92 protein-coding genes, 5 tRNA genes, 2 pseudogenes and 1 riboswitch (2 of these 100 cut by a window edge) are annotated in these 115,343 nt (G+C 69.9%); of the genes and pseudogenes, 37 read left to right on the forward strand and 62 right to left on the reverse strand.

The window, feature by feature from the left end; genetic code table 11:
- The 10 genes from QSJ40_RS07440 to QSJ40_RS07485 all read right to left on the reverse strand — a co-directional run.
- Window positions 1–112, reverse strand: partial view of a DEAD/DEAH box helicase gene (locus tag QSJ40_RS07440; RefSeq protein ID WP_053447412.1) — the start only. It extends 2,786 nt beyond the left edge of the window; 112 of the gene's 2,898 nt are visible here — the first part of the coding sequence; the start codon lies at window positions 110–112; its stop codon lies off the left edge, out of view.
- A 117-nt stretch (window positions 113–229) separates the two neighbouring features.
- Entirely contained in the window at window positions 230–1,147 is a 918-nt protein-coding gene (gene tatC / locus QSJ40_RS07445) for a twin-arginine translocase subunit TatC (protein ID WP_082803378.1), read from the reverse strand.
- Between the two features lie 112 nt (window positions 1,148–1,259).
- A complete protein-coding gene (gene tatA / locus QSJ40_RS07450) occupies window positions 1,260–1,553 on the reverse strand; it encodes a Sec-independent protein translocase subunit TatA (protein WP_006215712.1) in 294 nt (97 codons plus the stop codon).
- Window positions 1,546–1,932 (reverse strand): hypothetical protein, encoded by a 387-nt coding sequence (locus QSJ40_RS07455; RefSeq protein ID WP_285729876.1) that lies wholly within the window; start codon window positions 1,930–1,932, stop codon window positions 1,546–1,548. The genes tatA and QSJ40_RS07455 overlap by 8 nt, the downstream gene beginning before the upstream one ends.
- Window positions 1,929–4,178, reverse strand: coding sequence for a WYL domain-containing transcriptional regulator (locus QSJ40_RS07460; RefSeq protein ID WP_206390203.1), 2,250 nt, complete (start codon window positions 4,176–4,178; stop codon window positions 1,929–1,931). The genes QSJ40_RS07455 and QSJ40_RS07460 overlap by 4 nt, the downstream gene beginning before the upstream one ends.
- A 55-nt stretch (window positions 4,179–4,233) precedes the next feature.
- The gene (locus QSJ40_RS07465; protein WP_006215715.1) at window positions 4,234–4,629 is read right to left on the reverse strand and encodes an FKBP-type peptidyl-prolyl cis-trans isomerase; all 396 of its coding nucleotides are present in this window, start codon (window positions 4,627–4,629) and stop codon (window positions 4,234–4,236) included.
- 126 nt (window positions 4,630–4,755) lie between these two features.
- Window positions 4,756–6,501 (reverse strand): FKBP-type peptidyl-prolyl cis-trans isomerase, encoded by a 1,746-nt coding sequence (locus tag QSJ40_RS07470; protein WP_278855359.1) that lies wholly within the window; start codon window positions 6,499–6,501, stop codon window positions 4,756–4,758.
- Window positions 6,502–6,654: 153 nt separating this feature from the next.
- A complete protein-coding gene (locus QSJ40_RS07475) occupies window positions 6,655–7,740 on the reverse strand; it encodes a tRNA (adenine-N1)-methyltransferase (protein WP_024290407.1) in 1,086 nt (361 codons plus the stop codon).
- A 224-nt stretch (window positions 7,741–7,964) separates the two neighbouring features.
- Window positions 7,965–9,104 carry a site-2 protease family protein gene (locus QSJ40_RS07480; protein WP_006215718.1) on the reverse strand — a complete coding sequence of 380 codons (1,140 nt, stop codon included), beginning with the start codon at window positions 9,102–9,104 and terminating at the stop codon, window positions 7,965–7,967.
- A gap of 68 nt (window positions 9,105–9,172) precedes the next feature.
- Window positions 9,173–9,973, reverse strand: a complete 801-nt coding sequence (locus QSJ40_RS07485) for an HAD family hydrolase (protein ID WP_285729883.1) — start codon at window positions 9,971–9,973, stop codon at window positions 9,173–9,175.
- Window positions 9,974–10,101: 128 nt separating this feature from the next.
- On the opposite strand from QSJ40_RS07485, the gene QSJ40_RS07490 reads away from it, so the two are divergent.
- On the forward strand, window positions 10,102–10,995 hold the full coding sequence (locus QSJ40_RS07490) for a PAC2 family protein (protein ID WP_206390207.1): 894 nt from the start codon (window positions 10,102–10,104) through the stop codon (window positions 10,993–10,995).
- Between the two features lie 74 nt (window positions 10,996–11,069).
- Here the strand turns inward: QSJ40_RS07490 and mshC are convergent, their stop codons facing one another.
- From mshC to QSJ40_RS07505, 3 genes are all read right to left on the reverse strand, one after another.
- Entirely contained in the window at window positions 11,070–12,389 is a 1,320-nt protein-coding gene (gene mshC / locus QSJ40_RS07495; protein WP_053447416.1) for a cysteine--1-D-myo-inosityl 2-amino-2-deoxy-alpha-D-glucopyranoside ligase, read from the reverse strand.
- A 215-nt stretch (window positions 12,390–12,604) separates the two neighbouring features.
- Entirely contained in the window at window positions 12,605–13,459 is an 855-nt protein-coding gene (locus QSJ40_RS07500; protein ID WP_024290403.1) for an undecaprenyl-diphosphate phosphatase, read from the reverse strand.
- 154 nt (window positions 13,460–13,613) lie between these two features.
- Entirely contained in the window at window positions 13,614–13,919 is a 306-nt protein-coding gene (locus QSJ40_RS07505; RefSeq protein ID WP_053447417.1) for a hypothetical protein, read from the reverse strand.
- A gap of 39 nt (window positions 13,920–13,958) precedes the next feature.
- Between QSJ40_RS07505 and QSJ40_RS07510 the strand changes: the two genes are divergently transcribed.
- Window positions 13,959–14,204, forward strand: coding sequence for a DUF5703 family protein (locus QSJ40_RS07510; protein WP_053448259.1), 246 nt, complete (start codon window positions 13,959–13,961; stop codon window positions 14,202–14,204).
- 125 nt (window positions 14,205–14,329) lie between these two features.
- Here QSJ40_RS07510 and QSJ40_RS07515 read toward each other — a convergent pair whose 3' ends face one another.
- From QSJ40_RS07515 to arc, 5 genes are all read right to left on the reverse strand, one after another.
- On the reverse strand, window positions 14,330–15,667 hold the full coding sequence (locus QSJ40_RS07515; RefSeq protein ID WP_285729886.1) for a M20/M25/M40 family metallo-hydrolase: 1,338 nt from the start codon (window positions 15,665–15,667) through the stop codon (window positions 14,330–14,332).
- Between the two features lie 110 nt (window positions 15,668–15,777).
- Complete coding sequence (gene pafA / locus QSJ40_RS07520) at window positions 15,778–17,256, reverse strand: Pup--protein ligase (protein WP_285729888.1); 1,479 nt, start codon at window positions 17,254–17,256, stop codon at window positions 15,778–15,780.
- Between the two features lie 4 nt (window positions 17,257–17,260).
- Window positions 17,261–17,470, reverse strand: coding sequence for a ubiquitin-like protein Pup (locus tag QSJ40_RS07525; RefSeq protein ID WP_006215727.1), 210 nt, complete (start codon window positions 17,468–17,470; stop codon window positions 17,261–17,263).
- Window positions 17,471–17,573: 103 nt separating this feature from the next.
- A complete protein-coding gene (gene dop / locus QSJ40_RS07530) occupies window positions 17,574–19,211 on the reverse strand; it encodes a depupylase/deamidase Dop (RefSeq protein ID WP_285729890.1) in 1,638 nt (545 codons plus the stop codon).
- Window positions 19,208–20,929 (reverse strand): proteasome ATPase, encoded by a 1,722-nt coding sequence (gene arc, locus QSJ40_RS07535; RefSeq protein ID WP_285729892.1) that lies wholly within the window; start codon window positions 20,927–20,929, stop codon window positions 19,208–19,210. The genes dop and arc overlap by 4 nt, the downstream gene beginning before the upstream one ends.
- Before the next feature lie 231 nt (window positions 20,930–21,160).
- On the opposite strand from arc, the gene QSJ40_RS07540 reads away from it, so the two are divergent.
- The 5 genes and pseudogenes from QSJ40_RS07540 to QSJ40_RS07560 all read left to right on the forward strand — a co-directional run bounded on the left by QSJ40_RS07540 (window position 21,161) and on the right by QSJ40_RS07560 (window position 26,626).
- On the forward strand, window positions 21,161–22,372 hold the full coding sequence (locus QSJ40_RS07540) for an MFS transporter (RefSeq protein WP_285729894.1): 1,212 nt from the start codon (window positions 21,161–21,163) through the stop codon (window positions 22,370–22,372).
- Between the two features lie 81 nt (window positions 22,373–22,453).
- The gene (gene ggt / locus QSJ40_RS07545) at window positions 22,454–24,319 is read left to right on the forward strand and encodes a gamma-glutamyltransferase (protein WP_285729896.1); all 1,866 of its coding nucleotides are present in this window, start codon (window positions 22,454–22,456) and stop codon (window positions 24,317–24,319) included.
- 56 nt (window positions 24,320–24,375) lie between these two features.
- Window positions 24,376–25,475 (forward strand): annotated as a pseudogene (locus tag QSJ40_RS07550) (maleylacetate reductase).
- Window positions 25,472–26,371, forward strand: a complete 900-nt coding sequence (locus QSJ40_RS07555) for a hydroxyquinol 1,2-dioxygenase (protein WP_285729897.1) — start codon at window positions 25,472–25,474, stop codon at window positions 26,369–26,371. Before QSJ40_RS07550 ends, QSJ40_RS07555 begins: the two are co-directional and overlap by 4 nt.
- An 87-nt stretch (window positions 26,372–26,458) precedes the next feature.
- A complete protein-coding gene (locus tag QSJ40_RS07560) occupies window positions 26,459–26,626 on the forward strand; it encodes a hypothetical protein (RefSeq protein WP_006215736.1) in 168 nt (55 codons plus the stop codon).
- 134 nt (window positions 26,627–26,760) lie between these two features.
- Here QSJ40_RS07560 and purU read toward each other — a convergent pair whose 3' ends face one another.
- The 3 genes and pseudogenes from purU to QSJ40_RS07575 all read right to left on the reverse strand — a co-directional run.
- Window positions 26,761–27,660 carry a formyltetrahydrofolate deformylase gene (purU, locus tag QSJ40_RS07565; protein ID WP_285729899.1) on the reverse strand — a complete coding sequence of 300 codons (900 nt, stop codon included), beginning with the start codon at window positions 27,658–27,660 and terminating at the stop codon, window positions 26,761–26,763.
- Window positions 27,660–28,307, reverse strand: coding sequence for a sarcosine oxidase subunit gamma (locus QSJ40_RS07570; RefSeq protein WP_285729901.1), 648 nt, complete (start codon window positions 28,305–28,307; stop codon window positions 27,660–27,662). The genes purU and QSJ40_RS07570 overlap by 1 nt, the downstream gene beginning before the upstream one ends.
- Window positions 28,300–29,151 (reverse strand): annotated as a pseudogene (locus QSJ40_RS07575) (aminomethyl transferase family protein); the annotation flags it as partial. The gene QSJ40_RS07570 and the pseudogene QSJ40_RS07575, both read right to left, overlap by 8 nt.
- 31 nt (window positions 29,152–29,182) lie before the next feature.
- Between QSJ40_RS07575 and QSJ40_RS07580 the strand changes: the two are divergent.
- Window positions 29,183–29,521: an aldehyde dehydrogenase family protein gene (locus QSJ40_RS07580; RefSeq protein WP_235044779.1), complete on the forward strand. Its 339-nt coding sequence runs from the start codon at window positions 29,183–29,185 to the stop codon at window positions 29,519–29,521.
- 102 nt (window positions 29,522–29,623) lie between these two features.
- On the opposite strand, the gene QSJ40_RS07585 is transcribed toward QSJ40_RS07580, so the two are convergent.
- From QSJ40_RS07585 to QSJ40_RS07595, 3 genes are all read right to left on the reverse strand, one after another.
- Window positions 29,624–30,475: a hypothetical protein gene (locus QSJ40_RS07585; RefSeq protein WP_285729903.1), complete on the reverse strand. Its 852-nt coding sequence runs from the start codon at window positions 30,473–30,475 to the stop codon at window positions 29,624–29,626.
- 336 nt (window positions 30,476–30,811) lie between these two features.
- Entirely contained in the window at window positions 30,812–32,173 is a 1,362-nt protein-coding gene (locus tag QSJ40_RS07590; protein ID WP_285729905.1) for a YkvI family membrane protein, read from the reverse strand.
- 228 nt (window positions 32,174–32,401) lie between these two features.
- Entirely contained in the window at window positions 32,402–33,703 is a 1,302-nt protein-coding gene (locus tag QSJ40_RS07595; RefSeq protein ID WP_285729907.1) for a glycosyltransferase family protein, read from the reverse strand.
- A gap of 194 nt (window positions 33,704–33,897) precedes the next feature.
- Here QSJ40_RS07595 and QSJ40_RS07600 point away from each other — a divergent pair, with 194 nt between their 5' ends.
- Window positions 33,898–35,631, forward strand: a complete 1,734-nt coding sequence (locus tag QSJ40_RS07600; protein ID WP_285729908.1) for a heparinase II/III domain-containing protein — start codon at window positions 33,898–33,900, stop codon at window positions 35,629–35,631.
- 1,064 nt (window positions 35,632–36,695) lie between these two features.
- On the opposite strand, the gene QSJ40_RS07605 is transcribed toward QSJ40_RS07600, so the two are convergent.
- Together QSJ40_RS07605 and glgA are read right to left on the reverse strand one after the other, a co-directional pair.
- Window positions 36,696–36,781 (reverse strand) — tRNA-Leu (locus tag QSJ40_RS07605).
- 139 nt (window positions 36,782–36,920) lie between these two features.
- Window positions 36,921–38,123 carry a glycogen synthase gene (gene glgA / locus QSJ40_RS07610; RefSeq protein ID WP_285729910.1) on the reverse strand — a complete coding sequence of 401 codons (1,203 nt, stop codon included), beginning with the start codon at window positions 38,121–38,123 and terminating at the stop codon, window positions 36,921–36,923.
- 276 nt (window positions 38,124–38,399) lie between these two features.
- Here glgA and glgC point away from each other — a divergent pair, with 276 nt between their 5' ends.
- Complete coding sequence (gene glgC, locus QSJ40_RS07615; RefSeq protein WP_285729912.1) at window positions 38,400–39,635, forward strand: glucose-1-phosphate adenylyltransferase; 1,236 nt, start codon at window positions 38,400–38,402, stop codon at window positions 39,633–39,635.
- A gap of 103 nt (window positions 39,636–39,738) precedes the next feature.
- Here glgC and QSJ40_RS07620 read toward each other — a convergent pair whose 3' ends face one another.
- From QSJ40_RS07620 to QSJ40_RS07630, 3 genes are read right to left on the reverse strand one after another with little or no spacing between them, the layout of a single operon-like run.
- Complete coding sequence (locus QSJ40_RS07620) at window positions 39,739–40,596, reverse strand: transglutaminase family protein (RefSeq protein WP_285729914.1); 858 nt, start codon at window positions 40,594–40,596, stop codon at window positions 39,739–39,741.
- Window positions 40,593–41,525 (reverse strand): alpha-E domain-containing protein, encoded by a 933-nt coding sequence (locus QSJ40_RS07625; RefSeq protein WP_259871078.1) that lies wholly within the window; start codon window positions 41,523–41,525, stop codon window positions 40,593–40,595. Before QSJ40_RS07625 ends, QSJ40_RS07620 begins: the two co-directional genes overlap by 4 nt.
- On the reverse strand, window positions 41,525–43,153 hold the full coding sequence (locus tag QSJ40_RS07630) for a circularly permuted type 2 ATP-grasp protein (protein ID WP_285729918.1): 1,629 nt from the start codon (window positions 43,151–43,153) through the stop codon (window positions 41,525–41,527). The genes QSJ40_RS07625 and QSJ40_RS07630 overlap by 1 nt, the downstream gene beginning before the upstream one ends.
- A gap of 152 nt (window positions 43,154–43,305) precedes the next feature.
- Between QSJ40_RS07630 and pepN the strand changes: the two genes are divergently transcribed.
- The 4 genes from pepN (at window position 43,306) to QSJ40_RS07650 (ending at window position 50,235) form a co-directional block, all read left to right on the forward strand.
- The gene (gene pepN / locus QSJ40_RS07635; RefSeq protein WP_285729920.1) at window positions 43,306–45,903 is read left to right on the forward strand and encodes an aminopeptidase N; all 2,598 of its coding nucleotides are present in this window, start codon (window positions 43,306–43,308) and stop codon (window positions 45,901–45,903) included.
- 149 nt (window positions 45,904–46,052) lie between these two features.
- Window positions 46,053–47,417 (forward strand): hypothetical protein, encoded by a 1,365-nt coding sequence (locus tag QSJ40_RS07640; RefSeq protein WP_285729922.1) that lies wholly within the window; start codon window positions 46,053–46,055, stop codon window positions 47,415–47,417.
- Window positions 47,418–47,428: 11 nt separating this feature from the next.
- Window positions 47,429–49,120: an ABC1 kinase family protein gene (locus QSJ40_RS07645; RefSeq protein ID WP_061712795.1), complete on the forward strand. Its 1,692-nt coding sequence runs from the start codon at window positions 47,429–47,431 to the stop codon at window positions 49,118–49,120.
- Window positions 49,121–49,422: 302 nt separating this feature from the next.
- Window positions 49,423–50,235, forward strand: a complete 813-nt coding sequence (locus QSJ40_RS07650) for a hypothetical protein (RefSeq protein ID WP_285729925.1) — start codon at window positions 49,423–49,425, stop codon at window positions 50,233–50,235.
- Window positions 50,236–50,248: 13 nt separating this feature from the next.
- Here QSJ40_RS07650 and QSJ40_RS07655 read toward each other — a convergent pair whose 3' ends face one another.
- Window positions 50,249–50,983, reverse strand: a complete 735-nt coding sequence (locus tag QSJ40_RS07655) for a hypothetical protein (RefSeq protein WP_006215546.1) — start codon at window positions 50,981–50,983, stop codon at window positions 50,249–50,251.
- A gap of 205 nt (window positions 50,984–51,188) precedes the next feature.
- Entirely contained in the window at window positions 51,189–52,520 is a 1,332-nt protein-coding gene (locus tag QSJ40_RS07660; protein ID WP_285729928.1) for a sensor histidine kinase, read from the reverse strand.
- 259 nt (window positions 52,521–52,779) lie between these two features.
- Between QSJ40_RS07660 and QSJ40_RS07665 the strand changes: the two genes are divergently transcribed.
- From QSJ40_RS07665 to QSJ40_RS07675, 3 genes are all read left to right on the forward strand, one after another.
- Window positions 52,780–53,463, forward strand: coding sequence for a response regulator (locus QSJ40_RS07665; RefSeq protein ID WP_006215544.1), 684 nt, complete (start codon window positions 52,780–52,782; stop codon window positions 53,461–53,463).
- Window positions 53,464–53,581: 118 nt separating this feature from the next.
- Window positions 53,582–54,745: a non-hydrolyzing UDP-N-acetylglucosamine 2-epimerase gene (gene wecB, locus QSJ40_RS07670; RefSeq protein WP_285729931.1), complete on the forward strand. Its 1,164-nt coding sequence runs from the start codon at window positions 53,582–53,584 to the stop codon at window positions 54,743–54,745.
- Window positions 54,746–54,803: 58 nt separating this feature from the next.
- The gene (locus QSJ40_RS07675; RefSeq protein WP_053447443.1) at window positions 54,804–55,640 is read left to right on the forward strand and encodes a hypothetical protein; all 837 of its coding nucleotides are present in this window, start codon (window positions 54,804–54,806) and stop codon (window positions 55,638–55,640) included.
- Between the two features lie 92 nt (window positions 55,641–55,732).
- Here QSJ40_RS07675 and QSJ40_RS07680 read toward each other — a convergent pair whose 3' ends face one another.
- The 13 genes from QSJ40_RS07680 to QSJ40_RS07740 form a co-directional block, all read right to left on the reverse strand.
- Window positions 55,733–58,585 carry a hypothetical protein gene (locus QSJ40_RS07680; RefSeq protein ID WP_285729933.1) on the reverse strand — a complete coding sequence of 951 codons (2,853 nt, stop codon included), beginning with the start codon at window positions 58,583–58,585 and terminating at the stop codon, window positions 55,733–55,735.
- A complete protein-coding gene (locus QSJ40_RS07685) occupies window positions 58,582–60,324 on the reverse strand; it encodes an asparagine synthetase B family protein (protein ID WP_053447445.1) in 1,743 nt (580 codons plus the stop codon). The genes QSJ40_RS07680 and QSJ40_RS07685 overlap by 4 nt, the downstream gene beginning before the upstream one ends.
- A gap of 79 nt (window positions 60,325–60,403) precedes the next feature.
- The gene (locus tag QSJ40_RS07690; RefSeq protein WP_285729936.1) at window positions 60,404–65,794 is read right to left on the reverse strand and encodes a heparinase II/III domain-containing protein; all 5,391 of its coding nucleotides are present in this window, start codon (window positions 65,792–65,794) and stop codon (window positions 60,404–60,406) included.
- A 63-nt stretch (window positions 65,795–65,857) separates the two neighbouring features.
- Window positions 65,858–68,056, reverse strand: coding sequence for a glycosyltransferase (locus tag QSJ40_RS07695; RefSeq protein ID WP_285729938.1), 2,199 nt, complete (start codon window positions 68,054–68,056; stop codon window positions 65,858–65,860).
- A 44-nt stretch (window positions 68,057–68,100) separates the two neighbouring features.
- Complete coding sequence (gene wecC, locus QSJ40_RS07700; RefSeq protein ID WP_285729940.1) at window positions 68,101–69,363, reverse strand: UDP-N-acetyl-D-mannosamine dehydrogenase; 1,263 nt, start codon at window positions 69,361–69,363, stop codon at window positions 68,101–68,103.
- Window positions 69,364–69,482: 119 nt separating this feature from the next.
- Window positions 69,483–71,396 carry a glycosyltransferase family protein gene (locus QSJ40_RS07705; RefSeq protein WP_285729942.1) on the reverse strand — a complete coding sequence of 638 codons (1,914 nt, stop codon included), beginning with the start codon at window positions 71,394–71,396 and terminating at the stop codon, window positions 69,483–69,485.
- 76 nt (window positions 71,397–71,472) lie between these two features.
- Complete coding sequence (locus QSJ40_RS07710) at window positions 71,473–72,450, reverse strand: ABC transporter ATP-binding protein (RefSeq protein ID WP_285729944.1); 978 nt, start codon at window positions 72,448–72,450, stop codon at window positions 71,473–71,475.
- On the reverse strand, window positions 72,431–73,372 hold the full coding sequence (locus QSJ40_RS07715; protein ID WP_024290364.1) for an ABC transporter permease: 942 nt from the start codon (window positions 73,370–73,372) through the stop codon (window positions 72,431–72,433). Before QSJ40_RS07715 ends, QSJ40_RS07710 begins: the two co-directional genes overlap by 20 nt.
- Window positions 73,369–75,267 carry a glycosyltransferase gene (locus QSJ40_RS07720; protein ID WP_285729947.1) on the reverse strand — a complete coding sequence of 633 codons (1,899 nt, stop codon included), beginning with the start codon at window positions 75,265–75,267 and terminating at the stop codon, window positions 73,369–73,371. The genes QSJ40_RS07715 and QSJ40_RS07720 overlap by 4 nt, the downstream gene beginning before the upstream one ends.
- Window positions 75,264–76,487: a glycosyltransferase family 4 protein gene (locus QSJ40_RS07725; protein WP_053447452.1), complete on the reverse strand. Its 1,224-nt coding sequence runs from the start codon at window positions 76,485–76,487 to the stop codon at window positions 75,264–75,266. The genes QSJ40_RS07720 and QSJ40_RS07725 overlap by 4 nt, the downstream gene beginning before the upstream one ends.
- The gene (locus QSJ40_RS07730) at window positions 76,484–77,548 is read right to left on the reverse strand and encodes an LCP family protein (RefSeq protein WP_053447453.1); all 1,065 of its coding nucleotides are present in this window, start codon (window positions 77,546–77,548) and stop codon (window positions 76,484–76,486) included. The genes QSJ40_RS07725 and QSJ40_RS07730 overlap by 4 nt, the downstream gene beginning before the upstream one ends.
- Window positions 77,549–77,665: 117 nt before the next feature.
- The gene (locus tag QSJ40_RS07735; RefSeq protein ID WP_157796676.1) at window positions 77,666–79,501 is read right to left on the reverse strand and encodes a hypothetical protein; all 1,836 of its coding nucleotides are present in this window, start codon (window positions 79,499–79,501) and stop codon (window positions 77,666–77,668) included.
- Window positions 79,502–79,648: 147 nt separating this feature from the next.
- A complete protein-coding gene (locus tag QSJ40_RS07740; RefSeq protein ID WP_006215670.1) occupies window positions 79,649–79,909 on the reverse strand; it encodes a type B 50S ribosomal protein L31 in 261 nt (86 codons plus the stop codon).
- 314 nt (window positions 79,910–80,223) lie between these two features.
- Here QSJ40_RS07740 and QSJ40_RS07745 point away from each other — a divergent pair, with 314 nt between their 5' ends.
- The 3 genes from QSJ40_RS07745 (at window position 80,224) to QSJ40_RS07755 (ending at window position 84,390) form a co-directional block, all read left to right on the forward strand.
- Complete coding sequence (locus tag QSJ40_RS07745) at window positions 80,224–82,269, forward strand: S8 family serine peptidase (protein ID WP_285729954.1); 2,046 nt, start codon at window positions 80,224–80,226, stop codon at window positions 82,267–82,269.
- Window positions 82,270–82,350: 81 nt separating this feature from the next.
- A complete protein-coding gene (gene arfB / locus QSJ40_RS07750) occupies window positions 82,351–82,794 on the forward strand; it encodes an alternative ribosome rescue aminoacyl-tRNA hydrolase ArfB (protein WP_053447456.1) in 444 nt (147 codons plus the stop codon).
- 48 nt (window positions 82,795–82,842) lie between these two features.
- The gene (locus QSJ40_RS07755) at window positions 82,843–84,390 is read left to right on the forward strand and encodes an MFS transporter (protein ID WP_285729958.1); all 1,548 of its coding nucleotides are present in this window, start codon (window positions 82,843–82,845) and stop codon (window positions 84,388–84,390) included.
- 80 nt (window positions 84,391–84,470) lie between these two features.
- Here QSJ40_RS07755 and tpx read toward each other — a convergent pair whose 3' ends face one another.
- On the reverse strand, window positions 84,471–84,965 hold the full coding sequence (tpx, locus tag QSJ40_RS07760) for a thiol peroxidase (RefSeq protein ID WP_285729960.1): 495 nt from the start codon (window positions 84,963–84,965) through the stop codon (window positions 84,471–84,473).
- 156 nt (window positions 84,966–85,121) lie between these two features.
- Here tpx and QSJ40_RS07765 point away from each other — a divergent pair, with 156 nt between their 5' ends.
- Window positions 85,122–85,529: a DUF3054 domain-containing protein gene (locus tag QSJ40_RS07765; protein WP_081749255.1), complete on the forward strand. Its 408-nt coding sequence runs from the start codon at window positions 85,122–85,124 to the stop codon at window positions 85,527–85,529.
- 102 nt (window positions 85,530–85,631) lie between these two features.
- Window positions 85,632–85,910 (forward strand): Lrp/AsnC family transcriptional regulator, encoded by a 279-nt coding sequence (locus QSJ40_RS07770; RefSeq protein WP_006215862.1) that lies wholly within the window; start codon window positions 85,632–85,634, stop codon window positions 85,908–85,910.
- Window positions 85,911–85,954: 44 nt separating this feature from the next.
- Here QSJ40_RS07770 and trpD read toward each other — a convergent pair whose 3' ends face one another.
- Window positions 85,955–87,022 (reverse strand): anthranilate phosphoribosyltransferase, encoded by a 1,068-nt coding sequence (gene trpD / locus QSJ40_RS07775; RefSeq protein WP_285729964.1) that lies wholly within the window; start codon window positions 87,020–87,022, stop codon window positions 85,955–85,957.
- A gap of 154 nt (window positions 87,023–87,176) precedes the next feature.
- On the opposite strand from trpD, the gene ctaE reads away from it, so the two are divergent.
- The 5 genes from ctaE (at window position 87,177) to QSJ40_RS07800 (ending at window position 92,379) form a co-directional block, all read left to right on the forward strand.
- Window positions 87,177–87,812 carry an aa3-type cytochrome oxidase subunit III gene (gene ctaE / locus QSJ40_RS07780; protein ID WP_024290355.1) on the forward strand — a complete coding sequence of 212 codons (636 nt, stop codon included), beginning with the start codon at window positions 87,177–87,179 and terminating at the stop codon, window positions 87,810–87,812.
- Between the two features lie 67 nt (window positions 87,813–87,879).
- Entirely contained in the window at window positions 87,880–88,668 is a 789-nt protein-coding gene (qcrC, locus tag QSJ40_RS07785) for a cytochrome bc1 complex diheme cytochrome c subunit (RefSeq protein ID WP_006215859.1), read from the forward strand.
- A gap of 78 nt (window positions 88,669–88,746) precedes the next feature.
- Window positions 88,747–89,847 carry a cytochrome bc1 complex Rieske iron-sulfur subunit gene (gene qcrA / locus QSJ40_RS07790; RefSeq protein WP_024290354.1) on the forward strand — a complete coding sequence of 367 codons (1,101 nt, stop codon included), beginning with the start codon at window positions 88,747–88,749 and terminating at the stop codon, window positions 89,845–89,847.
- A complete protein-coding gene (qcrB, locus tag QSJ40_RS07795) occupies window positions 89,847–91,544 on the forward strand; it encodes a cytochrome bc1 complex cytochrome b subunit (RefSeq protein WP_204781836.1) in 1,698 nt (565 codons plus the stop codon). Before qcrA ends, qcrB begins: the two co-directional genes overlap by 1 nt.
- A gap of 298 nt (window positions 91,545–91,842) precedes the next feature.
- Complete coding sequence (locus tag QSJ40_RS07800) at window positions 91,843–92,379, forward strand: GNAT family N-acetyltransferase (RefSeq protein WP_006215856.1); 537 nt, start codon at window positions 91,843–91,845, stop codon at window positions 92,377–92,379.
- 165 nt (window positions 92,380–92,544) lie between these two features.
- Here the strand turns inward: QSJ40_RS07800 and ribH are convergent, their stop codons facing one another.
- The 7 genes from ribH to QSJ40_RS07835 form a co-directional block, all read right to left on the reverse strand.
- On the reverse strand, window positions 92,545–93,024 hold the full coding sequence (gene ribH, locus QSJ40_RS07805; RefSeq protein WP_259872614.1) for a 6,7-dimethyl-8-ribityllumazine synthase: 480 nt from the start codon (window positions 93,022–93,024) through the stop codon (window positions 92,545–92,547).
- A 78-nt stretch (window positions 93,025–93,102) separates the two neighbouring features.
- Window positions 93,103–93,762 carry a GTP cyclohydrolase II gene (locus QSJ40_RS07810; protein ID WP_058872234.1) on the reverse strand — a complete coding sequence of 220 codons (660 nt, stop codon included), beginning with the start codon at window positions 93,760–93,762 and terminating at the stop codon, window positions 93,103–93,105.
- The gene (gene ribB, locus QSJ40_RS07815) at window positions 93,759–95,252 is read right to left on the reverse strand and encodes a 3,4-dihydroxy-2-butanone-4-phosphate synthase (protein ID WP_285729972.1); all 1,494 of its coding nucleotides are present in this window, start codon (window positions 95,250–95,252) and stop codon (window positions 93,759–93,761) included. Before ribB ends, QSJ40_RS07810 begins: the two co-directional genes overlap by 4 nt.
- A gap of 127 nt (window positions 95,253–95,379) precedes the next feature.
- Entirely contained in the window at window positions 95,380–96,474 is a 1,095-nt protein-coding gene (ribD, locus tag QSJ40_RS07820; protein ID WP_285729974.1) for a bifunctional diaminohydroxyphosphoribosylaminopyrimidine deaminase/5-amino-6-(5-phosphoribosylamino)uracil reductase RibD, read from the reverse strand.
- Complete coding sequence (pnuC, locus tag QSJ40_RS07825) at window positions 96,471–97,214, reverse strand: nicotinamide riboside transporter PnuC (protein ID WP_285729976.1); 744 nt, start codon at window positions 97,212–97,214, stop codon at window positions 96,471–96,473. Before pnuC ends, ribD begins: the two co-directional genes overlap by 4 nt.
- Window positions 97,215–97,404: 190 nt before the next feature.
- Window positions 97,405–97,587: riboswitch (FMN riboswitch) on the reverse strand.
- A gap of 49 nt (window positions 97,588–97,636) precedes the next feature.
- The gene (gene rpe / locus QSJ40_RS07830) at window positions 97,637–98,302 is read right to left on the reverse strand and encodes a ribulose-phosphate 3-epimerase (RefSeq protein WP_024290347.1); all 666 of its coding nucleotides are present in this window, start codon (window positions 98,300–98,302) and stop codon (window positions 97,637–97,639) included.
- Window positions 98,303–98,336: 34 nt separating this feature from the next.
- Window positions 98,337–99,824 (reverse strand): RsmB/NOP family class I SAM-dependent RNA methyltransferase, encoded by a 1,488-nt coding sequence (locus QSJ40_RS07835; protein ID WP_352156269.1) that lies wholly within the window; start codon window positions 99,822–99,824, stop codon window positions 98,337–98,339.
- Between the two features lie 9 nt (window positions 99,825–99,833).
- Between QSJ40_RS07835 and QSJ40_RS12795 the strand changes: the two genes are divergently transcribed.
- The gene (locus QSJ40_RS12795; protein ID WP_206390648.1) at window positions 99,834–100,007 is read left to right on the forward strand and encodes a hypothetical protein; all 174 of its coding nucleotides are present in this window, start codon (window positions 99,834–99,836) and stop codon (window positions 100,005–100,007) included.
- A gap of 14 nt (window positions 100,008–100,021) precedes the next feature.
- On the opposite strand, the gene fmt is transcribed toward QSJ40_RS12795, so the two are convergent.
- From fmt to QSJ40_RS07855, 4 genes are all read right to left on the reverse strand, one after another.
- On the reverse strand, window positions 100,022–100,960 hold the full coding sequence (gene fmt, locus QSJ40_RS07840) for a methionyl-tRNA formyltransferase (protein WP_285729982.1): 939 nt from the start codon (window positions 100,958–100,960) through the stop codon (window positions 100,022–100,024).
- A 9-nt stretch (window positions 100,961–100,969) separates the two neighbouring features.
- Window positions 100,970–101,518 carry a peptide deformylase gene (gene def / locus QSJ40_RS07845; protein ID WP_058872229.1) on the reverse strand — a complete coding sequence of 183 codons (549 nt, stop codon included), beginning with the start codon at window positions 101,516–101,518 and terminating at the stop codon, window positions 100,970–100,972.
- A gap of 76 nt (window positions 101,519–101,594) precedes the next feature.
- Window positions 101,595–102,437 carry a cytochrome gene (locus QSJ40_RS07850; protein WP_285729984.1) on the reverse strand — a complete coding sequence of 281 codons (843 nt, stop codon included), beginning with the start codon at window positions 102,435–102,437 and terminating at the stop codon, window positions 101,595–101,597.
- Window positions 102,438–102,584: 147 nt separating this feature from the next.
- A tRNA-Val gene (locus tag QSJ40_RS07855) sits at window positions 102,585–102,656 on the reverse strand.
- A gap of 393 nt (window positions 102,657–103,049) precedes the next feature.
- Between QSJ40_RS07855 and QSJ40_RS07860 the strand changes: the two genes are divergently transcribed.
- The 4 genes from QSJ40_RS07860 to QSJ40_RS07875 all read left to right on the forward strand — a co-directional run bounded on the left by QSJ40_RS07860 (window position 103,050) and on the right by QSJ40_RS07875 (window position 103,876).
- Window positions 103,050–103,122 (forward strand) — tRNA-Gly (locus tag QSJ40_RS07860).
- 66 nt (window positions 103,123–103,188) lie between these two features.
- A tRNA-Cys gene (locus tag QSJ40_RS07865) sits at window positions 103,189–103,259 on the forward strand.
- A 35-nt stretch (window positions 103,260–103,294) separates the two neighbouring features.
- A tRNA-Val gene (locus QSJ40_RS07870) sits at window positions 103,295–103,369 on the forward strand.
- A 339-nt stretch (window positions 103,370–103,708) separates the two neighbouring features.
- On the forward strand, window positions 103,709–103,876 hold the full coding sequence (locus tag QSJ40_RS07875; RefSeq protein WP_081609524.1) for an antitoxin: 168 nt from the start codon (window positions 103,709–103,711) through the stop codon (window positions 103,874–103,876).
- 168 nt (window positions 103,877–104,044) lie between these two features.
- On the opposite strand, the gene zapE is transcribed toward QSJ40_RS07875, so the two are convergent.
- The gene (zapE, locus tag QSJ40_RS07880; RefSeq protein ID WP_285729987.1) at window positions 104,045–105,109 is read right to left on the reverse strand and encodes a cell division protein ZapE; all 1,065 of its coding nucleotides are present in this window, start codon (window positions 105,107–105,109) and stop codon (window positions 104,045–104,047) included.
- Between the two features lie 195 nt (window positions 105,110–105,304).
- Here zapE and QSJ40_RS07885 point away from each other — a divergent pair, with 195 nt between their 5' ends.
- The gene (locus QSJ40_RS07885) at window positions 105,305–106,216 is read left to right on the forward strand and encodes a sulfurtransferase (protein WP_285729989.1); all 912 of its coding nucleotides are present in this window, start codon (window positions 105,305–105,307) and stop codon (window positions 106,214–106,216) included.
- Window positions 106,213–106,680, forward strand: a complete 468-nt coding sequence (locus QSJ40_RS07890; protein WP_285729991.1) for a SufE family protein — start codon at window positions 106,213–106,215, stop codon at window positions 106,678–106,680. The genes QSJ40_RS07885 and QSJ40_RS07890 overlap by 4 nt, the downstream gene beginning before the upstream one ends.
- Window positions 106,681–106,799: 119 nt before the next feature.
- Here QSJ40_RS07890 and QSJ40_RS07895 read toward each other — a convergent pair whose 3' ends face one another.
- Entirely contained in the window at window positions 106,800–108,206 is a 1,407-nt protein-coding gene (locus QSJ40_RS07895) for an alpha/beta hydrolase family protein (RefSeq protein ID WP_285729993.1), read from the reverse strand.
- Between the two features lie 132 nt (window positions 108,207–108,338).
- On the opposite strand from QSJ40_RS07895, the gene msrB reads away from it, so the two are divergent.
- From msrB to QSJ40_RS07910, 3 genes are all read left to right on the forward strand, one after another.
- Complete coding sequence (msrB, locus tag QSJ40_RS07900) at window positions 108,339–108,872, forward strand: peptide-methionine (R)-S-oxide reductase MsrB (RefSeq protein WP_285843720.1); 534 nt, start codon at window positions 108,339–108,341, stop codon at window positions 108,870–108,872.
- 153 nt (window positions 108,873–109,025) lie between these two features.
- Complete coding sequence (locus QSJ40_RS07905) at window positions 109,026–109,622, forward strand: DUF3000 domain-containing protein (RefSeq protein WP_006214901.1); 597 nt, start codon at window positions 109,026–109,028, stop codon at window positions 109,620–109,622.
- 71 nt (window positions 109,623–109,693) lie between these two features.
- A complete protein-coding gene (locus QSJ40_RS07910; protein ID WP_285729996.1) occupies window positions 109,694–111,001 on the forward strand; it encodes an HRDC domain-containing protein in 1,308 nt (435 codons plus the stop codon).
- 183 nt (window positions 111,002–111,184) lie between these two features.
- Here QSJ40_RS07910 and QSJ40_RS07915 read toward each other — a convergent pair whose 3' ends face one another.
- The 3 genes from QSJ40_RS07915 to acnA all read right to left on the reverse strand — a co-directional run.
- The gene (locus QSJ40_RS07915; protein WP_053447469.1) at window positions 111,185–111,529 is read right to left on the reverse strand and encodes a YtxH domain-containing protein; all 345 of its coding nucleotides are present in this window, start codon (window positions 111,527–111,529) and stop codon (window positions 111,185–111,187) included.
- Between the two features lie 139 nt (window positions 111,530–111,668).
- The gene (gene dxs, locus QSJ40_RS07920; protein ID WP_285729998.1) at window positions 111,669–113,738 is read right to left on the reverse strand and encodes a 1-deoxy-D-xylulose-5-phosphate synthase; all 2,070 of its coding nucleotides are present in this window, start codon (window positions 113,736–113,738) and stop codon (window positions 111,669–111,671) included.
- 180 nt (window positions 113,739–113,918) lie between these two features.
- Window positions 113,919–115,343 carry the 3' portion of an aconitate hydratase AcnA gene (acnA, locus tag QSJ40_RS07925; RefSeq protein ID WP_251715241.1) on the reverse strand. Its footprint extends 1,257 nt past the window's final position, so only the last 1,425 of its 2,682 coding nucleotides appear in the window; the start codon falls outside the window, past its right edge; the stop codon is at window positions 113,919–113,921.

Here is a 115,343-nt window from a genome sequence, read left to right on the forward strand (position 1 = left end):
TCTGGAAGTCGTCGAGCTCGAAGTCCAGGCTGGCCGCGAAGCGGCTGCGGTAGGTCCTGGCCTCGGAGGTGCGGGCCTTGGCTGCCATGTATCGCTCGGCTGGACTGGACATGCCCCCACCCTACGACCCGACGACGACAGCCCCGCGCCCGCCGGTGCGGGTGCGGGGCTGTCGGGGGCTGCGGCCGCCGGCAGGCACGCGGCGCTGAGGCAGACCGATCGGATCGGGTCAGCTCTTCTCGTCGGTGCGCCCCATGGCGCTGAGGTCCTCAGCAGAGGTCGCGCTGTCTGCGCCGAGACCCGTCTCGGCCTCACGGGCCGCCGCCCGCTTGGCCTTGCGGCGGTCGAGCAGCAGGCACAGCGCCACCGCCAGGAAGAACAGCAGCAGCAGCGGCACGGCCAGGTAGAACATGGTCATCATGTCCGGCCCCGGCGCCGCCATGGCCGAGATGATCAGCACGATGATCACGACCCAGCGCCATGAGCGCAGGATGGTCCGGCCCTTGAGCAGACCGAGCATGTTCAGGCCCACGAGCAGCACCGGCAGCACGAACGAGATGCCGAAGGTCAGGATCAGCTGCATGAAGAACGTGACGTAGACGTCGGCGCCGATCAGGTTGGTGCCGCCGGTGGGCGTGAACGACGTCAGCGCGATGACTGCGGTGGGCAGCACGAGCACGGCCACGGCGCAGCCTGTCAGGAACAGCGGGACCGCCGCGAGCAGGAAGCCGTAGGCGTAGCGCTTCTCCTTCTTCTGCAGCGCAGGCATGATGAACGCCCAGATCTGGTAGAGCCAGACGGGGCTGGAGATGATGACGCCCAGGGTCAGCGCGACCTGGACCATCTGGTTGAACGGACCGCCGACCGAGTTGTAGTTGACGGCCGCTTCCTGTCCCTGGGCCTCCGCGACCGCCGTGAGCGGCTCGGTGATGTAGGACATGAACGGGTTGTAGACCACGAAGCCCAGGATCATGCCGACCACCAGTCCGATGGCCGCCTTGATCAGGCGGTTGCGCAGCTCGCGCAGGTGCTCGGTGAGCGCCATCTGCGCCTGGGGGTTGCGGCGGCGGCTGCGCACGCGGCGCTGCTCGCGCCGATCCGCGGCTGAGGGCCTCCCGGCGGGCTTCTCCGGCTGCATCTCGGTCATCGTCGATCTCCCTGGGGGCCGCGGCGACGGACTCGCCGCGGCAGGCGAACCGGGCCGGAGTCCGCAGGGACTTCGGCCCGGAGGTCAGCTGACGGGGCGGTGAGCCCCGGGGTCATCGGACGGTGCCGTCCGAGTTCGAGGCGCTGTCCGCCGCCGTGGAGCCGTTCGTGCCCGTGCTGGTACTGGTCCCGGACTCGCGCACGGTCTCGCCGTCGACGATCGTGGACTCGTTCTCCCCCTTGGAGTCCTTGCCGTCGTCCTTCATCTCCTTGACCTCGGACTTGAAGATGCGCATGGACTGGCCGAGGCTGCGGGCCATTCCGGGCAGCTTGGGAGCCCCGAAGAGCAGGACGATGACCAGCAGGATCAGGACGATGAACATCGGGTTGTCGAAGAGCTTACCCATTCGGGAGTTCCTTTCCTCGTGCCGCGTGCAGGTCCTGGACCCTCTGCGGCTGAGCTCTCAGCGCCCGCCGCGCGATGCGGCGCTCGACGCGCTCGGAGCGTCGTCTGTGACTGTCTTCACGATACTTCAGCCTGGCCTCGCGCACCGGCGTGAACACGTCCGACGCGCCCCGCACCGCCAGGCTCCGGGTCCGCCCGGCGGACCCAGAGGGATGCTGCGACCCCACCCGCTCGATCACGGCCCCCAGCCTGTCGAGCTCGCCCACCGCGGCCAGAAGCCGCCGCCAGGCGAACCACAGCAGTGCCGCCAGGAACACTGCCGCGACGAGCACGAGCCCGGTCCACAGCAGGAGCCACATCCACCAGGACATGACGCTCACCCTAGTTCCGATTCCTGATCATCGGCCGCATCCAGATAGGGGGCCATGGCGGTGTTCACCCACTGTTCCCCGGCCTGGACGACCGGCGGCGGGGCCAGCGCGCCGAGCTGCCCGCCGTAGCGGGTGACCAGCGAGAAGGCCTGCTCCGCCGTGGTGAAGGAGATCTGCGCGGCCTCGAACTCGACCGGCGGGCGCCCGCCTCGCCCTCGAGCGGCGGGGGCCTCCTCGACGGCAGCCTCCTCCGCGGCCACCCCCTCCAGCGGCGGCAGCTCGACGACCGCGGTGCGCGTGGCCCGGTACTGATCGGCGATCCAACGGCTGCGGCGGTCGGTGACCAGGGCGATCTCCGTCTCGGCGGACAGCGCTGGGTCCCGGGGGCGCAACTGCGGACGCGAGGCGGGGTCCTCGTGGACCTCGGCATCGCCGACCACCAGGGCCGAGCGCACGCGGTCCAGGCGGAACTCGCGCAGCGCCTGCGCCTTGGTGCACCACGCGATCACGTACCAGTAGGTGTTGGACGAGGTCAGGTGCAGGGGGTCGATCTCCCGCTCCGTGACTTCGTCGCGCGAGGCCACGATGTACTGGATCCGCACACGGCGGCGGTCGTCGATCGCCCCGCGGACGAGATCCACGAGCGAGTCGATCGGGTCCTGGGCGGCCGACCACGCAGTGATCTCCGGCAGCGGTTCGGGCTCGTCGTGGCCGGCCGCCTCCAGGGAGGCCGCGGCCAGGGCGGTGTCAGCACGTGCTCCGACGGCGTCCACGACCGTGGCCGGCTCCCCCGCCGCCTCGGCGACCTTGCGCAGCGCGGAGTCGATGGCCGGGGTCTGCTCGCCGGGCAGGGAGCGCAGCGTCTGCAGCCCGATCATCAGCGCGGCGGCCTCGGGCTGGGTCAGGCGCACCGGGTCCGAGATCTCCTCGGCGTTCGAGACGTTGACCGGCCCGCCGTCCCAGGAGGCCTCGATGAGCTGATCCGGGGTGTGCCCGGGACGTCCGCACACGAAGAGCAGGCCCAGGTCCTCGACCACCTGGTCGACGTCGACCTCGACGTGCTCGGCGACCTCGCTGATGTCCACGCCCTGGTGCCCGTAGACGTAGCGCACGATCTCGAGCAGCCGCGCCAGGTGCTCCGACGACGACGTGGAGGTGCGCCGGGAGCGCCGCGAGGGGCGGTTCCAGTCGACCTCGGCTCCTCGCAGGCGCTGCTGGAACTGAGCCGCCCCGCGCAGGCGGCGCAGCACGCTGGCGCGCACGCGGGTCTGCAGCCGCGGCTCGGGCTGGCCCGGCTGCAGCAGGGCCTCCAGCGGATCTGCGGCGCCGAGCTCGGCGTCCAGCGGGTCGGCCTCCGGCAGGTCCGCGAGCTCCGGCGACGGCATGAAGGCGTCCGGGCCCACGGCGGCGACCTCGTCGGCCACGCGCTCCGGCTCGGTGACGGGCACCAGCAGGCGGTCTCGGCCATCGGTCCCGGCGCCCAGCGACTCGGCAGAGGCCATGCGTCGCAGCATCTGGCCTCGGCCCGGGGCCACGTCGACGGCGACCGATCCCAGTGCCGGTGAGGCCTCGAGCGCATCCAGGCGGTCGTTCATGGAGAACCCGGCCGGGGGCTCGAAGGTCTGGGCGGTGGCTCGGACCTCAGAGACGATGCGCGAGAGCCTGAACGTGCGCTCGGCCTGGCGGTCCAGGTCCCAGCCCGTCACGTACCACGAGCCGAACCGGGAGCCGACGCCCCACGGCTCGAGCCGACGATGCGTCTGCTCATCGGTCGAGGCCGCCAGATAGTCGAAGCGCACCTGGCGGTGACGCAGCACGGCCTCCATGAGCGGAGCGAAGGCCGGTTCCTGGACCGTGACGGTGGGCTGGATCATGGGCGAGGGCTCGTCCTGGACGGCCGAGGCCTCCAGCACGGGCTCGAGCTTGCGCAGGGCGCGCCTGGCCACGGTGCCCAGCGACGCCTCGGTCCAGGCGTTGGCGGCCAGGCCGAGCACAGCCGTCTCCTCTGCGGTGAATCGCAGCGGAGGCAGCGTGAAGGAGCCGCGCGGGATCCGGTAGCGGAAGGTGGCGTCGTCCTCGAAGAGCAGCGACTCCGGGACCTCCTCGATCGGGAAGCCCAGGGCGCGCAGCTCCTGCTTGTCGCGTTCGAACATCCGCTCGAAGCCGCTGTCGGTCGTGGCCTCCTGGTAGTCGGGCACGACCCCGCGCAGCTCCGCGCGGGTGTAGCCCCGCTCGCGGTACAGCAGCGCGAGCATCAGATTCAGCCGACGCTCCGTAGCGCGTCGGCGCTGGTCGGCAGGCACTGCTGGGTCAGCGCACGTCGACGAGGTCGACGACGAAGATCAGGGCCTCGTTCGGGCCGATGGCGCCGCCTGCGCCGCGCTCCCCGTAGGCCATGGACGACGGGATCTCGAGACGACGGCGTCCGCCCACGCGCATGCCCAGCAGACCCTGGTCCCATCCCTCGATGACCTGGCCGATGCCGACCGTGAAGTCCAGCGGCTGGCCGCGGTTCCACGAGGCGTCGAACTCCTCGCCGGTCGAGTGGGCCACGCCGACGTAGTGGCAGGAGACCTGCTTGCCGGGCTCCGCCACAGCGCCCTTGCCCTCGACCAGGTCGATCGACACGAGCTCGGTGGGGGCATCGCCCTCGGGGAAGTCCACCTCGGGCTTGGAGCGGTCGAGATTTCGCTGTCCGAAGGACACGGTTTCCTCCTGGGGGTTCGGATGGGGGATCTCTGGGGTGGGAGATCGACGGTCGCACGGCCTGGACCGATGCGACGCGGACTGTGCGACCAGGATAGCCGGACCTGACCATCAGCGGCCTGCGGATCAGCCCTCGGCGGACGCCTGGTCGTCGGCGGTCGCGGAATCCTCCGCACCGTCCGTCGCGTCGCCGGTCGCCGGCGCCTCCGGCTGCTCGGCGGATTCGGTGGCGCCGAGGATGTCCACGACGAACAGCAGGTCGCCGGCGGGGCTGCCGCTGCCGTCGGCATCGACCTCCTCCTGGGTGCCGTAGGCCTTGTCGGCGGGGACCGAGATCAGCACGCGCGAGCCGACCTTCTGGCCCTCCAGACCCTCCGACCAGCCCGGGATCACGGCCGAGAGCGGGAACGCGGTGGGGACGCCTCGCTCGTAGGAGGAGTCGAAGACCTCGCCGTCCTCCCAGCGCACGCCGACGTAGTCCACCGCCACGGTGTCCTCGGCCTTGACCTCGGCGCCGTCGCCTGCGATCAGCGTCTGGGTGACGACGTCATCCGGCGCCTCGCCCGACGGCTTCTCGATCTGCGGGGTGCCGCTCTCGCCCTCCGAGACCTGCGGCAGGCCGTCGGTGCTGGCGGCCATCTCGCCCTCGGGCGAGTCCGGCAAGATCTCCTGGACGGTGTAGCGCACGGTGGTCTCCTGGACCTGCCCGGTGCCGTCGTCGGCGCTGGAGGTGATGTCCACGGAGGTCCCGACCCTGGCGTCGGCGAGCTGGTCGTGGAGGAACTGATCGCTCTCTGCCAGGTCGTCGTCGATGCGCATGACCTGGTCCTGCTCCTGCTGCGGCTCGCCGTCCGCGACCGGCGAGGTGCGCACCAGCAGGGTGTCGCCGTCCTCGACCTCCGCGCCGTCGCCCTCGTTGACCACGGAGGCGGTGGGATCGGGCAGGGGCTCCGGCTCGGGGGTGTCGTAGGAGGCCAGCAGGTCAACCACGAACACGAGGTCGCCGGCCGGGTACTCGGAGTCCTCGCCGAGCTCTTCAGCGGTGCCGTAGGCCTTCTCGGCGGGGATCGACATGATGACCCGCGAGCCGACCTTCTTGCCCTCGAGGGCCTCGGCCCAGCCCGGGATCATGGTGTCCAGCGGAAGAGCCGCCGGGGAGCCGGACTCGTAGGAGGAGTCGAAGACCTCTCCGTCCTCCCAGCGCACGCCGACATAGTCGGCCACGACGGTGTCGCCCTCGCCGATCTCCTCGCCGTCGCCCTCGATGAGGTACTCGGAGGTGACTTCGGACGGGGCCTTGCCCTCGGGCTTGGCGATCTGCGGGGTTCCGTCCTCCCCCTCGGTGACCGCCGGCAGCCCGTCGGGAGACTCCTTCATCTCGCCGTCGATGCCGCTGGGCACCTCGTCGATGATCTCGTAGACCTCCACTGCGGTGGAGTCATCGCCCTCGGTGCCGCTCTGCCCGGCCGTGGCGTCCGAGGAGTAGGCCACGACGCCGCCGACCTTCATGCCCTCCATGGCCTCGTAGAGCTCCGGGACCCGCTCCTTGAGGTCATCGTCGAAGGTGAGGACCTGACCGGCGCGCTGGGAGTAGGACTCCCCCAGCTCCGACTTGTCGCCGCCGCTGTAGATCGACATCTGGACCATCAGGGTGTCGCCGGGGTCGATGTCCTCGCCGTCGCCCTCGTCCAGGACCTTGGTCTCGTTGCCCTCGACCTTGATGGGGGTCTCGTAGTCGATCGAGGGGGCCTCACCGGCGGCGCGGTCCTCATCCGTCATCTCGACGGAGCGCAGTCCTCCGCCTCCCGAGCAGCCCACCAGGAGCAGGGCTGCGGACATCGCGGTTCCGGTGACGAGCAGGGGCTTGCGCACGTGTTCCTCCAGGCCGCGACCAGGGGCGGCATCTCGGTGGGGTCATCCCGGAAGCGAGGCGGCTTCCCAGGACGGACCGGTGGTCGGCGCACAGGCTATCGGTCGGGGCTGAATGCCGCCTGTGCCGACACTGGCGGCGCAGTTGGCCGGAGCTCAGTCCTGCGGAGTCTGCTCCTGCGGATCCTGACGCGCCTGGGCATCCGCCTGCGCGGCGCGATCGGCCAGGTGGCGGGCGTCGCGACTGGCGCGGCGGGCCTTCTTGTCCGTGACCTCGCGCTCCCCCAGCGTCAGCGGGGTCCAGGCCTGCAGGTCCTCCTGGGTGTACTCGGACTTCGACGCACGCCGCTTGGGCGCCAGCCGGCGGGCGCCGTCGGCCAGGCGACGGGCGGTGATCAGGAACCCGGTGTGGGCGACCATGCGGTGGTCCGGGCGCACGGCCAGGCCCTCCACGTGCCAGCCGCGGACCATGGTCTCGTGCGCGTCGGGCTCGGTGTAGCGCCCATCGGCGCGCATGGCCTCGGCCACCCGCGACAGCTGCGTCACCGTGGCCACGTAGCAGATCACCACGCCGCCGGGGACGAGCACCCCCGCGACGGCATCCAGGCACTCCCACGGCGCCAGCATGTCGAGCACCACGCGGTCCACGCTGCCGGGCTCCTCGCGCCGGCCGAGCTCCTCGGCCAGATCGCCGATGCTCAGCCGCCAGGCGGGGTGGGCTCCGCCGAAGAACGTCTCGATGTTGCCCTGGGCGACCTCCGCGAACTCCTCGCGGCGCTCGAAGGAGTGCAGGCTGCCCTCGTCGCCGATCGCGCGCAGCAGCGCGATCGACAGGGCTCCCGAGCCCACGCCGGCCTCGACCACGCGGGCGCCCGGGAAGATGTCGCCCATCGTGACGATCTGCCCGGCGTCCTTGGGGTAGACCACCGCGGCACCGCGCGGCATGGACAGCACGAAGTCCTTCATCAGCGGGCGAAGGGCCTGGTAGGCGATGCCCACGGAGTTCTCGACCACGGTGCCCTCGGGCTGCCCGATCAGCAGATCGTGCGGCAGGACGCCCTTGTGGGTCTGGTACTCCTGCCCGGCCGTGAGCGTGATCGTGGTCAGCTTGCCCCGGTCGTCCATGATCTGGATGCGCTCGCCCTCGCGCATGGGCCCGCGGCGGTTGATCGCCCCGGAGGGGCCGTGCGCGCGCTCGCCGGAGGTCTGCGGGGAGCTGGTGGGGGTGCTGGCCTCGGTCATGGACTGCCTTTCGCTGGCGGGAGAGCTCGCTGCACGAGCACGGGACGGGTGCGCCGGTGGCGGCTTCGAGGATTCGGGGCCGAGGCCCTGCGGGGCTTCGGCGACGGACATTGTCGCATCACCGCGCTCGACCGGCCGACCGCGACCGGCGCCCACAGGTCTCAGGCTCCTGGAAGAGGGGTGCGGCTGCGCCGCTTGCCTGGCGTCAGCCGGGTGCCTCGTGCTCAGCGTGCCGAGCCGTCCGGGCGGATCAGCCCGGATCGCTCGAGCTCGGCATTCAGACGCGCCGCCGACAGGGTGCCGATCACGGTGCCCTCGGCATCGACGACGACCATCACCGGGCTGGCGCAGCGCACCGCAGCCTCGAGCAGGTCGTGGCCGGAGAGCTCCTCGGGCAGGATCGCCGACGGGCGGATCGGCAGCAGGGCGCGGCTCAGCGGGGAGGCCGCGCGCTCGTGGGACGGCACGGCGCTGAGCCGGCCGCCGTCGAGCACGCCCACGGGGATGCCGTCCTCCATCCCGACGACCGAGGTGCCGGGCTCGAGCTGGGCTGCGGTCTGCTCGACGGCGCGCAGGCTCTGCCCGGCGGGGATGCCGACCGCCGGCTGGCTCAGGCCCAGGGCGGTGCGGCCCTCCATGGCCGCCGAGGCCTTCGAGCGCCGCAGGCCATCCGCGGCGCCGGAGACCAGCATCCACACGAGCAGACCCGCCACGATCAGGCTCAGGGGACGCTGCCACATCCCCAGCAGCAGCACTGCGGTCACGATCGCCACGGCGCACAGCCGACCCGTCCAGGCCGCGGCCACGGTGCCCATCCGCTCGCTGCCGGTCAGTCCCCACACCAGGCCCTCGACCACCCTGCCGCCGTCCAGCGGAAGGCCCGGGACGAGGTTGAACAAGCCCACCAGGAGGTTGGCGGTCGAGGTCAGCGACAGCACTGACCAGCCGATGCGGGCAACCATGGCGCCGTCGACCTGCGCGGCCTCCCCCAGCCCGGGCAGCAGCGCGAATCCGACCGCCGCGATCAGCAGGTTCACGATCGGACCCACGACCGACACGACCGTGGACGCCCACCAGCGCGGATTCGTGCGCCCGAAGGCCGTGTGCCCGCCGGCGATCGAGAGCACGATCCGATCCACGGGCCAGCCGAAGGCCCGGGCGGCACCGGCATGGGCCAGCTCATGCAGCAGCACGGAGACTCCGAGCAGAAGGCAGAAACCGAGGGCCACCGCGTAGGCGCCGAGGCCGAGCTCGGGCATCGACCGGCGCAGGACGGGGCCGTAGAGGAGCACGACCAGGAAGCTGATGATCAGCCAGGAGGACTGCAGGTGCAGCGGCATCCCGGCGATGCGCCCCAGGGGCACGGACCCGCGCGGGCCCCTCCGCCGCCGCGGCTGGGACGCCGGCGCTGCGCTGCCGGAAGGCGCCCTCGTCACGGGCGGCGCCGCTCGCGCTCGTCGACCCAGGTCCCGAGCGCTGCCGGGGTGACCTCGCTCAGGGAGCCGACCTCCCGGTCCAGACCCACATCCGAGATGTCGATCAGGTTGGACACCCCGAGGACGAAGGCCCCGGAGCCGATGGCAGAGCGGATGCCGGTCAGCGAGTCCTCGATGGCGACCATCCGGCGGATGCTCAGCTCTTCGGGGTTCTCCTGGCGCTCGGAGACCAGGGCGGAGAGCCGACGGGCGGCGAAGACGTAGGGGGCCGGATCCGGCTTGACCGGCAGACCGATGTTGCCCGTGACGATCAGATCGAACAGCGGGCCGTCCCAGCTGGTGGCGGGGTCCTCGCCGGAGGCGGCGATCGCGCCGAGCTTCTCCACGACCACATCGGCCACCGGGGACTCGGAGTTGGTCACCAGCGCTGTGGGAATGCCCTCGCGCCGAAGGGCCACGAGCAGCTCGAGGGCCCCGGGGCGCAGCTCGAGCTCGCGGCGCACGCCTGCGGCCACGCGCTCGCACAGGGCGTCGACGACCTCGCGCACGCTCAGCGGGATCCCGGCGCGGACCATGATCCGCCCGGTCTCCTCGAGGTCTCCGCCGACCACGCTCAGCGAGTCCTCATCCGTCCAGACGAGGCCGTGGGAGCCCATGAGGTCGGCCTCGGCGGCGAACCAGTGCGGCTCGGTGTCCACGAGAGTTCCGTCCATGTCCCACAGGACGGCGTGGGGGCGCGCGGAGGCCGCGGCGGCGGAAACGGTCTCTGTCGCTGGATCGGGACTCGTCGGAAGCATGCTGGGATCCTATCGGCTCGCCCTGCCCCGGACCGGTACCGCGCCTGTGAAGTGATCGTGTGCGCTCACGGCGAGCAGCGGGCTCCCCGGCCGGGCGGACCGCAGGCCCCGCGCGTACAGTGAGTCGCGTGAGCGGATTCGACAAGACCTTCCCCCAGCCCGAGGCGGGCCCGTTCGGCATCGTGCAGGAGGCCGGATCGGGCGAGCGCGTGCGGGTGCTGATCGGTGCCTTCGAAGGCTGGAACGACGCCGGCGATGCGGCCACGGATGCCGTGAAGCTGCTGGCCGAGGCCTTCGGCGCGGTCGAGGACTTCGAGGTCAGCCCCGATGAGTACTACGACTACCAGTACTCGCGTCCGCGCATCGTCCGCTCCGCCACCGGCGAGTCCAGGATCGTGTGGCCGACCACGCGGATGCTGCGGGCCTCGGTGCCCGGGACCAACCTGGATCTGATCCTGCTGCACGGCTGGGAGCCGTCGTACCGGTGGTCCAGCTTCGCCGCCGAGATCCTGGAGCACGCGACCCAGCTCGAGGTGGACTTCGTGGTGATGGTGGGGGCGCTGCTGGCCGATGTGCCGCACACCCGCCCGATCCCCATCACCGTCACCTCGGAGACCGAGGAGCTGCAGCAGGAGCTCGAGATCACCGGCTCGGACTACGACGGCCCCACCGGCGTGGTCGGAGTGCTCAGCCACCTGGCCTCGATGTCCGGGATCCCCTCGCTGAGCCTGTGGGCCGCCGTGCCGCACTACGTGGCCCAGTCTCCCTCCCCCAAGGCGCAGCTGGCCGTGCTGCGCCGGCTCGAGGACCTCCTGAGGATCACGGTGCCCATGGACGCGCTGGTCGAGGACTCCGAGGCGTGGGAGCGAGGGGTGGACGATCTGGCCGAGGAGGACCCGGAGATCGCCGCCTACGTGGCCAAGCTGGAGGAGGCCAAGGACACCGCCGATCTCCCCGAGGCCAGCGGCGACGCGATCGCCCAGGAGTTCGAGCGCTTCCTGCGCCGCCGCGACCAGGGCTGAGACAGCCGCTGAACCGGCAAGGGGCCCGTGCGCATCTCGCGCACGGGCCCCTTCCTCATGTCCTGCAGCAGCTCCTAGAGGACGACGCCCAGCCGTGCCTCGATGGCCTGCCGCGCGAGGTCGTCTCCGGAGCCGCGCTGTCCGCCGACCAGCACCCCCTCGGCCCAGACGTCGATCGCCTCGATCGCCCGGGGCGAATCGAGGTCATCCGCCAGGGCGTCGCGCACCAAGTCGAGAGCATCAACGAAGGAGCCCTCCACGGCGACGTCGGCGGCCATGCGCCAGCGCGTGAGACGCGCCTCGGCGCGGGTGAGGACGTCCTGGCTCCAGGCCCAGTCCTCGCGGTAGTGCTGGGCCAGGATCGCCAGGCGGACAGCGGCAGGCTCGACGCCGCGCTCGCGCAGCCGCGAGACGAGCTCCAGGTTGCCCAGCGACTTGGACATCTTCTGCCCGTCCAGGCCGACCATCCCGGTGTGCACGAAGTTCCGGGCCATGGGCCGACCGGACAGCGCCCAACTGTGACCGGCTCCCATCTCATGGTGCGGGAAGACCAGGTCCGAGCCGCCGCCCTGGACGGTGAACGGCGCCGGCAGCAGCTTCAGGGAGATCAGCGAGCACTCGATGTGCCAGCCGGGACGCCCCTCGCCCAGCTCACCCCCCTCCCAGGAGGGCTCGCCCTCGCGGTGCACGCGCCACAGCAGCGGATCGAAGATGTCGCGCTTGCCCGGGCGCTCGGGATCGCCGCCGCGCTCGCCGAAGACCTCGAGCATCTCGTCGCGGGTGAGCCCGGAGATCTGTCCGAGGCTCCAGGGGCCGGGCGCGCCGTCCTCGTCGCCCTGCACCTTCGGCTGCAGCACCGGGATGTTGCTGTCGCCGGCCTCGGCGACAGCGCGGACGTCGAAATAGACGTCGCCGTCCGGCTCGCCGTCCTCCCCCTGGACCCGATAGGCCAGGCCCTGGGCCAGGAGCCCCTCGACGGCCGGGACGATCCACTCGAGCGTCTCCGTGGCGCCCACGTAGTGCTGCGGCGGGATGACATTCAGCGCGGTCATGTCCTCGCGGAACAGGTCGGTCTGCTCACGGGCCAGATCACGCCAGTCCACGCCGTCGCGATCGGCGCGCTCGAGCAGGGGGTCGTCCACGTCGGTCACGTTCTGGACGTAGTCGACCGGCATCCCGGCATCGAGCCAGGCCCGATGCAGCAGGTCGAAGGCCACGTAGGTGCTGGCGTGGCCCAGGTGGGTGGCGTCGTACGGGGTGATGCCGCAGACGTACAGCGAGGCTCGCTCCTGCTGCGGCAGCTGCTCCACCTCCCGGGTCCGGGAGTCGAAGACCGCGGGCGGGGCTGCCTGACCGGGAAGCTCGGGGACGGGGCGTGCGGACCAGGACTGCATTGTCACCTCTGGGGACGGTCGTACTGAAGATGGGGCGCGGAGACCTGAGCGCGCGGGGTGCGCTCGCTCGGCGGGGCGAGCGCACGTCTCGTCCAGTCTCCCACGTCGGCCGAGTGCGAAGGACCCCGCCGCACTCGGCTCCGCCTGCCGCGGCGGACGGCCTGGGCCCACGGGGCCGGATCGACGGGGTCCGGACGGGGCCTCGCAGCGGCGGATCAGCCGCCGGCGGTCAGCTCCGGCACCGCGGAGATCACACCGGTGCCCAGGAGGATGAACAGCACGATGCCCAGGATGATCCGGTACCACACGAACAGCGAGTAGGAGCGGTTCGAGATGTAGTGCATGAACCAGCCGATGATCACGTAGCCGATCACGAAGGCGACGATCGTGGCCAGGGCGGTCTGGGCCATCGAGTACGGCTGGGGCGACGGATCGACGATCTCCGAGGCCAGCTTGTAGAGCCCCGAGGCGAACACCGCCGGGATGGCCAGCAGGAAGGCGTAGCGGGCGGCGGCCTCGCGCTTGTAGCCCATGAGCAGGCCCGCGGTGATCGTGCCGCCGGAGCGCGAGACCCCCGGGATCAGGGCCATGGCCTGGGCGAAGCCGTAGAGCACGCCGTGCTTGACGTTGAGGTCCTCGAGGTCGCGGACCTGCTTGCCGATGTGATCGGCGATGCCCAGGATCACGCCGAAGACGATCAGCATGGTGGCCGTGATCCACAGGCTGCGCAGCGTGGTGTCGATCTGGTCCTCGAACAGCAGTCCCAGGATGCCGATGGGCAGCGAGCCAGCGATGATCAGCCATCCCATGCGGGCATCCGGATCGGAGCGATCCATCTTTCCCACGAGCGACAGCGCCCAGTGCTTGATGATCCGGACGATGTCCCGCCAGAAGTAGAGGATCACGGCGGTCTCGGTGCCGAGCTGCGTGATCGCCGTGAAGGCCGCACCGGGGTCCGCGGAGCCCGGGAGGAACTCCCCCACGATGCGCAGATGGGCGGACGAGGACACGGGGAGGAACTCCGTCAGGCCCTGGACCAGGCCGAGGATGATCGATTCAAGCCAATTCACGCCGCTCACCCTATGGCACGGCCCTGCGACTGCCCCCGAGGGACGCCGTGCGATTCCCGGCACACATGCGCCGACACCCACCCCACGACGACGAAGCCCCCGGTGATCGGGATCACCGGGGGCTTCGGATGCCGGACGTCAGCCAGCGGCGGGATCAGGCTCCGCGCTCGTCGTCGGAGTCGTCTTCCGCGTCGTCGTCGAAGTCCTCGAGGTCGTCCTCGTCATCCTCGAAGTCGTCGTCGTCCTCATCATCCTCGTCGTCTGCGAAGACGGTCAGAGGCGTGACCTCGTCGTAGTTCTCGTAGAGGGACTCCTCGTAGGCGTCGAAGGCATCGGCGATCGCCACGTAGGCGGCGTCGACCGAGGGGTCGTCCTCCCCGCGGCGATTGGACAGGGCGGCCAGGTGCTCTTCGAGGGCGGAGACGAGGGACTGGAGTGCGACGCGCGGATCGTTGCTCATGGACTCGACGTTACCGTCCCGAGGAGCAGAATGGGAGCGATGAGAGAGCAAGTCATCCAGAGTTCCCCCCGCGACCCCGGGGTGGGCCAGCCCCTGCTCGACCCGCGCTTCGAGTACCTGGTGCTGACCGTCGGGCCCGGAGAGCGCCTCGCCGACGCCCGCGCGAGAGTCGTCGAGCACGCCGAATACGGCAAATGGGAGCTGCACCGAGTGGTCCATCTCTACAGCGGGGCCCGCAAGCACTGGCTGCGCCGCCGGGTCATGCGCGTCGAGCGCACCCTCTGAGAGCAGTCAGCCAGCGCGTCGACGACACGGCATCAGCCCCATTCCCACCCCATCTCCATCGAGTGGCCGATTCGCCGCCGTCTCAGCCATGAACCGGTGACAACTCGGCCGCTCGAGGGAGCGGCTCAGTAGCCGGTGAGCAGCGTGTGCAGGACGTCGGCGCCGAACTCGAGCGAATCGATCGGCACTCGCTCGTCGACCCCGTGGAACATGGCCGGGAAGTCGAGCTCATCGGGCAGGCGCAGCGGCACGAAGCCGTAGCCGGTGATCCCCAGCGGATCCAGCGCCTTGTTGTCCGTGCCCGCCGAGAGCATGTACGGCATGACCACGGCCTCCGGGTCGTGCTGCTTCAGCGAGGCGACCATGGCATCGACCACGTTGCCGGAGAACGGGACCTCGAGCCCGATGTCGTCGGCCTCGAACTCGAAGCGGATGCCCTCCCCCGCCAGCTCGCGCAGCTTCTCCAGCACGATCTCGCGCTGCTCCGGCAGGAAGCGCACGTCCAGCCCGGCCTCGGCGGTGCCGGGGATGACGTTGACCTTGTAGCCGGAGCTGAGCATGGAGGGGTTGGCCGTGTTCTGCAGCGTGGCACCGACGAAGCGGGCCACCGAGCCCAGCTCGTCGAGCATCCGCTGCGGGTTCTGCGGATCGAACTCCACGCCGGTCAGCTCCGTCACGGTGTCCAGGAACTGGCGCGTGGTCTTGGTCAGCTCGATCGGCCACTGGTACTCGCCGATGTTCGCCATGGCCCGGGACAGCCGCGTGACCGGATTGTCGGTGTTGACCTGGGAGCCGTGCCCGGCGGTGCCGTCGGCGAACAGGCGCATCCACATGAGCCCCTTCTCCGCGGTCTGCAGCAGGTAGGCGCGCTGGCCGCCGATGTTCGCCGAGTAGCCGCCGACCTCCGAGATCGCGTCCGTCACGCCTTCGAAGAGCTCCGGGTGGTTGCGCACGACCCACTTGGAGCCGTACTCCATCCCGGCCTCCTCATCGGCGAAGAACCCCAGCATGATGTCCCGCTTGGGCTTCTGGCCGGTGCGCACCATGTGCCGCACGACCGAGAGGATCATGGCGTCCATGTCCTTCATGTCCACGGCGCCGCGGCCCCAGATCATGCCGTCGCGGATCTCGGCGGCGAAGGGGTCCACGCTCCAGTCCTCGGCCACTGCAGGAACCACGTCCAGGTGTCCGTGCACCAGCAGGGCATCGGCCGACGGGTCCGTGCCCTCCATGCGCGCGAAGACGCTCGTGCGTCCCGGGGCGGATTCCACCATGGTGGCCGCCAGCCCGACCTCCTCGAGCAGCCCGGCCACGTACTCCGCGGCACGGCGCTCCCCCTTGGACTCGCCGCGCCCGTAGTTGGAGGTGTCGATCCGGATCAGGTTCCGGCAGATCTCGGCGGCCTCGTCATGGGCCGTGCCCGCTGAGCCGGCGGGGGTGGTCGAGGGGTTCGGGGTGTTCACGGAGAGCTCCTGAGGGGTTCGAGGGACGTGAGGGACCTGAGGCCATCGTCCGCCCGGGCCGGAGCAGGTGTCCAGCCCGGGCGGCGGCGGCCCAGGATCGGCCGCTCGGCTCAGACGGCCGGCGGCAGCGGCGAGGACGTGACCGCGGTGGTGCGCTCGGCGCGCAGCCGCTCGAGCAGCTGCTCGGCGGCCTCGTCGTGCGTGGCGAACGGGTCCCGCAGGGTCACCACGCGCTGGGCCGGCCCGTTGACCTTCATGTTGACCCAGTCGGCCGTGAAGTGGACGCCGGCCTCCATGCCCGCCTGCACGAGCGCACCGCGCAGGGCCGCGCGCGTGGCCGGGGGCTGGTCGACGGCCGCCTCGGCCTCGGAGCCGTCGGTGCCCGGAAGCCTGGCTGCCATGCCCCGTTCCTCCAGCATGCGGAACAGGCCGCGGCCCGGCGCGATGTCGTGGTAGGTCAGATCCAGCTGGGCGGCGCGCGGGTGGCTGTAGTCCGCACCGGCTCGCTCGGCCCACGAGTCGATGAGCTTCTTCTTGATGGCCCAGTCGATCTCGGTGTCGATGAGCGAATGGTCCCCGCTCTCGACGGCCTCTAGGGACCGCGCCCACAGTTCCAGCAGCCAGTCCACTCGGTCGTGGTGCGCGCCGTTGGCCTGCACGAAGCGGGAGACCACCTCCCAGTACTCGCGCTGCAGGTCCAGCGCCGAGCGGGTGCCGCCCTCGCGCATGGCCACCTGGAAGGTGCCGGTCAGATCATGCGAGATCTGACGCAGCGCCATGGCCGGCGAGTTCAGCGTGCGGTCCTGCAGCGGCTGACCGGACTCGATCACCCGCAGCATCAGATCCGTCACGCCCAGGCGCAGCGCCGTGGTGGTCGTCGACATGGTCGAGTCCCCCACGATCACGTGCAGGCGGCGGAAGCGCTCGGAGTCCCCGTGGGGCTCGTCGCGGGTGTTGATCAGCGGCCGGGCGCGCGTGGTCGAGGACGACGCGTCCTCCCAGATGTGATCGGCGCGCTGCGAGAACGAGTACGAGGCCTCGCCCTGCCCGCCGCCGAACGTCTGGCCCTCGCCGAAGCCGACGGGTCCGTTCGGGTGGATGCGCCCGGTGCCCGAGTAGAGCTGCCGGGTGACCAGGAACGGGATCAGGCTGGCCACGAGGCGCGCGAAGCGGGTGTCCCGCCCGATCATGTAGTTCTCATGCGAGCCGAACGAGTTGCCGGAGCTGTCCACATTGGTCTTGAACAGGTAGACCGATCCCCCGGTGCCGTCGGCGGCCAGCTTGGCCTCCAGGGCCTGGCGCATCCGGTCGACGATCAGCTCGCCGGCGCGATCCTGCGCCACGATGTCCTGGAGGTTCGCGCACTCGGCGCTGGCGTACTCGGGGTGAGCGCCGACGTCCAGGTAGAGCCGAGCGCCGTTGGGCAGGAACAGGTTCGAGGACCGCCCCCACTCCACGATCGGCTGGAAGAGCAGCCGGGCGGCGTCGTCCGGGCTCAGCGTGCGCGCGGGCTCACCGGAAGCGGCGTCCCCGCGCTGCGTGTGGATGATCCCGAACTCGGTCTCGACGCCGATGATCCGCTGATCCATCGGATCACTGACCGCCCTTCTGCACGAAGCCCTTCACGAACTCCTCGGCATTGGCCTCGAGGATCGAGTCGATGTCCGCCAGGAAGTCATCGGCCTGGCTGCTGCGGGCCTGGGCGGCCTCCGAGGGCGCCCCGCCGCCGCTGGGGGCCGGGCCCGTGGGCTCGACGTCCTCGTCGCGACGCTGCGGCTCGTTGTGCTGGATGCGCTCTGCCATGTTCGTTCTCCTTCGATGTTCGCTGCTGTGCGCGGCCGTCGGGCGGTCGCTGCGTGTGCGGTGCCATGCGCCCCGGCTGAGGCCGTGGACCACGGAGGCTGTGTCAGCCGATGCGGGCGGAGACCTCCACCAGATCGGGTCGATCCCGCTGCATCCGCTCGATGAACTCCTCGATGTCGGCTGCGGCCCACCAGTCCTGCGTCTGCTCCCGGGTCAGCTCGGTCGGCTCGGGCATGGTGATCCGCGCACCGCGGCGCAGTCCGGGGAGCTCCACGGCGATGGTCTCCCAGCCGGCGGCGATGACGTCGTCGGGGAAGCGCGCCACGAGGCGGCCGCGGAAGTCCGCGCGAGTGTCGGCCGGCGGGGTCCACATGGCCTGGCGGATCTCCTGCTCGTCGAAGAGGCGCCGCATCCGCCCGGCCGCCTCGAGCTTGCCGTACAGGCTCTTGTCCGGGCGGACGTCGTGGTACTGCAGGTCGATCATGACCAGCTTGGCGTCGTCCCAGCGCAGGCCTCCGCGCTCGCGGTAGCCCAGCAGCAGCTTGAGCTTGGCCAGCCAGTCCAGGCGGTCCGCCATGGCCATGGGGTCATTCTCCAGCGTATCGAGGGTCTCGCGCCACATCTGCAGGACCTCGGCGGTCTCCGGATCGGGGCTCGCTCCGTCGGCGCTCTCCATGTCCTCGGCGGCCTCGAGGTACATCCGCTGGATCTGGATCCCGGTCAGCGGCTCGCCGTCACGACGGCCCACCGCGGCCTGCAGCGACGGGTCGTGGCTGATCTGATGCAGCGCCATCACCGGCTCGGTGAGCTCGATCCTGGGCTGCAGGCCCTGCTCCACCAGGCGCAGCACGAGGGACGTCGTGCCGAACTTGAGCACCTGCGCCCAGTGGGACAGGTTGGCGTCGCCGATGATGACGTGCAGACGGCGGTAGCGCTTCTGATCCGCGTGCGGCTCGTCGCGCGTGTTGACGATGGGCCGGCGCACGGTGGTCTCCAGCCCCACCATCCGCTCGAAGAAGTCCGCGCGCTGGCTGATCTGGAAGCCGGCCCTCTCGCTGCCGGGGCCCAGCCCCACGCGTCCGGCACCGCACATGACCTGGCGGGAGGCGAAGAAGGGCAGCAGGGCGGCGGTCAGGGCGTCGTCGTCGATGTCGCGGGGCACCGTGTAGTTCTCGTGCGTGCCGTACGAGGACGACTTGCCGTCGGTGTTGTTCTTGTGCAGCAGCACGGGCTCCTGGTCGCTGGCCTCCGCGGTGGCCTGCAGCGTGGCCACGATCTCGGCCGCCACACGGTCTCCGGCGAGATCGTAGAGGGCTGCATCGCGCGGGGTGAGGACCTCGGGCGAGGAGTACTCGGGATGCGAGTGGTCCACGTAGAGCCGGGCGCCGTTGGGCAGGACCGTGTTCATCACGACCTGCGGCGTCTGCTCGGACCACAGCCCGGACTCGGTCAGCGCCTCGGCCGCGATCTCCTCCGAGGTCAGCACCGGGGCCACGTCCGTGAGCTGGGTGGGGTGGGCCTCTGCCCGGGACATCTCGAAGCCGCGGGCATCGCGCAGCGGGGTCTCCGAGCTGTAGTCGAAGTCCACGGTCCGGTCGGCGCGCGAGCCGAGCTCGCGGGCCACCAGGGCTGCGTAGGCCGTCACTGCCCGCGTGGAGAGCAGGGTCGAGTTGGCCTTGGGGCTGCCCGGTGCCAGGATCCCGAACTCGGTCTCGGCCCCCATGATGCGGCGCACGGTCATGACTGCTCTCCTGCCCGGGCGGTCGGTGCGGAAGCGGCTGCAGCGCGCGAGCCGCGGTGCAGCACGAAGCGCAGGTCCGCGATGGTGTCCTTGCGGCGCCCGGAGATCCGGGCCCACTCCTCCGGATCGGAGGTGTCCGGCAGGTCCTGCTGCTCCAGGAACTCCTCGGCCACCGCTCGGTGCAGGTGCTCCTGGGACAGGCCGCGCACCTGATCGGTGAGCAGGTCCTTGATCGCCATCTTCTTGGCGCGGTCCACCACGTTGCGGATGACCGCGCCCGAGGTGAAGTCCGAGAACCACAGGGTCTCGCGCGAGCCGTCCCGGTAGGTGATCTCCAGGAAGCGCGTGGAGTCGTCCTGGGCGTACATGGACGACACGCCCACCTCGATGAGCTGCTCCAGGGCCGCCTCGCGGGAGCCGGCGGCGATGACCTCCTCCTGGCGCAGCGGCAGCGTCTCCGTGAGGTAGAGCCCGAAGATCTCCCGGGCGCCTTCGGCGGTGGGGCGGTCGATGCGGATCTTGGCGTCGAGTCGGCCGGGGCGCAGCACGGCCGGGTCGATCATGTCCTCGCGGTTGGTGGCGCCCACGATGATCACGTTGTCGAGCTTCTCGACGCCGTCCATCTCCGTGAGCAGCTGCGGGACGATCGTGGTCTCCACGTCCGAGGAGACCCCCGAGCCGCGCGTGCGGAACAGCGACTCCATCTCGTCGAAGAACACCACGACGGGCACGCCGGAAGCGGCCTGCTCGCGGGCGCGGGAGAAGATCTGGCGGATCTGGCGCTCGGTCTCGCCCACGTACTTGTCCAGCAACTCCGGGCCCTTGATGTTCAGGAAGTACCCCTTGGCCTCCTTGCGCCCCGACTGCTCGGCGGCGCGCTCGGCCAGGGAGCGGGCCACAGCCTTGGCGATCATGGTCTTGCCGTTGCCGGGAGGCCCGTAGAGCAGGATGCCCTTGGGCGGGGTCAGCTGATGCTGGCGGTAGAGCTCGGGGTGCAGGAAGGGCAGCTCCACCGCGTCCTGGATCGCCTCGATCTGCGGGCCCAGGCCGCCGATGTCCGTGTAGCGGATGTTCGGGACCTCCTCCAGGACCAGCTGCTCCATCTCCTGGCGCTCGACGAGCTCCAGGGCCATCCCGGTGCGGGAGTCGATCGAGACCATCTGGCCCGGGCGCGGCTTGGCCTTGCGCAGGGCGCCGGACATGCGCAGGACGCGGTCGTCGCCGGAGCGTCCGCCCACGACCAGCCGGGTGGCGTCGAGGACCTCCTGGACCGGTGCCAGCTCGCCCGACTGCTCGTAGCCCAGCACGGCGACCACGGTCGAGTTCTCGTTCATGAGCACCTGGCGACCGGGCTCCAGCTGTCCCGCCGTGGAGATCAGCGGCGAGACGGGGCAGCGCACGAGCCGCCCGGAGATGTGGACGTCAGCGGTCAGGGTCGCCGAGCCCACCGTGGTGGACGGCGGGACCACGCGCACCAGAGTGGCGATCGTCAGCGGGACCTCGACCTCGTTGGCCAGGAACTTCTTGAGCTGCTCGATCTGGCCGCGGGCGGACTCCAGGGCGGTGCGCAGCTTCTGGTTCTGATCGCCGGCCGTGGCCAGCTGCCGGTCCAGATTGCGCTTCTCGTCCCGGACCAGAGCGACCTGCCGACGGGCGGTGGCCAGCGCATGGTCCTGCGCCGTGCCGTGGGGGTCTGCTCCGGAGGTCGATTCGGTCATCGTCGAAGGTCATCCTGATCTCGCCGTGAGGGGCGTACGGTGCTGTGGGTGCTGGGGCGGCCGGCTCGCGGCCGCACTGCCGAGCATGTGTCTGAGGTTCACCTTATGCCTGTCCATGCCCGGCGTCACACTCAGACCAGCAATTGACACAGTCGCCAGCACTGATTCGATCAGGCGTATCGATCTCCGGCCTCTGCCGGAGGAGGACACGAGGCAGGGAGGGGAGCTCGCATGTCGGTGAGCCGACCCGAGGAGGGGTTCGCGGCGGGGTCGTCGGGCTATCGCCGAGTGCTCGCAGTGCTCGCGCTGGGCGGTCTGGCGAACTTCGCGCTGATCTACTTCGTGCAGCCGCTGCTTCCCGAGTTCGCGCGCGTGTTCGGCATCGAGGAGGGCGCCACGGGGGCCGCGCTGTCCGCCACGACCCTGGCGATGATCCTGGGACTGCTCATGGCGGGGCCGCTGGCCGATCATCTGGGGCGCATCTGGGTGATGGCCGGGTCGCTGATCCTCTCCGGGGCGCTCAGCGCCCTGTGCGCGGTGGCCCCGAGCTGGGAGGTCTTCCTGATCCTGCGCGCCGCCGCGGGCATCGCCCTGGCCGGGCTGCCTGCGATCGCGCTGGCGTATCTGCGCGAGAAGGTGGCCGCCTCCGCCCACGCCAAGGCCAACGCCATCTACATCATGGGCACGGGCCTGGGCGGAGCGGCCGGCCGGCTGCTGCCGGGACCGCTGTCCGGGCTCGGCGGCTGGCAGCTGGTGAGCCTGGTGCTCGGGGTGTTCTCGGTGCTCGTCGGAGTGGCCGTGGTGGTCCTGCTGCCGGGTGATCGACCCACGCGGTTCCCCTTCTCGGTGCTCGATATCGCCACAGGGACGTTCAGCCTGCTGCGCAGCGGGCGGATCGCCCTGGTGTGCGGTCTGGGCTTCTCCTCCATGGCCGTGTTCGTGGGGGTCTACAACGCGGTGTCGCTGCGGCTGGAGGCCGAGCCGTTCGCCATGAGCCCCGAGCAGGCGGCAGTGCTGTACCTGGCCTACCCGGCCGGTCTGCTGGCACCCGCCTTCTCCCGGCGTCTGGCCGAGCGGACGGGCCGGCCGGTGGCGGTGATGCTCGGCATCGCGGGCATGGCCGCAGGTGCCGCGCTGACCACCCCGGACGCCGTGCTGTCGATCCTGCTCGGCCTCGGGCTGCTGACCTTCGCGTTCTTCACGGCGCACTCGGTGGCCAGCGGCTGGTCGGTGGACGGCGCCCATCGTGCCGGGCTGGACACCGCGCGCGCCTCGAGCCTGTACCTGATCTTCTACTACGCCGGCAGCTCGGTCTCCGGGACGCTGTCCACCCACATCTGGAGCGCCGGCGGCTGGTTCGGGGTCCTGGGGATGATGGGCGTGTGGATCGTCCTGGGCCTGGCCTGCGCCCTGGTGCTGGCGCGGCAGGAGCGCTCGCGCTGAACCGTCCTCCGCCCTGCTCGCCGTCGGAGCGTAGGGTGTTCTGAAGCACACCCGAGGAACGAGTGCTCAGCGGAGGCGGAGATGACGCAGCACAGCACCGGACGGATCACCCGACGATCGGCCCTCGCAGCCGGGGCGGCACTGGGGGCCGGTGCCCTGTGTGCGAGTCAGGCGATGGCGGCAGCTCCAGGGCCTGAGGCACCAGTCCCGTCGGATCCCGGGCTGGGCTCCGCGCCCGAGCCGCTGAAGCTCAACGAGGCGGTCGGCACCACCGCTGCCGTGTCCTGCGTGGACCCGTACGCCAGCGACATCGGCCTGAGCATCCTGCAGGGCGGCGGCAGCGCGATGGATGCCGCCGTGGCCATGGCAGCCGCGCTCGGGGTCACCGAGCCGTACTCGTGCGGGATCGGCGGCGGCGGCTTCCTGCTCTACCGCGATGCCGTCACCGGCCTGGTGCACACGATCGACGGCCGCGAGACGGCCCCCATGAGCTATACCGAGACCCAGTTCACCGACGCCTCGGGCGCCGAGCTGGACTTCGACGCCGTCGTGAACTCCGGTCTGTCCATCGGGGTGCCAGGCACCCCGGCCATGTGGGCCCTTGCCGCCGAGCGCTTCGGGACGCTTCCGCTGGGTGCGCTGCTGGAGCCGGCCGAGCAGCTGGCCCGGCGCGGCTTCGTGGTGGACCAGCACTTCCACTCCCAGACCGACGAGAACGCCGAGCGCTTCTCCCGGTTCCCGGAGACCGCCCGCGTCTTCCTGCGCGACGGCAGCGCCCCCGAGCTCGGGAGCACGTTCGCCAATCCCGATCTGGCCGAGGTCTATCGGCGGCTGCGCACCGAGGGCATCGACGTCTTCTACCGCGGCGACATCGGGGCCGCGATCCTCGCGGAGGCGAACGCACCCTCGACCGTGTCCGGTCAGGAGGTTCAGGGCAGCCCCATGACGGCGGCGGATCTGGCCCGCTACTCCCCCGTCCTGCGAGCGCCCACGGTCAGCGCGTACCGCGGGATGACCGTTTTCGGGATGGCGGCGCCGAGCTCGGGAGGCGTGGCCGTGGGCGAGATCCTGAACCTGCTCGAGCACTACGAGCTGCGCACCGGGATCGGCCTGGCCCAGCTCGGGGAGACCGACTACCTGCACCGCTTCTCGGAGGCCTGCGCCACAGCCTTCGCAGATCGCAACCGGTGGGTGGGCGATGTCGCGGACGTGCCGTACGCCGAGCTGCTCGGCGACGGCTTCGCTGCCGAGCGCGCCGAGATCATGCGGCCGTCGTCGACCCGGCCCCGTCCGATCCCGTTCGGCTGGCCCGACGGCGACTACACGACGGCCCCGCCGGCCGGCGCAGCGCAGCAGGAGCCGTACGAGGGGCAGTCGACCACGCATCTCAATGTCGTGGATCAGTGGGGCAACGCGGTGTCCTACACGCTGACGATCGAGCAGACGGGCGGCTCCGGCATCACGGTGCCCGGCCACGGGTTCCTGCTGAACAACGAGCTGACGGACTTCAACTTCGTGCCCGTGACTCCCGGAGTGCCCGATCCGAACCTGCCGGGCCCCGGCAAGCGGCCGCGCTCGTCGATGGCGCCCACGATCATCACCGACGCCGCCGGGCTGCGCCTGGTGGTCGGCACCCCCGGCGGGGCCACGATCATCACCTCGGTGGCCCAGATCATCGCGGGTCACTTCGAGCGGGCGCTGCCGCTCGTGGACGCGATCGCCGCCCCGCGACTGAGCTCGCGCAATGACGAGGACGGCGAGGACACCGACCTGGGTCTGGCCGGATCCCCCGCCGGGCGCGGACTCACCGGACTGGGGCACCACCTGGCCCCGCGCGAGGAGAAGGACTGGATCGGCAACGCCTCCGGGATCAGCCGGGAGGCGATCGGGCTGGTGGCGGCCGCCGAGACGGTGCGCGGAGGCGGAGGGGCGGCTCGCGCGTGGTGAGGCGATGGCCGTCTCCGCCTCGATCCCGTTCGCACCCCCTCAAAGAGCCTGTGCACATGAGCCTGGGGTTCACCCACACCACACTGCCCCAGCGCGTGCTCTGCGGGTCCGGCCGCGGCGCCGAGCACCTGGAGGCAGAGGTCCGGCGCCTGGACGCGCAGCGGGCCATGGGCATCGCCGGTGAGCGCGAGCTCGAGATGGCCCGCGGGATCGCCTCACGGATCGACGTGGCCCTGTGGCACGACGAGGTCGAGATGCACGTGCCCGTCGAGGTGGCCGAGCGCGGGCGTGCCGCGGCCGCCGAGCACGGGATCGACCTGCTGGTCAGTGTGGGCGGCGGGTCCACAACCGGGCTGGCCAAGGCCATCGTACTGATCAGCGGCGTGCCGATCATCGCCGTGCCCACCACCTACGCCGGCTCCGCACCGACGTCTGGGGGCTGACGGAGAGCGCCCGCAAGACCACCGGCGTCGATCAGCGGGTGCTGCCGCAGGCGGTCATCTACGACGCGCAGCTGACCATGTCCATGCCGACCGAGCTGTCCGTGGCCTCCGGGCTCAATGCGTTGGCGCACTGCATCGACGCACTGTGGGCACCGCGGGCCGATCCGATCAACGCCGCGCTAGCAGGGGAGGCGATCCGGGCCCTGAGCCTGGGGCTTCCCGCCGTGGCCGCCGACGGCGAGAACGTCGACGGACGCGACCGGGCCCTCGACGGCGCCTACCTGGCGACGGTCTCCTTCGCCTCGGCCGGATCCGCCATGCACCACAAGATCTGCCATGTCCTGGGCGGAACGTTCGATCTCCCTCACGTGGACACGCATGCGACAGTCCTGCCCTATGTGCTGGCGTTCAACATGGCCCACGCCCCGGAGGCCCCCGACCGGATCGCGGCAGCCTTCGGGAGCTCCACGGCGCTAGAGGGCCTGCATCGACTGCGTCAGGTCCTCGAGGCACCGCAGACGCTCTCGGACCTGGGCTTCACGGCCGAGGGGATCCCCGAGGCCGTCGAGATCGCCCTGGCAGCCATTCCCGCCGACAATCCCCGCCCGGTCACGCAGGAGAACCTGAGCGAGCTGCTCACCGCCGCCCTGAACGGCGACGACCCGCACACGCTGGTCTCCGCGACCGGCGCAACCGAAGGAGACCCGTCATGAGCACCCAGCCCGACATCAGCCCCGAGCAGACCGCGGTCGAGGAGGACCTGACCGAGCGCGTCCTGGCCCCCTTCGCCCAGACGCAGGATCCGCGCCTGAAGACCGTGATGGAGTCGCTGACCCGGCACCTGCACGCGTTCATCCGCGACGTGCGCCTCACCGAGGACGAGTGGAACGCGGCGATCGAGTTCCTCACCGCCGTCGGTCACATCACCGATGACCGGCGTCAGGAGTTCGTGCTGCTCTCGGACGTCCTGGGAGCCTCCATGCAGACCATCGCGGTGAACAACGAGGCCTACGAGAATGCCACCGAGGCCACGGTCTTCGGCCCGTTCTTCGTCGAGGACGCCCCCGAGATCCCCATCGGCGGCAACATCGCCGGCGGCGCATCGGGCCAGCCCTGCTGGGTCGAGGGAACGGTCACGGACACAGCGGGCAACCCGGTGCCCAGGGCACGGATCGAAGTCTGGGAGGCCGATGACGACGGCTTCTACGACGTTCAGTACACCGACGGCCGCGTGGCCGGACGCGCCCACCTGCGCAGCGACGACGACGGCCGCTACGCCTTCTGGGGCCTGACCCCCACTCCCTATCCCATTCCGCACGACGGGCCCGTGGGGCAGCTGCTCGAGAAGGTCGGACGCTCCCCCGTCCGGGCGGCGCATCTGCACTTCATGGTCACCGCACCGCAGCTGCGCACGCTGGTCACGCACATCTTCGTGACCGGGGACCCTCAGCTGGAGATCGGCGACTCGGTCTTCGGCGTGAAGGACTCACTGATCAAGGACTTCGTGGAGCAGCCGGCGGGCACGCCTGGTCCGGACGGCCGTGACCTGGGCGATCAGACCTGGGCCAGGGCGCGGTTCGACATCGTGCTCGCCCCGGAGAATGCCTGAGAATCCGCCTGAGGCCCCTGTCTGGCGCCTGGCGGCGGGCCTAAGCTGATCCCGATCTGCCCCGCGAACCGAAAGGAGAGGACCACGATGTCCCCTCGCAACCAGGATTCCGACCCGGCCCTGACCGGCGGCGCCGACGACGCCGTCGAGGAGGCCCGCAACATCCAGGAGATGGACGAGGCCCAGGAGCCCGCCGATGAGGGCGTCGGCGCCATGACCGACGACCAGGAGCGGGAGCCGGACACGCAGAACTGAGCCTCTGCCCCACCACGACGGCCGCCGCCTCGCCTCGAGCGAGACGGCGGCCGTCGTCGTCTGGTCGGTCGCTTGTATAACGATCGCGGTCGATCGTTATACAAGCGCCTCTCATGATCAGCTCTGGCGATCCCTCACAGCAGCACGACCGTCTTGTTCCCGTTGAGGAAGACCCGCCCCTGGCAGTGCCACTTCACGGCATCCGAAAGCGCCTTGCGCTCGGTGTCGCGCCCGGCGGCCACCAGGTCCTCCGGGCCGAAGGTGTGATCCACGGCCAGGACCTGCTGGGCGATGATCGGGCCCTCGTCGAGCTCGGCGTTGACGTAGTGCGCAGTGGCTCCCACGGTCTTCACGCCGCGCTCGAAGGCCTGGTGATAGGGCTTGGCGCCCTTGAACGACGGCAGGAACGAGTGGTGGATGTTGATCACCCGGCCCTCCATCCGGGTGGCCAGTGAGTCGCTGAGCACCTGCATGTAGCGGGCCAGCACCACCAGATCGACCTCGAAGCGATCCACCAGGTCGAGCAGCTTCTGCTCGGCCTCCGGCTTGGTCTCGGGGGTCACGGGGACGTGGAAGAACGGGATGCCGTGCCACTCCACCAGCGACTGGTGATCGCGGGGATTGGACACGACCGCCACGATCTCCACGGGCAGCTCGCCGGTGCGTTCGCGGTAGAGCAGGTCGTTGAGGTAGTGCCCGAATTTGGAGACCATGACCAGCACCCGGCGCTTGGCACCGTGGCGGACCAGCTCCCAGCTCATCTCGAACCGCTCGGCCACCGGGGCCAGGCGCTGCTCGAGCACCGCGGGATCCAGCGGGGCCTCGCCGGTGGGGGCCACGCGCACCCGCATGAAGAAGCGGCGGGTGCGCTGGTCGTCGAACTGGTCGAGCTCGATGATCGTGCAGTCGTTCTCGTAGAGCACCTCGCTCACCGCGTGGACGATGCCCGCGGCCTCCGGGCAGGACAGGCTGAGCACCAGGTGGTCGTCGCTCGGGCCGACGGGAACTGCGGCCGTGGTGGTGCGCGGGTCCATCAGGCCACCTCCTGCGATCCGAACTCGGTCATCCCGTCCATGAACCAGCGCGCCGTGTGCTCGGCGAACGACGCCCGCGGCATGATCCGCCAGGTCTGCTCGCCCGTGCGCCAGAGCAGCACCTGCACGACCCCGTAGTTGGTCGACACCGCGTGACCCACCGGGAAGGCCCGAGGGTGCAGGTCCATGCGGCAGCCCTTCTCCAGCACGGCACGGGCCGAAGGCCCGGAGACCTCGATCGTCGTGCGGTTGGCCGAGACGTCGACAGCCTGGCGGCGGGCCTCGTGCTCCTCGAGGATCCCCGCCAGCTTGGCCGTCAGCTCCTCCGGCAGAACGCCCCCGGAGGCCATGGCATCGGGCTGGACGACCGTGAACTCGTCAGGTCCGTTCCACAGGACGGCAGTGGCCTCCGGCGAGCCGGTCACCTGCCCGACGCCCGACGGCAGCGCGACGCCGAGCTGCGACTCGATCGCCGCCGCCTCCGTCGTGCCGGGGGCCACGCGCAGTGCGATCAGCGTGAGGAAGGGGATCTCCCGGATGCTGACGCCGCGGTCGCCGGTCACCTCGGCCTGGGCCATCTCCTCGCGCACATCATGCAGCGGGCTGCGCCGCAGTGCGGCGATCTCTGGTGCGGTGGTCTCAGCCATCTCGGCGGTTCCCTTCGGGGTCGTAGAGGACGGGTTCGGCGATCACGACGTCGACGGTCCGATCGACCAGCGGCGCCTGGAGCGTGTCGCCGATCCGCTGGCGGCCGCCCAGCACCAGGGCCAGACCGAACGTCCGGCCCAGGGCGGCGCCGCGGTAGGCCGAGGTGACATGCCCGACCATGGGCACGGGCCCGTCCTGCGGTGTGATCGGCGTGCCGGTCTCCACGAGCTGTGCACCCTCCGGGATCGGCTCGTCGTGATCGATGGGCAGGACGGCGATCAGATGCTTGCGGTCCTCACGGGAGGTGTCCTCGCGGGCGTAGGAGCGGTTGCCGATGAAGTCCTTCTTGGTCGAGACGACCCACGACATCCCCAGGTCCTGCGGGGTCACGGTGCCGTCGGTGTCCTGCCCGACGATCGGGTAGGCCTTCTCGGCTCGCAGCACGTGCATGGTCTCGGTGCCGTAGGGCGTGATGCCGAAGTCGGCCCCCGCTGCCGCGACGTCCTCCCAGACCCTGTGGCCGTACCAGGTCGAGACGTTGATCTCGTAGGCCAGCTCGCCGGAGAAGGAGATCCGGCACACCCGCGCGGGGATCCCCGAGGCCAGGGTGGTCTCGCGGAACTCCATGAAGCCGAAGGCCTCCTGGGAGACGTCCAGCTCCGGGGCCATCCGCGCGATGACCTCCCTCGACCTGGGGCCCACGACGGCGACCGTCGTGTACTGCTCGGTCACCGAGGTGAAGACGACGTCGAGCTCAGGCCACTCCGTCTGGGACCACTCCTCGAGCCAGTTCAGCACGTCGGCCGCCCCGCCTGTGGTGGTGGTCATGAGGTAGCGCTGCTCTGCCGGCTCGCGCATCCTGGTCGACGCCTCGATCGCCGACGAGCTCGCCGGGCATCTCGCCGCCGCAGCCGAAGCCCACGTGGTCGACGACCCGCAGGATCCCGGCACGACCATGGGCTCGCTGATCGAGGAATCCGCTCTCACTCGCGTCTCCGGCTACGTCGACGACGCCGTCTCGGACATCGACGACGCCCTGCGCCTGGCCCGCTCCGTGCGCGCCGGCGCCATCTCCGTCAACAGCTACTCCGAGGGCGACATCACCACGCCGTTCGGCGGCTACAAGCAGTCCGGCTTCGGCGGCCGCGACAACGGCCTGGAGGCCTTCGCCCAGTACACGGAGACGAAGACGATCTTCATCAACCTGCACTGAGCGGGACTTCCCCACCACGAGAGCTGTCTCCTGTCCGGCATCGAAGGTCGATGCCGGACAGGAGACAGCTCTCGTTGATTTCCCGCGGATGTCGACTCAGCCCTAATCGGCGGCAGTCTCCGATTTCATCCGGGGTCTCCCCCAGGTGGCGATAGTCATGACCGGCAGTCCGAAACCCAGAGTGATCACGTTGAAGACGATCGCCGCAGCCAAGAGAAACAGCGACGAGATGATCGCAGCGATCGCTCCCGCCAGCCCTGTCCTCGTCTCATCAGGCCAAGCATCGGTCGTCGCCATGTTGTTGACCACCAGGAAGCGCACCAGCACGACTGCAGACACGACCGTGGGGACTGCGATGAACCAGACCGGGAGCCAGACCGGGAGGAAGGCGAAATAGTCGAATGCCCAGAACGAGACAGGAATGGAGATCGCAAGCGCGATCAGTGCAAGCAATGCGAAGGAGACGTTGTCCATGGAGTCTGAGTCAGGTCTGTTACCGGCAGCTGCCGAATGGTTCGGCCCTCCGGACGAGGGCGACGTCGAAGAGGCCATCGTCTGGCTGTTCGTCGGCAGCGCTGGACGGGTCGCCGCTGACTGTTGGCTTCGTCGCACCGGGCGGCCGTCGGCCCAGTCGTAGCCATTGACCTCCGCTTCGACCATCCGGTCCGCACTACTCCTGTCGCTGGACATGCACGGGTGCAGCGGCCAGGGCTTGCCGAGCTCGTCGAAGTAGGCGCAGCCGCCGTTCTTGTTGCGGATGAACCAGACATCGGCCCCGCAGACAGGGCATTCGGCGTTCGGCGTGGATGAGATCCTCGACCACTGGATATCGCCAGTCGCCTTCAGCTTCTGTCGCGGCTTCGGGCTGTGTGTCGGAGCTGTCTTCAGATGAGCGGCCCCGAGCAGATGCCTGTAGTCGCCGGAACCCATCCGGGAGAAGTCGTCGCGACGCACGTTGTGGGAGCTGACCCAGTGGTAGTTCCCGTTCCGCCCGCGTCTCCAATGACCGCGGCGACTGAATCTCGCCATTTCCGTCCTCCCGAACAATGCCCCGTGGAGGTTCCGACGCTCCCCAGGACCAGTGCTGCCCCGGCGTGGAAGACAGCAGGACCCTCCTGGGCCAAGGACGCAGTCAGCCGGGCACGTAAGGCCCGATCTTATGCGACTTCATCGACAGCGGGGTGCAAGCCTCGACAGCGTCGCGCTGCACTGGAGCGGCACCGACCGGACCAGCACAGCAGCGAGGCCGCCGTCCCCGATTCGGGACGGCGGCCTCGTCGTCTCAGGAGGTCACTCGGTGGACGAGCCCTTGGTGCTCTTCCTGCTGCGCCGCTCCTCCCTCTTCACGACCTTCTCCTCGCGCTTCACTTCCTTCCTCTCCGCCTTCATCTGCTTCTTCTGCTTCATCTGCTGCTCGTGCGTGGTGCGCTGGAGGTCGCTCAGGTACTCGCCGAGCTCCCCCTCGCCCATCGAAGACATGTCGATCTCGGAGGTGTCGAGGGCCTCCCGGTAGACGTCCTCGTGCATGAAGTCGCCCAGGTGCCTGGCGCGCAGGTTCGACTCGTCGACCGCCTGGATGAGGGCGTTCGCGTGGCGGGGCGTCCAGCGGCGCTGCGGATCCAGTTTGTAGAGCAACAGGGCGCGGACGCGGTCGCGGCGCAGGCTCTTCTCGGAGATGTCCGTGCGGCCGCTGAGGATCCAGGAGCCCACGAGGACCAGGATGAAGATGATGCCGAGCCAGCCCAGCCACGGGAACACGTTGTTCACCAGCGAGGTGAAGGGCATGAAGCTCAGGACGAAGCCCACGAGCGTCACGGCGATGAAGATGAACCGGTAGTACTGCGGCTTGGGTGCGGCCAGGCGCTTGCCCAGCGAGTAGAAGACGCCCAGGGACGTGCTGAAGATCATGAGGTACGTGGCGATCGAGGCGATCAGCCCCAGCACGGGGTTCATCTCGTTGACCAGCGCGAGGGTCGGCAGATCCGAGCTGTAGATGTCCTCGACGCTGAGCAGGAGCCCGATCGTCATCAGGATCAGCAGGGCCCCGAAGATGGCGCCGCCCAGGAACCCGCCCCAGCCTGCGGCCTGCGGGCTCCAGTTCTGGCCGCCGATGATGATCGCCATAGCGATGCCGCTGAACATGGACAGACCGGTGTAGTTCACGGTGGCCAGGAACCAGTTGGGCAGGGTCGAGGTCACGTTCTCGAGGGCGAACTCGTGCACGCCGCCGAGGGTCCCCGAGAAGGTGGAGATCGAGTAGATGGCGGCGCACAGGATCACGACGATCATCGCCGGGGTGATCATGCCGATGATGCTGCCGACGCGGTCCGCGTTGAACATGCCGGCGATGATCACCATGAGGACCATCAGGGCCGAGCCCACCCACAGCGGCAGGCCGAACTGCTGGTTCAGGTTCGATCCGGCGCCGGCGAGCATCACGAAGCCGATGCAGAACTGGGCTGCGGACAGTCCGTAGTCCATGAACCTCGAGACCAGCGACGTGGTGATCGAGTCGAAGACCTTGCCGTGCGTCTGGGCCCGGAAGTAGCTGCCGTACTGCAGGATCGCCATGGTCGTCAGCGGCATGATGATCAGGTTCACGGCGGCACCGGCCACGCCCCACCAGCCATAGGAGACATAGAACTGGAGCATCTCCTGCCCAGATCCGAATCCTGCTCCGACGGTGACTCCGAAGTACGCGAGTCCGATGATCAGGATCTTCCTGAGGACAGATCATTCCTCTCGTGTGGGGGTGGGGTGGTGCGCGCCGAGCTGCTCGACGGCCGCCCAGCAGGCTATCGCGGAACCAGCAAAGCTCCGGGCGGCCGAGGCGCTGCCCCAGCCGCTTCCGGTGTGATCACACGCATCGAGATGCCCAGTTCAGCGTGTCGCCCGCACGTAATTCCTCTCCCAGCGGTTCATGAAGGTCGATGTGATGAGGGGCCTGCTGTAATTCTCGAGCGGCTCGTAGACTCCCGGATCACATCGTTCAACGGCATACGCCAGCGCGTTCTGGTCCAGTGTCCATGCTCGCGGCTGATCAAGACCAGCAGTGATATAGGACTCCAGATCCCCGATGAACGAGGCCCCGAGCAGCTTCTGAGTCGCCACCAGATTCCCGGCCATGTATCGACGCCATGGGACCATTCCCAGCGATCCAGCGATATGGGGGAACGACAGTACAACCTTTGCAGTCTTCCTGAAGAAGGCCGTCGGGTCGTAGCGCATGATCAGATCCGCATCAATGGAATATACATATTCATACTGCTCCAGGATCTGGGGCAATGCGAGAAACCGAGCACACGCATAGAATGTCGTCCGATCTCCAACCCAATCCGGTACGGGAAACGCATGGAAGTGAACATTTCGCGGCACCTTCTGCTTGTTCATTCGGGACAGCGCTTCCAGATACTGTCTTGACTCCTCGATCAGCTCTCCTGCCTCATCAGCCCCCGCACAGACCAAGAGGACCAGGTCCACTTCAGGAATCTGCTGCGCATTGAACAGAAACATCGGGGCATAGATTCGGAAGAATACCGGGTCCACCGATATGACGAAAGCTGATTTTGAGGTAGCCACCTCTGGAACGGTGCCGACAATATTTTCGGCCGACCGCGACCGCTCGAAGACTTGGTTGGAATTGAAGTAGCTCAGCGCGCCCCGATCCCACGATTTGGCCAATGATGCGTTCTTGGGGTGCCCCCGCACCTCCTCGAAGGTCTGACCGGCAACATCACGCGACCACAGCGACTCCACCTGACCGCGAAGTGCAAGAGTCTGCACTTCGGTCAGGTTGCCAGAGCCCTCGTAGAGACGGGCGATCCGCTCTGACACGGCGCGGGCATCATCGGGGGATGAATCAACCCGCAGGTCACCCATTCCGGCATTCCATGCAGACTCGTAAGCATTGAGCCGAGCCTTCAACAATCGCGACGCAGGGTGATTTATGCGATCGATCCAAGGACCTGTGAAATCTCTGTACTTCTGAAATACGTCGTCCACGGAGTGCTTGAACGCCTGCTCTGCCATGGTGTGTCCAAGCTTCTTGAGGGCGCTGTCGTAAAGATCCGATCGCTCCTTCGCCAGCCACAGGACGTCTTCTGCGGAAACGGCTGCCGCTGACCCGCCTGGGCCAGACCTCACATAAGTGGTGATCTGATGGGGAGTTGGACGCTTCGCCATGGGGTCCTCCGTGAATCTGCGCGTTCGGGGGTGGGGGGGGCAACAGTCTGCACGAGTGTATACATCACAGACGCCGGTTCTGGATGGTGACCCGACAAGGGCATGATATTTCCCAATTGACGCCGTGACCGACCCTGCGCCAGCTAAGATGAGGTTCGATTCTCCCTCCCCTCACCCCCTCGGAAGGACGACAAGTGCAGCAGATCCCCGCAGTCAGCGTCGCTGACCTTGATGTCGACGCTGCGACTCGGCAAGCACTGGGGCCGTCGTACGATCGGCCCGCAGCGCTTTCCGATGACCTGTCGTCGCACTGGGCGGGCAGACTGGTCCTGCCTCCCCACCCCTCTTGGGAAGGCGATCGAATGGACTGGACCGCCGATCCTTTTCAGGATCGCAATTGGCAGTTCCAGCACCACACGTTGCGCTGGCTCAATCCCCTCCGGTGGTCGGCCCTGGACGGCGACGCACGCGCCCGTGATGAATGGCGAGCCGTGGCGCGCTCCTGGTTCCATGCGAATGTGCCCCCGTCATCGGCAGCCAGTGCATTCGCGTGGAAGGACATGGCCGATGGGAATCGAGCACTGCAGCTATCCCTGGGCGCAGCTCTTCTCGCTGATGACGACGAGTGGTTCATAGATCTGCTGAAGGCGCACCGAGAGTGGCTCATGGATCCAGAGCACATCGTGGGCAAGAACCACGGCCTTCACCAACACACAGGACTCTTCGTCCTGGGGGCAGTGATGCGCGATGACGAGGCCATGGACACGGCTGTCACCCGGATGGCAGACCAGTTCGCGACCACATTCGACGCCCAAGGTTGCAACGACGAAGGCTCCACTGCTTATCACCAGATGAACCTTCGCTGGTGGTCTCAAGCGTGGCGAAGGGTCGCCCTCGAGGGCAGGGCCATTCCTGATTTCGCAGCACACCGGCTGGCTGGCGCAGGAACAGTCCTCGCCCATCTGGCTCAGCCCGACGGGAGGTTGCCACAGATTGGCGATTCTTCCCGTGGCCCGGTCTCCAGGGGACTCGATCCGGTGGCGGACTTCGCCGCAACCAAAGGCGTCCGCGGCACTCGTCCCAAGGCCACTGCCTTGGTACTCGACGGCGGTTACGCGATCTCTCGCAGCGGTTGGGGGGAGCAGCGAAAGATTCACAACGAGTCGCATATGATTCTCCGTCACGGACCCTTCGTTCGAGCCCATGCTCACGCGGACCTGGGAAGCGTCCATATCTACGCTGCAGGCAGACCGTGGTTGGTAGACAGCGGATTCCACAGCTATCAGAGTGCGGACCGCACCCGTCAGCATCTGCATTCCCGACAGGCCCACAACCTGGCTCTTCTTCCTGAACGGGAGTATTCGCCCCGCTCAACAGTCGCCATCGAGCGTGCGGAGATCACGGAGACTGTCCATGACTTCGCAGTGCTCGACCCCGGGTATCCGGGCGTCCAGCTGCGTCGCCGCGTGATCTACCTTGCCGGTCCGGACTGCTGGATCATCCGTGACACTGCAGACGGCGACACAGGATCGCTGCTCCGACAGCACTGGCAGGCCGACCTCGGTCTGCGTTGCCGACGTCACGATCGAGGGTTCACTCTGCAGGACAAGGATCGTTCGATGTCCTTGACCTGGCTCGGCGGGACCCCTCGCCTCTCGCGACACGAGGCTCAAGACGGTGATCTGCGCGGTTGGGTCGGCACACGGTGGAAGACCCTCAAGCCGGGGACTCTGCTCACTGCGGAGAGGCAGAACCCTGATCGTGGGCTGACGGTCCTGATCGCACCGAATGCAGGGACACCCCTCGGTATCGTCGACTCGTATGTCACGACCTCGGGCACCGTCACAGCCACATTGTGCCGCGGAGGGGGTGCATGGAAGGTGCGCATCGAAGATCGCCAAGAGGTGGTCGTCTCACCTGTGCTCTGACTCCCTGATTCGCGTCGTTCTCAACTTCGGCGACCGAGCGCTCGACGTCGAGGCCAAGACCAGCGGAACAGAGTCGGCCCGAACTCGCCGATGACGGCGGGCCGAACATTCCTCCCAGGCGCCGACCACTCGTGGGTCATATGCCGGAAGTGCGCCTACAGCGACAGCAGGTCTCTGAAGCCTAAGCGGACCTGGAGGGGACTGGGCGGTGGTTCCAGCCTCCGGGCGCAGAATCCGGGCCACCGTGCACCTCTCCGGTCACAGGGGCTCGCGAGTGGTCACCGAGGCAGGCGTCAGCCGGGCCGGCCCCTGCACCGGTGACCGCTCGTTGATGGCCCGCACGAGGCCTGCCCTCGAGCGCGTCATGGCCGGCTATCGGCATCAACGGGTCTCATTCGACGCGCATCAGACCCGCGACTTCGTGGGTCGTGTCCCCTCGGCGCGCCCCTGCCCTTGGTGGTTCCGTTCAGGCAGCGGGCCTTGCTCGCTGAAGCAGAAGCTCACTGCCCTGGCCCGACTGGAGACGTCGGGCTATACGCGCATTCCTGCGCACAGCCTCGAAGCCTGTGATAGCAGAGGCGGGTCGAAAACGACGAAAGGCACCCCGGACCAGATGGTCCGGGGTGCCTCCGATGCCCTGGGGACATCGCACTGTGCGCGGAGGGGTGTTGAGTCTCACTACCTCGTCACCACATGTCTCAAAACCTCATCAACACCAGCGGACCCACGATGAGACATGACCCGCCGCCGCCTCGGGACCTTCAGGCAGCCCGCCAGAGGCGGGAGAAGCCTCACCTGCAACCGGCACGCCGCTCGGCACCGTCGAGGCGCCTTGCCGCCGGGACGTCGGAGCCGCCCCGGTCAGCCTGGGAAACCAGAGCGACCCCACACCCGGACCCACGGGACGTGACGGCACCCGAGCGACATCGCCAGGCACCCACCGTCTGACGGGTAGCGGTCGGATTCGTACCGAAGCCTGGACTGGAAGGAAGGGGCCGTGCACAACGAAAAACACCCCGAACCGGGGGTTCGGGGTGTTTCCGATGTACTGAGACATCACACTGTGCGCGGAGGGGGACTTGAACCCCCACCCTCTAATACGAGGACTAGCACCTCAAGCTAGCGCGTCTGCCTATTCCGCCACCCGCGCGGGTGACTCACGATCCTGCCGGAAACCGGTCGGTCGCTGAGCAACGCGGACTACTTTAGCACAGCCTGGGACTCACCAAGGACGCGAGCGGGCCGCCGACTCCCCGTAGGGATGTCGGCAGCCCGCGAGTCGGAACCGATCAGTGCCGCTCGATCGCGGCCCGGTAGACCTCCAGGGTGCGCTCGGCGATGGCCTCCCAGGCGAAGTGCTCCTCGGCGCGCTTGCGCCCGGCGCGGCCCATCTCCCGGGCGCGCTCCGGGTCGGAGAGGACATCGGTCAGCGCGGCGGCGAAGTCCGAGACGAACTTCTCGGGATCCAGCGGGGTGCCGGAGCCGTCGTCGACCTGCTCGATCTCGACCAGGCGGCCGGTCTCGCCGTCCACGACCACCTCGGGGATGCCGCCGGTGGCGGTGGCCACCACGGCGGAGCCGCAGGCCATGGCCTCGAGGTTCACGATGCCCAGCGGCTCGTAGATCGACGGGCAGGCGAAGGCGGTGGCGTGGGAGAGGATCTGGATGACCTCCCGGCGCGGGAGCATCTTCTCGATCAGGACCACGCCGTCGCGGGTGGACTTGAGCTCGTCGATCAGCTGGTTGACCTCGGCACCGAGCTCGGGGGTGTCGGCGGCGCCGGCGCACAGCACGAGCTGGACGGACGGATCGAGCTGCTTCATGGCCCGCAGCAGGAAGGGCACGCCCTTCTGCCGGGTCACGCGCCCCACGAACGCCACGGACGGCCGGGACGGGTCGATCCCGTAGGTCTCCAGGACATCGGTGGACTCGTCGCGGTCCCACTGCTCGACGTCGATCCCGTTGTGGACGGTGTGCACCTTCTCGGGGTCGACCTCCGGGTAGGAGCGCAGGATGTCGCGGCGCATGCCGTCCGACACGGCGATGATCGCGGAGGCGCCCATGTACGCGGTCTTCTCCACGAACGACGACAGCGCGTACCCGCCGGCCAGCTGCTCGGCCTTCCACGGGCGCAGCGGCTCGAGCGAGTGGGCGGAGACCACGTGCGGGATGCCGTGCATGAGCCCGGCCAGGTGCCCGGCGAAGTTGGCGTACCAGGTGTGGGAGTGGACCAGGTCGGCGCCGGCGATGTCGTCGACCATGGTCAGATCGGTGCCCAGCGTCTCGAGGGCGGGGTTGGCGCCCTTGAGGTCGGCGGGCACGGGGTAGGCCTTCACGGTCGCGCCGTGGAAGTCCGGCTCGCGGGGCTCGCCGAAGCAGCGGACGTTCAGGTCCACCAGCGGGGCCAGGACCCGGGACAGCTCGGCCACGTGGACGCCTGCGCCTCCGTAGATGGCGGGCGGGAACTCTTTGGAGATGATGTCGATGCGCACGTGATCGACACTACAGTCCCCCGCTCGGGCTGCCCATACACGCGCAGCGGATTCGCCCACGTCGTGCCCGCACGGAGGGCTCCGTGCGCCGGCACGAGCGCCGTCGCGTGACCGCAGAGCGACGAACGCGCAAATGCAAGAGCAAATTGCGGCAAGGCGGCTTCCCATCGGCACCGATTCAGGGTTGAGTAAGTCCGGGTGCGCGGACGTGATCTGCGCCTCCTCTGGGGGCGGGGCCCCCGGGACGACGACGTCTTCCACGCGAGAGGTTCCATCATGGTGCGACCGAATGTCCTTGCCATCGTTCTGGCTGGCGGCGAGGGCAAGCGCCTGATGCCGCTGACGGAGGACCGGGCCAAGCCCGCGGTCCCGTTCGGCGGGTCGTACCGGCTGATCGACTTCGCTCTCTCCAATCTGGTGAACTCGGGCTACCTGCAGGTGGTCGTGCTGACCCAGTACAAGTCGCACTCCATGGACCGCCACCTCTCGGAGACCTGGCGCCTGTCGACCCTGCTGGGCAACTACATCGCCTCGGTCCCGGCCCAGCAGCGCTCCGGCAAGGACTGGTTCCTGGGATCGGCCAACGCGATCTTCCAGTCCATGAACCTGATCGACGACGCCCGCCCTGACTACGTGGTGGTCGTGGGCGCGGATCACGTCTACCGCATGGACTTCTCCCAGATGCTGGACTTCCACATCGAGAAGGGCGTCAAGGCCACGGTGGCAGGCGTCCGCCAGCCGATGTCGCTCGTGCAGTCCTTCGGCGTGATCGAGACGGATCCGCAGGACTCCTCCCGCATCACCCAGTTCGTGGAGAAGCCCGAGACCACGCAGCCGCTGGCCGATGATCCGGGTCAGTTCCTGGCCTCCATGGGCAACTACATCTTCAGCACCGATGCCCTGGTGGAGGCCCTTCGCGAGGACGACCAGCGCGAGGACTCCAAGCACGACATGGGCGGCGACATCATGCCGTACTTCGCCGATCGAGGAGAGGCGGCGGTCTACGACTTCACGTACAACGACGTCCCCGGCTCGACCGATCGCGACCGCCAGTACTGGCGCGATGTCGGCACTCTGGACTCCTACTACGACGCCCACATGGACCTGCTGCGGCCCATGCCGATCTTCAACCTCTACAACGAGCAGTGGCGGATCTTCACCCACCAGGTCGTCGCCCCGCCGGCCAAGCTGGTGCGCGGGCCGTACCACGAGGGCGGCGTGGCCACGGACTCGATCCTCTCCCCCGGCGTGATCGTGGCCGGCGGACGGGTGCAGGAGTCGATCCTCTCGCCGCGCGTGCAGGTGAGCAATCACGCCCGCGTGGCCGAGTCGGTGCTGATGCACAACGTCAAGGTCGAGGACGACGCCGTCGTGGAGCGCTGCATCGTGGACAAGAACGTCGTGATCCCTCAGGGCGTGCGCGTGGGCGTGAACCTGCAGGAGGACCGCGAGCGCGGCCTCACCGTCACGGACTCCGGGATCACGGTGATCCCCAAGAACTTCACGTTCTGAGACCGCTGAACACCACGGCGCCGGCCCCCTCGCGGCAGAGGGGGCCGGCGCCGTCGTCGTGCCGGGTCGCAGAGGACCGGTCGGGGACCAGGCCCGCCGCGGCTCAGCTGAGCCGGGTGATCTCGACCGTGACGTCGAGGGACTCGGTGGACGACCCGCCGGTGAGCATGCCCTTCAGCGGGGGGACGTCGCGGTAGTCGCGGCCGTGGCCGACCTTGACGTGGCTGTCGTCGAGCGCCTTGTGGTTGGTGGGGTCATAGGCGCGCCAGTCGCCGTCCCACCACTCGAGCCAGGCGTGGGACTCCCCCGCCACGGTCTGCCCGATCCCGGCGTCCTCGTCCGGGTGGATGTATCCGGAGACGTAGCGTGCCGGGATCCCGAGCTCCCGCAGCAGCGCGATGGCCACGTGGGAGAGGTCCTGGCACACGCCCTTGGCGTCGCTCCACACGGCGTCGGCGTCGGTGTGCACGCCGGTGACGCCGGATTCGTAGGCGACCCGTTCCGCGATCCGGCGCAGGATCTCCCGGACTGCGGCATCGGGCGTCTCGGCGGTCTCGCGCACCTGCTCGGCCACGGCCTTGAGCTCTTCGCCGGCCGCGGTCAGGGACGTGGGCGCGATGTACTCCGCCTGGGTGTCGAGCAGGTGCGGGTCCCGCAGCTGCTTCCAGCCCACCCTCTCGACGTCGGTCTCCCCAGCCGCGGAGCGGTCCACGTCCACAGTGGCCGAGGAGCGCACCTCGAGCACGGTGTGGCGGTGGGGGACGTCGAAATCGGCCACGCGGGTGCCGAAATAGTCGACGTAGTTGTGGATCGAGGCCGACGACGGCTTCACGGCCAGCTCGGCCGTGATGACGTGCTGCTCGTCGTCGCTGACCGGGGTCATGCGCGCCTCGTTGTGCGAGCGCGAGACCGTGCCCTCGTAGGTGTAGCGGGTGATGTGATCGATCTTGAGCCTGCTCACAGGACACCTCCGAACCAGGACGCCTCCTGGGCGTGGATGAAGTACTTCTCGCTCACGGCCTTCGAGGCGCGGCTGATGGCGGACTGGACGTCGTTGAGCTGCCGAGGCAGGTGCTTCACGATGTCATCGGCGCTGTCGTACTCGAGCTCCATGAGCGCCTTGCCGATGATGCGCCGGGCCTCGCTGGACACGCCCAGGCGCCCTCCGCCGGGATCGAGGTCCGAGAGCACCTTCTCCGCCCGGCGCAGCGAGTAGATGATCGTGCGGGGGAAGAGGCGGTCGAGGACCAGGAAGCAGGTCGCGGACTCGTCGTTGAAGGAGCCGCCGCGCGAGCGCAGGAAGGCCTCGTAGGCCCCGGCGCACTCGAGGATCTCGGCCCAGGTGGCCTCCCCGGAGCCGCCCCGGGAGGAGGCGCGGGTCCACAGCAGCCGGGCGGTCATGTCCGCGCGCTCGAGCGTGACGCCCAGGGTCAGGAACTGCCAGGACTGGTCGTGGGCCATGGTCATGTCCGCCAGCCCGCGGGTCATGGAGATCCGCTCGGAGGCCCACTGGCACATGCGGAAGGTGCCCACGGTGTCCTTGCGGTGATCGGCCAGCCCGTAGTTGGTGGCGTTGAGGGTCTGCCACATGGAGGAGGAGACGATCTCGCGAGCCCGGCGGGCGTTCTCGCGCGCCGCTCCCACGGAGCCTGCGATGGACGTGGTGGTCTCCGGGTTCCAGGCGAGCTCGAAGATCATGTCCTGCACGCCGGCATCGGCCTGGGGCTCCACGCCCATGATGGCCATGATCCGACGGGCCTCCACGCCCTGTTCGTGCTCCGGCAGCTGCGTGATCCGCTCCAGGTGGACCTCGAGGATCCGGGCCACGCCGTCGGCGCGCTCCATGTAGCGCCCGATCCAGAACAGCGATTCTGCGATGCGGCTGAGCATCAGCGCTTCCCCTCTCCCGTGGTGCGGCGGACAGCTGCAGCGTCGTCGACGACGGCCGCCTGCTGCTGCTGCTCCTGCTGGCGGCGCAGCGCGGATTCGTCGAAGTCCCCGCCGTGGGCCGGTGCGGTGGCCTCCATGTCGGCGATGGTCTCGGTGGTCTCCGGGTCGGCGGCCGGCTCCAGGCGGTGCTGCCCGACGACCCAGGTGTCCTTGGAACCGCCGCCCTGCGAGGAGTTCACGATCAGCGAGCCCTTCTGCATGGCCACGCGCGTGAGTCCGCCGGGGAGGACGTACATGTCGTCGCCGGAGTTCACGCAGAACGGGCGCAGGTCGACGTGGCGCGGCGAGAAGCTCTCGCCGTCGAAGGTGGGGACGGTGGACAGCTGCAGCACGGGCTGGGCGATCCAGCCGCGCGGGTCCTCAAGGATCTTGGCGCGCACCTCATCGATCTCCTGCTCGCTGGCCAGCGGGCCGATCACGATCCCCTTGCCGCCCGAGCCGTCGACGGGCTTGACCACGAGCTCCGCCAGGTGCTCCAGCACGTAGGCGCGGGCCTCGTCCTCCTCGAGCCGGTAGGTGTCCACGTTGGGCAGGATCGGCTCCTCGTCCAGGTAGTACCGGATGAGGTCGGGGACGTAGGAGTAGACGAGCTTGTCGTCGGCCACGCCGTTGCCGATCGCGTTGGCGATGGTGACATTGCCCTGGCGCGCTGCGTTCACCAGGCCCGGGCAGCCCAGCACGGAATCCGGGCGCAGCTGCAGCGGGTCGGTGAAGTCGTCGTCGATGCGCTTGTAGATCACGTCCACGCGCTGCTCGCCCTCCGTGGTGCGCATGAAGACGCGGTCCCCGCGCACCACCAGGTCGCGGCCCTCCACGAGCTCCACACCCATCAGTCCGGCCAGCAGGGTGTGCTCGAAGTACGCGGAGTTGAACACGCCGGGCGTCAGCACGACCACGACGGCGTCGTCGCCGGGCTCCGGGGCCGTGCTCCGCAGCGCGTGCAGAAGCTGTCGCGGATACGAGTCCACGCCGAGGATCGGGGTGGAGACGAAGGCCTCCGGAAGGCCCTTCATCATGGCGCGGCGGTTCTCGATCACGTAGGAGACGCCCGAGGGCACGCGCACGTTGTCCTCGAGCACGCGGAAGGTTCCGGCGTCGTCGCGCACCAGATCGATGCCGGCCACATGGATGCGCACCCCGCCCACGGGCTTGAAGCCCCACACGCAGCGGTGGAAGTGCGAGGACGACGTGATCAGCGACCGCGGCACGATGCCGTCCGAGATCACCCGCTGCTCGCCGTAGACGTCGTCCAGGAAATGCTCGAGGGCCTTCACACGCTGCTTCACGCCGCGCTCCACGACCTCCCATTCCTCCTGCGGGATGATCCGCGGAACGATGTCCAGCGGGAAGGGCCGCTCCTCCCCGGCGTAGTCGAACGTCACGCCGCGATCCAGGAAGGACCGGGCCATGAGCTCGTCGCGTCCGGTCACGGAGGACAGGTCGAGGCCGTCGAGGACCTCGTGCACCCGGTCGTACGGAGCGCGCACGGCCCCGGGGTCGGAGAACATCTCGTCATAGGCCGTCTGGCCAGACAGATCGTCCGGATAGCCGCTGAACAGTCTCGTCATGTCGTGGCGGTCGCTTCCTCGTCTGCGCTGGATCTGCGGCCGCGCCGCGGAGCCGGGCCCCTTGCCCGTCATGAGTGTCACACATCCGAGCACCGCCGCCCGGTTGCCCCACGGGATGACGGGCACCGGTGAGCTGTCCCTAGGATGGGTCCGTGCCGACTCCCAGCCTGACCCGTCAAGAAGCAGCCGATCGCACTGAGCGCGTGCACCCGCACCGATGCGAGGTCGACCTCGACCTCACCGGCGCCCCGGATGCCGCGCGCCGGACCTTCCCCGTGGAGGTGGCCTGGACGTTCTCCTTCGACCGGGCCGACGGCCCCGATGAGACATTCCTGGACTTCACCGGCGAGGTCCTGGGGCTGGAGATCAACGGCCGCAGCCTCAGCGCCGAGGAGATCGCCGCCGCCTTCGCCGAGGACCGTCTGCGCCTGGAGGGCCTGCAGCCCCAGAACCGGGTGCGCGTGCGCGGCGAGGCCCTCTACTCCCGCTCCGGGGAGGGCATGCACCGATACACCGACCCGCAGGACGGCGAGGTCTATCTCTACACGCAGCACGAGCCGGCCGATGCCCACCGCGTGATGCCGTGCTTCGATCAGCCGGATCTGCGCGCCGAGTGGGTCTTCCGCCTCACCGCCCCGCAGCAGTGGGCAGCGCGCTCCAACGGCACGCCGGTCAGCACTCCGGCGCAGGACGGCTCAGCTGCGACCCGCCACGAGTTCTCCCCCACGTTGCCGATACCGGCCTACCTGACGTCGGTGCTGGCCGGGCCGTATGTCAGCGCCGAGTCCTCGTGGGAGTCCTCGGCTCCTCAGCGCCCGCAGCACCTGCCCCTGCACCTGTGGTGCCGCGCCTCGATGGCCGAGCACCTGGACGCCGAGGAGATCTTCACGATCACCCGGCAGGGCCTCGACTTCTTCACCGACCTGTTCGACATGGCGTACCCGTTCGACACCTACGAGCAGGCCTTCGTCCCCGAGTACAACCTGGGCGCCATGGAGAACCCCGGGCTGGTCACCTTCACCGAGGACTACCTCTTCCCGGACGGCGCCAGCCGCCAGCAGCTGGCGGGCCGCGCGAACACGATCCTGCACGAGATGGCGCACATGTGGTTCGGGGACCTGGTGGCCATCCACTGGTGGGAGGACCTGTGGCTGAAGGAGTCCTTCGCCGAGTTCATGGGAGCCCACGCCTCGGTCAGCGCCACGCAGTTCACCGAGGCCTGGACGGGCTTCGCCGTGGGGCGCAAGGCCTGGGCCTACCGCCAGGACGCCCTGTCGACCACGCATCCGATCGTGGCCGACGTGCCGGACGTGGCAGCGGCCAAGCAGAACTTCGACGGCATCACCTACGCCAAGGGGGCGGCCGCTCTCAAGCAGCTCGTGGCCTTCGTGGGCCTCGAGGACTTCACGCGTGCATGCCGGGTCTACTTCCGCCGTCACGCGTTCGGCTCCGCGCGTCTCGAGGACTTCCTGGCCGTTCTCCAGGAGTCCTCCCAGCGCGACACCGCCACCTGGGCCCGCGACTGGCTCACGACCACCGGAGCCACCGTCCTGCGGCTGCAGACCCACCGCGATCCCGACGGGGCCCTGGTCTCGGCCTCCCTGACCCCGGAGGGCACCGTCCACGACCCCGCCTCCGAGCGCGATCATCAGCTCGCCGTCTCCGTGTGGGGGTCCGCGCAGGAGCCCCAGCGCACCGTCGAGCTCACCCTGTCCGGGCGCACGGCCCACGAGCTGCCGCATCTGGCAGGTGCCGACGGCGTGCTGGTGGTCAACGACCGCGACCTGGACTTCGCCGAGATCGTGGTCGATCAGCCCACGCGGGAGGATCAGCTGGCCCGGCTGTCGTCGATCCCGGACCCCATGGCCCGAGCCGTGGTGTGGTCCGCGCTGTGGACCGATGTCCGCCAGGCCCGCCTGGACCCGGAGGACTTCGTCGCGGCGGTGATCGAGCACCTGTTCGTCGAGTCCGACGAGGCCGTGTTCACCACGGTGCTCGGCCAGGCGGAGGAGGCCCTGGAGTCGTACCTGCCGGCACGACGCCGCCCCCAGATCCGCGGCCGGCTGATGGAGCGGGTGATCGGGCAGCTGCAGGCCGCCGAGCCCGGCTCGGACCGCCAGCGCAGCCTGGCCTCCTCCCTGGCCCGCCTCAGCCACCGCGACGGCGCCGCCCACGGCCTGACCCAGGACCTCCTCAGCGGGGAGGTCGTGATCCCCGGTCTGCACCTGGGCCCTGCCCTGCGCTGGTCCCTGCTGACCGGCCTGGTGGCCACCAACCACGCCGTGGACTCCTCGATCCTGCGCGAGTCCGAGCGCGATGCCTCCCGCATCTCCCAGATCGGTCGGGCCCGCACGAACGCGGCACGGCCCACCGCACGCGCCAAGGACCTGGCGTGGGCGGAGATCCTGGGCCACGAGCTGACCAACGACCTGCTCTCCGCCACGATCGAGGGCTTCCAGCTCGGCAGCCCGGACCTGCTGGCCCCGTACCGGACGCGCTACTTCGAGGTCATCGAGCCCGAGTGGTCCCAGCGCTCCATCGGCATGGCCACCCGCCTGGTCCGCGGCCTCTTCCCGGCCGCGGCTGACCTGTCCCCGAGGGCAGATCCCGAGCAGGATCCGATCCTGCGGCGCAGCGGGCAGTGGCTGGACGAGCACGCCCAGGCCGATCCGGCCCTGCGCCGGATCGTGATCGAGTGCCGCGACGAGCTCGCCCGGAGGCTGCGGGCCCAGGCAGCAGCCAGGCCCTGAGGCCGACGCCCATGACGTCCCAGCCCACAGCCCCGCAATCCCCGGCTCAGGCGCCGCCTCGTGACAGACTGGCGGGACCGGGAGACCGACTGTCCCCGGCAGCAGCGGATGGCAGCGCCCGGAGCGCGCCCCAGAGGCAGAGGAAGACGATGGCCGACTACCCCCTGAACGATCGGGGATCTCTGCAGGTCGTGACCGAGAACTTCTACGACGCGGAGATCATCCGCGTCTTCGGCGACCTCCCCCTCGGAACCCCCCGCAGCTACGACGGCCCCGCCGTCCTGGTCCCCGAGCCGGACCACCCCGTGGACCCCACCACCATCACGGTGCGCATCAACGGCCAGCGGGTGGGGCACCTGGCGCCGCAGGACGCCGAGCGCTACTGGCCCTCGATCACCCGCGTGGTCGCCTCCGGCTACGACGCCGTGGCCACGGCGCACCTGAAGGCCTCCCTGGTGGCCGCCGACGACTTCACGGAGGTCGATGCCGACCTGCGCCTGGACCTGGCCGCCCCGGACCTGCTCTTCCCCCTGAACTCGGCCCCGCAGCGGGCCACCGTCCTGCCGCAGGGCTCCTCCATCAAGGTGCTCGACGAGTCGCAGCACGCCGAGTACCTGCATTCCGTCCTGCCGCGCACCGGCGAGGGCCGGGTCATGCTGACCCTGGAGGTCAACCAGGTCCGCACCCCTGCCGGCGAGCACGTGGACATCGTGGAAGTGCTGCACCAGCGCCAGGTCGTGGGACGGCTGTCCACGCAGCTGTCCGAGGTCTTCATCCCGGTGATCCGCCACGCCTTCGAGCACGACCTCCTCACTGCCGCCTGGGGCACGATCCGCGGCACCTCATACGAGGTCTCGCTGACCGTGCAGGCCGCGCGCCCGGACATGATCCCGGACGAGTGGTTCGAGCGCCTCCCGCGCGAGTTCCTCCCGCTGGAGCCCGAGGCAGACAGCTACCGCGTCCCGAACGCCTACGTCCCCTCCGAGCTCGAGGCTGCGCGGCCGTCGCGCTGGCGCCGTCGCTCCGGTGGGGCCACAGGCACCGCGGAGACGACTCACGGCGCGTTCCCCGGGCTGGCCGGTCGCGGCGAGCAGGAGGACACGCAGTCCCCCAAGCGCGCCCCCAGGGCCTCGGGCCGCGGCTCGTCGCGAGCCCACCCCCCAGGATCGCAGGCCGAGCGCGCCGGCGGCGGGCGCCAGGTCCAGGGCGGTCGTCCCGACGGCACGTTCGTGGGCCTGCTGGCGATCACCGCGGCCCTCGTGGTGCTCGGGCTGATCTTCGTGGGTCGTGAGCCGCTGGTGACCGCCCTGTGCCTGATCGTCGCCCTGGCGGCCGGTCTGATGGCCTTCTACCTGCGCTCGGTCATGCCCGGGTCCACGCGGCGCTCCGAGCAGGACAGCGCCGGGCTCGACGACGACGCGCGGCAGCAGGTCGGCACCGGGCCGGACACGCGCGATGACATCCCCACCGTCGCCGAGCCTGCGCAGCGCGACAAGACGCCGAACGAATCCTGACCCGCCCCAGAATGCTCTCGCGGCGCGAACGGCTCTTCCAGATCCTGGAGGTCCTCTCCCAGCACGGCTTCGGCTTCGTGCTGGCGGGCCTCAAGCCCGAATGGCGCGCCCCGCTGGAGCGCGTGCGCCTGGTGGACCCGGACAAGCTGCGCCCGCAGCCCGTCCACCTGCGCCTGGCGCTCGAGGAGCTCGGGCCCACGTTCGTGAAGCTCGGCCAGCTGGCCTCCACGCGCCCGGACCTGCTGCCTCAGGAGTACGCCCGCGAGCTGGCCCGCCTCCAGGACTCGTCCCCGCCGATCCCGCCGGATCGCATCCGCGAGCTGCTCGAGCAGGAGCCGGACACCGCCGCAGAGGAGATACTGCGCCACATCGACCCCGTCCCGCTGGCCACCGGCTCGATCGGGCAGGCCCACACCGCGGTCTACGACGGCATGGACGTAGTCGTGAAGATCCGCCGCCCAGGGATCGTGGACACCGTCAACCGCGACCTGGAGGTGCTGCGCGAGCTCGCCGTGCTGATCACGCGCTACTGGCCGGGCGTGGGCGATCAGGACCTGACCGGGCTGGTGGACCAGTTCGCCGCCTCCATGCGAGATGAGCTCGACTACCTGGCCGAGGCCCGCAGCACGGAGCGGATGCGCGAGCTGTTCGCGGGGCATCCGTCGCTGATCGTGCCCGCTGTGGTGTGGCAGGCGACCTCCTCAAGGGTGCTGACCACCGAGCGCATGTCCGGCATGAAGATCACGGATCACACGGCCCTGGACGCCGCCGGGGTCGATCGCCACCAGCTGGCCGTGACGGCCACGGAGATCCTGTGCCAGATGATCTTCGTCCACGGCTTCTTCCACGCCGATCCGCACCCGGGGAACCTGTTCATCCACTCCGACGGCTCGATCGCCATGATCGACTTCGGCATGGTCGGCAGCCTCTCGGAGGAGTTCCGCGATGCCCTGGTGACCATGCTCGTCGGCGTCTCCCAGGGCAATGCCCGTCGCGCCACCACCGGGCTGCTCAAGCTCACCGACCGCGCCCCGGAGAACCTGGACCGCGCCGCCCTGGACCGCGATGTCGAATCCATGATCCGCAGCTACGCCGACCGGCCCCTGGCCGAGGTGCGGATGGCGGCGCTGCTGTCCGACCTGGTGGCCTGCCTGCGCCGCCATAGGCTGCGCCTGCCGCGCGATTCGGCGCTGTTCCTGCGCATGGTGATCACCGCCGAGTCGATCGGCAAGGGCCTGGATCCCGACTTCGACCTGATCTCCGTGATCCGCCCGTTCGCCCGCCAGTTCGTGCTGCGCCGCGTCTCGCCCGAGGCGCTGCTGCACCGGGTGCGCGGGCTGGTGGAAGAGGCGGTCCAGCTGGGCCAGGACTCCCCCGACGTCATCCGACGGATCATGTCCGTGCTGGAGAACGGCGGATTCGACGTCCATCTGCGCGCGGACGAGCTCGAGCCTCTGCTCAACCGCGGCGAGCGCATCGGCCACCAGGTCATCGCCGGCGCGGTGATCGCGGCGACGATCAACGGCATGTCCCACGTGGTGGCCTCCGAGCCGCAGCGCTACGGCCGCTTCCACGTCCCGCTGATGATCGGCGGGACCGGAACGGTCGGGGTGCTCTCGGCGTATCTGGCGGCCTCCACGGCCACCCCCAGAGTGCGCCGGGTCGTCTCCTCGCTGCGTGAGCGCAGACGACGCACACGGTGAGCTCGGCTGACCCGATCCATCGCGTGCCCGCCTCTGCCCACCTCTGCTGGTGTGTGTTCACGTGGTCCGATCTCGTCCGCGCCGTCCACACAGACGGGCGCGAAAGTTGAAGCCTCATCCAGCTCGACGGGCTTTCGGGGCGACTTCGCTCCAGACCAGCCAGTAACGTCGATACCGTCGTGCACCGGACGGACTGATCCCCCCGGCCGATGCCGGCCCCTCATCGTCGCGCGACCCGCTGGATGAGGCGTGTCCTCCCACCCGTGGGGCTCCTTCCGCAGGCACAAGAGATGAGGTCTCCCATGCCGGACATCGACTCGGCTCCCATGCTCGTCTCGGAGCCCATGAGCCTCGAAGCCGTGCGCCACGGCCGCCCGCTGAAGCTGTCCGCGCAGCAGCGCGAGAGGATCCGCCGAGGGTTCGCCGCCCTGGTGCGAGAAGGCCTCCAGTTCGACGGTGTGGACGTGGCCGGCGAAGAGCCGGTGCGCGTGCTCCTGTCGATCCGCGAGCCCGGCGCCTACGACCTGCTGGCCTCCATCCGCGACGCCCGTCCGCTGCACCGTCGGCTGCTCTCGCCGCGCCGCGTCGACGAGATCTCCGTGCTGGAGGACAAGCTGCGCGAGGCCGTGGAGACGGTGCTCTCGGGCGTGCAGATGCTGCCGATCATCCTGGGGGCCAAGTCCGTGGTGGTGGGCACCGCAGCGGATCAGCTGAACCTCGTGCCCATGGTCACGGACGATCGGCACGTGATGCGGGTGCCGACCAATATCTTCGCGATCCTCCGCTCGTCGCAGCAGGCCCAGGCCGCTGCAGAGGACCTGAAGCACCTCTTCGAGCAGGACGACTCCACGGTCACCTTCGTGCAGGGCAAGGGGCCCTACACGAGCGAGGGCGCCACGGTCATGGAGGTGCCGGCGAACATGTGGGAGCGGGTGCGGGAGATGCACCCGGCCACGATCTTCGACTCCGTGCCGCGGGTCGAGGGTCCGCTGCTGCCTCTGGTCACGCGCACTCCGCGCGAGGACCTCCCCCGGCCCGCCCAGAGCGATGTGGGTCCTGAGGAGCGCGGCCGACGCACCGATGTGCGGATGCCGCCGCCCGGCCCCCTGCTCTGAAGCTGCGGCCGTCTCAGGCGGCGCCGGGCTTCGCGTCGGCGTCCATGCCGGCACCGGGCTCCGGGTCGGGATCGGTGCTCCGCCGGTCGATCGGGCGCTGCACCTGCGCCCCGCGCACGAACTCCAGGACGCGATCGGTCGCGATGACCATGTGCTGGATCCGGCTGCGCTTGTCCTCCGCCCCGTAGGCCAGGGAGACGGCACCCACTCCCTCTCGCGTCAGCCCGGAGAGAAACTCCCGCATCTGGGCGTCGAAGCTGCCGTGCAGCAGCCCGTAGTCGACCTCCGGCGAGACGCGCAGGTGCTGGCCGTCGTCGGCCTCGGTCAGGTCCACGTGACCGCAGCGCACCTCCCGCACGGTCTGCGGCGCGGCCAGCACGAAGCCGAAGGCCCGCACGATCTCCACGAGCCCGAGGACGCTCAGGTGCAGGGCCTGCTCCGCGGTGCGGACGGGCTCCGGATTGTCCGCGCCCAGCGGCGTCGGCTGATCACCGGCGCGTCCTCGCACATCGGCGACGACCTGTGCCTCGAACACGACGGCACCGGGGCCGGGCTCGTAGAAGCTCATGCTCAGGCCCTCCTCCGGGAACCGCTCCGGAGGACGATGGTGGGCGTAGAGCGTGCGAGCCATGGCCTTGAGCGCCATGTAGGACCGGCGCACGACGTCCCGGTCGATCTCGATCGGTCGCCCGGCGGGGTCGTCGACCCGCATCACCAGGTCGATCGATGCCCTGTTCAGAGGTGTCATCTCCCGAACCTCTCCTCGGATGTCCAAGACGCCGTCCCGAGCGTCCTCTGCACCGTCGCGGAGTCATGCGCTCCAGGGATGGGGGCGCTCGGCCTGCGCGGATTCATGCTGTAATCCAGATCACTGTCCGGTGTGAAAATCTCAGTCACGTCCTGCGGTGCTCGTTCTCGGTCGTCTTCGGCGCGGCCCTGCAGCGCCGCGCCCCTCAAGCACGCCGATCCGCCTCCTGCAGCGGGATCCGGGCCATGAGCTCCCAGGTGTCCAGCTGGCGCCCGAAGCTCAGCTCGCCGCCGAAGATGTCCACGCGCTCGCTCAGGCCGACCAGTCCGAGGCCGCCCTCCAGGAAGATCTCCCGGGGCAGTCGGGCGCTGCGACTGCGGGCATCGCGGACCAGGTTGCGCACCCGGATCACCGCGATCGAGCGGCCCTGCGGCGTGGTCTCCAGGCTGGCGCTGAGGCTCACCGGCGCGCTTGGGATCCCGTGGCGGATGGCGTTGGCGGTGCCCTCACGCAGCACGCGCTGGCACAGGGACCGCACGCTCGTGGCGATCTCCTCCCAGCCGTCTCCGCGGGCGATCTCGACCCGGTCGAATCCGGCGTCCTCGAGCAGCTGACGACACCGGTCGAGGGCGGTCTCCATGGAGTCCGTGGGCGCGGTGGGACGCTGCGCACCGGTCTGATCGGTGCGCAGCGCCTGGTGCTGGGGAGCGATCCCGTCCTCGAGCGCGGTGGCCTCCCCCGCCTCCTCCTGCAGGGCCGAGACCATGCGGCGCAGGTCCTCGATGGTGCCCGAGGCTCCGTCGGCGATGTCCTGCAGCACCCGGCGCTGCACCTGCGGCTCCCGGGAGAGCAGCCCGGCATTGGCCCGCAGCGCGGTGGCCGTGACGTCGTGGGCCACGAGGTCGTGCAGCTCGCGAGCCAGGTCCCGGCGCTCGGCCGAGCGCACTCCGGCCACCTCGGTCTCCAGCTGGGCGACCCGCAGCTGGGTGAGCCGGGCCCGGCAGCGGAAGAAGCGGATGGTCCAGCCCACGGCTGAGCCGGCGAAGATCATGAAGGCGAGCAGGAACGCCTGCATGCGGATGGTGACGGTGTCTCCGAGCCCCACCAGGGACAGGGCCGCCGTGAGCTGGGCGAGCATCAGCAGCATGCCCACGCCCCAGCGGTTCCACATGCACAGGATGACGCAGCAGATGATCGCCGGGGCGACCACAGCGATCGGCTGCTGGCTGAGCAGCACCATGGCATAGGCCACGGTCAGAGCCACGACGCACAGACCGCGGTTGATCCACACGCAGATCAGCGGCAGGAAGATGACGATCAGCGTGAAGGACAACGCCTGCCCGCTCAGCCAGGCCTGCCCCATGAGGCTGCTGATGACCTGCAGCCCCAGGAAGACCAGGACGATCAGCAGCATGGCCGCTCGGAACGGAACGGGAGGGGCGAGGACCGCGGAGTCGGCCAGCTCCGGCCATCGGCTGTCCACGGCTGCGGTGAAGCGTCGCCAGAGCCGGGGAGGCTCGAGCAGATCGGCCCTCATGGCCCACTCACCGCAGCAGCCTGGATCACCCTCACTGCCCTCCCAAGGGGCCCACGACCAGGCCCGACGCTTCCGATTGATGCTGCAGCGATATTATCCATCGGTCAGCGGGATGTCGTTGAGTGCATGTACTTGTCCACACTTGAGACCCTGCGCCGGCTGTCTGTCGCTCGGCCTCCGTCGTTACGATGATCGGCGACCTGGCCGATGTCGGCCGTCCCGGCCCACAGCTCGGCCGTCGGACAGACTTGGAGCAGCGATGACCACGGATCAGTCTCCGGAGCCCGGCTCCGACGAGCTGCTGAGCGTGCTGATCACCGATGACGAGGCCGTCGTCCGCGAGACCATCTCCATCTATGTGAACAGCGCCCCCGACATGCAGGTCGTGGGGACCGCCGCGGATGGGCGCGCGGCCGTGCAGATGGCCGAGACCCTGCGTCCGGACATCATCCTGATGGACATACAGATGCCGCGCGTGGACGGCGTCGAGGCCGTCGCCGAGGTGCTTCGGCTCCTGCCGTGCACTCACGTGGTGATGATCACGACGTTCACCTCCCGGGAGGCCGTCGTTCCCGCCCTGCGGGCCGGGGCACTGGGCTACGTCCTGAAGTCCGATCCGCCCGAGCGGCTGCTCTCCGCGGTGCGCGAGGCCGTGGCCGGACGCACCCAGCTCTCCCCTGAGGCCCTCGAGGCGGTGGTGGGGCATCTGCGCGAATCGGACAACCGGGCCAGCCTGCCCGCCTCCGTCACGCTAACGGCCCGCGAGTCCGAGGTGCTCAACCACCTGGCCGAAGGGCACAGCAACCGGGAGATCGCCGAGCTCATGGTCCTGTCCGAGAAGTCCGTGAAGCTGCACGTGACGAACATGGTGTCCAAGTTCCAGGTCCGCGACCGGCTGCAGCTGGTCATCGCCGCTCACAAGGCCGGGCTCATCCAGCTCTGAACCGCGAGCCTTCGAGCACGGCGCGCCCCACCCATGGCCGTCGCCACCCCGAATTGGGGACAGCCGTATGACATCCTTGGTGACGGATCCCACCCGCCGATGAGTGAAAGAGTCACCGATGCCGCTGACCGTGATGCCGATCTACGGAACCCGCCCGGAGGCCATCAAGATGGCCCCGATCGTGAAGGCCCTGCAGGACTCCGACGAGTTCCAGTGCGTGGTGACCGTGACCGGCCAGCACCGCGAGATGCTCGATCAGGTCAACGAGATCTTCGACATCACCCCGGATCACGACCTCAACATCATCCGCCCCCGCCAGACCCTCAACGGCGTGCTCACCCGCACCGTCGAGGGCCTGGACGCGATCTTCGAGCAGAACGCACCGGACGCCGTCGTCGTCCAGGGCGACACCACCACCTCCACCGCCGGTGCGATCGCCGCGTTCTACCGCGGGATCCCCGTGATCCACGCCGAGGCCGGGCTGCGCTCCTTCGACCTGTTCTCCCCCTTCCCGGAGGAGGCCAACCGCAAGATGACCTCCCAGATCACCTCCCTGCACCTGGCGCCCACCGACATCTCGCGGCGCAACCTGATGGCCGAGTCCATCAACGGCGACGACATCGTGGTCACCGGCAACACCGTGATCGACGCCCTGCACCACACCGTGGCCCAGCAGCTGCCGTTCACCGACCCGGCGCTGGAGGAGCTTGCCGCCTCCGGGCGCCGCGTCCTGCTGGTCACCACGCACCGCCGCGAGAACCAGGGCGATGCCATGCGCGGCGTGGGCCGCGCCCTGGCCCGGATCGCCCGCGACGAGCCCGAGCTGACCATCGTGCTGCCGGCCCACCGCAACCCCGTGGTGCGCGAGGCCGTGCTGCCGGCCCTGGAGGGCCTGGACAACGTCCTGGTCACCGAGCCGCTGGCCTACGGCGAGTTCACCCGCCTGCTGGGCGTCTCCCACGTGGTGCTCACCGACTCCGGCGGCGTCCAGGAGGAGGCTCCCTCCCTGGGCAAGCCCGTGCTGGTCATGCGCGAGAACACGGAGCGCCCCGAGGCCGTCACCGCCGGCACCGTCAAGCTGATCGGCACCGACGAGGAGCGCATCGTGGAGGAGGTCTCCACCCTGCTGCACAACGGCGCCATCTACGACTCGATGGCCAATGCCGTGAACCCCTACGGCGACGGCCGCGCCGCCGAGCGCACCGTGGCCGCGATCGCGCAGCTGTTCGGCGTGGGCGAGCGGATGGCGGACTTCGATCCGGAGGCCCAGCCGGAGGGCTGAGACGCCCGTGCACCCGAGGTGCGTCTCCATTCCCCCCCCCCGGATTGCAAGGACCCATATGACCTATCTCGTCACAGAGGACGACGCGCATCGCCTGGGTCTCGACGAGCTGTCGACGCTGGCCCCGACCACCATCCCGGTGGATGAGCCGTATCGGATGAATGTCGACCTGGGCGGGGTGGTTCTTCCCCTGCTCGTGGTGCGGCGCGACAGCGCCGAGAGACTCGTGGTGCTCAACAACGGCGCCGTGAACCTGGAGCGCTCGGCACGCCGGCCCGTCTTCCAGCGCTCGTCGTGGTGGATGGACATCCAGGCGCATCAGATCTATGTCTGTGATCCCGGCACCGTGGGCGAGCAGGCGATGCCGATCAACTGGCTCCAGCTGCCCCACCCGCAGTGGCGCGTGAAGGAGATCGTCATGGCGATCGTCCGTCTGAGCCGGGTTCTGGGCACGCCCCTCCCTCACCAGCGGCTCTACTACGGGTCATCGGCGGGCGGCTTCGCCACGCTGCTGGAACTGGCCTATGACCGGCAGGCTCGTGCCGTGGTGAACAATCCGCAGATCGACTGGACGCGCTGGCATGCGCATCAGGTGAAGCCCGTACTGGAATCACGCTTCCCGGGTCGCAACGCCCAGCAGGTCCGTGAGCGCATGCCCAAGCGGGCGATCTGCCTGCAGAATCTCGCCGACAGCGGCACACGAGCCCGTGTGGACTACTGGGTGAACATGGCATCAGCGCACGACCGCGACGTCCAGCTTCCCGTGACCCAGGCCTTCCTGCGCGAGAACCCCGAGATCTGCGCGGACTTCTCGCTGCACATGTACTTCAACGAGGTGCAGGGCCACAATCCGATGTCGAAGGAGAAGACCCTCGAGATCCTGAACGAGGGCTGAGGCCGCCGCGCGAGTCATCACGCAGGCGCCTGCCCCTCACCTGCCCAGAACCGCGACGGACGTGAGGGGCTGGCCCGAGCACCAGCAGCTCCTCAGTCGGAGAAGACGAAGGCCTCCCCTTCTCGGACCAGCGCCATGTACTCATCGGGCGGCGGCACACGATGCCCGGCACCCAGGTACGGGGTCACCAGCCCCAGGTCGGACAACTCGCCTTCGGCGGCCCATGCCTCGGAGAACGGCTTGCAGTGGCTCTCGTAGTGCATCTCGTCGCCGGTGTTCTGGATGAAGAACACCCGCTTGGCGAAGCCGATCTCGCGATACCTCTCGATGAGGTCCATGCGAGCACGCAGCTCGGGGTCGTCGGCCACCGACTCCCGGCCGAACAGCACCTCCTGGGCTGTCCGGGCGATGCGCGGAACGTAGCGATCCACCTGGATCTGCGGGTTGAAGGTGACGACGGCCGACCGGGTCGAGTAGGACGCGCACTGCAGGGCCGCGAAGCCGCCACCGGAGTTGCCCACGAAGAGGATGCGGTCGCACCCCAGCGCGTCCGCATAGGCCTCTGCCTGCCGTGCGATCAGCCGGTGGAGGTTCAGCTGCTCATCACCCGCGTACCACGTCAGGATCTGACTCGCGTCCAGGTCCAAGCAGGGATCCGAGACGAAGAGGACCGGGCCGGAGGAGCCTCCCTCCATCGAGCGCATGCGCTCGAAGCGCGGCAGCGCATTGCGGGATCGGTCAGTGGCCCCATGGAACATGACGCTCAGAGTGCGTCCGCTGGAGACAGTGCTCAGCAGGAACGGGAGCACAAGCTGCCCCGTGTCGATGGTGAGCATCTGTCGGGTCAGGTCCGTGTCCAGCTCCGCACACACCTCCGAGCGGGTCCGGATCGGCACCGCATAGAAGTCGTGGTCCAGCGGCGACTGATCGTCCCACGAGATGAGCGGGCTGCGCTTGCGTCCGTTGACCAAGTGATGTGCGGCGATCCTCGGGCGCAGATCCGCGCCTGCGACGTCGATGAGGGCGGCGCCGAGTCCGAAGTCCCGCAGACCCTCCACCTGATGATCTCGGGCGATCTCCAGCAGGTCTTCGAGTGCTTCCGACCGCAGCTGCGTCCCGCCTCCCTCCGAGCGGATCCGCTGCTTGACCTCGGCGATCTGCGCTCGGATCTGCTGCCGGAGAGCATCCTCCTCCTCCGGGGTGATCCCGCCGTTCAGGGCATTGCGCGTCACGCGCTGCGAGAGCTCGGCGCTGTCCTCATCCACCGGTCCGACGCCCGCGCCCTCCTTGGTGATGATCAGCTGCTCAGCGTGCCGAGGCCGGCGCAGGCTGACGCTGATCGCACCGTCCTCCATCGGCGTGCGCCGGCAGTCGATGCTCTCCTGTTCAGGGGCAGGGACGACGGCGGTGATGAGCCGTGTGGAAGCTGCCGAGAGGGGGACGGCGATCCGCTGCCAGCCGTCGCCGAGCTCCGCCACGCTCGGCAGCACGGCGGGCACGTTGAGCCAGATCAGCCGGCACGACTCCGGCCCTCGAGTGATCACCGCATGGCCCTCGGAGACCTCCACAGCGCACCCCGGAGGGATGATCCAGTGCTGTCGTCCGGTGTGCGCATCGGCGCTGCGGACCTGATCCACCACCACGAGGAAGTCCCCGCTGCGGGAGTAGACGACTCGCCGGGTCAGAGCGACGGGGAGGAAGGCCCGGTCCCTCACCTCGAGATCGACGCAGTCTGCCGTCACCCGCTCCCGAGTCACCTCGGCATCGCTGAGCGTCCGGTAGCGGGCGTCCACGTCCACGCAGGAATGATGGCTGCGGTCCTGCCACTCCGAACCCTCCGCGCCCGGGCGATCTGCGAACCACGTCACGCCACGAGCAGTCAGCCACAGGGCCGAGTTGTCGTGGTCCCGTCCCGGCGACTCCAGTCGCCCGGAGCGCAGCGAGAAGAACGTCTCCTGGTCGAAGTCCAGCTCGGTCTCGCCCCAGCCGCGGCGGACGAACGCCCAGCCGCTGGGATCGACGTGGACCAGCTCGTCGGCGGCTTCGCCCTCGTCGCTGGCCGACGCGGCGTAGCGCTCCGCAGAGGTTCGCGGCGACCGGTCATCCCACGACGCCTGGGCCCCGAGCGAACCCGAGGGGAGCAGGCTCCCGGTCGGCAGGGTGCCGTGCGTCCACAGGGCGCTCAAGGCGCTCTCCGAGCGCTCACGCAGCTCGGCGGGCTCCTCGAGCTCGTCAGCGTCGTCGTCCAGCATGTCGTGGATCGACTGATAGAGATCCACCCAGCGCCGCGTCGTCTCGGTCACCGCACCGATGCCGCCCCCGGGCGCCAGGCCGGAGCCGATGTACCTGGCGACGAACTCGGCGAGCACCGCCGCTGCATCGGTCGAGGGGCGAGGCCCGCACGACATCGAAGCCGCACCTCGGATCACGGCCTCTTCCACGAGGTGCACCCGCCCCGTGCGCAGCTTCTCCGTGAAGACCGACCGATGCTCCCCGAGGAGCTCGACGATCTCCGATGGCCTCTCCTGCGGCGACGGCCACAGGGAGCTCAGCCCTGCGGCCAGGACGACCGCCCGCTGACTGGCAGGCAGGAAGGAATCGAGGCCTGCCTCTCGCGCCGTCGGCGCCCACGCCTGCCACCCGCGCACGTAGTGCAGCCACAGGTCGCGATCGCCGGGCTGCGCGCCGTCACGGCGCAGAGCATCGAGGAAGCGGAGGGAGTTCACGGCGAGGCCGACCTTGCGGTCCTCGGCTGCGATCTGATCCCAGATCCCGGTAGGGCCTCCGTGCAGGACCGCGCCGCCGACGGCTGCCTCCCCGGAGCGCAGCTGACGCCGCACGTCCTCGTCGTCGCGTCGAGGGCGGAGGTAGAGCTCATGGGACATCAGCGCTTCGAGCGGTGAGCTCCCCTGGAGGATCCGTGCAGTCAGGCCGTGGTCGCTCATGCCGACCTCCTGACCGCCGCGGTTCGGCGATTCAGGCGCTGGCGATGGTCATCGATGGAATCGATCCAGATCGCCCGGTTCAGCCACGACTCGTGGGAGGCGAAGGCCTTGCCCTCGGGGATGAGCCTGCGGAACGACTCGAGCTGCTCCCAGCTCAGGTACCGGGACCAGATCCGAGGTGCGTCCAGGACCTCATTGAAGACCTCGGTGTCGATCGACCAGGTGCGCAGCCCCTTCCGGGTGGCGATCTGCGACTCGTCCTTGGTGGCCTTGTAATACGGGAGGCCGTCCCATTGGGGCACCGCGCGCCGAGCGATCTCCTTGGGCGCCCGCTTCTCGATGCGCTCCGGGATCGTCAGGTCGAAGGCCATGCGGATGTACGCGTGCGACCCGAGCAGCACCACGCTCGTCGTGGTGAGGGACTGGTTGTGCCAGCGGCGCAGCTTCTCCCGGAAGTAGTAGACGTCCAGGCTCTGGAGCCCCGGAGAGCCTCCAGCGGCGATGGCCTCGTACTCCGCGTCGAAGAAGTCCTCGAGCTGCTCGCGCACCGCTGCAGTCGTCGCAGTGCCCGGGTACACCCTGTTGAGCTGCTTCAGCGGATGCGGCAGGCCCTCGATGCGCTCCCTGAGCCCAGGACGGCTGTAGAAGTACCCGTGCGTGATCTCGCCGTTGGTCCCTCCGATCGACAGCGCCCCGCCGGGGCCGGCCACACGCAGGTTGCGCTTCATGTTCGTCGGAGCGGCGTCGCCGTCCCACATGAGGTGAGCATTGCTCAGCCGCTCGGGAAGGCTCATCGTGACCTCGGAGGAGGTCGGCTCCACGATCCGGTGGGCCACCCCCTGAGCGGCCAGGTCCGTGACGCGGCCCAGCCGCTGCATGAGGTCCTGGGCGATCTCGGTCTCCTTGGGCAGGGTGCCCAGCGTCGTGACCTTGGCCTGCGCACCGCCCGAGAGCCACAGACCGGCCGTCATACGGGAGTCCTGGCCGCCGCTGAGATAGACCGTGGCGATCGGCGAGCTGAGGGCGTCGATGTTCCAGGCCGCCGTGCGGCTCTCGTCGACGACCGCGTCGAAGTCAGCTGGCTGGTCCCTCTCCCCCGTCAGCTCGTTCAGGGTCTCGTACTCGCTACGGGAGATCCTGCCCTCGGCATCGACGTCGAGCATCGTGGCCCGCGGCAGTCGACGGATGCCGAGGTACGGTGAGTGCTCCTCGGTGAACCACCCGAAGTTGGCGAACATGCCCACGCCGCGGTCATCGATCTCCAGCGGCCCGTCGAGGAAGAACGCCAACGCTCCGATGTGATTGCTCACGACGATGCGATCGTCGGTCTCCACGACATAGGCGCGCCCGAAGCCCACCAGGTCCGTCCAGACCCGGACGGCGCCGTCCGGGGCCACGGAGTAGCCCCAGTGGTTCATGAGGAACGACGACGGACGCCCCGCGCCGTTCACCCGATCGTGGACCACGGCGGGCAGCTCGGCCGGACCGACTCGGACATCGGAGGGGATCGGCGGCTGGTTCACGCCGTATTGGAAGCCGTCGACCTCGAACCAGGTGGGGACCGTCCAGGTCCGGGCCATCCGATCCGCGTTGTACGCAGAGGTCAGTCCTCGCTGGAGCTCATGATCCTGCGCAGAGCCGAAGATCTCTTTGACGTAGTCGATGGCTGCCGACATCCGTCGGCGCGTCTCCTCGACGGCGTCGGGGCGCTTGGCGACGGCGACGATATTCGTGTTCATGCTTCCTCCTGGCCTCGTGGGGTCTCGATGGCGCGGTCCCGGAGGCGGGCCGCCGATGCGGCCGGCCCCCGGGATGCGGTCACTGCTGGTCGTCGACGAAGACCATGGTCGTCCGGCCTTCCCACGCTCCGTCTGCCGGCAGCTGCCAGCAGACGCTCCACGAAACCTCCTTCACGCGGTCCTTCCGGGAGCGCCAGCCCCCGATCGGCTCCTCCGAGCCGTGGAGGATCTGCGGGTCCCCGGGTGCCTCCGAGGTGACCTCGAGGCGGCGCCCGGCCCACTTCGCAGAGCGCAGCACGAGCTTCTGGTCCTGGACCTGGAGATCCAGCTCACCGTCGAAATGCCACCAGAGCCGTACCTCGTGCTGCTCGTCCGAGGGCATCTCGACTCGATCGAGGACCACCAGCTCCTGGCCCGGGAGATACTCGACGTCTCGCTGATGCGCCCAGAAGGTGTGCGGTGTCCGCGCGGTGATGAGATGGCGGCCCGTCTCGTCCTGAGAGGCACTCACCAGCCCGGACCCGTGCGGCTCCCGACGACGGTCGTGCATGTCGCTGTCGAGGCTCACCGTGGAGTGGGGTCCGCAGGTCTCCATGTACTGACGGATCGGATCGGCGTAGTAGAAGCCCTTCTCGCGCAACGGAGAATCCGGGGGCAGCAGCTCCCCGTACCGATAGCGCCCGCCATCGCAGAGGATCTGCTGGCCGTCCTCGAACCACACCATGGTGTTGTCGTCGCAGTGCTTGTGCGCCCTGGAATGGAACGCGGAGGTGAACGCCAGATACGAGTCGCGGTCGAAGCGGCCTCGGGCATCGGCCTGCGGCTCCCGGATGAAGACGTAGCCCGTGTCGGGGAGCACGAGCGCACGGTCCACCGGCGCGGAGCCCTCCACCCCTCCGGAGAGTACCCACGTGGTCGTCGGCGAGGACGAGGTGAGCCCCTTGTCGACCATCTGGCGCTGGGCGGAATCGCCGAACTGGACGAGGCAGCCGTCGGGCTGGATCATCCAGCCCAGGGCGTCCGCTGCTGCGGAGATGATCGACGACACTCGAGGATCGTCGATGACGCCCGCGGCCAGCGCGGCGTCGAATCCGCTCAGGAGCATCCGGTGGTAGTCCGGGGAGTGCTCGCTGTGACCGCCGTCGGCCATGAACTGGCCTTCCGTCATGAGACGGAGTCGCTGCTCTCCCTGCGCCCGGAGAGCCGCCATCCCGGGAAGGTCCGTCAGCTCACGACCCAGCACGAGCTGGCTCACCGCCGAGTAGTAGCCGTGGTTGTTCCTGGGATTGAAAGCCTTCTTCTCCCAGTGCGCGTCGCGCTGGCGCAGGGCGAAGCGCAGCAGCTGCGCGTACTCCGCGTCGGTCACCTCGTCCTCGACCTCGGCGATCCGCAGCAGCGTGATGAGGACCATCGTCCGGTACGCGATGGCCATGTCGTACCAGGCCATGGTGGAGTCGTCATCGATTTCGCCGAACTCGGCGATCCAGGACAGCGCCCGGTCCACGGCCCAGCGAGCCAGGGCGGGATCCCCCGTCCTCGACCACTCCATGAGCGGTGCGTGCATGAACTCCCAGCAGTGGAAGTGCATCCGCCATGATCGATCACCGGGGCCGACGCTGCGCCAGTCGATCGGCATGTCCAGCGGGACGGGATCGAATCCATAGGCCGCCCAGCCCGTCTCCACGGTCTGACGTGCGCGCTCGGAGTCCGTGGGGATCCCGTCCTCGCCGTGGAGCTGCAGCAGCTCGACGGCCTGCCCGCGGTTCTCGATGTGCGAACGGCGGCGGCGCTCACGAGCTGCCTCAGCATCCGGGGCCTGCTGGGGGCAGCGGGCCAGCTCACGGAAGAAGCGGACGCCGAGCCCGCGGTACGGCGCGTCGTAGCGATCGGCGATGGAGCGCCAGGACCGCTCCGCACGGACCCAGGCAGCGCCCTTCTCCGACATCTCCGCTCGTGCCTGCGGATCCTCGAGCAGACGGCTCAGCAGCTGTGCCAGATCATTGGGATCCTCTGCTCGGAAGGTCGCGGCCGCGCCGGACTGCCCGGCGATCTCCCGCAGGGCGTCGACGTCCGAGACCACCACGGCTCGCCCGGTGGAGAACGCCTCGAACGGCTTGAGCGGCGTCACCAGGCGGCAGACCGCCCGGTTCTTCCGCGGCACCACGAAGAGGTCGATGATGCTGTAGTAGTCGAGAACCTCCTCGTGGGGGATGCGACCGGTGAAGCAGCACTTCGCGGCGATGCCCAGGTTCTTGGCCTGCTCCTGCAGCGCCTTGCGGACGGGTCCGTCTCCGACGAGCAGAAGGCGTGCGTCCACGCCCTGGTGCATCATCTGGGCGAAGGCCTCGACGAGCGTGTCGATGCCCTCGTACTCCACCACGGAGGTGATGTAGCCGATGACAGGGACCTCCCTCGGGATGTCCAGTCTGTCCTTCAGCTCCAGGTCCGGCTCCACGACGGGGAAATCGGAGGGCAGCACGCCGTTGGGCGTCACGGAGATGCGCTCCGGGTCCTCACCGCGGTCGATGATGTGCTCGCGCATGACCTCGGCCAGCGTCGTCACGTGGTCGCTGCTGGCTCGGGCCTGGTTCTCGCGCTCATGCCGCAGCGTGTAGGCATCGGGGTATCCGTAGCGCTGGTAGTCGGCCTCCAGGGGACGGCCGACGGAGGTCTCGACGCGGGAGAGCCAGGACTCCTCCCAGAAGCCGCGGCTCTCGTAGATCAGAGGCAGCCCATACGCGTCGGCCACGGGCCTGGCGATCAGCTGGTTGATGTAGTCCGAGTGGCAGTGCAGCAGCGACGGCCGCACCTCCTCCACCACAGCGCGCAGGGCATCGGTGTTCGCCTGCAGCCACGTGGCCCAGGTCTCGGTGCCTCTGGCCGGCCCCTCCGGCAGGTGATAGGTCACCCCGTCCTGGACGACGGGCGATTCGCCGAGGGCATCGACGGAGGCGCCGGCCTGACGCATCACATGGACGTCATAGCCCTTCTCGGACTGCGCCTGAGCCAGGTAATGGGTCCGCAGGGTGTAGCCCGTCTGCGTCTCGGGAAGGGCCTTCCCCACGACGTGAAGGATGCGACCGGTCTCCGCGACGAAGGAGCCCTCCGCGGGGGCCGCGCACTCCGTGACGAGCTCGCCGCTGAGCATGGCCAGCTCCGAGGCTCGGACCTCCACGGCCCGCCGGTCGCTGTCCTTGCCCGAGGCGACGGCGATGCCTCGCAGCATCTCCAGGCTGTGCGCGTAGTAGCCGCGCTGGTAGAGGGCCCGCGACAGCTTGCGCCGCTGGCCGAGGTTCATGACCAGCCCCGGGTCCCCCGACGTCCACAGCTCGTAGAGGAACAGCGGATCGTCGATGTACGCGACCACATCCTTGAGCGTCAGGCTTCCGAGAACCGTCTCGCGAGGCATCCCCTGGGGAAGATGCGGGAGGACCTTGCCGATGCGTTGCCTCTGCTCGGTCACAGCCGTGTCCAGGGCCTTGGACGTCGTGGACAGTTGCTTCTCCAGTGCCTCCACACGCTTGGCCAGACCAGCGGCGGGCTCCGTCGACACGTCGGCCGCCGGCGGCTGCTCGGCTCGCGCGGATGCGCGCGCCACCCGATCCTCGAGATCCGCGAAGCGCTGACGGATCCACCGGTCGTTCCGACCGGAGACCACAGCGGGGCTGACGGCTCCCTGGCCGAGCAGTGCGGTCCGCTGCTCGTCCTCCGAGATCACGACCTGGTCCTCGGAGATCGTGATGCTCCAGACCCGTCCGAATCGAAGGATCCTCATCCAGGCGGACTTGGGGGTGGCTCGGCTGGACACCACGCTCAAGGTGTCCTTGGTCGACTCCCCGAACACCGCCGTGAAGACACCGGAGCGCGCCGACTTGGCGACCTCCGCGACGCCGCCGGGCTCCTTCTTGCCCCACGCGCGGGAGACCCAGCCGCGCGGAGAGCTGTCGTCGGCGTACCTGACCACCGGACGCTCTCCGTTGCCGAGCCAGGCGAGGCTCAGGCTGCTGTCGCCGTCCTGCAGCTCGACGGCGCTGTCGCGCAGGCGGGCGCGCACACCCGGGTTGAGCTGCCACAGCTGCCTGGCCGTGACCTGCTTGTCGGCGTCGAAGTGATCGATGACGATTCCGAGGTCCAGGCCCGGCAGGTAGACCAGGCGCCGACGCAGAGCCACGCCCTCGTAGTTCCGATCGACGACGGCATAGTCGTGGGCGTGGTCGGAGACCTCGGCGCGCTCCAGACGAACATGTCCGGCAGGGGCGTACTCGCGATCGTCGACGACCACCAGGTTGTGCGCCTGCCGGGAACGGAGATGCCTCCGGAACGGGTCCTTCGGCTCGTAGTTGTACGACCCCGGGTCCGTGATCCAGTCGCGTCCGCCCGAGAAGAACGTGATGCCGCCCCGGTCCTCGTGCTGGTGCGACCTGATCTGCGGGCCGTAGCGGAGGCTGTAGGAGGTCTCCTCCGCGTAGCTGCGCCCCTCGCCGCCCCAGCCGGATCGGCCCAGGATGAAGCCGTTGGGCGCGACGACGGTCGTCGACGAAGGCGGCTCGCCCTCGTCGCCGAGAGTGGCGACGTAGTCGATCTCCGGTCGGCCTGAGGCCTCGACCCTCTTCAGATGCGTGTCGCCGATCGTCATCATGAAGCCGTCGGGCCTGGTCGCGTGCGCCAGGAAATCAGCCGCACGGGTCAGCGTCTGCTGCACGTGCCGCGGCACCTCGACGTCCTCCATCGCCACGCGGTCCCATGCGGACGTCCACCACGCGAGATTGAGCCGGTGGTATTCCACGGAACCTTCGTCGTTCGCCCCGTTCTCGTCGAAGGACCCCTCGAAGAGCTCGGCCAGGCGCCGAACGGCCAGGTCCTGCCACTCCCGACGACGCAGGAAGCTGGCCAGCACGAAGAGGCCCAGATCCTGGTGCAGGGCATGGTTGCCCTCGGAGAGATGCTCCGGGTCGGCCAGCCAGGTCCCGTGCGTCTCGAGCGCGGACAGCAGGGCCTGCTTCTCGTCAGGAGTCTCCGCGAGGGGCCACCCGAAGACCAGCTCCTGGGCACGCAGCCCATCGGCCATGTCGATCCAGGAGAACTGCGAAGCCGGAGCTTCCGGCGGGTTGTGCCGGATCCACGACTGGGCGGTGGACATCCAGAACTCGCGTGCGTCCCTGTCCCCGTCCATGGCCAGATGCCGTGCCGGCGAGATCCAGCGCAGAGCATGGTGCTGGAACTGCCAGTTGCGGGAGGAGAAGGGATCGGCCGTCCAGTCGCACAGGTCCTCGGCGGCCCATTCGGGGTGCGGGGAGACGCGCATGCGTCCGTCGAGCAGCTTCCGCGCCCGCTCGACATAGTCGTCCTGCCTGATGAATCCGACTCCGAGGCACTGCCGGATGCTGACTCCGCTGTCGATGTCGAGATCGGGGTCCGACATCGCCGTGGGGCCGTCGTGACTCTGGGCGGAGCTGTCTGAGGTGGACATGGAGTGGCCTTTCGCGGACAGGAATCAGGTGCTGGATGTGCAGAGAGGGCGCTAGCCGCTGGGTCAGCTGCGCGGGGGGCGCGAGGCGCCGAGATCCTCGTAGATCTCCGACACTCGCCGCGCCATGTCGGTCCACTGGCGGTGCTCGCGCACCCACTCCAGTCCGTTCGCGGCCAGCTGCGCCCGCAGCTCGGGCCGGTCGACCAGCTCCGAAAGCTTGGCGGTCAGGTCGTCCACGTCCCCCTTGCGATGGAGCAGCCCCGTGACATCGGGCTGGACGATCTCGGCCAGAGCTGCCACATCGGATGCCACGATGGCCTTGCCCATGGCCAGAGCCTCGAACGGCTTGAGCGGGGAGACCATCTCGCACACCGGCAGCGGCAGCCGCGGGAACGGCGCGATGTCCACGAGCGAGTAGTAGCGCTCGACGTCCTCGTGGGGCACGCGACCGAGGAAGCGCACCGCGTCGCCCAGCTGTCGGGCCTCGACCTCGGACTGGAACCGCTCGAGCTCGGCGCCGTCGCCCACGATCATCACCACGAAGTCGTCGCGCTGGGATCGCATCCGCTCGGCGGCGTCGATCAGCAGACCCAGGCCCTCGTAGTCCAGCACGGAGCCGATGTAGCCGATCACCGTCTTGCCCTGGAAGCCGAGCTGAGCCTCGAGCTCGGCATCGCGCGGCTGCGGGGTGAAGCGCTCGGCATCGACCGCGTTGGGAACCACCGTGATCTTCTCGCCGTCCACGCCTCGAGCGATCAGCTCGTCCTTGAGCGCCTGCGTGATGGCCAGGACATGGGTCGCATGGGCGGCGGCGTCGGCCTCCATGCGGGCCATGAACCGATACATGCCGCCCTTGGCCCATTCGAAGTCCCGGGAGCCGCGCGTGACCTCCCACAGCCCGCGGACCTCGTAGACGGAGGGGATGCCGAGCCGATTGGCCGTGGCCACGGTGGCCAGGCCGTTCCAGTGGTTCGACGCACCGTGGAGGATGCGCGGTCTCTCCTCCATTGCCTTCGCCTCGAGTGCGGCCGTGTACCGCTTCACGTACTCCGTGATGGGGCTCTTCTTCTCGATGCCAGGGGTGGTGCTCAAGCGGTGATACGGAACACCGTCCACCACGTTCAGCGGGGCGATCTCGCCGAGCTCAGCCATCTTGGGCATGTCGTACGGATAGCCCAGTCGGGTGACCCCCTGAACATCCCACCCAAGGCCACGCAGCCCGGAGAGCAGACCATGGGTGCGCGTGCTGTAGCCGGCCGAGTGGTACGGCAGGGAGTTGTGCAGCATGTAGAGCACGCGATCGGAGATCGGCTCGTAGGCGGACTCCGTGCGCCGATGCGGGAACGGGAAGCCCCGCTTGGCCAGCTGGTAGTTGGTCGGGGCCGCCGACTTGGCCAGCTTGGCGCTCTGCTTGCGGCCCCAGGTGTCCGAGGGCTCCAGCCGGGTGAACTCCGCGAGCAGCCGTCGGGCCCCGTCGTTGCGATTGGCGCGCAGGTCGCGACGGATGGCCAGACGCAGGCTCCACCGCGGCACTGCCCGATCCGGCAGATCTCGCATCAGCTCGATCGCCCGAGTCCTCCGGCCGCGCTGCAGGCAGAAGAGCAGCTGCGCCAGGGTCCACTCGTCCTCGGCCAGCCAGGACGGCTTCTCCTGAGCCAGCTCCTCGGAATCCCCCCGGTGGAGGTCGACGACCGCCCGCGTCACCCGATCGGGACTCTCCTCGAGGATGTCCAGGGCCTCGGTCCGTCGGGCCGGCACCAGCAGGTCCAGCGACCGTCGGTGCTGATCGGGCCGCTCGGGCAGCACGGCGATCAGCTCGCCCATCGCCTCGGCCGCCGACGCCAGACGATCCGCGTCGCCGGCCGCGGCATCCACCAGCATCTCCAGTGCGTCCAGGTTCGCCGGTTGCACGGCGACGCTGTTCTTCAGCGCCTCGAAGGAGGCGTCGTAGGCCTTCAGCTCGATCAGCCGCATGGCATAGAGGAACCAGGCGGAGCTGTCCTGCGGGTCCAGGAGGGTCAGCCTCCGGAGCTGATCCGCCGCCTGATACCTCTCGCCGGCAGCGCGAGCCGCCTCCGAGGCCTCTCGAAGGCCCTGTGTAGCCTCCATCCGCCTCGTCTCGTCGCCCCTGCTATCCTCTCCTGCGGCCTCAGGATCGGCTTCGACCTGAGCGCCGTAGCCGCGAGGTGCCAGCTTGGCAGCAGCCTCGCCCCTGACATGCCAGAGGCGACGGCGGAGTTCCTGGACGGTGATGGGGGGCATGCGGTGTTCCTCTGCGGGGGGTCAGCGGTGGGTCGGACGCAGGCTCAGCGCCAGAGGCCCTTGGTGTCGACCACGGTCTTGCCTGCCAGGGCGGTGGCGGGAACGGCCTTGAACTCGTCATGGTCCACGAGCACCAGCAGCACGTCGGCGCGCTCGATGGCCTCCCCGTGCTCGGCCAGCTCCACGTTCGCCAGACCGGACAGGGCCTTCGGCAGCTCCGAGACGTTCGGCTCCACGGCCAGGATCTTCGCCTCCGGCAGCGCCTCGGCCAGGTCCTTGGTGATGTTCAGCGCCGGGGACTCGCGCAGGTCGTCAATGTTCGCCTTGAAGGCCAGGCCCAGGGCGGCCACCGTGGGCTCGGACTGGTGCGACACGGCCTCGCGGACCTTGTCGATGACCCACTGCGGCTTGCCGTCGTTGACCTCGCGGGCCGTGCGGATGAGATTCGAGTTCTCGCGGTCCGAGGAGACGATGAACCACGGATCCACGGCGATGCAGTGCCCGCCCACGCCGGGACCGGGCTGCAGGATGTTCACGCGCGGGTGGTGGTTGGCCAGCTCGATGAGCTCCCACACGTCGATCCCCAGCTTGTCCGAGATCAGGGACAGCTCGTTGGCGAAGGCGATGTTGACGTCCCGGAAGGAGTTCTCGGTCAGCTTGGCCATCTCGGCGGTGACGTCGTCGGTCTCCAGCAGCTCGCCCTGGCAGAAGGTCGCGTACACGGCCTTGCCGCGCTTGGCGGCCTCCGGGGTCATGCCGCCGATGATGCGGTCGTTGGTGACGAGCTCCTCCATGGCCTTTCCGGGCAAGATGCGCTCGGGGCAGTAGGCCAGGTGGATGACCTTCTTCTGGCCCTGCTCGGCCTCCTGCGGATCCACGGTGAGATCGGGGCGGGCCTCGGTGAGCACGCGGCCCAGCAGCTGCGTGGTCTGGGGCGGGGAGGTCGACTCCAGGATCACGAGCTCGTCGCCCTCGAGCAGCGGCGCGATATTGCGCGCGGCGGCCTCGATGTAGGAGGTGTCGCCCACGTGATCGTCCTTGAAGGGAGTCGGCACGGCGATCACGAAGGCGTCGCCGTGCTGCATCTCGGTGGAGGCGGTGAACTGACCCGAGTCCACGGCGCGCTTCAGCTCCTCCTCCAGTCCGGGCTCCACGATCGTGACCTCGCCGCGGGAGACGCGCTCCACGACCGAGTCGTTCACGTCCACGCCCTTGACCCGCACGCCGCTGTTGGCCAGCGTCACGGCGGTGGGCAGGCCGATGTAGCCCAGCCCCACGAAGACGACGGTCTGGTTGCTCTCGCTCATGGGTGCTCGTGTCCTTGATCTCCGCGTCCGCGCTGAGGAGGCGGATCGGCGGGGTAGTTGCAGTTACAGGCAGATTCGCCATGCTGTGGGCCGTTCGGTGGAACCCCAGGCGGGGGTCATCATACGCACAGGTGCGCGGTGTCCGACCCGAAGAACATGACCTCACCAGTGGAGATGACGTGCTGGTCCGTCACATTCCAGGTATGTCCGTGTCCGCCCCGGAACTGCCGGAAGTTGAAACGATCCGTGGCATAGACGCGGCCGCCGGCATCCACCACGTCCTGCAGGAAGCCGGTGTCCTCCCCCGTGGTCCGGTCACGGAAGGGATGGGCCTCGAAGACCTCGCGCGCGGCCATCAGCGTGGGTCCGAGCACGAAGTCCGTCCAGCGGTGCTCTCGCTCGCCGAAGCGCAGCAGCGTGGCGTCGTAGGACTGGACGTAGAGGTAGCTGGCCTGCTTGCCCACCACGTCTGCCTGCGTCACGCGCAGGATGGCCAGCTGATCCGCCAGGTAGTCGGGGCCGTACCAGTCGTCGTCGTCCATCTTGGCGATCACGGCGCCGGAGGAGGCCTGCACGCCGGCGTTGAGGCAGGAGCCCAGCGACCAGTCCCGGGGCGCCGGCACGATCACCAGGTCCTCGATCCCCCGCTGCGCCGCCAGCTCGGCGGCCCGAGCGGCATCGGGATCGAAGCCGTGGCACACGAGCACGACCTGCGGGCTCACACCGCGCTGAGCCGCCACCGAGTCCATGGCCTGGCCCAGGCGGTCCGGCCGGTTGGTGGACAGCACCACGGACACGGACGGGTTCGACGGCTGCCAGGAGCCGTCCTGCTGCGGAAGGGCCAGGTCCAGGACGGTCGCCGCGCGGTGCGTGTACGTGTGCTCGGCCCACACCCGGCGCTGAGCCCTGCGCACCGTGCGATCGCGCAGCTGCTTGGAGCGCACGAGCGCCCGGACGACGTCGGCGGCCTGCTCCCGTGTCTCGACGACGGGCAGCTCCGCCTGCGGGAAGTACTCCCCCACGGCTGCCGACGGCGTGGAGACCACCGCCGTGCCGCGCGAGAGGATCTCGAAGATCCTCCGGGCGCACATCGACGGCGAGTCCACGACCGAGTTGACGTTGAGGAAGACCTTGTAGGCCTGATACGCCGTGAGCATCCGGGCGTAGTCCAGCGAGCCCACCACGCGCTGATCCAGCGGGGCCGGGAACTGATAGCGCTCGTCGTCGCCCAGGTACCGGGAGAAGATCTCCAGGCCCTTGCGCATCTTGGGCGAGACGTCCAGGGCACCGCCGAGCAGCAGGTCCATCTGATCGCGGCGCTCGGGGAACTTGTGCGCGAAGTACATCCCGCCGAAGGCCACGTCCCGTGCGTCGACGCCGCGGGCCCCGCGCACCGGGGAATGCACGGCCGGCTGCGCGGCGAAGGCCAGCACGCCCACGCGATCGTGGCCCAGATCCCGCCGGTAGTGCTCCACGCGGTTCGAGTCCGAGGTCAGGACGATGTCGAACAGCCCCGCGCACTCCAGGAAGTCGTCGTAGTGCGGCGGGTCCTCCTTGTTCCAGAACACGGTGGGGATCCCGGCGGCGCGGAACGCGGCCACGAGCTCCCGGAACGGCTCCTTGACCCCGGAGGTGCCGGTGAGCTGGTACTGCCACTGGTCCTGATTGCCGTGCCAGGCGGACTCCACGAACAGCAGCTGCGGCCGGTGCTGCTCGAGCTGCTCCCGCCACCCGGTCCGGGACAGCTCCACCTGGTCCCACTCGTAGCCGAAGGCCCGGGAGGAGAAGTCGTCCAGGATCGTGGCCACGGTGACGTCGGCGAAGGGCCGCCGCCACTGCTGCGGCCACTCGGTCGGGGCGAAGGACACCCGACGGCCCTCCCCGGCCACGGCCTCCGACGACCCGCCCGGCAGCCCGCGGCGACGCAGGTGCTTGCGGGCCTGGTCGACCCCGCCATGGCGCAGGTGCCACAGGAGGGTGCGCAGCTCGCCCGGCGAGGGGATCGCGGGCTTGGGGGGCTTCCTAGCAGACACGATGGGTGGTCCTCTCGGTCACGCGGCGCGGGGGCACCAGTGCGGGATCAGGCGGTCGGAGGCGGCTCGGTCGGGCTCAGGCGCTGTTCACGAGCTCCAGCGGAACGCGCTCGGCCAGGGTCCGGTCCCGGTAGTCCTGGGCGCTGAGCAGATTGCCGTCGGCCAGCAGCTGCATGTAGTGCTCGTAGCGCTCCACGACGTCCTCCACGGGGCCGTCGGCCACGACCTGTCCGGCGTCGATCCACACCAGACGGGTGCACATGGAGCGGATCTCGGACATGGAGTGGGAGACGAACAGGACGCAGCCGGCGTTGTCGCGGATCTCGTCCATGCGCGCCTTGCCGCGGGCCTGGAACTGGGCGTCGCCGGTGCCCAGGGCCTCGTCCAGGATGAGCACCTCCGGGTTGGTGGCCGTGGCCACCGCGAAGCGCAGCCGCGCGGCCATGCCCGACGAGTAGGCCTTCATGGGCCAGTGCAGGGCCTTGCCGAGCGCTGCGACATCCACGAGCTCGTCCATGACGTCGTCCACCTGCTGCGGGGTCATCCCCTGGGCCAGGCAGCCGAGGCGGATGTTGCGCTCCCCAGACAGTGCAGGCACCAGGGACACGCTCACGCCGAGCTTCGACGGACGGTCGATGGCCCACACGCGTCCGGAGGTGGGGTTCATCTGCCCGGCCACGATGTTCATCAGAGTGGACTTGCCGGAGCCGTTGCGGCCCACAAAGCCCACGAACTCCCCCTGCTCCACGAGCAGGTTCACATTCGTCAGCGCCTGGTTGTCCACCTGGGGCGGACGGCCCAGCGCGCGGCGCAGCACGCGCGATACCGCGGGGAGCTTCTGCTCATCGGCACCGCCGGTGCTCGTGACGCGATAGACCATGGAGACGTCGTCGATCACGACCGCGGGATCGCGCACCGGCTTGAGGCTCGTGCCGGTCAGCCCCGAGCCGTCCTGAGCCACCCACTCCTGGGCGATCTGCCGGCGACGGGCCTCGCGCCACCGGGGATCGATCGAGGGGTCCTCGAACAGGGAGTCATCGCTTCTCGTCGGCATAGCTCTCCTCGTTCCACCAGAACACCAGCAGCCCGATCACCAGGGCGCCCACCGCCCACGCCGTGAGGATCAGCCACGACGACAGCGACGGCGCCTCGGCGTAGAGGATCGCCCCGCGCGCCATCTGCAGCACCTGGTACAGCGGGTTGAGGTGGAACAGGGTCAGGATGGTCGGATTATCCGTGAACCGGGACGGGTCGTAGAAGATGCCCGAGGCGTAGAGCCACAGCCGCGTGCCCAGCTGGATCAGGTTCGCGACGTCGGGGATCCGGTGCACGAGCGGCGCCAGCAGCATCCCGGCGCCCCAGTTGAAGATCGTCTGCAGCACGAAGATCGGCAGGATCAGCAGCCACAGGGGCGTGATCGGCTCGGCCGGCGGGGCGATCAGCACGAAGAGGAACATGGCCGCCAGCACGTAGAGCTGGCTCCATGCCTCGCGCACCACGATCCCCAGCGGCAGCGCCGCTCGCGGGAAGGAGAAGCCCCGGATCAGGTTCTTGCCCTGCACGATGCTGCGGGCGCCCGTGGCCACGGAGCGGGACGTGTAGAGGAACATCATCAGGCCGATGATCAGGAAGCCGACGAAGTTCTCCACACCGCGATCAGTGCGCAGCAGCAGCCCGAAGACCAGGAAGAAGGTCAGGCCCAGCAGCATGGGATTGAGGATCAGCCAGATCTTGCCCAGGATCGTGTGCTCCTGGCTCACCGACAGCCGCACCCGGGCGTCGTAGAGCACGAAATGCCGCGCGCCCCACAGGCGACGGATGTACTCCCCCAGCGGCGGGCGGGCGCCGACGGCCATCAGCTCCGAGGAGTCGTAGTGCATCCGTCGACGGTCGAGTGCCGCCGCCCGAGAGGCCGCCGACGCGCCGGAGGGCGACGGTGCGGAGGCACCGGAGCGGGGATCCGTGCTCTCGCTCATCGCGCCTCCGTCGTCCGTGCCGTCTGCATCGTCTCGTCTTGTCCTGCCTGCCCGGTGGGGCCGCGGGCCGTCAGCTCGTCGTAGCGCTCGAGCGTCCGGGCGGCGACCGCCTCCCAGGTCCGCTCGCGCAGCACCGCCGCGCGACCGGCTCGCCCGAGTCTAGGCCCCGTCCCCGCTTCGCCCCACAGGCGCCGCACCGCGTCGGCCACAGAAGCCGGGTCCTCGGGCGGCACGAGCAGCCCGGTGACGCCGTCCTCCACGAGCTCCTCGAGCGCCGGAAGCCGCGAGGCGATCACCGGCACACCCCGTGCTGAGGCCTCGGCGAGCTTGAGCGGGGTGACCGAGCGCGTGACCTCCCGGTCCAGGCGGGGCACGACGAACACGTCCAGGGCGCGCTGCCAGCTGCGCGCGCCGTCGCGGTCCACGCGGCCCGGGAAGACCACGCGGTCGGCCACCCCCAGGTCGCGGGCCAGCGCTTCGAGCGCCGGACGGGCGGCGCCGTCTCCGACGATCACCGCCGTGATCGGCTCGGGCAGCAGGACCATGGCCCGCACCAGGTCGTCCAGGCCCTCGTAGTCGACGATCGAGGACACGGTGCCCATCAGGAACTGCCCGGGCCGGATCCCCAGGGACGCGGCATCCACGTCCGCGCGGGCCTGCTCGACCGGCTCGAGCTCGGCGGCGTGCTGCGGTCCGACCGCGTTGGGGCTCAGCCGGACCGAGGCTGCGTCCACGCGCCCGCCGGTGACCTCCTCGACGCGGCGCGCCATCGCCGCACCGAGCGTGGCCACGTCGTCCGCCGCCTCCATGACCTCGGCCTCGCGCGCCTGGAAGCACGTGTAGCGCTCGGAGACCCCGGCGACCGGCGGGCGGCGCGAGGCCCAGGTGTCCGCGAGCTGCCCGCGGACCTCGTAGACCCACGGGATGCCCAGCACTGCGGCGACCTCGCGGACCACCAGGGCGTTCACGAAGTGCGTGGTCGTGTGCAGCACTGCGGGGCGGACCCACAGGCACAGCTCGAGCAGCGCCTCGGCCTGCAGCTGGAGACGGCCGGAGGCCGTGCGGGGAAGGCGGGCCGGGGAGATGCGGTGATAGCTCACGCCGTCGATCACCTCCAGGTCCTTCGCGCTCAGCCGCCCCACCTGCGCCGGATAGCCCGGACGGGTCTGGGCATGGACCTGCCAGCCCGCGGCCGCCTGGGCGCTGAGCAGCGCGTGCGAGCGCACGGCGTAGCCGCTGGCGGTGTGCGGCAGGGAGTTGGTCAGGACGTGGACCACGGTCCGCGGCTGCGGCTGGTAGGGCTCCCGCAGCGGCGGCAGCGACGGTGAGCGCCCGTGCAGCTGGGCCCGCTCGTCGGCCAGGCGCAGCAGCTGGGCTCGCTCCCCGCGGGTGGCCTCCCCGCGCAGCCAGGCGCACTGCAGCGGCACCAGGGCCGCGCCCAGGGCGCCGAGCTGGGTGTCGCGGCGGGCCAGCGTCCCGGCAAGGCCGCGGACCGCCGACCCGGTCGGCAGGGCGCCGCCGCTCGGCCCGCCCCGCCGAGGGATCGCTGATGTGAGCCGGAAGGCGTCGTCGGGCCGGTCCGCGGCGATGGCGACCTCCGCCAGCCGCCGCAGGGCGGCCGGGGCGCAGCTCTCGTCCAGCAGAGCGCGGTCGAAGGCCTCGCCGAGCGCTTCCTGCTCCCCCACCAGGCTCAGACCCAGGGCGGCGGCCGACGGCAGCGGGATGCGGCACAGCGCCCGCCCGGCCCGAGCGGTGAGGCCGGCGGGCAGTCGTCGGGAGACCTGCAGGGCGAAGACCGCGGGGTCTCCGCCCAGGTGCTCCCAGGCGGTCCGCACGACCAGGCTGAGATGGCGCAGGCGCGGACCCGTGCGCGGCGCGTCCGAGCGGCCCGTCATCGGCTGCTCCGCGGACGGCCGTCCTCCAGGAGCTCGCGCAGCAGGGCGTCGTAGCGCTCGGCCAGATCGGCGTAGTCGGCGTGCTCGGCCACCCAGGCGCGCCCGTCGAGGTTGCACCGCAGCCGGGAGCGGTCCGCGATCAGGCCCTGCCACAGATCGGCGATCTCGCGGGCGGTGGAGCCCACCACGTCGCCGGCCCCGGCCTGGCGCAGCACCCACGCGGCCTCCCCGCGCACCACGGCGGTGAGATGGCGGCCCACGGCCATGACCTCGTAGGTCTTGGAGGGGATGGTGGCGTCGAAGGACTTCCAGTCGTCGCGCAGCGAGATCACCAGCGAATCCGCCTGCCGGTAGTGCTCGAAGACCTGATCGCGGAAGACCGGGTCCAGGAACCGCACCGGCGCCCCCAGGGAGGCGGCGTGGCGCACCAGCATGGCCTTCTGCGAGCCCTGCCCCACCAGGGTCAGGCGCATGCCCGGCCCCACCAGCGCGGCGGCCTCGATCAGTCGCTCCAGGCGCTGGCTCTCCCCGTGATTGCCCAGGTACAGCACCTCCAGCCGGTCGCGGACCAGCGGCGGCGGATCCAGCACCGGTGTCTGCTCCAGGCGCACGCCGTTGCGCACCGTGCGGACCTCTCGCACACCGCGCTCCCGCAGCGTCTCGGCGAAGCCCTCGGTCACGGTGACGACAAGATCCGCCCTGTCCTGGACCGACTCCACGGCCCGGTTGATGATCCGCTGGGCACGGCCCCGCAGGACCCCGGCCTCCGTAGCGAGGTTCGGCCAGGCATCGCGCATCTCCACGACGAGAGGCTTCCCCCTCAGCCGTGCGGCCAACCAGCCGCTGGCCAGCAGCGGCAGCGACGGCGCCGTCACGATCACCACGGAGTGCCCGCGCACCGTCAGGGTGCGCAGCGCGCTGCCACCGGCGGTGACCAGCTGATCCACCAGCTTGGGCAGACGGGCGTCGCGGGCTGTGAGATACGGGACCCGCACGATCGTCTCGCCCACCGGCCCCGGCCGACCGCGCCCCACCCTGCCGCGGGAGGAGCGATCAGCGTCCGGGCCGAACCCGTAGTGGGCCACCGGTGCCACGACCGTCATCTGCCAGCCCCGCTGCACCAGGTGCGGGATCAGGGACTGCCAGCGGCGCTGCGGCGGTGAGTGCTCAGGCCAGTAGGAGTGGGCGAGCAGAAGCGCGTTGGAACGCGCTGCGCTCACAGGCCGCTCCCGTCGTCCGCGGAGAGCTCCTGGTAGTGCTCATCCAGCGTGCCGTCGTCGATGGCGTCGCCGATCTCCTGCATGGCCTCCTCGTCCGGGAGCACGACCGACTGGCCGTCGTCGGAGGTTCCGATGCCGTTCGTCGGGACCGTGAACATGTGGATGTCCGAGCGCGAGACGCCGACCATCTTGGGCACCAGACCGCGGATGTAGCCGGAGTCCAGTCCATCGGAGACCGTGAGGTACGGGGAGATCGTGCTCACGATGTCGGAGATCTTTCCGGGATTGGCCAGGACCTCGGGCTCCAGGAACCGATCGAGCAGCGCCTGGATGAACGCACGCTGGTTGGCCACGCGTGTGTAGTCGCCGTCCGCGAAGGAGTGGCGCTCACGGGCGAACGTCAGGGCGGTCTCGCCGTCCATCGTGGTGGGACCGGCCTCGTAGACGTCGCCGTTGTCGGCGGTGAACGACTCCGGGACGTCCACAGTCACTCCACCCAGGGCATCGACCAGGCCCTCGAAGCCCTCGAAGTCGACGGCCATGACCTCGTCGATCCGGGTGTCGAAGTGCCCCTCGAGCGTCTCGACCATCAGCGGCATGCCGCCGTTCTGGTAGGCCGCATTGATCTTGGCCTCGCCCACACCGGGGATGTCGACCCAGGTGTCGCGCATGACGGACATGACGTAGATCTCGCCGCCGTCCTCGGGAATGTGCATCAGCATGATCGAATCGGCGCGCGCGCCCTCGCGGCCGAGCTCGCCGCCGCCCTCGGGCCGCTTGTCCGAGCCGAGCAGCAGGATCGTGGTGCCCTCCGAGTCCTCCGGCCGGTCCGCCTCCTCCGGGAAGGCCTCCGACGACGGCACGGAGGTCACATTCTCGTCATAGGAGCGCGAGAGGCCGTTGATGTAGAGCGCAATGACGGCGATGACACCCACCACGAGCACCAGGAAGGCGATCAGGAAGCCGAGCAGGATCTTGCGCCCGCGCCGCTTGCGCCGTGGGCGATCCGAGTCATCGCGGCGCCTGCCGTCGAACAGGTCGTCCTGGATGTCATTGCTCATGCGGGGGCCTCCGGGGTGGCAGCTGGACCGGGACCCTGCCGGGACGGCATGGCTGCGAGGGCAGCGGGTCGAGGAGCGCTGTGTGGGTCGTTCGGGGGTGGGCTCGTCGTCGGCACATCATACGGCCGGGATGCGCACCACGCTGGCAGATCCGGCGGGGACCTCGAACGCGATCTCGCTGCCGGCATCGACGGTGCTCACCTGGGCCGGCGCGTCGTCCTGCGGCAGCAGCGGCAGCCCGAACCCGTCGACCGAGGGCTGCCCGTCGGCCACGGGCTCGACGGCCGAGTCGACGTCCAGGGCCGTGCCGTCGTCGTCCTGCGTGGCCGGGCGCGAGGGGTCCTCGCTCGAGGAGCCGTCGGGGCGGGCGTCGTCGAACAGCGCCGCCTCCGGGTAGTGCTGGCTCCACCGCTGACCCGTCAGGGTCGAGACCCGGGCCTCATCCCGCGACCCGGGGACCGTCAGCTCCATCGGGCGAGCCTCGCCCCGCGGATCGCGGAAGTCCATGACCACCAGGGACAGCGAGCCGTCGTCGTGCTCGATCGCGTAGGCCGTCGTGGACGATCCGCTCGCGCCGTCGACCGCGCCGCCGGAAGCCGGGCGCAGCCGGACGTCCAGGAACTCGCCATCGGGCAGCGAGCCCGCCAGGGCGAGGGCCAGGCCGTTGGTGCGCGGCACGAAGGCCTCACCCGGACTCGCCAGGGTCCCCGACGAGCACAGCAGGGACATCGGCGCCCCGCCGCGGCACGGCGCCAGGGACGAGTGGAAAGCCACCTTCTGCGCCCCCAGCTGCTGGGCGCGCAGGAGGTAGTCGGCGCTGTAGACGCCGGCGGCCAGGGTCTCCGTGAGCTCGTTCGTGCCCGCGCACGACGACGCCGACGTCTCGGTGATCCACAGCGGCATCCCGGTCGCCTCGGCGGTCTGCGCCGCCTGGCCGACCAGATCGTCCACCCGGGCCCGGGTGCCGGCGGAGACCACGTTCTCGATCGTGGGCTCCTGCTCGGCCTGGTGCGCGGCCCGGTCCGGATCGCCGCACTCGGGCAGCGGGTACTGGTGCATGGCCAGGGCGGACTCCTGGGCCGGGTCGGTCAGCTCGGACTCGGCTGCCGCCTCCCACCAGGTGCGGTCGTAGGCGCCGGGGGCCGCGATCGTGACGCCCGGCGCGGCCTCGCGCATCTGCGCCACGGCGTCGCCGGCCTCGTCCACGTACTCGTCGGTCCCCCAGTCCTCGTCGCGGATCGGCACCGGGTTCTCCGGGATGTCGGGGAAGCCGTTGGGCTCGTTGCCGATCATCATCCCCGCCAGGCGATCGCCGAAGGCCTCCTGGGAGTGCTGTGCGAGCTCGCCGGCGCGCACCGGATCGGTGTGCCCCAGGTTCGCCGAGACGATGACCTGGGCGTCGACCTCCTCGGCCAGACCGGCCACGCGCTCGAGGTCCTCGGGGGTCACGCGAGTGATCTCCTCGCCGTCCTCCAGGGGCCAGTCCTCGGGCACGGGCTCGTCGTAGGCCGTGAAGAAGAACCGACGGTCGGTCGCGTTGCCGCCGAAGCGCAGGGTCGGCCGGTCCAGCGAGCCCAGCAGCCGGACCAGGTCCGGATTCTCGGCGCTGAGGCGCTCATCGGCCAGGTCGGTGGCCTCGAAGGAGATGCCCGCGGCGTCGTCGCGGTAGGAGGTGCCCGTGGGCTCGCCCACGCTCACCTCCAGGGCGTCGGCGTCTTCGCCGTCGTCGGAGGCGGAGGCGTCCGTCGACGACGGCTGCGCGGACTCCGCGCGCTGGTCGGCGATCCACCGCTGCGGGTCCTCCGGCGGCGGAGCGGTCGGCCAGGGATCCGAGGCCGCCGGGGCAGGCGGGGTCTCGGGCTCCTGAGGGTCCTCGGGGTCCTGGGCGCAGGCGGAGAGCACCAGGGCCGAGACGACGAGCAGGGACGGGAGGCTGAAGCGGGGGGTCCTCATCGTGGACGACAGTAGCCTGCCGGGGCCGGTGGAGGCGTGTGAGGCGGCCCGCACATGCGAGAAGGACCGCACCCCGTGGTGCGGTCCTTCTGCGAGGGCAGCGCGGACGGCGCTGCGCGAGCCGGTCGCAGGACCGGCTCAGCGGCTTCAGCGAGAGGACTTGCCGAAGGACTTGAAGCGCGCGTTGAAGCGCTCGACGCGGCCGGCGGAGTCCATGATGCGCTGCTTGCCCGTGTAGAACGGGTGCGACTCGGACGAGATCTCCACCTCGATGAGGGGGTACTCGTTGCCGTCCTCCCAGGTCTCGGTCTTCTGCGACGTGGCAGTCGAGCGGGTCAGGATGACCTTGCCGGAGGCGAGGTCGCGGAAGAGCACCGGGTGGTAGTCCGGGTGGATGTCGTTCTTCATGGTCTGTGTTCCTTCGCTGGAGGGGCCGCTGGATTGTGCCAGAAGCCATGACGCTTGGGTGCGGGTGCACTGGGCACCAGCGAGCCATCGTACACCCGCCCTGCGCCACGCGCCCGGACCCGTCGCCACTGAATAAAACCTGATGAAGTTCGATGAATTGCTCGAATGTTCGCGTACCCTCTTCGGGGGACGACGACGGCTGCGTCTTCCGTCGATCCCCGCACCACTCCCCCCCCCCCCCCCCCCCGCTCCCCCCCGAAGAGGACCCAGCCGTGCCTTCACCCCTGCCTCCGAGGCCCCTGTCCGCAGACCCCGTGACCGCATCCCCCAAGCGCCGACGCCCCATGGTCATCGCTCTGGCCGTCGCCTTCGCGGTGACGCCCGCCCTGTCGATGCTGCCGGCCCAGGCCGCGGAGGACCCCGCCAAGGCGGACTCCCAGGGGATCGACTCCGCGCTGCCCGGGCCACTCGACCGCTCCGGACTCGACGAGACCGGCCCGGCCCAGGACGGCGCCGCGGACGAGCAGGTGCCCCAGGAGACTCCTCGCGTGATCGTGCGCTTCGAGGACCCGGCGACCTCGGAGGCTCAGAAGGAGCAGATCGTCGCCGAGGCCGCACAGGAGGCCGACATCCTGCCCGCCGAGGACCAGGCCCCGAAGGGCGCGGCGGCCTCTGCCGAGACCGAGCCTCAGCGGGTCAAGCAGACCGCCGACTCCGCCGACGTCCTGGAGTTCCCGGAGGAGCTCGAGGTCCAGGAGCAGTCCGATCTCATCGACCAGCTCGAAGAGGACCCGCGGGTCGCCTACGCGGAGCCCGATCGCCTCGCCCGCGCCGCGGCGACGAACGACCCGCTGTCCGGCTCGCAGTTCACGCTCGAGGACCGCAGCGTCCCGGACGCGTGGCGCATGGCGACCGGCCGCGGCGTCACGATCGGCGTGCTGGACACCGGCCTGATCCGCCACCCGGACCTCGACGCCAAGCGCGTGTCCGGCTACGACTTCGTCTCGCCCTACCCGGCCGACTTCCCGGTCGACGGCAACGGGCGCGACGCCGATCCCAGCGACCCCGGTGACAACAAGAGCTCGAGGTGCCAGGCGACGTGGCACGGCAGCCACGTGGCCGGCATCGCCGCCGCGTCCACGAACAACGGCATCGGCATAGCCGGCGTGGCCCGCGACGCGAGCATCCAGCCGGTGCGCGTGCTCGGCAGCTGCACCTACGGCTACGAGTCCGATATCGCGGACGGCATCCGCTACGCCGCAGGACAGACCATCGGCGGGGCCGTGAACCGCAACCCGTCCGACGTCATCAACATGTCGCTGGCCCTGTACGGACAGTGCGGGCGCACCATGCAGTCGGCGATCGACTACGCAGTCGGGTCCAACGTGCCGGTCGTCGTGGCGGCCGGGAACTCCGCGGACAACGCGAACATGTACCCGCCCGCCAACTGCAGCAACGTGATCGCCGTGGGCGCAGCTGATGAGAACGGCCAAGTGGCCTCCTACTCGAACACCGGTCCCAACGTCGACGTCCTGGCTCCCGGTGGGCACGGCACCCGGTACTCGATCATCTCGACCATCGACGCCGGCACCACCGGACCCATACGAGCGAGCTACGGCTACAAGAACGGCACCTCGATGGCCACCCCGTTCGTCTCCGGCACCGTGGCCATGATGCTCGAGGCCAACCCGGACTTGACCCCGGCCCAGATCGAGCGGACGCTCAAGTCGACCTCGACCGGTCCGCTGGGCCGCCTGCAGGTCTCCCCCGCCGATGCCGTCCGCGCCGTCGCGCCCGCCAAGACCGCGACCAAGCCCACCCCCACGGGCCCCTTCCGCGACGTCCCGGCCAGCAACCAGTTCGCCACCGAGATCACCTGGGCCAAGAACCAGAAGTACCTCAACGGCTGGTCGGACGGCACCTTCCGCCCGACCCAGAACATCGACCGCAACGCGATGGCCGCCGTGGCCTACCGCATGGCCGGCTCGCCCGCCTACACTCCGCCCAAGGTCTCCCCCTATAAGGATGTGTCCCCGTCCTCGGCCTTCTACAAGGAGATCACCTGGGCACGCTCCCAGGGCCTGCTCACCGGCTGGTCCGACGGCACCTTCCGCCCGCTGAACGACATCGACCGCAACGCCACCGCAGCGCTGCTCTACCGCATGTCGGGATCGCCGGCCTACACCGCACCGAAGACCTCCTCGTTCAAGGACGTGCGCCCCGGCTCGGCCTTCTACAAGGAGATCCACTGGATGAGCGCCCAGGGCATCACGACCGGCTGGAACGACGGCACCTTCCGCCCGCTGGATCAGACCCACCGCGACGCCATGGCCGCCTTCCTCTATCGTTTCGAGAACTGATCGGTCGCCCGAGGCACGGAGACGGCCCCGACCCCGCATCGCCTGCGGCATGACGAGACCCCGCGAGAGGACGGTGGCCCCATGGAGGATCTGAGGATCCGCACGGGCCCCGGTCTCCCGCGGGGTCTCGTCATCCCCGCCGCAGAGCTGCACGAGCAGTTCGTGCGCTCCTCCGGGCCCGGAGGCCAGTCAGTGAACACGACCGACTCCCGGGTGCAGCTGCGCCTGGACCTTGCGGCGTGCTCGGCGCTGACCGACGACCAGCGCCGCCGAGCGCTCTGCGCGCTCGAGCCGCGCCTGGCGGGCACGGAGCTGATCGTCGACGCAGCTGAGCACCGGTCGCAGTTCCGCAACCGCAAGGCCGCCCGCGAGCGGATGGCCGAGCTGCTGCGCCAGGCCATGGCCCCGCCCGTGCCGCGCCGACCCACCAAACCCACACGCGGCTCGCAGCGCCGGCGCCTCCAGGCCAAGAAGCACCGCGGCCGGATCAAGGCCGATCGCTCTCGCCCCGGCAGGGACGCCTGAGCGCGACGGCCCCCGTGGGAGTCGGAGGCTCGGAGTAGGATCCCCAGAATGCCCGCCTCCGACGATCGCCCCGGATCGCACGACCCTCACCCCTTCACCGGAGACGTGTACGCGGAGGGCTCGGCGCCCCCGCCGAGCGCCCCGGACGACGACTCCGAGTTCGTGCCCGATCCCCGCCGCGGCCGCATCCTGGCCGTGCTGCTGGCCTCGCTGTTCATGGCGCTGGTGGCCGTCAGCATCATCAACGTGGCGCTGCCGTCCATCCAGCGCGATCTGGGAGCAAGCTCGAGCGACCTGCAGTGGGTGCTCTCCGGATACGCCCTGTCCTTCGGAGTCGTGCTGGTCGCCGCCGGACGAGCCGGGGACCTGTTCGGCCGGGAGCGGCTGTTCGTGGCGGGCATGGCCCTGTTCACCGTCGCCTCGCTCGCGGCGGCCCTGTCTCCGACCCCGCTGATGCTCAACCTCTCGCGCGTGTTCATGGGGATCGGCTCCGGCCTGATCAATCCCCAGGTCTCCGGGCTGATCCAGCAGCACTACCGGGGCAACGAGCGAGCCCGGGCCTTCGGCTACTTCGGCGGGATCGTGGGCGTGGCCGTGGCGATCGGGCCCGTCATGGGCGGGCTTCTGATCGGCATGCTGCCCCCGGGACTCGGCTGGCGCTCCACGATCGGCATCAACGTGCCGCTGGGCCTGATCATCCTGGCGCTGTCCACCCGGTGGCTCGACCTCGGACCCAGCCGGACCACGACTCAGCGGCGCTCGCCCGACCTGGACCCGATCGGCGCCGTCATGCTGGCGGTGGCCGTGCTGACCGTCATGCTGCCGTTCATGCTGGCCGAGCAGTACACAGCGGCTTGGGCGCTGCTGCCCGTCGGACTGATCCTCACTGCTGCGTGGGTCGTGTGGGAGCGGCACTATCAGGCCCGCGGCAAGGCCCCCATGGTCGATTTGCGCCTGTTCCGCATCCGCAGCTACTCGCTGGGGACCCTGATGATCGGGATCTACTTCACCGGCGGCACCACCATCTGGGTGATCCAGGCTCAGCTGGTCCAGCAGGGCCTGGGCCAATCCGCCCTGGTCGCCAGCCTCCTGGGTCTGCCCGGCGCGGTGCTCACGGCACTGTCGGCGCAGCTCGGCGGCCGGCTGGTCACCCGGATCGGACGCTGGACCGTGGTGATCGGCCTGGTCGTGGTCCTGGCCGGCATCACCGGCACCCTGCTGACCACTCCGCACATCGTCGCGGGAGATGTGCCCCTGTGGCTGCTCGGCGCGGTCATGTCGCCCATCGGCTTCGGCGCAGGCATGGTCACCAGCCCCAACCAGACGCTCACGCTGCGCGAGGTCCCCGTGGCCGAGGGCGGCACCGCCTCGGCCATCATGCAGACCGGCCAGCGCATCGGCACGGCCGTGGGCTCGGCGGGCGTCACCGGCATCTACTTCTTCCTGCTGCCCCAGGGCGCGGACCGCGCCGCAGACGCCGCCTACCTGATCATCGGAGGCATCGTCGTGATCGCGCTGATCGTCGCGGTCGTCGACGCCCTCACCGATCCGGATGGCGGGCGCATCGGAGGCCCGACGCGCCGGGAAGTGCGCTGAAGCCGGGCAGGTAGGAATGACAGAGGGGCCGGCAGCCGCAGTCGCGGCTGCCGGCCCCTCGTCGTGCGGGGCGGCTGTGATCAGGACAGCAGATTGATCACGGCGTCGTAGTCCGGCTCATCAGCGATCTCCGGGACGAGCTGGGTGTAGATGACGTTGGACTCGGCATCGAGCACCACGATGCTGCGCGCCAGCAGACCGGCCAGGGGGCCGTCGACCATGGTCACGCCGTAGTCCTCGCCGAAGCTCGATCGGAAGGCCGAGGCCACGGAGACGTTCTCGATGCCCTCGGCTCCGCAGAAGCGGGCCTGGGCGAACGGGAGGTCCTTGGACACGCACAGGACATCGGTGCCCGCGAAGCCCACGGCGAGCTCGTTGAAGCGGCGGACCGAGGCCGCGCAGGTCCCGGTGTCGACGCTCGGGAAGATGTTGAGCACGAGCCGACGCCCGCTGAAGTCCGCGGTGCGGACCGGAGCCAGCTCGGAGCTCACGAGCTCGAAGTCCGGAGCGGACTGAGCGACCTGCGGGAGCTCTCCGACGGTGTGGACGAGTTCTGCCTTGAATGCGGTTTCCATGAGGACGACCTTAGCCGCCGAACCGGTCTCGGGTCACGGGGTCGCTCATGCCGAGGACGAGCCGATGGGGGATGATGGAAGCACCCTGATCGGGTCGTTCACAAGATCCGACGAGCGGCCACGGAGAGTCAACATGAACGTGAAAGTAGAGAGAAAATGACTGGACCTGTACCTGAAGTCGAAGTCAGTCGCGAGCCGGCCAAGCGCATCCAGCCCTTCGTGATCCTCTGGGTCGTCCTCGATGCGATCCTCGTCTGCCTCTTCGGCGCGATCGGCAAGTCCTCGCACGACGGCAGCGCCTGGCTGTTCTTCGATGCGGCATGGCCGTTCCTGGTGGGGCTCGGCGTCGGCTGGCTGGCCGTGGCCTTCCTGCGCCGCCCTGGCCGCGAGCTGGTCTCCGGGCTGATCATCTGGGCTCTGACGGTCGTGGTCGGCGCCCTGCTGCGCGTGGCCGCAGGCGACGGCGCCCCGGTGTCGTTCCTGCTCGTGACGGCCTCGGTGCTGCTGGTCTTCCTGCTGGGCTGGCGCCTGATCGCGTCCGTCGTGGTGCGCGTGCGCCGCTGAAGCGCTCCACCCACGAGCCGGCATGGGCCCGCGGATACAGTGGAGACCACGAGTCTTCCGGGCCCTTCGCGGACCCGAGCCCCACGTTCGCCAGGAGGCAGCATGTTCACCGCCATCGTCATGATCAGCACCGATCCGCAGCGGATCCCCGAGATCGCCCAGGAGGTCTCGGATCTGCGCGGCGTCTCCGAGGTCTACTCGGTCACCGGCGAGTGGGACCTCATCGCCCTGGTGCGCGTGCGTCGCCACGAGGAGCTCTCGGACGTCATCGCCGATCGGCTCTCCAAGGTCCGGGGCATCCAGGAGACGGTCACCCAGATCGCCTTCCGCACCTACAGCAGCCACGACCTCGAGGAGGCCTTCTCCCTGGGCATGGACTGATGCCGCACCGGCGCTGCTGTGCTGGTTCTTGGGCAGCTCTGGGCTCAGCTCCGCGAGTGCGCGATCCAGCGATCCAGCACCCGCTGGGCGGCACCGGTGTCCAGGGACTGCGCGGCGCGCTCGATCGCCGCGGCCATGCGCTCCTGGAAGGAGCCGTCCGGAGCCTCGTCGAGCGCCATCAGGGCGGAGGCCGCATTGAGCAGGACCGTGTTGCGGACGTGGCCGGTCTCCCCGGAGAGGATCCGGCGGGCGACTGCCGCGTTGTACTCGGCGTCCTGACCGCGCAGGTCCTCGACCGTGCCGCGCGGCATCCCGAAGTCCTGGGGCTCGAGCACGTGCTCGGTGATCCTGCCGTCGCGGACCTCCCAGACCTCCGAGGACTCGGTGATGGTCAGCTCGTCGAGCCCGTCGCCGCCGCGGAAGACCAGGGCGCGGTGGCCGCGATCCCGGAACACGCCCGCCATCACGGGCGCCAGCGCGCGGTCGGCCACGCCGATCGCGGAGGCCTCCACGAGCGCCGGGTTGGAGATCGGGCCCAGGAAGTTGAAGGCCGTGGCCACGCCCAGCGCCTTGCGGGCGCTGGCGGCGAAGCGCATGGAGGGGTGGAAGGTCTGGGCGAAGCAGAAGGTGATCCCGACCTCCCGAGCGCAGGACTCCACCATGGACACGGGCATGTCCAGCTGCACGCCGAGAGCCTCGAGGCAGTCCGCCGAGCCGGATTTGGACGACGAGGCGCGGTTGCCGTGCTTGACCACCCGGGCGCCGGCGCCGGCGGCCACGAGCGCGGACATGGTGGAGATGTTCACGGAGCGCAGGCGATCCCCGCCCGTGCCCACGATGTCCACGGCCGGGCCGGGCACATCGAGCGGGCGGGCGTGGGAGACCATCGCGTCGGCCAGCCCCTTGAGCTCGTCGACGCTCTCCCCCTTGGCCCGCAGCGCGACCAGGAACCCGGCCAGGGCGATGTCCTGGACGTCGCCGCGCATGACCGCGTCCATGGCCGACCATGCCTGCTCCGCACTGAGATCGCGGCCCTGGATCAGGGAGGTGGTGAGCTCGGGCCAGTCCAGCGGCGCCGAGGGGTGCGTGGGGATCTCGCTGTTCGAAGTCACGGTGCGACTCTATCCCCGGGTCCCAGCCGGCACAGCCCGCCCCGAGGCAGGGTCCTGCCCAGCTCATGCATTCCCGGAAGGGAACGGAATCCCATGGTTCTCACCGGGGTGTCTCAGTTGGTTCGCAGGACCGTTTGGCGACATAATGTCGATCGTGACGACTGCAACCCATGCCCCAGCGCGACCCGCCCCGGTCATCAACCGCCCGAACCTCACCGCAGTGGGGACCATCGTGTGGCTGGCCTCCGAAGTCATGTTCTTCGCCGGCCTGTTCGCGATGTACTTCACGCTGCGCGCCACGGTTCCCGAGGTCTGGGATGAGGGCGCCTCGCTGCTCAACATCCCCCTGGCCACCGTGAACACCATCGTGCTGGTGCTGTCCTCCGTGACCTGCCAGTTCGGCGTCTTCGCGGCCGAGCGCCTCCAGCCCCGACGCACCGGCGGCCTGTTCTCCGTCGCCAAGTGGGGCATGGTCGAGTGGTTCATCCTCACGTTCCTCATGGGCGCGTTCTTCGTCTCCGTGCAGGTCTTCGAGTACGCCACCCTCTGGTCGCACGGCCTCGGCATCGCGTCCTCGGCCTACGGCTCGGCGTTCTACCTCACGACCGGCTTCCACGCCATCCACGTGACCGGCGGCCTCGTGGCCTTCCTGGTGATCATCGGGCGCGCCTTCCTGGCCAAGCGCTTCGGTCACTACGAGGCCACGTCGGCGATCGTCGTCTCCTACTACTGGCATTTCGTGGACGTCGTCTGGATCGCCCTGTTCGCGATCGTCTACTTCCTGCAGTGACTCCGGTCCACCGCGCCCACCGGCGTCACCGCCAGCTCAGCACCACACCGAATCGAGGACTCCTGACGTGAAGGCTCTCTCACAGAAGCGTCGCCATCCGCTCGCCATCCTGGCGCTGCTCCTGAGCGCCCTGCTGCTCACCGGTGGTCTCTACGCAGTCGCCACCACCTCGAACCAGGCCCAGGCCGCGGACGAGTACACGGCCGAGGACGTCGAGCAGGGCGAGTCCCTCTTCCTCGCCAACTGCTCCACCTGCCACGGCCTGGACGCCCAGGGCACGGACGCCGGCCCGTCGCTGATCGGCGTGGGCGCTGCCGCCGTGGACTTCCAGGTCGGCACCGGCCGCATGCCCATGCAGATGCAGGGCCCGCAGGCCCAGAAGAAGCCGCAGCAGTTCAACGAGGAGCAGACCAGCCAGCTGGCCGCCTACGTCGCTTCGCTCGGCGCCGGTCCTGCCGTCCCCGAGGACGAGTACCTGGACGTCTCCGAGGGCGACGCCGCCAATGGCTCCAAGGTCTTCCTGGCCAACTGCGCCATGTGCCACAACGCCGCCGGCGCCGGCGGCGCACTGACCCGCGGCAAGTTCGCCCCGTCGCTCATGGGCGTCGAGGAGAACCACATCTACGAGGCCATGCAGACCGGCCCGCAGAACATGCCCGTGTTCAACGACGCGAACATCACCCCCGAGGAGAAGCGCGACGTCATCACGTACCTGAAGACGGTCGAGACCAACACCGACCCCGGCGGCTTCGGCCTCGGCTCGCTCGGCCCGGTCTCCGAGGGCCTGTTCATCTGGACCATCGGTCTGATGATCATCATCGGCTTCACCGTCTGGCTCACCACCAGGTCCGCCTGATCCATCCGCTCGCCGTGCCCCGGCGGTCCTCCGATCACCGGGCCCTGCACCACGTTTCAAGAAAGTTTGAGGGACCACATGGCCAGCCATCGTGATGAGCTCCCCGAGGGCAAGAAGGGCAACGTGCTCGATCGCAGCGCCGCGCCGCAGCGCTTCGAGAACCCGGGCATGCCCCCGCACTCGCCCCGGACCACGGACGTCGATCCGCAGGCCGCCAAGCGCGCCGAGCGCCAGGTCGTGCTCCTGTTCGTGATCTCGATCCTCGGATCGATCCTGTTCTTCGTGGGCTACTTCGGCATCCGCGTCGAGGGCGACATGTACGACGTCATGAACCCCGAGCCGACCTCCCAGCTGCGCCTGCAGAACCTGCTGCTCGGCGCCGGCATCGCCCTGGGCATGCTCGGCATCGGCGTGGGCATCGTGCACTGGGCCAAGACGCTCATGCCCGATCACGAGATGGTCGAGTCCCGCCACGAGATCCGCACCGAGGCCCAGCGCGCCGAGGCCGCCGAGATCATGGACACGATCGTCGACGAGTCCGGCATCAAGCGCCGCCCGCTCATCCGCAACAGCCTCATCGGCGCCATGGTCCTGGCTCCCCTGCCCTTCGTCGGCCTGCTCAAGGACCTCGGTCCCTGGAACCTGCAGACCATGAAGCACACCCTGTGGGACGAGGGCGTCCGCCTGGTCCGCGACCCCTCGGGCACGCCGATCAAGGCCTCGGACATCACCCTGGGCTCCACCTACCACGTGCTGCCGGAGAACATCCTCGGCCTGGGCCACGACGAGGGCTACCTCAATGAGAAGGCCAAGGCGGTCGTGCTGGTCATGCGCCTGGACCCCTCGGAGGTCAACGTCTCGGAGGAGCGCACCGACTGGAACGTGGACGGCATCTTCGCCTACTCCAAGGTCTGCACCCACGTCGGCTGCCCGGTGGCTCTCTACGAGCAGCACACGCACCACCTGCTGTGCCCCTGCCACCAGTCGACGTTCGATCTCACCAACGAGTGCGAGGTCATCTTCGGCCCGGCGTCCCACCCGCTGCCGCAGCTGCCCATCACGGTCGACTCGGAGGGCTACCTGGTGGCGCGCAGCGACTTCCACGAGCCCGTGGGCCCGGCCTACTCGCAGCGCATCATGCACCGCAACCAGCTTGAGGACGAGACGGAGAACGCCTGATGTCCGCACAGACCACAGACACGCGCCGTCCGCAGCAGGACGACTACCGGCCGGACACCGCCGTCGGCTTCATCGCGAACTACGCCGACACCCGCGTGGGCCTCTCCCCGCTGGTCAAGGAGTTCGGACGCAAGATCTTCCCGGACCACTGGTCCTTCATGTTCGGCGAGGTCGCGCTCTACTCGTTCATCATCCTGCTGGTCTCGGGAACCTTCCTGGCCCTGTGGTTCGACCCCACGATGGTCTCCCAGGAGTACACCGGCTCCTACGTCCCCATGCAGGGCGTGGAGATGTCCGGGGCCTACGCCTCGTCCCTGCACATCTCGTTCGACATCACCGGCGGACTGTTCCTGCGCCAGCTGCACCACTGGTCGGCGCTGCTGTTCGTGGTGGCGATCTGCGTGCACATGATGCGCGTGTTCTTCACCGGCGCGTTCCGCCGCCCGCGCGAGCTCAACTGGGTCGTCGGCGCGCTGCTGTTCGTCATGGCCATGGCGGCCGGCTTCACCGGCTACTCCCTGCCGGATGACGTGCTCTCCGGCAACGGCCTGCGCATCGCCGACGGCATGGCCAAGTCCATCCCTGTGGTGGGCACCTACATCTCCATGATGCTCTTCGGCGGAGAGTTCCCCGGCCACGTGGTGATCCCCCGCCTGTACATCCTCCACGTCTTCCTGATCCCGGGCGTGATCCTGGGCCTGATCGTGGTGCACCTGTTCATGGTCGTGACCCACAAGCACACCCAGTACCCGGGCCCCGGTCGCACCGAGGACAACGTGGTCGGCTTCCCGGTCGGCCCCGTCTACGCGGCCAAGGCCGGCGGCTTCTTCTTCATCGTGCTCGGCTTCCTCTCGGCCCTGGCCGGGATGGTCCAGATCAACGCGCTGTGGAACTACGGCCCGTACGATCCCTCCCCCGTGCAGGCAGGCACGCAGCCGGACTGGTACATCCTCTTCGGCGACGGCGCCCTGCGCCTGTTCCCGGGCACCTGGCCCTGGAACTGGGAGTGGAACCTGTTCGGCCTGGTGACGATCCCGCTGGCCGTGTTCATCCCGCTGATGATCATGGGCGCGCTGATCGGTGCGATCTTCGCCTACCCGTTCCTGGAGCGCTGGATCTCCGGCGATTCCCGCGAGCACCACGTGCTGGACCGCCCGCGCAACGCCCCCACCCGCACGGGCCTGGGTGCAGCTGCGGTCGTGTTCTACTCCGTGATGATGGTGGCGGCCACCGGCGACCTCATCGCCACGCACTTCCACCTCTCGCTCAACGACGTCATCTACGCCCTGCGCACGCTGTGGATCGTCGGCCCGATCATCACGTTCCTGATCGTCAAGCGGATCTGCCTGTCGCTGCAGCGCAAGGATCGCGAGATCGCCCTGCACGGCCGCGAGACCGGCCGCGTGCAGCAGCTGCCGCACGGCGAGTTCGTCGAGGTCCACGAGCCGCTGAGCCCCTACGCCCAGTACCGCTTGGTCAGCTTCGAGGCTCCCACCCCGCAGGCACCGCGCCGCAACGCCAAGGGCCGGATCTCCGGCCCCGAGAAGCTGCGCTCGCGCCTGACGCGCTTCTTCTACGAGGATCGCGTGGCGCCGGTGACCCCGGCCGAGCTCGAGGCCGCGCACCACGAGCACCAGGAGGACCTGGGCTCCCTCGATGCCGGGCACAACACCTCGGATCGCGAGATCGGCAGCTGATCGGCTGTCCCTGCTGCAGAGGCCCCCGACTCCCCCGCGGAGTCGGGGGCCTCTGTCGTCGAGGCGGGATCCACGACCGTGTTGCCAACGGACGGTGTCGGTGATCACGACAGCCGCCGGGGTGTTCGGTACCCTGAGACCCCGACCGGTAACCCACCGGGTTCCCCCGCCCGACCCCGTCCCGTCGAGTCGTCAGAGGCCGCTCCTGCCCGAGCCGCACTGCCGCACCGGCACCCCGCAGGCCCTAGGCAGGCGGGGCCGACGGTCCGCACACCGCACTGAAGATCTGGAGACACCGATGACTGGGAAGATCGTCCTCGTGGGACGCACTGCAGACCTCGTCGCACGCTCTGGCAAGAGCCTGCTCAACACCCGCCCGGCATCCTCTGAAGACATCCCCGCGCTGGCCGAGCTCTATGCGGCCGCCTATCAAGCGTCCTCGACTCCGGATGACTCCAATGTCACCTCGCCGGAGGAGGCCCGGGAGATCCTCACCAAGCTCTTCGACGGCGAGTTCGGCCGCCTCCTGCCCGAGGCATCGCCCGTAGTCGCCGACGAGGACGACGACATCGTGGCCGCCGCCCTGGTGGTCGAGCAGCGCACGGGAGGAGGCGTCCCGGAGGATCCCTACCTCTTCGAGCTGTTCACCCACGCCTCGCACCGCCGGCAGGGGCTGGCCGAGCAGCTCGTGCGCAGCAGTGCCGCCGCACTGGCGGAGGCCGGCCACGAGCGGCTGAGCCTGCGGATCCCGGAGGACAACTCCCCCGCTCTCGCGCTCTACCTGACCCTGGACTTCAGCCGCTGGCAGGAGGCCGCGGAGGAGGACGAGATCTGATCCTCGATCGGCTCCCGTCTCGCAGACCAGGGGCCCGGCCACGGCGATCGCCGTGACCGGGCCCCTGATCTTGGCCGCACTCTGCCGCCTCTCGGCCGGTGTCCTCACCCTGTTTCGGTCGTTGACGCGGAGGCCTCCGCCGTCGAGGGTGACGGCGATTCAGGCTCAGAGGCCCAGCCCGCGCAGCGTGAGGGCGGCATCGACTGCGGCGACGGCCGCGTCGTAGCCCTTGTCCTCGCTCGAACCCTCGAGACCCGCTCGGTCCAGCCCCTGCTGCTCGTCATCGGTGGTCAGCACGCCGAAGCCGATCGGCACCCCCGTGGCCGTCGAGACGTCGGTGAGGCCCATGGTCGCGGCCTGACAGACGTAGTCGAAGTGCGGTGTGCCGCCGCGGATCACGATGCCCAGCGCGACCACAGCATCGAAGGCACCGGCCAGTCGCCGGGCAGCGACCGGCAGCTCGAAGGAGCCGGCCACCCGCACGATCGCGGGGTCCTGGACGCCGGCCTCGGCCAGGGCCCTCTGGGCGCCGCCGAGCAGCCCGTCCATGATCTGCTCGTGCCAGCGCGAGGCCACCACGGCGACCTTCAGCTGCGATCCCTCCAGATCGGATGCCGCCTGGGTGGGTGCTCCGTGTCCGCTCATGATCTCGTCCTCTCCTTCGACGGCTCCGGTGCCGGGGCCGTCATGGTCCTGTGTGGTGGATTCGGTGCCGTCAGTCGTTCAGTCGTCGACGTGCAGGAGCCGGTGCTCCATGCGGTCGCGCTTGGTGGCCAGGTAGTCGTGGTTCTCGGGGCGGGCGGCGACCTCGTGCTGGACCATGTCGGTCACCTCGATGCCCAGGCCTGCCAGCTGCTCGGCCTTGAGGGGGTTGTTGCTCAGCAGGCGGATCCGCTGCAGGCCCAGCTCGTGCAGGATCGTGGCGGCAGCACCCCAGTCGCGGGCCTCGGCCGGCAGGCCCAGCAGCTCATTGGCCTCGACGGTGTCGGCTCCCCCGTCCTGCAGCTGGTACGCGCGCAGCTTGTTCACCAGGCCGATCCCCCGGCCCTCATGACGGCGCAGGTAGACGAGCGTGCCGCCCTCGGCGGCGATCCGCTCCAGGCCCAGGTGCAGCTGGGGCCCGCAGTCGCAGCGGTAGGAGCCGAAGACGTCGCCGGTCAGGCACTCGGAATGCAACCGGACCAGCGGGGCCGTCTCCGATATGTCCTCCCTCTGCCCGGAAGCCGTCAGGCTCAGGTGCTCACCGACGGTGGTGCCGTCGGCATCGGGGATCTGCCAGGCGCGCACGAGGAAGCGGCCCTCGGCCATGGGGATCATGACCGGCTCGGAGGTCGCGAGGACCGGCCGAGGTGCGGTCTCGGCATGCCCTGCCGCCCCTGTCATGCCGTCTCCCGAGTGCGCAGGTGCTGGGCCAGGTCCTCGATGCTGATCAGCGGAAGGCCGTGGCGGCTGGCGAACTCGCGCAGATCGGGCAGGCGCTGCATGGAGCCGTCGTCGTGGACGATCTCGGCGATCACCCCGGCCTGCGGAAGGCCTGCCAGAGTGCACAGGTCGACGGCCGCTTCGGTGTGCCCTCGCCGTTCGAGGACCCCGCCTGCGGCGGCCCGCAGCGGCAGGACGTGGCCCGGGCGGGTCAGGTCTGCGGCGGTGGAGGACGCAGAGGCCAGCACACGGGCGGTCAGCGCGCGGTCCTCGGCGCTGATGCCGGTGCTGACGACCTCGCGGGCATCGCAGGTCACGGTGTAGGCGGTGCCCTTCGCGTCCTCGTTGACCGCGGTCATGGGCGGCAGGCCGAGCTCATCGGCGCGCTCACCGGTCAGCGGGACGCACAGCACGCCCGAGGACCACCGCACGGTGAAGCCCACGAGCTCGGGCTTGGCGTGCACGGCGGCGAAGATCAGATCGCCCTCGTTCTCACGGTCCTCGTCGTCGACCACCACGACGGCCCCGCCATCGCGGACCTGGCGCACCGCCTCTTCGACCGTGTCCAGCGGGATCGGGGTCTGATCCGGGGTCTGGGGTTCGAGGGCCGGATCGGACCACGGCGCCGGGGCCGAGCGGAACGACGACAGCCGTGCGGCGTACTTGGCCATGACATCCGTCTCGAGGTTCACTCGATCCCCGCGGCGCTTCTCGCCCAGGCCGGTGGCCGCCAGGGTGGCCGGGATGAGCCCGATCTCGAACCAGTGCTGATCCAGCTCTGCGGCGCGGCCGGTGCTGAGCGGCCCGGGGCTCACGGCGGTGATCGTCAGCGAGACGCCGTCCACGGCGATGGCGCCCTTCTCCGCGAGCAGCTCAGCGATCTCCACCGGAACGCCGATGCGCAGCGTCTCCCACGTGCCGTGGTCGGTGCGCTCCAGGATCGTGCCGACGGCATCCACATGGCCCTGGACCACGTGCCCGTCCAGGCGGCCATCGGCCGGGGTGCAGCGCTCCAGGTTCACCGCGCTGCCCTCTCGCAGACCGCCCAGGGTGGTGCGGCGCAGGGTCTCGCCCATGACATCGGCCACGAAGCGGCGACGGGGTGCGGCGTCCGCGGTGCCGAGCGTCCCTGGGGCATCGGTCCCGGCTGCTTCCGAACCGGTGGGCGCGTCGGCGTCGACACCCGCGGCGACGGCCGTCGCCGCAGCGTCCACAGCCGACAGCGGCGTGGCGGTGAGGCACACGCCGTCCACGGCCAGCGAGCCGCCCAGGGGCAGATCCTCGAGCACTGAGCCGGCCTCCAGGTGCAGGCGCACCGAGCCGGTGCCTTGGGCGGTCTGCTCGGCGGTGACCGCTTCCTCGCTCAGGCCCTCCGGGCTGGGCGGTCGCCCGGTGCCCACGGGCTCGATCTGCACGATCCTGCCGCGCTCGGCGACGATTCCGGTGAACATCTGCCTCTTCCTTCTCTGCCCCTGCCGGGGCGCCTCTGATCCGGGGTCGCTGTCGCTCTTCCCGGCTGCTGCGGTGGTGCTGGTGCCGTCGGCTGCCGACGATCGGCGCGGAGTGCCGCTGGTGCCGTCAGCCGCCGCCGCTGTTCTCGGACGGGGGCTCCGCTGCCTCTCCGTGCGGCCCGAGCGGCTGCAGCTGCCACAGCAGGTCGGTGCCCTGCCTCGTGATCGGCCCGCCGCCCGCCGGATCCGGGGCGAAGCCCAGCGCCTGGGTGAGACTCGTGCGCCCGGGCAGCTCCACCGAGGGTCGACCACCGCCCAGAACGAGCGGAGCCTGGTAGACGAGCAGCTCATCGACGGCATCGGCGTCCAGGAACGCGCTGATCAGCCCGGCCCCGCCCTCCAGGAGCAGGTGTCCGGCACCGCGGGCGCGCAGCTCGCGCAGCGCCTCGAGAGGGTCGTGAGTGCGCAGCTGGAGGAAGCGGCCGTCCTCGCCGCGCACGGCCGCACGGGCCGGGATCTCGCGGTGCCCGATCACCACGCGCAGCGGCTGCGAGTCGGCCGGGGTGCCGTCGTCCCGTCGGGCGCTCAGGCGCGGGTCGTCGGCCAGGGCGGTGCCGGTGCCGACCGCGATCGCGTCCACGCGGGCGCGCAGCGCGTGGCCGTGTCGGCGGGCCCGCTCCCCGGTGATCCACTGGCTGGTGCCGTCCGCAGCGGCGATGCGCCCGTCCAGCGACTGGGCGATCTTGGCGGTCACGAACGGACGACCTTCGTGCCCCGCCCGGGACCACCGGGCGTTCAGGGCCTGCGACTGCGCGGCCAGCAGCCCGCTGCGCACCTGGACACCGGCGGCGCGGAGGCGCCTGGCTCCCCCGGCACCGGCCTGGGTGTCCTCGACGGCGAAGATCGCCCGCGGGATCCCGGCCTCCAGGATGGCCTGGCTGCACGGACCCGTGCGTCCGGTGTGGTCGCAGGGCTCGAGCGTCACCACGATCGTGGTGTCGAGCAGGTCGGTTCCCGCCGCGCGGGCCTGGGTCAGGACGTCGGCCTCGGCGTGCGGAGTGCCCGCACCCAGATGCCGCCCCACGTGCAGGATCCGACCCTGCGCATCCAGCAGCGCCGCGCCCACGAGCGGATTGGCGCCGCGGGGGCCCTCCAGCGCGGCCTCGAGCGCCCGCTGCATGGCGGCGGTCTCGGCCTCGGTGAACGACGGCTCGACGGTCATCGGCGGGCCTCGTCGTCGGCGGAGCTCAGCCGCACGGTGACGTCGGGGAAGGCGGTCTCGATCTCGACCCCGGAGGGTTCCGTCCCGACAGGGGCGGATCCCTCGCGACGCTGGACCCGCCACCAGATGAAGAACCCGAGAAGAGTGAAGCAGCCGTAGAACACGTACATGAACGCCGAGGCGTAGTAGCCGGCCGAGACGAGCAGAGGCACGCCCACGATGTCCACGGCCACCCACACGAGCCAGAACTCGGTCCATCCGCGAGCCATGCCCCAGGTCGCCACCACGGAGCCCACGAAGATCCAGGCGTCGGCCCACACGGGCTCATAGGAGCCCAGCGCGCGGAACAGCGGCGTGAGCGCCACAGTGCCCAGCACGAGCACGGACACGAGCAGGATCCGCTCGCGTCCGGAGGCCCAGCCCGGGGAGACGGCCACGCCGTCGCCGGTGCGGGCCCGGCGCCACTGCACCCAGCCGTAGACGGCCACGATGATGAACATGACCTGGCGGCCTGCCTGCCCCAGCAGGTTCACGGGGTTCGGCGATCCGAAGACGGCGCCCAGGAAGACGGTGAGCAGCAGCAGATTGCCGACGATGCCGATGGGCCAGGCCCAGACCTTCCGGCGCATCCCGCCGAAGGCCGAGAGCAGGCCGAAGACGTTGCCGATGACCTCGCGCCACAGCAGGAAGCCGTCGCCGATGCGCAGCTGCGCGTTGAACAGCTGCTCGAAGATCTCCACCGTGATGCCTCCCGGGCCGATCTGGCGGGCCGGGGTCCCGGTCCGCTGCGGGGGCCGATCCTGTGGGATCGGCGCGGCACGGATGTCCGGGAGGCGGACGGGAGGACGTGAGGCCGATGACGACTCAGCCCATGGGCGCACGGCACGCCGAAGTCGGCGTGCGCGGGCCGCGAGGGCTCAGACGCGATCGACCGTGCTCCTCCCTTCCAGACTGTTCTGTCGGCACTGGAATCTCACCAGTCAGGCCGGGGCCGTGTCGTCGTCGAGGGCCCGGGCCCCCTTGAGGGCGCCGTGCGTTCTCGGCGACGACGACGGTCACCGGTTAGCGGGCTGTCACCGCCGGCTCGGAATTCCACCGATCTCGGAGCACGTCGTGTCGTGGGCCCGATTATGGCACGCGGCGGCCCGGGTCCGCGGACGCGTCAGCCCTGGGCGGAGCGGGAGGCCTGGCGCAGAGCAGCGATCGCGGCCTGCGGGTCGTCCTTGCCGTACACGGCGGAGCCGGCCACGAAGACATCCGCCCCGGCCTCGGCGGCGCGCTCGATGGTCTCCATCGAGACGCCGCCGTCGACCTGCAGGGCGACCTCGCCGCCGCCGGCGCGGATGGCCTCGGCGGCGCGACGGATCTTGGGCAGGGTCACGTCCAGGAAGCTCTGGCCGCCGAAGCCCGGCTCCACCGTCATCACCAGGAGCATGTCGATCTCGGTGAGCATGTCCAGGTAGGGCTCCACCGGTGTGGCGGGGCGCAGGGCCAGCCCGGCCTTGGAGCCGGCGCCGCGCAGCTCACGGGCCAGGCGGATGGGGGCGCGGGCGGCCTCGGCGTGGAAGGTCACCGACGCGCAGCCGGCCTCGGCGTAGCCAGGGGCCCAGCGATCGGCGTCCTCGATCATCAGGTGGATGTCCAGTGGCACCGGGGACACCTCCTGCAGCCGCTCGACCACCGGCAGGCCCAGGGTCAGGTTCGGCACGAAGCGGTTGTCCATGACGTCGATGTGCGCGGCGTCCGCGGTGGAGATCCGCTGCAGCTCAGCCTCCAGGTTGGCGAAATCCGCGGAGAGCACGGACGGGTGGATGCAGCAGCGGGACATGTCTCCTCCTGGAGCCTCGGGTGTGTCCTCGACCTTAGGAGGTCTTGGTGAACAGGGCCATGAACATGGCATCGGTTCCGTGCACGTGCGGCCACAGCTGCACGGTCCGCGCGCCGTCCGCCATGGACTCCCCCGCCGGATGCGGGTTCGACGGATCCGCTTCGCCCTCGAGGGCACCGGGAAGAGCCGCAGCGCGCGCCGGCTCGGCGGCGTCGATCAGACGCAGATCGGAACGGGCGCGCAGCAGGTCGTCGACGGCCACGACCGTCTCGGCCGCATGCGGAGAGCAGGTGGCGTAGAGCAGCAGCCCGCCGGGGCGCAGGGCCTCGGCTGCGGCCAGCAGCAGCTGAGCCTGCAGCCGGGTCAGATCGGCCAGGTCCGAGGGACGACGGCGCCAGCGCGCTTCCGGACGGCGACGCAGCGCGCCCAGACCGGTGCAGGGGGCGTCGACGAGGATGCGGTCGAAGCCCTCGGCGGCCACGTAGCGATCGGGCTGCTCCAGCACCGAGGCGATGTCGCGGCCGTCGCCCCAGCGGATCTGCCAGGCCTCCTCGGGCAGCACGGCCAGGGCATCGTCGACCAGACGGGCGCGGTGCTCGGAGACCTCGTTGGCCAGCAGGGTGGCCCCGTTCTGCTGGGCCAGTGCGGCCAGCAGAGCGGCCTTGCCGCCGGGGCCGGCGCACAGGTCGAGCCAGTGCTCCCCCTCCTCCACGGGCCGTGCCGCGACGAGAGTGCGGGCCACGAGCTGGGAGCCCGAGTCCTGGACGCGGATCCCGCCGGTGCGCACTCCGGCGCGCCGGTGGAGATCGCCGCCGCCGCTGATCGCGGAGTCCGGGGTCAGCGGACCGGGCTCGGCGCCGTCGTCGAGCTCCTCCTGGATATGTCCCAGTCCCGGAAGCGCCACGAGCTGGACGGAGGGCGGCTCGTTATCCGCCTCGAGCAGAGCCTCGATCTCCTCCGGGCTGCGCCCGTGGGCGCTCAGCGCCTGGCTCATGGCGCGCACGATCCATTCGGGATGCGCGTGGGCGGTGGCCAGGCGCTGCCAGGCAGTCGAGCCCTCGTTCAGCTCGGCGATCCACTGCTCCAGCGGGGCGGCCGCGACCTTCCGCAGCACCGCGTTGACCAGGCCCGACGGGCCCGCGCCGATCTCGGCGCGGGTCAGCCCGACCGTCTGATCGATCGCCGCGTGATCCGGCACGCGCATGGCCAGCAGCTGGTGCACGCCCAGGCGCAGGACGTCGACCACCGGGGCGTCGAGCTGCTCGAGGGGCCGCTCCACGCAGCGCTGCAGGATCGCATCCCACGTGCCCTGATGCCGCAGCGCCCCGTAGGCGAGCTCGGTCGCGAAGCCGGCGTCGCGACGGTCCAGGCGCTGCTCCCGGATCTGCTGCGGAAGCACCAGGTTGCCGTAGGCGTCGTTCTCGGAGACCTCGCGCAGGGTCCGGTAGGCCGCCAGGCGCGCCGGGTCGGCCTGACGGGAGCGCTGCGACGGCGCAGAGGCCGAGTACGAGCGCTGATCCATTGAGCGGCGATGGCGCTGGCGTCCGGCCTGGTCGCGGCGGTCCTCGCCGCGCTGCCGACCGCCCGAGCCGCCGCCTGCACGGCCTCCGGCACCGCGGCCGGCACCGGGCCCGCCGCCACGGCGCCCGCCCTGGCCGGCTCCGCCGCGCGACGCTCCTCCGCGGCCCGAGCCGCGCTGTCCTGACTCATCCGCCGGGCTCATGCGAACACCGTCCTCGTGGTCTCGTCGTCGGCGCGGCCGAGCCGGCCGCGGGCCCAGTCGCCGGCATCCATGGCCTGCTTGCCCGCTGGCTGCACGCGCAGCAGCTCGAGGGCGTGGGTTCCGGTGCCCGTCAGGACGCGGCCGTCGCGCAGCTGCACCTGTCCCGGGGCCAGATCGGTGTGCTCGGGAGTTTCGCGCACACCGGCCACGATCTTGAAGCGCTGGGCGTCGAGCTCGGTCCACGGTCCAGGCTCAGGGGTGGTGCCGCGCACCAGGCGCGCGATCTCTGCTGCCGGATGCTGCCAGTCGATGCGGCTGTCCGCGGTGGACAGCTTGGGCGCCATGGTTGCCTCCCCCTGCTGCGGGACGGGCTGCTCGCCGCGCTCCAGGCGCTGCAGGGCCTCCAGCAGCAGCGGCGCGGTCTCGTGCGACATCCGCTCGAGCAGCGAGCCGGCCACGTCGTCGTCGTGCAGCTGCGTGCGCGCGGTGCCCAGCAGCGGTCCGGTGTCCATGCCCTCGTCGAGCAGGAAGGCGGAGGCGCCGAGCTCGGCGTCGCCGTGGATGAGCGAGTGCTGCACTGGTGCGGCTCCGCGCCAGCGCGGCAGCAGGGAGAAGTGGAGGTTGACCCAGCCCAGCGGCAGGGCCTCCAGCGCCGGGCGCTTGAGCAGCGCGCCGTAGGCCACGATGGCCCCGGCCTGCGCGCCGGTGGAACGCAGCTGCTCGACGACCTCGTCGTCGACCCGATTGGCCTTCAGCACGGGCAGACCGAGCCGCTCGGCGGCTGCGGCCACCGGCGACGGGGTCAGCACCTTCTTGCGTCCCACGGGGGCGTCGGTGCGGGTGAGCACCGCTGCGATCTCGATCCCCTCGGCCGCAGCCAGGTGCTCGAGCGGCGCCACTGCGGGTTCGGGCGTTCCTGCGTAGATGATTCTCACGGTGCCTCCTCAGCCTCCGAAGCTCGAGCCCAGGGTGCCGGCGCGCTCCTGGCGGACCTCGGCGACGGTGCGGGCGTAGTCCTCGGCGCGGATCCGCCGCCACGCCTCGCGGCGGGCCTCGCCCTCCAGGCGGTTGACGTACAGGGTGCCCTGCAGGTGATCGTGCTCGTGCTGGAAGCAGCGCGCCAGCAGGCCTGTGGCCTCGGCCTCGTGCTCCTGGCCGTGCTCGTCGAGTCCGCTCACGCGCGCCCGCTGCCGGCGCGGGGTGTCGAAGCCCAGCCCCGGCACGGACAGGCAGCCCTCGCCGCCCTCCTGCATCTCATCCCCCAGCTCGATGCTCGGGTTGATGAAGACCCCGGAGTCCTCGCCGATCTCGTAGACGAAGATCTGCAGGCCCACGCCGATCTGCGGGGCGGCCAGGCCCACTCCCTCCACATCGCGCATGGTCTCGAACATGTCGGCCACCAGTGTGCGCAGATCATCGTCGAAGCGCCTGACCGGGTCGGCGGCGGAGCGCAGGATCGGATCCCCGATCGTGCGGATCGGACGGACGGACATCGGAGGCTCCTCCAAATGGGACGAGAGGGTGGGGTGCTTGCTGGGCGGTCGCGGCCGGCGGACGACGTACGCCGGCTCAGGCCGGCGGCGGCGGGACGGGGCGCAGCTGCGACGGGCCCCGATCCAGCTTGGTCTGATGGGCCCACAGCCGGCGCAGCGAGCAGAACTTGTGCCAGTGCGCCTCGAGGACCTCGGGTGCGGCCTGCTGGGCGGAGACCTCTGTCTCCCCCACGGCCACGCCGAGCAGCAGGTCGGCCGCACCGAACTTCCAGGGCTCCCAGGTGCCGGCCTGAGCGTCGAGCAGCTGCTCCTCGGCCTTCAGACCCGCCACGAGCTGGGTCACGACCTTGGCATCCATGGGCTTGACCCGACCGGAGCGGTCGGTGCCCTTGGTCTTGTAGTCGATCAGGCAGACCTTGCCGCCGATGCGCGCGACCAGATCCAGCGTCCCGGCGTAGCCGACCGTGGCGTTCCAGACCGTGATCTCGGCGGCCAGCGGCTCCGGGCGGTAGAGCTGCCACCACTCGTCGAAGCGATCCGCGTAGGCGCGCTCGCCGTGCGAGGCCAGGACCTCCCGCGCCTCCTCGACCCGGGACTCCAGACCCATGGCGCGCAGAGCGGTCTGCTCGGCGTAGTCGTGGACCCGGTCTCCGCGCAGGGCCGATTCGTCGCGGTGGCGTTCGGCGGCTCCGGCGGCGTCGCGGGCGATCTGGCGCAGCTTGGGCGCGGAGCCGATGGACTGCGGGAGACGATCGTCGGTGATCACGGCCTGTGCGGCCGACCAGCCGTGCCAGCCGCCCAGGTCCAGGGCCGCGCAGCTGAGCACAGTGGTGATCGAGGGGACCTCGGGCTGCCCGGACTCCGAGCGGGCGTACATCCGCCCGTGCTCGGTTTGGCGCGCCAGTCGCGGCTGGGTCATGCGGAGGCTCCCTCCTGGGCGTCCTCATGGGTGGGCTATCCCCCCGCGGATCCGGGAGCACGGCGACCTCGAGGAGGCAGGACGACGGTCTTCATGCAGAAGGCCCCGGCCGGTGGAACCGGACGGGGCCTTCTGGTCGATCTTCCGTGCGCGATACTGGGATCGAACCAGTGACCTCTTCGGTGTGAACGAAGCGCGCTACCGCTGCGCTAATCGCGCCTTTCGACCTGTAAACCATAGCGCACCCTGACGCGGCTCGCCAATTCGGCCTCGCCGGCACCTGGTCGCGCCCCTGCTATCGCCGTTCGCGCGCTCGCGCAAGCAGTAGCGATCCGGGGCCTGGGCCTCAGACAAGCAGACACCCAAGCCTCCAGTGACGTGCGAGCTGTCTTGCACCCCCGTCGGACCAGGGCACTGGAGCCGATTTGCACGGCGCGATCCAGGTGGCCTAATGTCTACGCCTGTCGGAACGGCGAGCAGCCCGAAGGACGCGGAGCGAGAGCTCTGCGCATCGGACTGGACGCACTGTCCGCAGCCGAGGCGCCGAGCATGAGCTCGGAAAAGGCTGTGATACAGTTTCCGATCGAACGTCAGCCGAAAGGCCGATGATTCGCGGTTGTAGCTCAGCTGGTAGAGCATCACCTTGCCATGGTGAGGGTCGCGGGTTCGACTCCCGTCAACCGCTCGGAGAGCATCATCTTCGGATGGATGCGATCAATGAGAAGGCCAGGTCCGCAAGGACACAGGTCCCGGTGGGGTGGCCGAGTGGTTAGGCAGCGGCCTGCAAAGCCGTCTACGCGGGTTCGAATCCCGTCTCCACCTCGGTTCCCACCAAGCTCGCTCCCCCGGGAGCATGAGCGCGATTGGCGCAGCGGTAGCGCGCTTCCCTGACACGGAAGAGGTCACTGGTTCGATCCCAGTATCGCGCACCACCTCAGAAGGCCCCGACTGAAGCTTCAGTCGGGGCCTTCGTCGTCCCCTCAGCCGCTCCGCGTCTCCACCTCCCCCGCCCCCGCGCCGAGTGGATGCTCAGTTGCGCTATCGGGGCCCTCAACGCAAGTGGGGATCCACTCGGCCTCGGGGCGGGGTGTGAGGAAGGCGCGGCAGTGATGTGCGGCGAGGAGAGGCGGTGGGTGGAGGCCGCAGGGAGGGGCTGCGGAGGGGCTCGCGGCGGTCTGCGACTCGCCGTGCACGCGTGAATGGTGACGAAACGGCCCTCGGCAGAGGAGAGTATGCGATGTCAGATGACATCGATGCGAGAGGAGACCATTATGGTGGATCTCGGAGGAATGGCAGACAAGGCCAAGCAGGCTGCTTCGGATAACCCCGAGGCCGTCGACAAGGCAGCTGACACGGCCAACGACAAGACCGGCGGCCAGCACGAGGACCAGATCAACTCCGCCAAGGACAAGCTCACTGGCGGAAACGACGACAACTGATCCACGGATCAGCAGTCGACCGGCCCGCAAGGGCCGGCCCTCATGCGCCTGGGGGGCGGCACCATCACGGTGCCGCCCCCCAGTGCATCTGCAGATGCTCGCATCCCAGCCGGGGTCCTCCGGCCGGCATCGGACGACCGGACGACGACGGTCGAGCCCTCAGCCGCGTCAGGCCGAGGGCTGCTCCGGCATCTGCCCCTCGCGGGCCAGGGCCGTCAGTCGCGAGACGGCTCGCGAGTACTTCTTCTGGTAGCCGCCGGCCATCATCTCCGGGGTGAAGATCTGATCGAAGGCCACGCCCGAGCTGATGATCGGCAGGTCACGGTCGTAGAGGCGGTCGGCCAGCACGACCAGACGCAGAGCCAGGGCCTGCTCGTCGACCGTGCGCACGCCGCGCCACACGATGCCGTCGAGGCCCTGGACCATGGCCCGGTAGCGCGACGGGTGCACGCGGATCAGGTGCTCCAGGATGTCCTCGAAGTCGTCGACCGCGATGGTCTCGTCGTCCGGGAAGCGCTGCGCGGCGGCCGCCTCGAGCTGGTCGTCCGCCAGCGGCGCGGGTGCCTCGGGCAGGCCGCGGTGGCGGAAGTCCTCGCCGTCGATGCGCAGGACGTCGAACTGATCGGAGAGCACCTGGATCTCGCGCTGGAAGTCCTGCGCGGCGAAGCGGCCCTCCCCCAGCGAACCGGGCAGCGTATTGGAGGTCGCGGCCAGGCGCACCCCAGCATCCGAGAGCTCCCGCATCAGCCGGGACATCAGGACGGTGTCGCCGGGATCGTCGAGCTCGAACTCGTCGATGCACACCAGCGCATAGCCGCTCAGTGCCTCGACCGTCTTGCGGAAGGTCAGAGCGCCGACCAGGTTCGTGTACTCCACGAAGGTGCCGAAGGACTTCGGCCCCGGGGAGTCGTGCCACAGCGAGGCCAGCAGGTGCGTCTTGCCCACGCCGAAGCCGCCGTCGAGGTAGATGCCCTGGGCCGCCGTCTGCTTCTGCCCGCCGCCGAACATGCGCGAGAGGAAGCCGCCGCTCTTCTTCTGGGAGGGCGCCTGGATCGAGGCGGCGAAGCGCTTGAGCACCTCGACGGCCTCCGCCTGCGAGGGCTGCGAGGGGTCCGGGCGGTAGGTGTCGAAGGAGACCTCGCCGAAGCGCTCCGAGGGGCGGAAGCCCTCGAGCAGCTGCTCCGCGGAGACGGACGGTGCGCGCTCGGACAGGCGCTCGATCTTGGGACTCACAAAGGACCTCTTCAGGTGCGACCGGTGGGGGCGCGACCGAGCCTACCGGCAGGCGAGCCGCTGCGGTTCGCCCGTCGCGCACATGGCCCGCGGGCCGGCTCGACCGCGCAGGCCCGTAGGTAGAGTGGAACCAGATCCCTCGAGGCCGGCCCCAGCGATCGGGGCCGCCCCCTACGACCCTTCTGGAGGACGCACATGGCTGTCGATCCCGACACCACCGACCCCAAGTTCGCCGAATACGCCCACCCCGAGCGCCTGGTCTCCACCGAGTGGGTGGCCCAGCACCTCGAAGATCCGCAGGTCGTCATCGTGGAGTCGGACGAGGACGTGCTGCTCTACGAGACCGGCCACATCCCGGACGCAGTGAAGGTCGACTGGCACACCGAGCTCAACCAGCAGGCCGTGCGCGACTACCTGGGCGGGCAGCAGTTCGCTGAGCTGATGAGCGCCAAGGGCATCTCGCGCGAGCAGACGATCGTGGTATACGGCGACAAGTCCAACTGGTGGGCCGCCTACGCCCTGTGGGTCTTCAGCCTCTTCGGCCACCAGGACGTGCGCCTGATGGACGGCGGCCGCGACAAGTGGATCGCCGAGGGCCGCGAACTGTCCACCGAGACCCCGTCGCGCAAGCGCACCGACTACCCCGTCGTCGAGCGCGACGACTCCCGCATCCGCGCCTTCCGTCAGGACGTCCTGGACGAGATCGGGCGCACTCCCCTGGTGGATGTCCGCTCGGCCCCGGAATACACGGGCGAGCGCACGCACATGGCCGACTACCCGCAGGAGGGCGTGCTGCGCGGCGGCCACATCCCCACCGCGGCCTCCGTCCCGTGGGCGCGCGCCGCCGCCGAGGACTCGACCTTCAAGACCCGCCCGGAGCTCGAGGCGATCTACCGCGACGAGATCGGGCTGGATCCGCAGGAGCCGGTCATCGCCTACTGCCGCATCGGCGAGCGCTCCTCCCACACCTGGTTCGTGCTCGAGCACCTGCTGGGCTACCCGCAGGTGCGCAACTACGACGGCTCCTGGACCGAGTGGGGCAACTCCGTCGGTCTGCCCGTCGTGATGGGCGAGAAGCGCGGCGAGGCTCCGGAGGCCCGTCGATGAGCGGGGCGGATGCGAACATCCCGGAGTCCGTGCAGGAGCTGATCGAGGACTTCCACGCCGTTCCGGACGCGGATCGCCTCCAGCTGCTGCTCGAGTTCTCCCGCTCCCTGCCGGATCTGCCGGAGCGCTACGGGGAGCATCCCGAGCAGCTCGAGCAGGTCGTGGAGTGCCAGTCGCCGCTGTTCCTGACGGTCGAATGGGATGACCAGGCGGAGACCGGCGACGACGAGACTCCCGTGCGCCTGTTCTTCTCCGCGCCTCGGGAGGCGCCGACGACCCGCGGCTTCGCCTCGATCCTGCACGAGGGGCTCGACGGCCTGCCGGCGGCGCAGATCCGGGATCTGCCCGGCGATCTCACGGAGCGCTTCGGGCTGACGCAGCTGGTCTCGCCGCTGCGCATGCGGGGCATGTCCGCCATGCTGGATCGCATCCGTCGTCAGATCGCGTACCTGCCGCGCGGCTGACTTCTCGCACGCTGCATGAGCAGCTGGACCCGCCCGTCGTGGTCCGAGCAGCTGACGCCCCCGTCCCCGCTTCCGGGCCGACGGGGGCGTCGTCGTGTGCACTGCCAGCGTGGGCCGGCTCAGCCGTGCAGGTCGGGCAGAACCCGTTGCGCCCACGAGAGCACGGAGGACTCCCACCTCTGCGGGTCCACGTTCCACTCCTTGGTGTGACGGGCGCGTTCGAAGCCCACCATCTCGACCCGGTCGTTGAGCTCGGCCAGGCGCGTGGAAGCAGTGTCGGGGACGAACTCATCGTCCGCCGAGTGCAGGATCAGCGTGGGCGTCTGCAGCTGATCGGCCCGGGTGATCCAGTCCAGGGACCCCAGATCGAGCGGCGCCGCCAGCCCCGTGAGCCACAGCCCGCGCGGCGAGGTGATCAGGGACTGCGCCATGGTGGTGATCGCTGAGGGGATGTGTCGCGAGGCCGTGTGGTGGGTGAACAGCGTGAACCAGTCCACGACCGGCCCGGTGAGGACCATCCCCGCGATATCCGCCCGGTAGATCGACAGGTCCGCGGTCTGCAGGCAGATCGCCCCGCCCATGGACCAGCCGAACAGCACGATCCTGGTGGCTCCGCGCAGCTTGGCGTAGGAGATCGCCAGCTGGACGTCCTTCCACTCCGTGAAGCCCAGGCCGTAGCGCCCGTCCGGGGAGGCGGGGGCCTCGCGGTCGTTGCGGTAGGAGATCAGCAGGGAGGTCAGCCCCATACGCTGCGCGGTGTCCAGGGCTCGGATGGCCTCCATGCGCTGTGCGCCGCGGCCGTGGACCATGATCGCCCAGGGTCCCGGCAGCTGCTGGGCGGCGGGATCCTCGGCTGCCGCGTGCGCGGCTTCGTGCTGCGCGTCGTCGCGGCGATTCTGACGGGCCGTCGTGGAGTGCTCGGCCGCCCTCTGCGGATCCCGCTCCTGCCCCGCCGGGACCACCCAGCAGGGTGCCGCGCCCATCTCCATGGGCAGCTCGACCTCGTGGAAGCGGTATCCGGCCGCGGCGGGGTCCGGGTAGACCGTCCCGGCCCACCAGCCGCGCGAAGCCGCCGAGAGGTCGCCGCTGTAGACCTCCTGGACCTCCCGCACGACCTCGCCGGCGGCCGGTGACCAGGAGAGGATCTCGCCGATGCGGGCGTGGCCCTCTCCCCCGCCGAAGCGCAGGCTGTAGACGCCGTCGACGGTGGTCTCCACCGTAGCCGCCAGGCGCACCTCTCCGGCTCCGGGCAGGGCATCAGGATGGGCCTGGCGGTCCACGGGGGTGTACTCGTGGATGCTCAGGTCCTCGGAGCGGTACCGGGGCGGCACGACGACCTGACGCGCCACGTAGGCGGCGATCGCCGAGGAGACGCCGAAGGACAGCGACGCCGCCCCGACCGTCAGCGCCGTGCCCGCCACGGCTCCGCGGGCCCACACCGACGACGACTCCCGCGGCTGCCCGCGCAGGGCGGCAAGCGGACGTGATCGGGCGGAACGAGACGACGAGCGCACGGATTCGGGCATATTCATATTCTGTCATGCGCACCTCGGCGTCCGCCGGGAGCGACGGCCCCGCCATGTGCTCCGTGGCCCTTGTGGCGGCGAGAATATCCGAGGCCCGTGCGCTGTTGTCCCCATGAGGCCCCGGTCGCACTGATGCGCCCGAGCGGGCCGCCACGACATCGAGGCGAGGAGGACACCGTGTCCGAGCAGACCACCGATCCGCGCAGCACCGACCCGCAGACCGAGGAAGGCCAGAGCGCGCCCAGCGTGCAGCGCACCGAGGACGAGTGGCGCGCCGTGCTCAGCCCCCAGGAGTTCCACGTCCTGCGCGAGGCCGGCACCGAGCGGCCCTTCACCGGCGAGTACTGGGACACCGAGACCGAGGGCGTCTACTCCTGCCGGGCCTGCGGCGCGGAGCTGTTCCGCTCGGAGACCAAGTTCGGCTCGCACTGCGGATGGCCGTCGTTCTTCGCGCCGCTGGCCGAGGACCGCGTGCGCTACATCCGCGACTCGTCGCTGGGCATGGAGCGCGTGGAGGTGCGGTGCGCGGCCTGCGACTCCCATCTGGGCCATCTCTTCGCGGGCGAGGGCTACCCCACGCCCACGGACCTGCGCTACTGCATCAACTCGCTGTCCATGCGCCTGGAGCCGGCACAGGGCACCGGGGAGGCGGGCACACAGTCGTGAGGCCCTACGCCTGCCGAGCAGCCGTCGCGGCTGCGTCGCGCGGGTGCTCAGGGCCGCGCCGGATCCGGCCTCATGTCGGGAGCGCGTCATCGCTGCGCAACGGACGGCGTGGCAGGCCCGATCGCGAGGTGAGGCGGGCCTAGGCTGGGCCTCGTGACAGCTCAGAGCGATCTGGTCGGAAGGTTCCCACGAGCAGCGGCATCGCTGCGTCGTGCCCAGTGCCGACCGGAGATCGAGCTCGTCGAGATCTCGGCGCCCACTCCCCGAGCCGCCGATTCGGTGGCCTTCTCGGCCACCGTGCTCGAGCCCGTGTCGGCGCATCCCAGCTCCCAGGGCTCCGCTGAAGACGCCCGCGAGCTGGCCACCGGCCGCTTCCTGCTCATCCACGCCCCGGACCGCGGCGCCGAGTGGGGAGACGCCTTCCGCATCGTGACCTATGTGAAGGCGGAGGTCGAGCGCGAGCTGGGCCACGACGAGATGCTCGCCCAGGTCGCCTGGAGCTGGCTGCTCGAGGCACTGGATCGCAGCGGCGCGCAGTACATCCGGGAGGGCGGCACGGCCTCACGGGTGCTCTCCGAGGGCTTCGGCCAGCTGGCCGACACAGAGGAGTACATCGACGTCGAGCTGCGGGCCTCCTGGACGCCTCGCGGCGAGGACCTCTCCGTGCACCTGGAGGCCTGGGCGGACATGGTCTGCACGTTCGCCGGCCTGCCGCCGGTGACCGAGTCGGTCACCGTCCTGCGGCGCTGACCCCCACGGCAGCCGCGAGCACACCGGCCACCCCCGAACCATCCGAGCAGCAAGAGGATCTGACAGCCGCAGTGAGCAGCACGAGCCCCTCCCAGCATCCGAGCCCCACCGTCGTCGAGGGCTTCGAGGAATTCGAGATCCCCGACTCCGTCTTCCTGGATCAGCCCATGGACGGCCTGCCCCCGCTGGTGGACACGACCCGGCGCCTCGAGCTGGCCGCCGAGCAGCTCAGCGAGGGCACCGGCCCCGTGGCCCTGGACACCGAGCGGGCCAGCGGCTTCCGCTACGGCCAGCGCGCCTTCCTGGTCCAGCTGCGCCGCGAGGGCACCGGCACCGTGCTCATCGACCCCGAGGCCACCGGATCGCTGGCGATCATCGACGAGGCACTGCGCGGCACCGAATGGGTCCTGCACGCCGCCACGCAGGACCTGCCCTGCCTGCGCGAGCTGAACATGCACCCCGACGCCCTGTTCGACACCGAGCTCGGCGGACGCATCGCCGGGCTGAGCCGTGTGGGGCTGGCCGCAGAGACGGAGGAGCTGCTCGGCTTCACGATGGCCAAGGAGCACTCGGCGGTGGACTGGTCCACCCGCCCCCTGCCGGAGCCGTGGCTGACCTACGCCGCCCTGGACGTCGAGGTCCTGGTCCAGCTGCGCTACGCCATGGAGGAGCTGCTGCGCTCCCAGGGCAAGCTCGAATGGGCGCTCGAGGAGTTCGAGGCCGTGCGCACAGCACCGCCCGCCGCCCCGCGCAAGGATCCGTGGCGGCGCACCTCCGGGATCACCAAGATCCGCGGACGACGCCAGCTCACCGCCCTGCGCAACCTGTGGACCGAGCGCGAGGAGCTCGCCCGCCACAAGGACATCTCTCCAGGGAGGCTGCTGCCAGACTCCGCCCTGGTCGCAGTGGCCCAGGCCATGCCCCGCTCCGTGCCGCAGCTGCTGCGCACGCCGGGCTTCCACGGCCGCGCCGCCTCCAAGGAGGCACCGCGCTGGCTGCGTGCCCTCTCGGAGGCCCGCCAGGCCGAGGAGCTGGTCCCCCAGTCGGTCTCCTCCGACTCCCTGCCGCCGGTGAAGTCCTGGACCGTGAAGCGACCGGCCGCCGCCGAGCGCCTGCGCACGTTGAAGCCCGCGGTGGCCGAGCGCGCCGCCGAGCTGGGGATGCCCACCGAGAACCTCGTGGTCCCCGAGCACCTGCGCCGGTTCAGCTGGGATCCCCCGGCCTCGGCCGAGCTCGAGCAGATCGCCGAGCGGCTCGCCGAGATCGGCGCCCGTCGGTGGCAGATCGACAACGTGGCCCCGACCCTCCAGAAGGCGCTGCGCCTGCCCCGCCCCGAGCAGCACGACGACGCCGGCAACGCCGACGCAGCCGCGAGCTGAGCCCGGCCCACGAGGAGTCGCAGCGGCAGGCCATCATCGGCCGATGGTCTGCGGCAGCGACTCCTCGCTGAGGATCCGTCCCCGGGCGCTGGCCCGAGACGGACGAAGGAGCCGCCGAGATCGCATCTCGGCGGCTCCTTCTCGTGTGCGCGGCGGCTTCCTCGGCGAGGACGCCTCACCGGCTCAGATGTGCTTGGTCTCCGGGGAGTTGGTGGAGGCCGTCAGGTTGCCGGTGGTGTCGCTCTGGGACGAGCCCTTGGCCTTGTCGGCGGCGCTGGAGGCCGTCTGCTTGGCCTTGTCGGCGGCGTTGGAAGCGGTCTCCTTGGCCTTCTCGGCCACGACCGGCGCCTGCTCCTGCACGGTGGCCTTGGCCTTCTCGGCGCCCTCGGAGACCTTGCGGCGGACCTCCGGGTCGTTGGTCACGCCCAGGACCTGGGACTTGATCTGATCGAACGGCTCGCGACCGGCAGCCGAGCCGGCGACGAAGCCGATGGCCAGACCCGCCACGAAGATGGCCTTCTTGAACATGTCTCTTGCCTCTCGTCGTGTCACGGGCCTCATCGCCCGCGTTCTGCTGCTCAGCCTACTGAGGAGGCACGGGCCGGACAACGAAGCCCTCGGCGCGGCGGCCCCGCGATCTGCCGCCATTGCGCGCCGAGCGTCAGTCTCAGGCCCCGGTGCGGTCCTCGAAGCGCAGAGCGGACGCGTCCTCGCCGACCGGGCGGGCATAGGGCACCCGCGTCCCGAGCACCGAGTCCACGGTGTCGCGGGTGATCTGCTGGGCGGTCAGGCCCACCCGCTCGAGCACCTGCGACCGGGAGCCGTGAGTGAGGAACTCGGTGGGCAGCCCGACCTCGTTCAGCGCAGTGTCCACGCCGGCCCGGCGGACGGACTGGCGGATGAGGCTGCCGATGCCGCCGGAGCGCACGCCGTCCTCGACCACCACCACGAAGCGGTGCTGAGCGGCCAGCTCTGACAGCGAGGCCGGCACGGGCAGGACCCAGCGCGGATCCACGACGGTGGCCGAGATCCCGTGATCGCCCAGACGCCGAGCCACTTCCAGGCACAGCGGTGCCATGGCGCCCACGGCGACCAGCAGGACGTCGGTGTCCTGATCGCTTCCCGCACGGCGCTCCGCACGCTTCTCGTCAGCAGAGCCCTGGCCGGCTGCCATCTCCTCCTCGGCCTCCCGCTCCACCGCTCCGGTGGTGCGCAGGAGGATCTCCACGCCGTCGTCGAGCCGCTCCAGAGCGGGGATCGGCTCGGAGACGGATCCCTTGGGGTAGCGCAGCACGGTGGGGGCGTCGCTGACGTCCAGGGCCTCGCGGAACTCCTCGCGCATGCTGGGCTCGTCCCGCGGTGCCGCCAGGTGCAGCCCGGGCACGATCTGCAGCAGCGCCAGGTCCCACATGCCGTGATGGCTGGGCCCGTCCGGACCGGTGATCCCGGCGCGGTCGAGGACCAGGGTGACCCCCGCCTTGTGCAGGGCCACGTCCATCAGCAGCTGATCGAAGCCGCGGTTGAGGAACGTGGCGTACAGCGCGACCACCGGGTGCAGCCCTCCGTAGGCCATGCCGGCGGCCATGGTCAGAGCGTGCTGCTCGGCGATCCCGACGTCGAAGACCCGCTCCGGGTGCTTGTCCTGCATGAGGTTCAGACCCACCGGGATGGTCATGGCTCCGGTGATGCCCACGATGTCGTCGCGCTCATCCGCGGCCTCGGCCATGGCCTCGGCGAACACCGAGGTCCAGGACCGGCCCGAGCTGGCGCTGGTCGGCTGGCCGGTCTCCGGGTCGATCGTGCCCACGGCGTGGAACATGTCGTCGACGTCGGCGATCGCCGGGGCGTAGCCGTGGCCCTTCTGGGTGATCGTGTGCACGAGCACCGGTCCGCCGAAGTCGCGGGCTCGTCGCAGAGCGTGCTCCAGGGCGTCCTGGTCGTGGCCGTCGATCGGGCCCACGTACTTCATGCCCAGATCGGCGAACAGGCCGTTGTGGACCACCACGTCCTTGAGCCCGGCCTTCATGCCGTGCAGCCCGCGGTAGGTCGCCTGGCCCACCGGCCCGGAGTGCTGCAGCGACTCCTTGACCTGGGTGAGCACGCGCTCGTAGCGCCGGTCCGTGCGCACGGTGTCCACCGACTGCTGGACCTCGGCCTTGAGCTCCTGCAGCTGACGCGCCAGCCCGCCGACCGTGGGGGCGTAGGAGCGCCCGTTGTCGTTGACGACGATCACCACGCGGCGATCGGGATCCGAGGCGATGTTGTTCGCGGCCTCCCAGGTCATGCCGCCGGTCATGGCGCCGTCGCCGACCACCACCACGGTGGTGCGATCGTTCTGGCCGGTGAGCGCGAAGGCACGGGAGATGCCGTCCGCCCAGGACAGCGACGACGAGGCGTGCGAGGACTCCACGACGTCGTGCTCGGACTCGCCGCGGTCCGGGTAGCCGGCCAGACCGCCCTGCTGGCGCAGGGTCGAGAAGTCCTGGCGGCCGGTCAGCAGCTTGTGCACGTACGACTGGTGCCCGGTGTCGTAGACGATCGGGTCCCGGGGCGAGTCGAAGACGCGGTGCAGAGCCAGCGTGAGCTCGACGACGCCCAGGTTCGGGCCCAGATGGCCGCCTGTGGCCGAGACGTTGGTGACCAGGAACCTGCGGATCTCCTCCGCCAGCTCCCCCAGCTGCTCGGGCGCCAGGCCCTTGAGGTCCTCCGGGCCGCGGATGCCCTCCAAGATCGACATGGTTCTCCTTGCAGCGCAGCCTCGTCGACGAGGCCGCGCACAGCGAATCTGCGTATCAGCCGATGCTACCGCCGGCATCCGACGCACCAGGCCGGGACCTGCCGCGAGGGCGTTCGCACGCACGAGCGCCCCGCCGGGCCGGAGCCTGACGGGGCGCTCCCGCGCGGAGGGATCCTCAGATCACTTGCTGGCCATCTGGCGCAGCACGTACTGCAGGATGCCGCCGTTGCGGTAGTAGTCCGCCTCACCGGGGGTGTCGATGCGCACGTCGGCGTCGAACTCGACGGTGGAGCCGTCCTCCTTGGCCGCGGTGACCTTCACGGTCTTGGGGGTGCGGCCGTCGTTGAGCTCGGTGACACCCGAGATCGAGAAGGTCTCGGTGCCGTCCAGGCCCAGCGAGTCGGCCGACTCGCCCTGCGGGAACTGCAGCGGCAGCACGCCCATGCCGATCAGGTTGGAGCGGTGGATGCGCTCGTAGGACTCGGTGATGACCGCGCGGACGCCCAGCAGGCTGGTGCCCTTGGCCGCCCAGTCGCGGGAGGATCCGGAGCCGTACTCCTTGCCGCCCAGCACGACCAGCGGGACGCCGGCCTCCTGGTAGTTCATCGCGGCATCGTAGACGGCGGCCTGCGGGCCGCCCTCCTGGGTGAAGTCGCGGGTGAAGCCGCCCTCCACGCCGTCCAGGAGCTGGTTCTTGATGCGGATGTTGGCGAAGGTGCCGCGGATCATGACCTCGTGGTTGCCGCGGCGCGAGCCGTAGGAGTTGAAGTCCTTGCGCTCGACCCCGTTCTCGATGAGGTACTTGCCCGCGGGCGTGTCCGACTTGAAGGAGCCGGCCGGGGAGATGTGGTCGGTCGTGACCGAATCGCCCAGCTTGAGCAGCACGCGCGCGCCCTCGATGTCGGTGACCGGGGAGATCTCCATGGTCATGCCCTCGAAGTACGGAGGCTTGCGCACGTAGGTGGACTCCGCGTCCCACTCGAAGGTCTTGCCGGTCGGGGTCTCCAGGGACTGCCAGCGCTCGTCGCCGTCGAAGATCGTGCCGTACGAGTCGGTGAACATCTCCGTCTCGATGGAGTCGTCGATGATCTGCTGGACCTCGGTCGGATCCGGCCAGATGTCCTTGAGGTAGACGTCGTTGCCCTCGGAGTCCTGGCCCAGCGGCTCGTTCTGGAAGTCGAAGTCCATGGTCCCGGCCAGGGCGTAGGCGACCACCAGCGGCGGGGAGGCCAGGTAGTTCATCTTGACGTCCGGGTTGATGCGGCCCTCGAAGTTGCGGTTGCCCGACAGCACCGAGGTCACGGCCAGGTCGTTGTCCTGGACCGCCTGCGAGATCTCGGACTCGAGCGGACCCGAGTTGCCGATGCAGGTGGTGCAGCCGTAGCCGACGATGTAGAAGCCCAGGGCCTCCAGCGACGGGATCAGGCCGGACTTCTCGTAGTAGTCGGTGACGACCTTGGAGCCCGGGGCGATCGAGGTCTTGACCCAGGGCTTGGAGGCCAGGCCCTTGTCGACGGCGTTGCGGGCCAGCACGGCCGCGGCCATCATCACGGACGGGTTCGAGGTGTTCGTGCAGGAGGTGATCGAGGCGATCGAGACCGCTCC

It is taken from the genome of Kocuria sp. NBRC 114282, assembly GCF_030268385.1.
Classification (GTDB): domain Bacteria; phylum Actinomycetota; class Actinomycetes; order Actinomycetales; family Micrococcaceae; genus Kocuria; species Kocuria palustris.

Bases quoted from the DNA above. Each gene is read 5' to 3' on its own strand.
- tatC (WP_082803378.1), bottom strand. From the start codon at position 1,147: ATGACCGAGATGCAGCCGGAGAAGCCCGCCGGGAGGCCCTCAGCCGCG.
- tatA (WP_006215712.1), bottom strand. From the start codon at position 1,553: ATGGGTAAGCTCTTCGACAACCCGATGTTCATCGTCCTGATCCTGCTG.
- QSJ40_RS07460 (WP_206390203.1), bottom strand. From the start codon at position 4,178: ATGCTCGCGCTGCTGTACCGCGAGCGGGGCTACACCCGCGCGGAGCTG.
- QSJ40_RS07475 (WP_024290407.1), bottom strand. From the start codon at position 7,740: ATGACCGAGGCCAGCACCCCCACCAGCTCCCCGCAGACCTCCGGCGAG.
- QSJ40_RS07485 (WP_285729883.1), bottom strand. From the start codon at position 9,973: ATGCTTCCGACGAGTCCCGATCCAGCGACAGAGACCGTTTCCGCCGCC.
- mshC (WP_053447416.1), bottom strand. From the start codon at position 12,389: ATGCAGTCCTGGTCCGCACGCCCCGTCCCCGAGCTTCCCGGTCAGGCA.
- QSJ40_RS07505 (WP_053447417.1), bottom strand. From the start codon at position 13,919: ATGAGCAACGATCCGCGCGTCGCACTCCAGTCCCTCGTCTCCGCCCTC.
- QSJ40_RS07510 (WP_053448259.1), top strand. From the start codon at position 13,959: ATGAGAGAGCAAGTCATCCAGAGTTCCCCCCGCGACCCCGGGGTGGGC.
- pafA (WP_285729888.1), bottom strand. From the start codon at position 17,256: ATGGATCAGCGGATCATCGGCGTCGAGACCGAGTTCGGGATCATCCAC.
- QSJ40_RS07525 (WP_006215727.1), bottom strand. From the start codon at position 17,470: ATGGCAGAGCGCATCCAGCACAACGAGCCGCAGCGTCGCGACGAGGAC.
- dop (WP_285729890.1), bottom strand. From the start codon at position 19,211: ATGACCGTGCGCCGCATCATGGGGGCCGAGACCGAGTTCGGGATCCTG.
- arc (WP_285729892.1), bottom strand. From the start codon at position 20,929: ATGACCGAATCGACCTCCGGAGCAGACCCCCACGGCACGGCGCAGGAC.
- QSJ40_RS07540 (WP_285729894.1), top strand. From the start codon at position 21,161: ATGTCGGTGAGCCGACCCGAGGAGGGGTTCGCGGCGGGGTCGTCGGGC.
- ggt (WP_285729896.1), top strand. From the start codon at position 22,454: ATGACGCAGCACAGCACCGGACGGATCACCCGACGATCGGCCCTCGCA.
- QSJ40_RS07555 (WP_285729897.1), top strand. From the start codon at position 25,472: ATGAGCACCCAGCCCGACATCAGCCCCGAGCAGACCGCGGTCGAGGAG.
- QSJ40_RS07560 (WP_006215736.1), top strand. From the start codon at position 26,459: ATGTCCCCTCGCAACCAGGATTCCGACCCGGCCCTGACCGGCGGCGCC.
- purU (WP_285729899.1), bottom strand. From the start codon at position 27,660: ATGGACCCGCGCACCACCACGGCCGCAGTTCCCGTCGGCCCGAGCGAC.
- QSJ40_RS07570 (WP_285729901.1), bottom strand. From the start codon at position 28,307: ATGGCTGAGACCACCGCACCAGAGATCGCCGCACTGCGGCGCAGCCCG.
- QSJ40_RS07590 (WP_285729905.1), bottom strand. From the start codon at position 32,173: ATGCTCCAGTTCTATGTCTCCTATGGCTGGTGGGGCGTGGCCGGTGCC.
- QSJ40_RS07595 (WP_285729907.1), bottom strand. From the start codon at position 33,703: ATGGCGAAGCGTCCAACTCCCCATCAGATCACCACTTATGTGAGGTCT.
- glgC (WP_285729912.1), top strand. From the start codon at position 38,400: ATGGTGCGACCGAATGTCCTTGCCATCGTTCTGGCTGGCGGCGAGGGC.
- QSJ40_RS07625 (WP_259871078.1), bottom strand. From the start codon at position 41,525: ATGCTCAGCCGCATCGCAGAATCGCTGTTCTGGATCGGGCGCTACATG.
- QSJ40_RS07630 (WP_285729918.1), bottom strand. From the start codon at position 43,153: ATGACGAGACTGTTCAGCGGCTATCCGGACGATCTGTCTGGCCAGACG.
- QSJ40_RS07640 (WP_285729922.1), top strand. From the start codon at position 46,053: ATGGCCGACTACCCCCTGAACGATCGGGGATCTCTGCAGGTCGTGACC.
- QSJ40_RS07645 (WP_061712795.1), top strand. From the start codon at position 47,429: ATGCTCTCGCGGCGCGAACGGCTCTTCCAGATCCTGGAGGTCCTCTCC.
- QSJ40_RS07650 (WP_285729925.1), top strand. From the start codon at position 49,423: ATGCCGGACATCGACTCGGCTCCCATGCTCGTCTCGGAGCCCATGAGC.
- QSJ40_RS07655 (WP_006215546.1), bottom strand. From the start codon at position 50,983: ATGACACCTCTGAACAGGGCATCGATCGACCTGGTGATGCGGGTCGAC.
- QSJ40_RS07660 (WP_285729928.1), bottom strand. From the start codon at position 52,520: ATGAGGGCCGATCTGCTCGAGCCTCCCCGGCTCTGGCGACGCTTCACC.
- QSJ40_RS07665 (WP_006215544.1), top strand. From the start codon at position 52,780: ATGACCACGGATCAGTCTCCGGAGCCCGGCTCCGACGAGCTGCTGAGC.
- wecB (WP_285729931.1), top strand. From the start codon at position 53,582: ATGCCGCTGACCGTGATGCCGATCTACGGAACCCGCCCGGAGGCCATC.
- QSJ40_RS07675 (WP_053447443.1), top strand. From the start codon at position 54,804: ATGACCTATCTCGTCACAGAGGACGACGCGCATCGCCTGGGTCTCGAC.
- QSJ40_RS07680 (WP_285729933.1), bottom strand. From the start codon at position 58,585: ATGAGCGACCACGGCCTGACTGCACGGATCCTCCAGGGGAGCTCACCG.
- QSJ40_RS07685 (WP_053447445.1), bottom strand. From the start codon at position 60,324: ATGAACACGAATATCGTCGCCGTCGCCAAGCGCCCCGACGCCGTCGAG.
- QSJ40_RS07690 (WP_285729936.1), bottom strand. From the start codon at position 65,794: ATGTCCACCTCAGACAGCTCCGCCCAGAGTCACGACGGCCCCACGGCG.
- QSJ40_RS07695 (WP_285729938.1), bottom strand. From the start codon at position 68,056: ATGCCCCCCATCACCGTCCAGGAACTCCGCCGTCGCCTCTGGCATGTC.
- wecC (WP_285729940.1), bottom strand. From the start codon at position 69,363: ATGAGCGAGAGCAACCAGACCGTCGTCTTCGTGGGGCTGGGCTACATC.
- QSJ40_RS07710 (WP_285729944.1), bottom strand. From the start codon at position 72,450: ATGCCGACGAGAAGCGATGACTCCCTGTTCGAGGACCCCTCGATCGAT.
- QSJ40_RS07715 (WP_024290364.1), bottom strand. From the start codon at position 73,372: ATGAGCGAGAGCACGGATCCCCGCTCCGGTGCCTCCGCACCGTCGCCC.
- QSJ40_RS07720 (WP_285729947.1), bottom strand. From the start codon at position 75,267: ATGACGGGCCGCTCGGACGCGCCGCGCACGGGTCCGCGCCTGCGCCAT.
- QSJ40_RS07730 (WP_053447453.1), bottom strand. From the start codon at position 77,548: ATGAGCAATGACATCCAGGACGACCTGTTCGACGGCAGGCGCCGCGAT.
- QSJ40_RS07735 (WP_157796676.1), bottom strand. From the start codon at position 79,501: ATGAGGACCCCCCGCTTCAGCCTCCCGTCCCTGCTCGTCGTCTCGGCC.
- QSJ40_RS07740 (WP_006215670.1), bottom strand. From the start codon at position 79,909: ATGAAGAACGACATCCACCCGGACTACCACCCGGTGCTCTTCCGCGAC.
- arfB (WP_053447456.1), top strand. From the start codon at position 82,351: ATGGAGGATCTGAGGATCCGCACGGGCCCCGGTCTCCCGCGGGGTCTC.
- QSJ40_RS07755 (WP_285729958.1), top strand. From the start codon at position 82,843: ATGCCCGCCTCCGACGATCGCCCCGGATCGCACGACCCTCACCCCTTC.
- tpx (WP_285729960.1), bottom strand. From the start codon at position 84,965: ATGGAAACCGCATTCAAGGCAGAACTCGTCCACACCGTCGGAGAGCTC.
- QSJ40_RS07765 (WP_081749255.1), top strand. From the start codon at position 85,122: ATGACTGGACCTGTACCTGAAGTCGAAGTCAGTCGCGAGCCGGCCAAG.
- QSJ40_RS07770 (WP_006215862.1), top strand. From the start codon at position 85,632: ATGTTCACCGCCATCGTCATGATCAGCACCGATCCGCAGCGGATCCCC.
- qcrA (WP_024290354.1), top strand. From the start codon at position 88,747: ATGGCCAGCCATCGTGATGAGCTCCCCGAGGGCAAGAAGGGCAACGTG.
- qcrB (WP_204781836.1), top strand. From the start codon at position 89,847: ATGTCCGCACAGACCACAGACACGCGCCGTCCGCAGCAGGACGACTAC.
- QSJ40_RS07800 (WP_006215856.1), top strand. From the start codon at position 91,843: ATGACTGGGAAGATCGTCCTCGTGGGACGCACTGCAGACCTCGTCGCA.
- ribH (WP_259872614.1), bottom strand. From the start codon at position 93,024: ATGAGCGGACACGGAGCACCCACCCAGGCGGCATCCGATCTGGAGGGA.
- QSJ40_RS07810 (WP_058872234.1), bottom strand. From the start codon at position 93,762: ATGACAGGGGCGGCAGGGCATGCCGAGACCGCACCTCGGCCGGTCCTC.
- ribB (WP_285729972.1), bottom strand. From the start codon at position 95,252: ATGTTCACCGGAATCGTCGCCGAGCGCGGCAGGATCGTGCAGATCGAG.
- ribD (WP_285729974.1), bottom strand. From the start codon at position 96,474: ATGACCGTCGAGCCGTCGTTCACCGAGGCCGAGACCGCCGCCATGCAG.
- rpe (WP_024290347.1), bottom strand. From the start codon at position 98,302: ATGTCCCGCTGCTGCATCCACCCGTCCGTGCTCTCCGCGGATTTCGCC.
- QSJ40_RS07835 (WP_352156269.1), bottom strand. From the start codon at position 99,824: ATGGATCAGCGCTCGTACTCGGCCTCTGCGCCGTCGCAGCGCTCCCGT.
- QSJ40_RS12795 (WP_206390648.1), top strand. From the start codon at position 99,834: ATGGCGCTGGCGTCCGGCCTGGTCGCGGCGGTCCTCGCCGCGCTGCCG.
- def (WP_058872229.1), bottom strand. From the start codon at position 101,518: ATGTCCGTCCGTCCGATCCGCACGATCGGGGATCCGATCCTGCGCTCC.
- QSJ40_RS07850 (WP_285729984.1), bottom strand. From the start codon at position 102,437: ATGACCCAGCCGCGACTGGCGCGCCAAACCGAGCACGGGCGGATGTAC.
- QSJ40_RS07875 (WP_081609524.1), top strand. From the start codon at position 103,709: ATGGTGGATCTCGGAGGAATGGCAGACAAGGCCAAGCAGGCTGCTTCG.
- QSJ40_RS07885 (WP_285729989.1), top strand. From the start codon at position 105,305: ATGGCTGTCGATCCCGACACCACCGACCCCAAGTTCGCCGAATACGCC.
- QSJ40_RS07890 (WP_285729991.1), top strand. From the start codon at position 106,213: ATGAGCGGGGCGGATGCGAACATCCCGGAGTCCGTGCAGGAGCTGATC.
- QSJ40_RS07895 (WP_285729993.1), bottom strand. From the start codon at position 108,206: ATGCCCGAATCCGTGCGCTCGTCGTCTCGTTCCGCCCGATCACGTCCG.
- msrB (WP_285843720.1), top strand. From the start codon at position 108,339: ATGCGCCCGAGCGGGCCGCCACGACATCGAGGCGAGGAGGACACCGTG.
- QSJ40_RS07915 (WP_053447469.1), bottom strand. From the start codon at position 111,529: ATGTTCAAGAAGGCCATCTTCGTGGCGGGTCTGGCCATCGGCTTCGTC.
- dxs (WP_285729998.1), bottom strand. From the start codon at position 113,738: ATGTCGATCTTGGAGGGCATCCGCGGCCCGGAGGACCTCAAGGGCCTG.